The following is a 112,199-nucleotide window of genomic DNA, read 5'->3' on the forward strand; positions in this document are numbered from 1 at the left end:
TACCTAACAGCTGAGAGGACTCGGCCGATGACGTACCCCGATCGCGATCCCCGTGCGGTCCACCGTCCCACGGAGGCCTTACATCCCGTGCAGGAGCCGGTGCGCGAGCCGCTGCGTGAGCCCGTGCGCGAGCCGGTGCGCGAAGAGGTCGTGGAGCGCGGGGACAGCCGCGTGCGCGCGGTGAGGGTCGTGTGCGCGGTGATCGACGTGATCTGTTGGCTGTTCGCGATCGTGCTGGCGGTGCACATCTTCCTGGTGATCGCGGGTGCCAACGCGTCCAACGGGTTCGCGCAGATGATCGAGTCGTGGTCGGCGGGGGTGTCGCTGGGCTTGCGGGGCCTGTTCACGCCGGCGAACGACGGGCTGCGGACGCTCCTGAACGACGGCCTGGCGGCGGTGTTGTGGCTGATCATCGGTGCGGTGTTGACGAACCTGATCACACGGGTGGCGCTGCCGGCCGGTGAACGGCGGGTCTGGTACCGCCGGACGGTGCGCTAGCGCTACCGAGGGTCACCGCAAGATTCACTCGGGTGAGGAAAATTCGCCCCGGTGGCCAATTGTCGTACGCGCGCGTGGCGGCCAGGTTTGGCGGGTGGCCAGCGACTTGCAGAAGCGGAAGGGCTCCATCGTGTTCCGCGCGATGGACGCCGACGACGACGGTTTCCTGGAGCGGGCGGACTTCGAGGCGCTCACCGACCGCTGGGTCGCGATCCGCGGCGACAGCGGCGAGGCCCGGCTGCGCGAGCTGATGATGGGCTGGTGGGAGACGCTGCTCGCGGCGTCCGACCAGGACCGGGACGAGAAGGTCACCTTCGACGAGCTGCTGTCGGTGATCGACAACCTGGGCACCATGCTGGACCTCGTGGTGGCCACGGCGGAGTCGATGTTCGAGGCGGTGGACGAGGACGGCGACGGCGAGATCTCGGCCGAGGAGTACAGCTGGATGATCCGCGCCTGGACGGGGGCGGAGACCTCGACCGGGGACGTGTTCGCCCGGCTGGACGTCAACGGTGACGGGCACATCTCGAAGGGCGAGTTCGCCCGGCACTGGGTGGAGTTCTGGGCGGGCGACGACGAGGACGCGCCGGGCACGTACGTGTTCGGCGAGGTCTGACCGAGGCCGCTCCAACCGAGGCCGGTGGTGCCGCGGGTGTCGGTGGACGCCCGCGGCACCGGCGTCAGGAGGGTAATCCCGGGGTGGCGCGGGTGCGCCGCGTCCCCCTGCGGTAGGTGCTGACGGCGGGCGAGTCGATCCAGAACCGCCACGGCACGTCGACGGCGACCGCGACGCCCACGCGCGGCCCGGTGCGGATCTCGGTGACCGGGTCGCCCGCGAACAGTCGCACGGACGCGTCCGCGGCGGTGAGGTCGGTGCCGTTGTGCTCGCGGTGCAGTCCGAGCACGCCGGTGAGCCGCGCGGGGCCTTTGGCGAGTTCGGCGGTGCTGCGGGCGGTCGGGCGGCGCATCTGGGCGAGGTCTTCGCCTTCCACCACCTCGCCCGCGCGCAGCAGCACGGCACCGGGCACGCCGTCGGTCAACGAGACGACGTTGGCGCAGAAGTGCATCCCGTACACGAAGTAGACGTACAGGTGACCGGCCGGCCCGAACATCACGTCGTTGCGCGGGGTGCGGCCGCGGTAGCAGTGCGACGCCGGGTCGTCGCCGCCCCGGTACGCCTCGACTTCCACGATCCGCACGCCCACCACGCCGTCGGGGGTGGTGCTCTGGATGACGGCGCCGAGCAGGAGCCGGGCGGCGTCGACGGGGTCGACGGCCAGCTCCTGCTCGGTGAGCTGTCTAGGCACGGCGGGCCAGGCCGGACCGGTCGCGCAGCCGCTTGAGCTGTTCGGCGACCCGGTCGGGGGCGGTGCCGCCGTGGGCGTCGCGGGAGGCGATCGACCCCTCGACGGTGAGCACGCCGCGCACCTCGGGGGTGAGGTGCGGGGAGATGGCGGCGAACTCGGCGTCGGTGAGCTCGTCGAGGCCGACGCCGCGGCTCTCGGCGGCTTGGACGCACTCGCCCGCGGCCTCGTGCGCGACCCGGAACGGCACGCCCTGGCGGACCAGCCACTCGGCGATGTCGGTGGCCAGGGTGAACCCGGCGGGCGCGACCTCGGCCATCCGGGCGGTGTCGAAGCGGATGGTGGCGATCATGCCGGTGAGCGCGGGGAGCAGGAGCCCGAGCTGCTCGACGGAGTCGAACAGGGGCTCCTTGTCCTCCTGGAGGTCCCGGTTGTAGGCCAGCGGCTGGGCCTTGAGGGTGGCCAGCAGGCCGGTGAGGTTGCCGATCAGCCGGCCCGCCTTGCCGCGGGTGAGCTCGGCGACGTCCGGGTTCTTCTTCTGGGGCATGATCGAGCTGCCGGTGGCCCACGCGTCGTCCAGCACCGCGAAGTGGAACTCGGCGGTGGTCCAGATGATCACCTCTTCGGCGATCCGGGACAGGTCGACGCCGATCATGGCCAGCACGAACGCGATCTCGGCGGCGAAGTCGCGCGAGGCGGTGCCGTCGATGGAGTTCTCGACGGGGGCGTCGAAGCCGAGTTCGGCGGCGACGGCGGCGGGGTCGAGGCCGAGCGACGAGCCGGCCAGCGCGCCGGAGCCGTACGGGGAGACGGCGGCGCGCTTGTCCCAGTCCTTGAGGCGTTCGACGTCGCGCAGCAGCGCCTGGCCGTGGGCCAGCAGGTGGTGGGCGAGCAGCACGGGCTGGGCGGACTGGAGGTGGGTGCGGCCGGGCATGACGGCGGTCGGGTGCGCCTCGGCCTGGCCGGCCAGGGCGTCCACGACGTCCAGGACGCCTTCGGACACGCGGTGGGCGGCGTCGCGCAGCCACATCCGGAACAGGGTGGCGACCTGGTCGTTGCGGGACCGGCCGGCGCGGAGCTTGCCGCCGAGGTCGGGTCCGGCGCGTTCGATGAGGCCGCGTTCGAGCGCGGTGTGGACGTCTTCGTCGGCGAGGGTGGGGGTGAACGCCCCGGACTCGACGTCGGCGTGCAGGGCGTCCAGCGCGGCGAGCATCCGGTCCAGTTCGTCGGCTGTCAGCAGGCCCGCGCGGTGGAGCACGCGGGCGTGCGCACGGGAGCCCCGGATGTCGTAAGGCGCGAGTCGCCAATCGAAGTGCGTGGAGGCCGACAGCAGTGCCATGGCGTCCGCGGGTCCGCTGGCGAACCGCCCGCCCCAAAGTGAACTCACTTGCTCTGATCCCTCTTCGCTGCGATCTTGCTCGACGGGCCTCACAGCTGCACGAAGCCCTTGGCCACAGTCTGGTGCAACGGGTGTCCGCCGCGTTCGGCGGCCGGCCGCACCTCGGCGGGTCCGCCGGGCAGGAGGACCCGGACCTCGCCGCAGACGTGCTGCCGGGCGGCGTCCAGGACGCCGTCCAGCGCCTGTTCGAGGGGCGCGGACCAGCGCGAACCGCTGCCCGGCGAGCACCAGCTCACCCCAGCACCGGCCGGCCTGCCGCTTGAAGCGGGCGAGGTCGGGTTCCAGGGTGAGGTCTTCCCACCGCCGGTAGGCCGCGGCCAGGGCGAGCGTGCGTCGAACCGCTCGCGGTGACGCCCGCCGGCGCGGAGGTCGAGCTCTTGGACGGCTGGGCGCGCGGTGACCGTCTCGCCGTCGAGGGCGACCGGCACGCCATGGTCGAACGTGACGACGAGTTCGTGGTGGTCGTTCGGGTGGGCAGGTCGCGGCACGACGGGCGGGGCGGTGAGCACGCGGACCTCCTGCTCGGCGACGGCGGTCGCGCCGCGATGCCGTGCGACCCGTACGACGTGGTGGGCTGTCAGCGGCTGGGACAGGGCGGGCACGAGGTCGGGGTGCGACGCGCCGGCTTGGAGCGCGGGCAGGCCGTACCGCTGGGCGAACTCGTCGCGCGCGTCGACCTCCACCACCTCGGCCGTGCCGCGGGCGGTCCCGGGGTCCTCGTCCTGCCCGAGGTCCACGACAACCACCGCGCCCTCGGCGAACCGGTCGTCGGACGGGCCGGCGAGGACCACCAGGTCAGTCACCGCCGTCCTCCTGGCCGGCGGCCAGCGCGCTCACCCGGGCCGCCAGCTCCGCGCCGGTCAGCGGTTCGCGCGCCACCACCAGGATGGTGTCGTCGCCGGCGATCGTGCCGACGATGTCGGTGAGCGCGGCCCGGTCCAGCGCGCTGGCCAGGAACTGGGCCGCGCCGGGCGGGGTGCGCAGGACGGCGAGGTTGCCCGAGGAGTCGACCGAGACGAGCAGTTCGTTGAGCACCCGCACGAGCCGGGACGTGCCGCCTTGGACGCCGCGCACCGGGCTGCCGTCCTCGGGGATCACGTAGACCGGCGCGCCGCCGTCCGCGCCGCGCAGCTTGACCGCGCCGAGCTCGTCCAGGTCCCTCGACAGGGTGGCCTGGGTGACCTCGATGCCTTCGACGGCCAGCGTCTTCGCCAGTTCCGACTGGCTGCGGATGGCGCGTTGGCTGACCAGTTCGACGATGCGGGCCTGCCGCGCGGTGCGGGTCATCGCGACTGCTCCAGCAGCCACACCAGGAGGGCCTTCTGGGCGTGCAGGCGGTTCTCGGCCTCGTCCCAGACGGCGCTGTCGGGCCCGTCGAGGACCTCGTCGGTGATCTCCCAGCCGCGGTGGGCGGGCAGGCAGTGCAGGACGGTGGTCTTCACGCCGGTGGAGGCGACCAGGTCGGCGTTGACCTGGAACGGCCGGAACGGGCCGACCCGGTCGCGGCCGTCGTTCTCCTGGCCCATGGACGTCCACGTGTCGGTGACCAGCACGTGCGACCCGTCGACGGCGGCGCGCGGGTCGTTGACCACCTCGACGCTGCCGCCGGTCTCGGCGGCGCGCTTGCGGGCGTCGTCGAGCACCCACGGGTGGGGCGCGAAGTTGACCGGGGACGCGATCCGGACGTGCATCCCGGCGGTGGTGCCGCCGAGCAGGATCGAGTTGGACATGTTGTTCGCGCCGTCGCCGAGGTAGGTGACGGTGAGCCCGGCCAGGGTGCCGTGCACGCGGCGGATGGTCTGCAGGTCGGCGAGCACCTGGCACGGGTGGAACTCGTCGGTCAGCGCGTTGATCACCGGGATGCGGGAGATCGACGCCATCGCCTCGATGCGCTTCTGGGCGAAGGTCCGCCACACCACCGCGTCGACGTACCCGGACAGGATCCGCGAGGTGTCCTCGATGGTCTCCTCGCGGCCGAGCTGCATCGACCGGCCGTCGATGATCACCGGGTTGCCGCCGAGCTGGGCGATGCCGACCTCGAAGGACAGCCGGGTGCGGGTGGAGTTCTTCTCGAAGATCACCGCGACGGACTTGGGCCCGGCCAGCGGCTTGGGGCCGAGCCGGTCGGCCTTGAGCTGGTCGGCCAGGTCGAGGACCTCGGCCTGCTCGGCGGGGTTCAGGTCGTCGTCGCGCAGGAAGTGCCGCACCATCAGGACTCCTCGGTCAGCAACGACGGCAGGTCGGCGACCAGCCGGTGGGCGTCGGCCTCGTCCAGGATGAGCGGGGGCGCGAGCCGCAGCACGTCCGGCTGGACCGGGTTGACCAGGTAGCCGGCCCGCTGCGCGGCCGCCGCGGCCTTCGCCGAGACCGCCTCGCGCAGCGTGATGCCGAGCAGCAGGCCGGCTCCCCGCACCCCGGAGATCAGCGGGTGGCCCAGCGCCTCGACGCCGGCCGCGATCTCCTTGCCGACGGCGGCGGTGTGCTCCAGCAGGCCGTCGGCGGCGATGGTGTCCAGCACCGCGAGGCCGGCCGCGCAGCACACCGCGTTGCCGCCGAACGTGGTCCCGTGCTGGCCGGGTCCGAACAGGTCCTTGGCCGGGCCGAAGGCCAGGCAGGCGCCCAGCGGCAGGCCGCCGCCCAGCCCCTTGGCCAGGGTGACCACGTCCGGCACGATCCCGACCTGCTGGAAGCCGAACCAGGAGCCGAGCCGGCCGACGCCGGTCTGCACCTCGTCGAGCACGAGCAGCGCGCCGTGCCGGGCGGTGATCTCGCGGGCGGCCTGGAGGTAGCCCTCCGGCGGGACGACGACGCCCTGCTCGCCCTGGATCGGCTCCACGAAGAACGCGGCGGTCTCGTCGTCGATCGCGGCCTCCAGCGCGGCGACGTCGCCGAACGGGACGTGCGAGACGCCGGGGACCAGCGGTTCGAACGGGGTGCGCTTGGCGGGCTGGCCGGTGAGCGTGAGCGCGCCCATCGTGCGGCCGTGGAAGCCGCCGTCGGTGGCGACGACCTTGGTGCGGCCGGTGCGCCGGCTGAGCTTGAACGCGGTCTCGTTGGCCTCCGCGCCGGAGTTGCAGAACAGCACGCGGCCGTCGCCGTCGACGCCGGCCAGGTCGAGCAGCCGCTCGGCGAGGTCGAGCGAGGGCTGGTTGATGTAGAGGTTCGAGGTGTGCGCGAGCGTGCCGATCTGGGCGGTGACCGCCGCGACGACCGCCGGGTGGGCGTGGCCCAGGGCGTTGACCGCGAGCCCCGTCACCAGGTCCAGGTAGCGGTTGCCGTCGACGTCCCACACGTAGGCGCCCTCGCCGCGGACCAGGGTCAGGCCGGGGGTGCCGTAGTTGTCCATCATCGCGGCCTGCCACCGCTGCCGGTCGTTCATGACTCCCCCATCTGTTCGGTCACCATCGTTCCGACGCCGGCGGAGGTGAAGACCTCCAGCAGCACCGAGTGCGCGAGCCTGCCGTCGATGACGTGCGCCTCGGGCACGCCGCCGCGCACCGCGCGCAGGCATGCCTCCATCTTCGGGACCATGCCGCTGTCGAGGTCGGGCAGCAGCCGCTCCAGGTCGTCGGCCGTGATCCGGTGCAGCAGCGACGACTTGTCCGGCCAGTCCGCGTACAGGCCCTCCACGTCGGTGAGGACCACGAGCTTCTCGGCCGCCAGCGCCACGGCGACCGCGCCGGCGGCGGTGTCGGCGTTGACGTTGTGCACCACGCCGGCCGCGTCGGGGGCGACCGTGGACACCACCGGGATGCGGCCCGCCCGGACGATGTCCAGCACGGCCTCCGGGTTCACCCGGACGATGTCGCCGACCAGCCCGAGGTCGACCTGCTCGCCGTCCACGACGGTGCCCCGGCGTTCGGCGGTGAGCAGGTGCGCGTCCTCGCCGGACAGGCCGACCGCGAACGGGCCGTGCTCGTTGATCAGGCCGACCAGCTCGCGCTGGACCTGGCCGACCAGGACCATCCGGACCACGTCCATCGCCTCGGGCGTGGTGACCCGCAGGCCGCCGCGGAACTCGCTGTGGATGCCCAGCCGGCCGAGCATGGCGGCGATCTGCGGGCCGCCGCCGTGCACCACGACCGGGTGCAGGCCGGCGAGCTTGAGGAACACCATGTCCTGCGCGAACGCCCGCTTGAGCCGGTCGTCCACCATCGCGTTGCCGCCGTACTTGACGACGACCGTCGCGCCCCGGAAGCGCTGCAACCACGGCAGCGCCTCGATCAGGACCTCGGCCTTGTCCTGCGCGCTCTGGCTCATGAGCTGTAGGCGCTGTTCTCTTCGACGTAGGCGTGCGACAGGTCGGTGGTGAGCACGGTCGCCTCGCCCTCACCGAGGTTCAGCGTGATCACGATGGCCACGTCGCGCCCGGACAGGTCGGCTTCGCCGCGGTCGGCGGCCTTGTGGCCGTCCTCGAAGAGGGTGACGCCGTTGATCGCGATGCCCAGCCGGTGCTGGTCGACGGTGGCCTGCGAGCGGCCCACGGCCATCGCGATGCGGCCCCAGTTCGGGTCCGAGCCGAACAGCGCGGTCTTGACCAGGTTGTCCTCGGCGACGGTCTTGGCGACGGTGACCGCGTCGTCCTCGCAGGCCGCTCCGGTGACCGTGATCGAGATTTCCTTGGTCACGCCCTCGGCGTCGCCTTGGAGCTGCTTGACCAGGTCACCGGCCACGGCGGTGAGCACGGCGGCGAAGTCCCCGGGGGTGGGCGCGACGCCCGACGCGCCCGAGGCGAGCACCAGCACGGTGTCGTTGGTGGAGGTGCCGCCGTCGACGTCGAGCCGGTCGTAGGTGCGGGCGGTGGTGGCGCGCAGCGCCTGGTCGAGCGTGTCGCCGTCGATCACCGCGTCGGTGGTGATGACGCTGAGCATGGTGGCCATGTTCGGGGCGAGCATGCCCGCGCCCTTGACGAAGCCGCCGACCGACCAGCCGTCGGGGTGCGCCGCCCAGGACTGCTTGGGGTGGGTGTCGGTGGTCATCACGGCCGTGGCGGCGGCGAGACCGGCCTGGTCGGTGCCGGCCAGCTCCTTGGCGGCGACCTCGACCCCGGCCTTGAGCGCGTCCATCGGCAGGCGTTCGCCGATCAGGCCGGTGGAGCACACCGCGACCTCGATCGCGCCCACGCCGAGGACCTCGGCGACCTTCTCGGCGGTGGCGTGGGTGTCCTGGAAGCCCTCCGGGCCGGTGCACGCGTTCGCGCCGCCCGAGTTGAGCACCACGGCGGTGAGCTTGCGCTCCTGGAGCACCTGCTGCGACCACAGGACGGGCGCGGCCTTCACCTGGTTCGTGGTGAACACGCCCGCCGCGGCCTGGCCGGGCCCCTCGTTGACGACCAGCGCCAGGTCGAGCCCGCCGGACTCCTTGATGCCGGCGGCGACGCCCGCGGCCTTGAAGCCCTTCGGCCCGGTCACGCCGCGGTCGCGGGTGGGGCGCTGCGCGGGTGCGGGGCCGTTCTCGGTGCTCACGGGGCTACTCCAACGGTGGACAGGCCGGTGGTCTCCGGCAGGCCGAGTGCGAGGTTCATGCACTGCACCGCGGCGCCCGCGGTGCCCTTCGCCAGGTTGTCCACCGCGGCGACGACCACCAGTCGGTTCAGGTCGGCGTCGACGGTGACCTGGAGCTGCACGGCGTTCGAGCCGAGCACCGCGCCCGTGGTCGGCCAGTGGCCTTCCGGCAGCAGGTGCACGAACGGCTCGTCGGCGTACGCCTTCTCGTAGACGGCGCGGACGTCGGCGGCGGGGTCGGTCAGGGTGGCCGAGCAGGTGGCCAGGATGCCGCGCGGCAGCGGCGCGAGGACGGGCGTGAACGACACCTTGACGGGCCGGCCCGCGACCTTGGACAGGTTCTGGGTGATCTCGGGGGTGTGCCGGTGCGTGCCGCCGACGCCGTACGCGCTCAGCGAGCCCATCACCTCGGAGCCGAGCAGGTTCGGCTTGAGCGACTTGCCCGCGCCGGACGTGCCGGACACCGCGACCACCGTCACCTCGGGTTCGACCAGGCCCAGGGCGGGCGCGAGCGCGAGGGAGGACACGGTCGGGTAGCAGCCGGGGACGGCGACCCGCTTCGCGGTCTTGAGCAGCTCGCGCTGCCCGGGGAGCTCGGGCAGGCCGTAGGGCCAGCTCCCGGCGTGCGCGCCGCCGTACCAGCGTTCCCAGGCGGCGGGGTCGGTGAGCCGGTGGTCCGCGCCGCAGTCGACCACCAGGGTGTCCTCGCCCAGCCGCGCGGCGATCTCGGCCGAGTGGCCGTGGGGCAGGGCGAGGAAGACGACGTCGTGGCCGGCGAGCCGCTCGGCGGTGGTCTCGGTGAGGGTGCGGTCGGCGAGCGGGAGCAGGTGCGGTTGGTGGGCCAGCAGCGGGGTGCCCGCGTTGCCGCCGGCGGTCAGCGCGCCGATCTCGACCCCCGGGTGGCCGAGCAGGAGGCGCAGCAGCTCGCCCCCGGCGTACCCGCTGGCTCCGGCGACCGCGATCCGTACCGTCATACGGATAAGTATGCACGCTTGTGCATCGTCACTCAAACCGTTTTGTCGGCCAGACCACACCCGGTGTGCACCGGTCGACACCGCCGCGTGACCGACTTGGTTCGCATCGTCCGGGTCCGACACCAGACGGGATGTGGACCGGACTTCGGCGGCAGGAAATCGGAGGAGGCGTCACATTCATCGTAGGACGTGCGACGGCGGGTGCGCGAAGCCCTGGCCGACGCGCCGGCCCGCCGGCCCGCAGCCGGGCGGCGTGGAGCTGCCGCGCCGAGGACCCCGACGCGGACCAGCGCGGCTAGCCGGGCGTCGCGACGGTGATGATCTCGGGGCTGTCCGGGGTGAAGCCGCCGCCGGCCCAGTCGCCGCGCCGGTCGGCCACCCGCAGACCCGCCTCGCCCAGGAACGCGTCCAGCCGGTCGGCGTCGAGGAACCGCAGGGTGCTGCGGCTCGCGTCGGACCAGCCCGGCGCGGCCCAGGACTGGGTGAACGTGACCAGGTCGCCCGCCACCTCGTGCACCTCGGTCGTCACCCGCACGACCTCGCCGCCGGCCGTGACGTCGACGGCGTGCTCCGGCGTCCACCGCTCCCAGGCGCGCGCGGCCGGGTTGCGGGTCTCGAACACGAACCGGCCGTCGTCGGCGAGCGCGGCGCGGATGCCGTGCAGCGCGGTGCGCAGCTCGTCGTCGCCGACGTAGACCTGGAACGCGTGCCCGGTCATGACGACCAGGTCGAACTCCCGGTGCCACGAGGTGGTGGCGAGTTCCCCGAGCACCCACTCGACGTCCGTCCGCCGGCGCGCCTGCGCGAGCATCCCCTCCGCCGGGTCGAGGCCGCACAGGCGTCCGGTGTGCCCGGCGGCGCGCGCCAGGCGCAGCAGCTCGCCGGTGCCGCAGCCGACGTCGAGGACGGATCGGGCGGACATCACCAGTGGCAGGTAGAACGCGAAGTCCCGGCGGCCGGCGCAGAACTCGTCGTAGCGGGCGGCCAGGGCGGGATCGGCGAACAGTCGGTCGACCATCCTGCGACCCTGGCAAACGGCGGTCGCCCGGGTCGAGCGGATTAGTAGCGTCGAGCGCATGAGAGCGGTGATCTTCGACTGGCGGGGCACGCTGGTGCTCGCGCCGACGTTCCGGGGTTGGGTGACCGAGGCGCTGCGGCGGGCGGGGCGCGACGCGGCGGCCGTGGACGACGTCGTGCGGCGGTTGGTGGAGGACCGGCTGGACGTGCCGGGCGTGGACGCGGACGCGGCGCTGCACCGCGAGACGTACTACCGGGGGTTCGCGGCGGCGGGCATCGACGACGAACTGGCCGACGCGCTGTACGCGGTGGAGTCCGACCCGGCGTTCAACCCGTTCGCGGTGGACGCGCCGGCGACGCTGATCGCGTTGCGGGACGCCGGCATCCGGGTCGGGGTGCTCAGCGACATCCACTTCGACCTGCGGCCGATGTTCGACGGGCTGCCGGTGGACTCGTTCGTGCTGTCGTTCGAGCACGGCGTGGTCAAGCCCGATCCGGCCATCTTCCGGATCGCGCTGGCCGAGCTGGGCACCGAGCCCGGCGAGACCCTGATGGTCGGCGACCGCTCGACGCACGACGGGGCGGCCGTGGAGGTCGGCATGCCGACCCTGTTGGTGCCGCCGCTGCGGGACGTGCGTGACGCGCGTCTCCACCTCGTCACCAATCTAATGGTTGGAACCGGCAGCAACCGTTAGGTAGCGTGGCGGCATGGCCCTCCCCCAGGTGTTCCACAGGCAGGTCGAGGTCGACGGCGTCCGGGTCTTCTACCGGGAGGCCGGGCCCGTCGACGCGCCCACGTTGTTGCTGCTGCACGGGTTCCCGACCACCTCGCACCAGTTCCGCCGGCTGATCGACGCCCTGGGCACCCGGTACCACCTCCTCGCGCCCGACTACCCGGGCTTCGGCCACAGCGCGGACCTCGACCGGCACACGTTCGACCGGCTCGCGGACGTGGTCGAGGGGTTCGTCCGGGCACTCGGGCCGACCCGGTTCGCGCTCTACGCGTTCGACTACGGCGGCCCGGTCGGCTTCCGGGTCGCGACCAGGCACCCGGAGTGGATCACCGGCCTGGTCGTGCAGAACGCCAACGCCTACGAGGAGGGCCTGTCCGACGACGCCCGGCAGTTCATCGCCAACCGCGACCCGGAGGTGGCGCGCGGCCTGCTGACGCTGCCGTTCACCAGGGCGCAGTACGAGAGCGGCACCGCCGACCCCACCCTGGTCGACCCCGGCAACTGGACCCTCGACCAACTGCTCGTGGAACTGCCCGGCCGGGCCGACGTCCAGGTCGAGCTGGCGCTGGACTACCACAGCAACGTGGCGCGCTACCCCGAGTGGCAGGAGTGGCTGCGCACCCACCGACCACCGACGCTGATCACGTGGGGCCGCAACGACGGGTTCTTCACCGAAGCGGGCGCGAAGGCGTACCTGCGGGACGTGCCGAACGCCGAGCTGCACCTGTTCGACACGGGCCACTTCGCCTTGGAGGAGCACGTCACCGAGATCGCGCCGCTCATCGCGGACTTCCTCGACCGCCTACCGGCGTGACAGCCGGCGGACCCGGGGTCCGCCGGCCGGCCGGGGTCACCCGCCGAAGCGGTCCAGGGCGCGGATCTTGTTGGTCACGTCCAGCGCCGCCACCTTGTACGCCTCGGACAGCGTCGGGTAGTTGAACACCGTGTCCACCAGGTAGTCCACCGTGCCGCCGCACGCCATCACGGCCTGTCCGATGTGGACCAGGTCGGTCGCGCCGGTGCCGAACAGGTGCACGCCCAGCAGCGTGCGGTCCACGGTGGACACCAGGAGCTTGAGCATCCCGTAGGCGTCGCCGATGATCTGGCCGCGCGCCAGCTCCCGGTACCGCGCCAGGCCGACCTCGTAAGGCACCGCCGAGGACGTCAGCTCGGCTTCGGTCGCGCCGCAGTAGGAGATCTCCGGGATGGTGTAGATGCCGATCGGCTGGAGCGCGGCCAGCTCCCGCGCCGACTCGCCGAACGCGTGGTAGGCCGCGAGCCGGCCCTGGTCCATGGACGTGGCGGCCAGCGCCGGGAAGCCGATCACGTCGCCCACCGCGTAGATGTGCTCCACCGGCGTGCGGTAGTGCTCGTCCACGCTGAGCCGGCCCCGGTTGTCCGCGACCAGGCCGGCGGCTGCGAGGTTCAGCTCCTCGGTCGAGCCCTGCCGGCCCGCCGAGTACATCACCGCGGCGGCCGGGATGCGCTTGCCGCTGGCCAGCGTCGTCACCGTGCCGCTCTCCGAGACCTTGACGTCGACCACCTTCTCGCCGAACCGGAAGGTCACCGCCTGGTCGCGCAGGTGGAACTTCAGCGACTCGACGATCTCCGGGTCGCAGAACTCGAGCATCCGCTCGCGCTGCTCGACCACGGTCACCCGGCTGCCCAGCGCCGCGAACATCGAGGCGTACTCGATGCCGATCACGCCCGCGCCCACCACCACCAGCGAGGACGGGATCTCCTCCAGCGCCAGCACCTCGTCGGAGTCGAGCACCCGCTCCTCGTCGAAGTCGACCTGCGGCGGTCGGGCGGGACGGGTGCCGGTGGCGATCACGACCTTCTCCGCGCTCACCGTGTGGTGCTCGCCCCGGTGCGCGCCCTGCACGGCCACGGTGTGCGGGTCGACGAACCGCGCGGTGCCGGTGAGCAGGTCGACCTGGTTGCGGTGCAGCTGCGCCCGCACGACCTGGACCTCGCGCCCGATCACGTGCTGGGTGCGGGCGAACAGGTCGGAGATCGTGATGTCCTTCTTGACCCGGTAGTCCGCGCCGTACAGCTCGCGCTGGCTCATGCCGGTCAGGAACATGACGGCTTCGCGGAGCGTCTTCGACGGGATGGTGCCGGTGTTCACGCACACCCCGCCGACCATGTCCGCCTTGTCGACGATCGCGACCCGCTTGCCGAGCTTGGCGCCCGCGATGGCCGCCTTCTGGCCGCCCGGACCGGATCCGATGACGACCAGGTCGTAGTCGTACTCGCTCATGCCCGGAAGCGTCGCACACCCGACCGGCCTGCGGTGGCGCCGTGAACGGACTCGCGGCGGCGATCCGGCGGCAGCTCGCCGACGCGGCGGACCCCGCCAAGGCCCCGCAGGTGCAGCGGTACATGAAGTCGGAGATGCCGTTCCTCGGCGTGGCCAAGTCGGCACGCGCGAAGATCACCCGCGCGGTGTCCGCCGCCCACCCGCCCACCTCGCGCGAGCAGTGGCTGGAGTGCGTGCTGGAGCTGTGGCGGGAGGCCGGTTTCCGCGAGGAGCGCTACGCCGCGCTGGAGCGCACCGGCCGGTACCCGCGGTGGCAGGACCCGACCGTGCTGCCGGTGTACGACGAGCTGGTGGTGACCGGCGCGTGGTGGGACTACGTGGACGAGATCGCCGCGCGGCGGGTCGGCCCGCTGCTGCGCGACACCGTCGAGGCGAACATCGCCGACCGGCGACTTCTTCCTGCGCAAGGGCATCGGCTGGGCGCTGCGGCAGCACGCCCGGGTCGACCCGGGTTGGGTGCGGGCGTTCGTCGACGAGCACCGCGCGCTGTCCCCGCTGTCCCGGCGCGCGGCGCTCAAGCACCTGTGAACACGCGCTAGCCGCGCGCGGCCCGGCCGGTGTAGGTGAGCGGGAAGACCGAGTCCTTGCACGCCGGCGGCACGTCCGGGGAGATCTGCACGACCATCTCCACCTCGACCGACCCGGCGGGCGGGAGCGCCACCGGCTGCGCCATCGGCACGACGGTCAGCACGCCGGACGGGCAGTCCACGACCCGGTTGTGCGCGGCGTCCAGCGGCTGGCCGGGCACCGCCTGGAGGGTCAGCACCACGATGTCGACGCTGTTGGGGTTGGACAGCCGGACCCGCCGGGAGCCCTCGCTGCCGGGGGTGAGCTCGACCGGGGCGCCGGAGATGTCGTTGATCTCGAACGGCTGGAGGTCGGCGACACCCGCCTCGCCGTTGCTGACCGCGTAGGCCATGGCGGGCAGTTCGGGCTCGGGCCAGGTCAGGTGCATCGCGGCCACCACGGCGGCCCCCACCCCCAGGATGGTCATCGCCACCGCGACTTCCATCCGCGGTCCCAAGCTACGCATGAGGCAACCTCGCTACGACTGCTGCATCAGGCGGTGGGTTCGCCGCTAGCTCCCCGTCGGACCGGCGACCAGACTCGCCCGGCGGTTCATCGCTTCGCCCCTCGGCCCAGCGGGCCGCGAAACCAATCTTGGAGAACGTTCAACCTCGGCGCAAGAACCAAGCAGACCCGGAAAGACAGGCCCAAAGACCTCTTGACACCTCACGCTGAGTGCTCTGAACTGCGCGTTCTCGCCCTGTCGGCCACCGAGAACTTCACTCGGCCGGACCAGTCCCGGGTCCGCACCAGTGCGGGCCCGGGACTGTGCGTCAGGCTCTCAACGTCGCGCCGAACCGGTCGGCGGCGGTCGCCAGGGCCGCGTCGCGCGCCGCCGTGGCCTCCTCGACGGTCAGCGTCCGGTCCGGCGCGCGCAACCGCAGCGCGTAGGCCAGCGAGCGCTTGCCCCCGCCGACCTGCTCGCCGGTGAACACGTCGAACAGCCGCAGGTCCTCCAGCAGCTCGCCGGCGCCGTCGCGCAGCGCCCGCGCCACCTCGGCGGCGGGCACCGCGGCGTCCACCACCACGGCCACGTCCAGCAGGACCGGCGGGTAGGCCGACACGACCGGCGCGGGCCGGTGGTCGACCAGCGGCAGCGCGTCGAGGTCCAGCTCGAACGCCACCGCGCGCTTGGGCAGCCCGAGCGCCTCCACGACCTTCGGGTGCAGCTCGCCCGCGTGACCCACCGGCCAGTCGCCCACCCGCAGCTCGGCGCACCGGCCCGGGTGCCACGGCGCCAGGTCCGACGCCACGACGGTCAGCTCCACGCCGTACGCCGCGCCGACCAGCCGCGCGGCCTGCACCGCGTCCGCCCAGTCCGCCGCACGGCCCGCGCCCCACCAGCCGGCCGACTCGCGCCGGCCCGCCAAGACACCGGCCACGTGCACCGGCTGCCGCGGCAGCGCGGCGTCCAGCGACGCCACCACCTCGGCCGACGGCCGCTCGCCGATCCCGACCTCGGGCACCGGCACCTGCTGCGCGCGCGGCAACGTCACCTGCGCGACCGCGTAGAGCGCCACGTCCTTGGCGCCGCGCGCCAGGTTGCGCTGCAAGGTCTCCAGCAGCCCCGGCACCAGCGTGGTGGCCAGCGCGTGCTTGTCCGACTCCAGCGGGTTGAGCACGCTGACCGTCCGGCGGCGCACGTCGTCGGCGGGCAGCCCGAGCGCGTCGAACACCGGCGGCGCGAGGAACGGGAACGGCTTGACCTCGACGAACCCGTTCTCGGCCAGCGCGCGCGACACCGTCCGGCGGCGCCGCTGCCGCTCGGTCAGCCCGCGACCGGCGGGCACCGGCGGCAGCGTGGAGGGGATCGTGTCGTAGCCCTCCAGCCGCAGCACCTCCTCGACCAGGTCGGCGGGCTGGGTGAGGTCGGCCCGCCAGGTCGGCGGCACGGCGGTGACCTGGGTCGAGCCGTCGTCGCCGGTGCTCACCTCGACCAGGCAGCCGATCTGGCCCAGCCGGCGGGCCGTGACGCCGCGCGCGTAGCGCACGCCGGCCACCCGGTCGGGCAGGTCGATCGGCATCGTCACCGGGGAGGGCGGCGCGGGCTTGCCCACGTCGGTGCGGCCGGGCCGGATGCTCCCCTCGGCGAGCAGGTGCAGCAGCCGCGCGGCGCGCTCCAGCGCGACCGGGGCCAGCGCCGGGTCCACGGTCCGCTCGAACCGCTTGGCCGCCTCGGAGGGCAGCTTGTGCCGCCGCACGGTCCGCGCGATCGACTTCGGGTCCCAGTTCGCGGCTTCCAGCAGGATGTCCGTGCTGGTGTCGCGGACCTCGGTGGACGCGCCGCCCATGACGCCGGCCAGCGAGATCACGCCGCTGTCGTCGGCGATCACGACGTCGTCCGGGTCCAGCGCGCGCACCGACTCGTCCAGCGTGGTCAGCTTCTCGCCCGCGGTCGCCCGGCGGACCACGAGCCCGCCCCGGACCGCGGCCGCGTCGAACGCGTGCAGCGGCTGGCCGAGCTCCAGCATCACGTAGTTGGTCACGTCGACCGGCAGCGAGATGGACCGGATGCCCGCGAGCATCAGCCGCCGGCGCATCCACCACGGCGTGGGCGCGGTCGGGTCGACCCCGGTCACCCGCCGGGCCACGAACCGGGAGCACCCGGTCGGGTCCTCGATGTGCACGGGCAGCACCTCGCCCTCGCCCTCCGGCACCTCGGCCAGGCCGGGGTCGCCGAACGGCACGTCGAACGCGCACGAGATCTCGCGTGCCAGACCGCGCACCGAGAACGCGTAGCCGCGGTCGGGGGTGGGCGCCAGCTCGATCACCGTGTCGCCCAGGCCGAGCAGCTCCCGGGCGTCGTCGCCGGGCTGCGCGGTGCCGCTGGGCAGCACCAGGATGCCCGCGTGGTCGTCGCCCAGGCCCAGCTCGCGGGCCGAGCAGATCATGCCCTGGCTGATCCGGCCGTAGGTCTTGCGCTCGGCGATGGCGAAGTCGCCGGGCAGCACCGCGCCGGGCAGCGCCACCACGACGGTGTCGCCCTCCACGAAGTTGCGCGCGCCGCAGATGACGGAGTTGACCTGGTCGGGGCCCACCTCGACCCGGCAGTACCGGATCGGCTTCTTGAACTCGGTCAGCTCCTCGACCTCGACCACGCGGCCCGCGACGAGCGGCCCGGTGACGGTGCCCAGGGTGTGGACGTCCTCCACCTCCAGGCCGATCCGCACGAACGCCTCGGCGATCGCCTCAGGCGTGGGCAGCTCGGCGAACTCGAGGTGCTCGACCAGCCAGGTAACCGGGATACGCACCGGTCATGCCTCCGTTCCGAATGGCTGGGTGAAGCGGACATCGCCTTCGACCATGTCGCGCATGTCGGGCAGGCCGTTGCGGAACTGGAGGGTGCGCTCCAGGCCCATGCCGAACGCGAAACCGGAGTACACCTCCGGGTCGACGCCGCAGTTGCGCAGCACGTTCGGGTTGACCATGCCGCAGCCGCCCCACTCGACCCAGCCCGCGCCGCCCTTCTTCTCCGGGAACCACACGTCCACCTCGGCGGACGGCTCGGTGAAGGGGAAGAAGCTGGGCCGCAGCCGGGTCCGGGAGTCCTCGCCGAACATGGCCCGCGCGAACGCGTCGAGCGTGCCCTTCAAGTGGCCCATGGTCAGGCCCTTGTCCACGGCCAGGCCCTCGACCTGGTGGAACACCGGCGTGTGGGTGGCGTCCAGCTCGTCGGTGCGGAACGTGCGGCCGGGGCACACCACGTACACGGGAAGTTCGCGGTCCAACAGCGTGCGCGCCTGCACGGGACTCGTGTGGGTGCGCAGCACCAGACCGGAGCCTTCAGGGGCCACGTAGAACGTGTCCTGCATGGTGCGCGCGGGGTGGTCCTTGCCGAAGTTCAGGGCGTCGAAGTTGAACCACTCGGTCTCCAGCTCCGGGCCTTCGGCGACCTCGTAGCCCATGGCCACGAAGACGTCCCCGATGCGCTCGGCGAGCGTGGAGATGGGGTGGCGCGCGCCGCGCGGGACCCGGTCCCACGGCAGCGTGACGTCGACGGACTCCTCGCGCAGCACGCGCTCGTCGCGTTCGACCTGGAGCACGGCGCGGCGCTCCTCGAACGCGAGCTTGACCGCGTTCTGCGCCTCGTTCACCCGCTTGCCCGCGTCGGCCTTCGCGGCCGGCGGCAGCGCGCCGATCTCGCGGCGGGCCAGCAGCACGGGGGCGCGGTCACCCAGGTGGCCCGGCTTGGCGGCGGCGAGCTCGTCGAGGTCGACCGCCTTCGCGAACGCCTCCCGGGCCTGCGCCACCGCCGTGTCGAGCGCCTCCGGTGAGAGCGCCGCGACCTGCTTGGGGTCGTACGGGTCGTTGGCTCCGGACATGGTTGGTGGACAGCTCCCGTCGCGTGCCGTGTGAGAGCCACCCCGTCTTGGGCACGGAGCGGCGGGTCGATCCTAGGTGATCGGGCCGGGAGCGGGTCCACCGCGGCCGTGACTGACCCGTTACCCGTGATCCACCGTGAGGTCGATCTCCGCCGGCGGGGCCGCGCCGACCCCTCACCGGCGGCGTCCGCGCTGGTCAGGGCACCGGCGCGGACGCAGTGTCGGTGGGTGCCGGCACAGTGTGTGCCACGAGCCGCCGACCCGGCGGGCGAACCGCCGAAAACCGGGTCCGCCGCCGTCGACGCGCACCTAGAATCGACTGTCCGACGTACCTGACCCGAGGTGAATTCCACTCCAATGGCACACACCTTCGGTGTCGACCTGCGCGGGATCATCGATCTGCTCAGCCACCACCTCTACAGCAGTCCCCGCGTGTACGCGCGTGAGCTGCTGCAGAACGCGGTGGACGCGATCACCGCCCGACGCGCGCTCCACCCGGACGCGCCCGGCGAGGTGGTGATCGAGCCGATCGACTCCGGCACGGGCGGCACCCTGCGCATCACCGACACCGGCATCGGCCTGACCGAGCGCGAGGTGCACGACCTGCTGTCCACCCTGGGCCGCACCTCCAAGCGCGACGAGCTGGGGTTCGCCCGCCAGGGCTTCCTCGGCCAGTTCGGCGTGGGCCTGCTCTCGGCCTTCCTGGTCGCCGAGCGGATCCGGCTCGTGTCGCGGTCCGCGAAGGGCGGGCCGGCCGTGCGCTGGACCGCCGACTCGGCCGGCAACTACGAGGTGGAGACCCTCGACGAGGAGGTGGCCGTCGGCACCACCCTCGAACTGGTGCCGCACCGCGACTCCGAGCACTGGCTGGAGCGCGAGGTCGTGCGCGCCCTCGTCGCCGAGTACGGCGAGCTGCTGCCCTACCGGGTGACGGTGGCCGGCGAGGTGCTGACCAGCGAGGCGCTGCCGTGGCTGGACGACCCGCTCGGCTACGGGGCGCGGGTGCTGGGCGTGCAGCCGTTCGACGCGATCCCGGTCGAGGTGCCGACCGTGGGCCTGACGGGCGTCGCGTACGTGCTGCCGCGCGGCGTGCACCCCGGCGCGCGCCAGTCGCACCGCGTCTACCTCAAGCGGATGCTCGTCGGTGACTCGATCGAGGGCCTGCTGCCCGAGTGGGCGTACTTCATCCGCTGCGTGGTCGACTCGTCCTCGCTGCGGCCGACCGCCAGCCGCGAGTCGCTCTACCAGGACGAGACGCTGCTCGCGGTGCGCGAGGAGCTGGGCCGGCAGGTGCGGGACTGGCTGGTCCGGCTGGACGCGACCGACCCGGACCGCACGGCCGCCCTGCTCGACGCGCACCACCTGGGCATCAAGTCGCTGGCCCGGGTGGACGACGAGATGCTGCGGCTGGTCGAGCGGTGGCTGCCGTTCGAGACCACCGACGGCGCGCAGTCGCTGCGCCTGTTCAAGCGCAAGCACGGCACGATCTCGTTCGTGCCGGACGTGGACGAGTTCCGCCAGCTCGCGCCGGTCGCGCACGCGCAGGGCATGGGCCTGCTCAACGCGGGCTACGCCTACGACGTGGAGATCATGGACCGGCTGGTCGCGCTGGACGGCCCGGCGGCCGCCCGGCGGGTCGCGCCGGGTGAGGTGCTGGCCGCCCTCGGCGACCCGGAGCCGGAGGTCGAGCGGGCCCTGCGGGACCGGCTGGCGCTGGCCAAGGACGTGCTGGAGCGGCACGACTGCGAGGCCGTGCCCCGCGACTTCGACCCCGGTTCGCTGCCCGCGCTGCTGGTCACGAACGTGGAGGGCGAGCGCAAGCGGGACGTGGAGCAGGCCGGCGAGCAGGCCGACCCGCTGTGGGCGGAGCTGCTGGGCAGCCTGGTCTCGGCCGAGTCCGACGCCTCCCAGCGGCTGGTGCTCAACTGCCGCAACCCGCTGGTGCGGCGGCTGGCCGGGCTCCACGACTCGGCGCTGGTGGAGCTGACGGTGGAGTCGCTGTACGTGCACGCCCTGCTGCAGGCGCGGCGGCCGATGCGCCCCAAGGACACCGCCGCGTTGAACCGCTCGTTCCTGGAACTGCTGGACCGCGCCGTCGGAGGCCACGCGTGAGCGACGAGAAGAACGCCGCCGAACAGCAGTTCGTCGAGGCGTACCACCTGCCCGAGGGCATGGCCCGGCACGAGGCGCTGGAGCGCGCCGCGCGGACCGCCGACGCGGTGGACCACCTGCCGCTGGCCGTGAGCTGCCGGATCGCCCTGCTGCGCTCGGCCTACGACCTGGGCCGCTACGACCTGATGCTGGCCCCGTTCGCGTGGTGCGGCGCGGCCGAGAAGCGCGACCCGACCGCGTTCGACGAGTGGGAGACGCACAGCTACGACTGGGCGCACAAGTGGATCGTGAGCGGCCTGATCGCCGACCCGAGGTTCTCGCTGGCCCAGATCGGGTCGTTCGTGGACCAGCTCACCACCCGCTACCAGCAGCACGGGTTCTCGATGCAGCCGGTGCACGGGGCGCGCGCCGACCTCGCCGAGCACATCGGCGACGAGGCGGCCTACCGCGAGCACTTCGCGCGCTACCTGGCGATGGACCGCGGCCCGATGAGCGACTGCGAGGCGTGCGTGGTCGAGGAGCAGGCCGGGCACCTGATCCGGCAGGGCCGGTTCGCCGAGGCCGTCGCGCACGCCGAGCAGCAGTTGGAGAAGGAGACCGGCTGCGCGACCCAGCCGCAGGGCATCCTGACCACGCTGGCCCCCGCGTTCGTGACGCTGGGCGAGCTGGAGCGGGCGCGGCAGGCGCACACCGTGGCCTACCGGCTGGTCCGCGACGACCAGTACGGCGGCTACCAGGACGACCACCTCGTGTTCTGCGCGACGTCGGGGAACGTGCAGCGCGGCGTCGAACTGCTCCAGCGGCAGCTGCACCGCGTGCACCACGCCCCGTCGCCCTCGCAGGCGATGCACTTCGCGGCCGGCGCGGCGCTGCTGCTGAGCCGGGTCGCGCAGCCGGTGGAGTTCGCCGTGCCCAAGGACGGCCAGGTCGAGGTGCTGACCGCCGGGGCGCTGCGCGAGCTGCTGGAGGAGCGGGCGCTGACCATCGCGGCGCGCTTCGACGAGCGCAACGGCACCGACGCGGTCAGCCGCCGGATCAAGGCGAAGCTGGCGCTGGAGGACACCGCCCACGTGCCGCTGGCGGTGCCGGTCCCGACCGAGCCCGAGCCCGAGCCGGACGAGGAGCCGGTGGTGGCGGCCGACCCGGTGGAGCTGGCCCGCGAACTGGGCGAGGCGTTCGACCGGGGCGACTTCATCACCGGCATCCGGCTGCTCAGGTCGCTGCCCGCCGACCTGGAACCGCTGCTGCCCGAGGGCCTGGCGGCGGTCGTGGCGGCCCGGCGCGCGCTGGTCGGCCGGCAGTCCCGGCAGCCGGCCGAGGTGCGCGCCGAGCTGGACGCGGCCGTCGGGCGGCTGGCCGCGGCGGGCGAGGCCGACCTGGCCAACCGCTACCGGTGCCGCGGCGCGGTGCTGCTGGCCGAGGAGGAGGGCCCGGAGGCCGGCACGCTGGTGGCGCGCGAGTGCGTGGCCGAGGCCGACCGCGCCGGCGCGCCGCACACCCGGGTGCTGTCCCGGCTGCTGCTGGCCGACCTGCTCGCCGACGTGGACGAGTACGACCAGCAGGGCGAGCTGGTGGCGGCCGCGCTGGCGCTGGCCGAGGCGGAGGTCCCGGACCTGGTGTCGCGGGCGCGCTGCGACCTGGCCCAGCACCGGGCCACGATCGGCGAGCTGGACGAGGCGACCGCGCTGATCGAGGGCATCCTCGCGGACGGGCCGTCGCCGTCGGTGCGGTTCGACGCGCTGCGATTGCGGCTGAAGATCGAGACCGTGCGCGGCGACACCGCGGCGCTGGAGACGGCCACCGAGTTCGTCACCGCGTTCAGCACGCCGCGCGGCCCGTGGACCGCCGAGACGCACCGGCAGCGGGTGGCGTCGATCGAGCGGCTCGGCGTCGAGGAGCAGCACCTGGAGGAGCTGCGCGCGGCGATCGCGGCCGGTCACGAGGTGGGCGTGCCCGAGGACGTGGCGAAGGCGTGCCACGCGCTGTCCGGCGGCTACCTCAAGACGAACCGGATCGTGGAGGCCGCCGAGGCGCTGGAGGAAGCGGTCCGCGTCATCGAGGGCCACGACGTGTCGCACGACTTCGTGGTGCCCGTGCGGTACCGGCTGGCGCAGGCGTGCTCGCGGCTGGACGAGAACGAGGCGGCCCGCCGGCACCTGGAGGTGGCGCTGCCGCTGGTGCCGGCCGACGAGCCGTGGCGGCGGGCGCTGGTGCTCGACGTGCTGGGCGGCGTGCTGCGCCGGCTCGACGAGCCGCTGGAGGGTGCCCGCGCGTACGCCGAGGCGGCCCGCGCGTGGCAGGAGGTGCCGGACGAGGCCGAGGCCGCCGGGTCGTGGGTCGAGTCGGCGGCGGCCCTGCCGAAGGAGGAGCACACCGCGACCGTCGAGGCGCTGGAGGCGGCCGAGGTGCTGCTGCCCGCCGTCGAGGACGAGGACCACCGGACGCACCTGGCGGCGCGGATCGCGGCGATCCGGGCGTTCCTGCACTACCAGGCCGGCGACCACGCGGCGGCGATCGAGCAGAACGGGGTGGCGGAGGAGCTGGCGGCGCGCCTGGAGGACGTCGACTGGCAGACGTTCCTGGCCCAACGCGGCGCGCGCTTCCTGCTGGAGGGCGGCGACCCGGCCAACGCCGAGGCCGAGGCCCGCCGGGCAGCGGCCCTGGTGAACGACGAGACGCCACCGCAGATCGTCGGCGACACCGCGAACGTCCTGGAGGAGTCCCTTCGAGCGCAGGACAAGCCCACCGCCAACGACCCGATCCTCCGCTCCCTGACCACCCGCCTCGACAACTGACCGACTCCCCGGTGCCCCGCTCGACCAGGCGGGGCACCGAGGCCCGCCCGCTCGGGTGTGCGGGGCCACGAGTCCGGCGCGGTCACCTGGGAGCCGGCGCGGGGCACCGAGGTCCGGTGCCGGGCGGACGATGAGAGCGCTCTCACTCGCGGAGCGGGCCGGCGGCGTGGCGGAATCACTGCGTGCTAGCGGTGTGCCGGGCTCTCGCTCGGGCCCGGCGGACCAGCGGACGCGGGGATTCGCGGCTCGGCGACCCGCAGACCTGCGGCTCAGCAGACCTGCGGCTCAGCGGGCCGGCGGCTCAGCGGGCCGGCAGTTCAGCGGCTGGTGCGTTGGGCGCGGGCGGAGGCGTAGAGGCAGACGGCTGCGGCGGTGGCCAGGTTGAGGCTTTCCGCGCCGCCGTAGATCGGGACCTTCAGCGACGTGTCCAGGGTGGCGACCACCTCGTCCGGCAGGCCGTGTGCCTCGCTGCCGAACACCCACGCCGTCGGCTGCTCCAGATCGCCCCGCAGGTCGGCCGTGACCAGGTCTTCTTCCGCGTAGCCGTCCGCCGCGACCAGGCGCAGGCCGGCCGCGCGGCAGGCCGCGAACACCTCGTCGGCCGAGCGCGAGCGCGAGATCGGCAGGTGGAACACACTGCCGGTGGACGCGCGGACGCACTTGCCGTTGTGCGGGTCGACCGTGTCGCCCGCGAACACCACGGCGTCGGCTCCGGCCGCGTCGGCGACCCGGGCGACCGTGCCCGCGTTGCCGGGGTCGGCCACGCCGTGCAGGACCGCCACCAGCCGGGCGCCGGTCAGCGCCAACGGCACTTCGACCAGGTCGCACACGGCCACGATGCCTTGGGGCGTCACGGTTTCCGACAGGGCCGCCGCCGCTTTGTCGGTGACGCCGCTGACCGGCACGCCGGCGTCGAGCGCCGCGCGCACCAGTTCGGGGTTGCGGTCCGCGGCGACCGCGGTGACGAACAGCTCGTGCACCCGTCCCCGCCCGGCGGTCGACCAGGCCAGTGCTTCGCGCACCGCCTGCGCGCCTTCGGCGAGGAACCGGCCGGCGCGGTCGCGGCCGGGGCGGCGGGTCAGGTGTCGAGCGGCAACGACCCGAGGAGTCCGTTCGGTGAACGGAGCGTCCTCGGGTCGTGGTGCAGTGCTCAGGCGTTGTCCTCGACCGGCGCGTTCACGTCGGCGGGCAGCGCGGCCTTCGCCAGCTCGACCAGCGCGGCGAACGCGCCCGGGTCGCTGACGGCCAGCTCGGCCAGGATCTTGCGGTCCACCTCGATCTCGGCGAGGCGGAGACCCTGGATGAAGCGGTTGTAGGTCATGCCGTTGGCGCGGACACCGGCGTTGATGCGCTGGATCCACAGCTTCCGGAAGTCGCCCTTGCGCGCGCGGCGGTCGCGGTACGCGTAGTTGAGCGAGTGGAGCACCTGCTCCTTGGCCTTGCGGTACAGCCTCGAACGCTGCCCGCGGTAGCCGCTGGCCAGCTCAAGGGTGGTACGGCGCTTCTTCTGGGCGTTCACTGCCCTTTTGACGCGTGCCACGGGTCCATCCTGTCGATCTCGTGGGGCCGGTCAGGGCCCCGGGTGTTCACGGGGGGAGTGAAGGCTCAGAGCCCGAGCAGCTTCTTCAAGCGCGGCACGTCGTTCTTGGCGACCTCGGTGGTGCCCGAGAGGCGGCGCGTCAGCTTGCTGGACTTCTTCTCCAGCAGGTGGCGCTTGCCGGCCTTCTCCCGCATCAGCTTGCCGCTGCCGGTGACCTTCACTCGCTTGGAGGTCCCGCTGTGGCTCTTGTTCTTGGGCATGTCCGTCCTCGTCTCGTGCAGCCACCGGGGTGGGGCGGCCTTGCGTGCTCCCGGCCCGGGGGCCGGGAGTTCACTCCTCGGCAGACTCCGCGACTTCGGCGTCGGTGTCGGCGTCGCCGCCGTCCTGCCGCACCGGGCGGGTCTTCGTGGTCTTGTGCGGCGCCAACACCATGATCATGTTGCGGCCGTCCTGCTTCGGGTTCGACTCGACGAAGCCCAGCTCCGCGACGTCCTCCGCCAGCCTCTGGAGCAGCCGGTAACCGAGCTCGGGCCGGGACTGCTCACGGCCCCGGAACATGATGGTCACCTTGACCTTGTTCCCGTGCGACAGGAAGCGGGCCACGTGGCCCTTCTTCGTCAGGTAGTCGTGCGGGTCGATCTTCGGGCGGAGCTTCTGCTCCTTGATGACCGTCAGCTGCTGGTTCCGGCGCGACTCGCGGGCCTTCTGCGCGCTCTCGTACTTGAACTTGCCGTAGTCCATGAGCTTGCAGACCGGCGGCCTGGCCTGCGCGGCGACCTCGACGAGGTCGAGATCCGCTTCCTGGGCGAGTCGGAGCGCGTCCTCGATGCGAACGATCCCGACCTGCTCGCCGTTCGGCCCGACCAGACGAACCTCGGGCACGCGGATGCGGTCGTTGATGCGCGGCTCGGTGCTGACGGGGGCACCTCGGTTCGAGGGACTTGTCATTCACGTCCTTTGTGACTCGTGGTGCGCCAAAGACAAGAGGCCCCACACCTGTCCGGTGTGAGGCCCGCTTCCGACCGATCGCACAACGAACGGGCGCAGTCCACCCGTCGAGGTGACCGGACCCGGCCACCTGAGGCGGTGGAACGCGGGTGGGAGCGGGGCTCCACTTGCCGTCCCCACACGGGTGGGGACTGGTCGCGCGGAGAATACTACCAGACGGCCTTGTCAACCCCCGAACCGGCGACCCGTCCGAGGCGGTTGCGAGAATGGCTCCCGTGACCGACCTGCCTACCGACAACGTCCGCGACCTCTCCGATGTTCCGAGCATCGAGGTCATCAGCAAGGCGTCCATCATGCTGCTCTCGGCCGCCGCCGAGCGCCTGGGCCTGGCCGACGAGGACCCCGACACGAGCCCCCGGCGCGACCTGGACGAGGCCCGCCGGCTGATCACCGCGCTGGCCGGCCTGGTCACCGCCTCGGCGGAGTACCTGGGGCCGCACGCGGGCCCGCTGCGCGAGGGTCTGCAGTCCGTGCAGCGCGCGTTCCGCGAGGCGTCGATCGTGCCGGACGAGCCGGGCCAGGGTCCGGGCGAGAAGTACACCGGCCCGGTCTACTGACCCCGGTTCCCGAAGAGGTCCTCGGCACCGCGGCGTGCCGGGGACGACCGCCGGGTGAGCATGATCGGCAACCACCTCCGCCTGCACAGCACCGGCAAGGCGTGGCACGCGCTGGACCTCTTCGCCTGGATCTCGTAACCGCTCCCACCGCCGACCCAACGCGGATCAGTCGACTACCCCCGCGCTCCCGGTCCAACGCACCGGTCCGGCGGAGTGCAACGCGCGTGACTGGCGTGGCAGGGCCTGGGACCTGGGCACGGCCGGCGGAGTGCAAGGCGCGTGACTGGCGTGGCGGGGCCCAGGGACTGGGCACGGCCGGCGGGATGGAACAGCGGCTTGTGCTGATCGCTCCGCACTGTCGTACCCCTGTGGTTAGGTATGTGCGAGGGGTGCTCCCAACCGGGGTACGCCTTTTTACGACTTCTCTCAGATCGCCCGAAGAGATTGTGGTGGGCGGCCTCGCTGCCTAGGCTTCTCGGCGGTTCGCGCGAACCTCCTTGCCGCGAAGTACCAGCACATAGGGAGACCCGTCATGGGAGAGTTCGGCGCGCCCTGGAGACGACGCTGGAGACCGTTGACCGGGGTCGCCGCCGGCACGGTGTTGACCCTGGCGCTCGCGACCGCACCGGCCTCCGCCCAAACCGCCGCCGCCCCGCCCACCCCCGCACGAACCGACCCTGCACAAACCTCCGCAGCTCAACCCTCCGCAGCTCAACCCTCCGCAGCGCAGCCCTCCGCAGCGCAATCCCCCGCAGCGCGGCAGCCCGTCATCGTGGGCGCGAACAGCACCGACGCGATCCCCGACCGGTACATCGTGGTCCTCAAGGCGCCGAACCGGGCGGACGCCGTCGCCGGGCGGGCGGGGGCGCGGATCACCCACCGGTACCGGAGCGTGGTGAACGGGTTCGCCGGGGCGATGAGCGAGTCGGCCGCCAAGCGGCTGGCCGCCGACCCCGAGGTCGCCTACGTCGCACAGGACCGGGTGGTCCGCACCGCGACCGACCAGGTCGACCCGCCTTCGTGGGGCCTCGACCGGGTCGACCAGCGCGACCTCCCGCTCAACCGCCACTTCGACGACGCCGAGACCGGCGCGGGCGTGCACGTCTACGTGCTCGACACCGGGATCCGGGCGTCGCACCAGGACTTCGGCGGGCGGGCCAGTTTCGACGCCAACACCCTCGACACCGACAACACCGACTGCAACGGCCACGGCACGCACGTCGCCGGCACGGTCGGCGGCACGGCGTTCGGGGTGGCCAAGCAGGCCCGGCTGCACGCGGTGAAGGTGTTGGGCTGCAACGGCGCCGGCACGGTGGCCAGCGTGGTCGCCGGGGTGGACTGGGTGACCGCGAACCACGTCAAGCCGGCCGTCGCGAACATGAGCCTGACCGCCGGCGCGAACGACCTGATCGACGCGGCCGTGCAGCGGTCGATCGACGCGGGCATCACCTACGCGGTGGCGGCGGGCAACCGCAACGAGGACGCGTGCGGCACGTCTCCCGCGCGGGTGCCGGACGCGCTGACCGTGGCGGCGACGGACAGCTCGGACCGGCGGGCGACGTTCTCCAACAAGGGCCCGTGCGCGGACCTGTTCGCGCCGGGCGCGGGCATCCGGTCCGACTGGCACACCGGCGACACGTCCACGATGTACATGGACGGCACGTCGATGGCCACGCCGCACGTGACCGGCGCGGTGGCGCTGCACCTGTCGGTGCGGCCGGACGACTCGCCGGCGTCGGTGCGCGCGGCGGTCTCGTACGCGACGACCCGGGGCCGGGTCGCGGACGCCGCCGGGACGCCGAACCTGCTGCTCTACACCGGGGTGGTCACGCCCGAGACGCCCGGCGCGGACCGGCTGGCCCGCGGCGAGTCGCTCCTGGCGGGGCAGGGCAAGTACTCGTCGGACGGCGGGTTCCGGCTGGTCATGCAGCACGACGGCAACCTGGTGCTGTACACCGCGTACGGCGAGGCGCTGTGGGCCACCGACACCGGCGGCACCGACGCCGTCCGGGCGACCCTCCAGGACGACGGGAACGTCGTGCTCTACTCGGCCGACCGGGTCGCCCGCTGGTCCACCCGGACCTGGGGCACGACGGCCGACCGCCTGGTGGTGCAGGACGACGGGAACGTGGTGCTCTACGGCCCCGCCGGAGAGGTGTTCTGGCACCGCAAGCAGTGAAAACCCACACCGGCACCGCAGGGCGGTGAGGCGTTACCTGGCGGCGCGCAGCCCGCACACCGCGAGCTGCCGCGCCGCCAGTGCCTCGACCACGGCGACGTCGCGCCGCCGCCACCCGTCGGCCGGGTCGTCCTCGAACCGGGCGAGTTCGCGCAGCGGGAGCGTGGTGAGGGCCTGCAACGCGAGCAGGTCGAACCGCCGGGTGTCGCGCAGCCGTGCGGTGGCGGCGGCCTTGCGGGCGTAGCGGACCCGCAGCGGGAGCCACGTGACGAGCAGGAACGCGACCGGCACGGCGATGAGCGCGATGGTCAGCCACAGCGCGGTGGTCTCGACGGCTTCGATCTGGCTGCGCCCGGCGTCGACCAGGGTGGCGCCGGCGTCGCGGCCCTTGTCCAGCGCCTCCCCCAGCTTGCCGCCGACCAGCGGCACCTCGCGGGCTTTGGCGGCGGCGTCGGTGAAGGTGTCGTGCAGCCCGCCGCCCGCCCGGGTCATCTGGTCCCCTGGGGCGCGCAGCGCCAGCACGGTGTCCCGGGCGACGAGTGCCGCGCTCACCCAGAACCACACCCACGCCGCCGCGAACAGGTCGGCGGTCAACTGTCGCCACAACCGGCCCGGCCGGTCCGCGTACCACTTCATGCCCGAAGCAATACCAGTCGGACGGGTGCCGCGGACGGTTGCCGCGCGCCTCGTTCGGACAACGGTTCGCCTTACCCTCACGGAACTTCCGGGTTCGACACCGCTACGGGCGGGCGGTTACCGCTGATCACGGCCCGTGCGGCCGGCTCGGGCCGGCCGGGGCAGGTCCGCGGCGGCCACGGCCGGGTGCCCGCGCCCGCTAGTGTCGGGACACGTGGGGACGACCTTCGGCGATCTGCTGCGCAAGCACCGGCGGCACGGGAAGCTGACCCAGGAGGAGTTGGCGGAGGGCTCCGGGGTGAGCGTCCGCGCGATCAGCGACATGGAGCGCGGCCGGGCCAAGGGTCCGCAGCGGCGCACGGTGGAGGCGCTGGCCGCGGTGCTGGAGCTGGACCGCGACGAATCGGACGCCCTGGTGGCGGCGGCGAAGGAAGGCCGGGTGCGGCGGCAGCCGGCGGTGGCCCCGTGCGCGTTGCCGCCGGACGTCACGGACCTGACCGGCCGGGAACCGGAGTTGGCCGCGTTGACCGAGGCGGCCGGTGCCGGCACGACGTCGGTGGTCGTGGTGCACGGTCCGCCGGGCGCGGGCAAGACGGCGCTCGCGGTGCGCGCCGGCTACCTGCTCGGGCCGAAGTTCGCCGACGGGTGCTTCTTCTTCGACCTGCGCGGCATGGACGCGCGGCCGGTGCTCCCGACGGAGGTGGTGCACCGGATGCTGCTGGCGCTGGGCGTGGAGCACCCGCCGCCGGGCGAGGCGGAGCGCTCCGACCTGTACCGGGAGCTGCTGCGCTCCCGTTCGACGCTGATCGTGCTGGACAACGCCGCCGACGAGGCGCAGGTGCGGCCGCTGCTGGCCACCGGGCTCGGCTCGCTGGTGCTGGTCACCTCCCGGCAGGTGCTGGGCGGGCTGGAGGCGGTCGCGCGGCTGGGCCTGGACGTGCTGGAGCGCGACGACTCGGTGGCGTTGCTGGGCGCGATCGCGGGCCGGTCGCGGGTGGCCGCCGAGGACGCGGCGGCGCGAGAGGTGGCCCGGCTGTGCGGGCACCTGCCGCTGGCGCTGCGGATCGCGGGCAACCGGCTGGCCGGCCGTCCCAAGTGGACGGTGGCGCACCTGGCCGGGCAGCTGGCCGACGAGCGGCGCCGGCTGACCGCGCTGACCGCGGGCGACCTGCAGGTGCGGACCGCGTTCGAGATGTCCTACCGGCAGCTCGACGGCAAGGCGGCGCTGCTGTTCCGGCGGCTGTCGCTCGCGCCGGGCGCGACGGTCACGCCGGAGTTGGCGGCGGTCGCGGCGGGCGTGGACCGGTACGCGGCGGAGGACACGCTCGAAGACCTGGTGGACATGAGCCTGCTGGACAGCGCGGACACGCCCGGTCGGTACGCGTTCCACGACCTGGTGCGGGTGTTCGCCGGGGAGCGGCTGGCGCGCGAGGAGCCCGACCACGACGACACCCGGCGGCGGGTGGTGTCGTGGCTGCTGGGCACGGCCGTGGCGGCGGCCGGGTTCTTCGGGCCGGAGGCCCGCACCGAGCCCGCCGGTCCGCTGCGCGGTCGGGCCGACGCGGACGCGTGGCTGTCCGCCGAGTCCGGCAACTGGCTGGGCGCGCTGCGGTGGGCCGCCGCGCACGGCTTGCACCGCGAGGTGCTGGACCTGGCGACCGCCGTGCACTGGTACTCCGACCAGCGCGGGACCGGCGACACGTGGGTGGAGGTGTTCACGGCCGGGGTCTCGGCGGCACGGGCGCTGGGCAGCGTCCGCGACGAGGCCGTGCAGCTGAACTTCCTGACGTGGACGTTGAGCGTGCTGCTGCGCCGGCCGCACGAGGCGCTCGCGCTGCACGACGAGGCGTGGCGGGCGGCGGTCGCGGCGGGGGACGTGGTCGAACAGGGCTGGGCGATGCACTACCGGTCCGCGTCCGAGATGCGGTCCGGCGACCTGGGCGCGGCGCGGGAGAGCGCGGCGCGGGCGCAGGAGTTGTTCCGCAGCGCGGAGTTCCGGCTGGGCGAGCAGATCTCGCTGTCGTGCCTGGGCCTGGTGCTGCACGGGCTGCGCCGCTACGAGGAGGCGGTGCGGGTTCACCGGCGGCTCGTGGCCGAGGTCCGGTCGGGGGTGCTCGACGTCGCGCCGGCGCTGGTGGACGAGATGCTGGCCAGCCTGCTGGTGCGGGTCGCGGACAGCCTGGTGGAGCTGGAGCGCTGGCCGGAGGTGCTGGCAGCCTCGTCCGAGGCGCTGGCGCACTCGGTCGCGGCCACCGCGCCGGCCACCACCTACGACGCGCGGTACCTGCGCGGGTTGGCGCTGCACCGGCTCGGCGACCCGGTCGGGGCGCGGGCCGAGCTGACCGGGGCGGCCGATCTCGCCACCGCGCGCCGGGACTACCGGGTGGGCGCGATGTTCGAGGAGCTGGCCGACGTGCACGACGAGCTCGGCGACCCGGACGCGGCAGGTGAGTGCCGTTCGCGGGCCGCCGAATCGCGGTCAGCCGATCGGTGATGCGTTCCTGGCCATCGCCGTGTGGTCCTTCCGTGGCGCGCGATTGGGATGTCCCCAGTCAACCGCCGTGCCGGGCCGCGCACCACGCAGAACAACCGGCAGAAGTACGCGGGTCACCCGGTCGGTGGGCGCCGCGCGCGGAGGTCACGGTCAGTCGCCCACCACGGCGAGCGCGTCGATCTCCACCAGCAGGCCCGCCGGCAGGCCGACGTAGACCGTGGTGCGGGCGGGGAACGGCTGCGCGGTGACGACCTGGCCGTAGGCCTCGTTCATCTCGCCGAAGTGGGCGGTGTCGGTGAGGTAGACGCGCAGCATCAGCACGTCGTCCAGCGACGCCCCGGCGGCCTCCAGCACCGCGACCACGTTGGCCAGGGCCTGCTTGGTCTGCTCGGCGACGGTCTCGCCGACGATCGCGCCGGACGGGTCGAACGCGACCTGGCCCGCGACCTGCAGCACGTTGCCCTTGCGGACCCCCTGCGAGAAGGCCGCGACGGGGGCGGGCGCGTTGGCGGTGCGGATCTCGGTCTTCGGCATGCCTGTTCTCCTGTGTGGGTTGGGTCTGAGCAGTGTCGGTTCAGTCGCGCGGGGACCAGCCGCACTCCAGGGACGCCGCGCGCGCGGTGGCGAGCAGGTCCGGCAGGTGGGCCATCAGGCCGTCGAAGTCGAGCATCACCTTGGGCACCGACATCGACAGCGCCGCCACGTACTCGCCGCGCGCGCCCCGGATGGGGACGGCGAGGCAGTGGATGAAGTCCTCGTGCTCGGCGTTGTCGACGGCGTACCCGTTGGCCCGGACCCGGTCCAGTTCCGCCAGGTACGCGGCGGGGGTGGTGATGGTGTTCGCGGTCAGCGGGACGAAGTCGATGGTCGCGGCGACTTCGCGGCGGCGGGCTTCCGGCAGGTCCGACAGCAGCACCTTGGCCACGGCCGTGCAGTGCAGCGGCGCGCGCCGGCCGATCCGCGAGTACATGCGCATCGGGTGGGTGCTGTCGTACTTGTCGATGTAGATGACCTCGCCGCCCTCGTAGGACGCCAGGTGCACGGTGTACCCGAAGCGGGCGTTGAGGTCGCGCAGGGCGGGTTCGGCCGCGCGGCGGACGTCCCGTTCTTCCAGCGCGCGGTTGGCGAGGTCGAACAGCGCCGCGCCGAGCCGGTAGTGGTGCACGCCGTCGCGTCTGACGAACCGGTGCGATTCCAGCGTGCGCAACAACCGCAGCGTGGTCGACTTGTGCACCTCGATCACGGCCGACAGCTCGTCCAGCGTCTTGGCGCCCTTCGCCAGCTCCCCCATCAGGGTCAACGCCCGGTCCAGGCTCTGACTCATCCCACTGCTCTCCTCAGGTGCGCGGCGGCCCACGTCGCCGGATCGGCGTCCAGCAGCGGCCCGGTCACCCCGGCCGGCAGCGGTTCGCCCACATCCTCGCTGGTGAGCAGAGCCGCGGCCGCCTGGAGGTGGCCGGCGCGCAGTCGGCGTGTCGGCTCCAGCCCGGCCAGGTGCGCGGCCAGGTAGCCGGCGGCGAAGCCGTCGCCCGCCCCGACCGGTTCCACGACGTCGACCTTGAGCGCCTCCTGGTAGGTGACCACGTCGTCCTCGACCAGGGTCGCGCCCTGGTCGCCCTGCTTGACCACGATCGCGCGCGGCGTGGGCAGCAGGGTGCGCAGCTTGGCCGGGTCACCGGTCCCCCAGACCGCTTCGGCCTCGTCCGCGCCGGTCAGCACGATGTCCGCGGCGTCGGCCAGTTCCAGCAGCACCGACGGGTCGCGGTCCGGCCACAGCGCCGGCCGCCAGTTGAGGTCGAAGGACACCAGGTGCCGGCGCGGCCGGGACAGCGCTTCGCGCAGCAACCCCAGGCAGCTCTCGGACAGCGCGGCGGTGATGCCGCTCAGGTGCAGCAGCCGCACGCCGTCGAGGTCGAGCCGGTCGAGCGTGTCGGGCCCCATCGCCGACGCCGCCGAGCCGCGCCGGTAGTACCGGACGGGGCTGCCCGCCGCGTCCGCTTCCTTCACGTAGAGACCGGTGGGCCGGGTCGGGTCCACCCGCACCCCGGACACGTCGACGCCCGCGCCGCGCACGAAGTCGAGCACGGCACCGCCGAACGCGTCGTCCCCCACCGCGCCCACCCACCGGCTGCGCAGCCCCAGCCGCGCCAGGTGGATGGCCACGTTGGACTCGGCGCCGCCGACGGCCCGCGTCCAGGTGCGCACCTCGCGCACCGGACCGGGTTCGGCGGGCACCAGCACCACCATGGTCTCGCCCAGGCACACCACGCCGCCCGTTAGGTCGAACCGCATCCGCTCCTCCGAGCCCTTTGATTGACGAGGCGGCAGCCGAATGTTACACAACTCATCATCACATCGCGCAATAGCCGTTGCGGAATACGCAACGTGAGGAGCGAGACAGTGGACATCGACCACGACGCCGTGGCCGCGATCCGCGCGGAGCGCGTGGACTGGCGGTTCAAGGGCCTGCCCGCGAGCACGTTCGGCACGACCATCGGGGAGGTGGCCGACCGCCGGCCCGACCTGTTCGCGGACGGCTTCGTCGGACCGCTGGTGGTGCTGGACGCCGACGCGCTGGAGCACAACCTGGCCACCATGGCGCGGTGGTGCGCCGGGCACGGCGTGGCGCTGGCCCCGCACGGCAAGACGACCATGGCACCCCAGCTCTTCGCCCGCCAACTGGAGCACGGCGCGTGGGGCATCACCGCCGCGAACACCAGCCAGCTGCGGGTGTACCGGGCGTTCGGGGTGCGGCGGGTCCTGCTGGCCAACCAGCTCGTCGACCCCGCCGGGCTCGCCTGGGTCGCCGCCGAGCTCGCCGCCGACCCGTCGTTCGAGTTCTCCTGCTGGGCGGACTCGGTGGCGGGTGTGGAGCGGATGACCGAAGCGCTCGGCGCTGTGCGCAGGCCGGTGGACGTGCTGGTGGAGCTGGGCGCGCCCGGCGGGCGGACCGGCGCGCGCGACCGGGCCACGGCGGTCGAGGTCGCCCGTGCCGTCGAGCGGAGCCCGGTACTGCGGCTGGCCGGCGTCGCCGGGTACGAGGGCGCGCTGGCGCACGACGCCTCCCCCACCGCGCTGTCCACTGTGGATAGTTACCTGGACGACCTGCGCGCGTTCGCCATTGAACTGCACGAGCTGTACGAGGTGGCCGAGCCGATCGTCACGGCCGGCGGCAGCGCGTACTTCGACCAGGTCGCCGCGAAACTCGGTGGGCGGTGGCCGTTCCCGGTGCTGCCCGTCGTGCGCAGTGGCGCGTACGTGACCCACGACGACGGCTTCTACCGGGGCATCTCGCCGTTCGGCCGGGTCGCGGGCGAGCAGCCCTTCCGGTCGGCGCTGCGGGCGTGGGCGCAGGTGACGTCCCGGCCCGAGCCGGGCCTCGCGCTGCTGACCATGGGCAAGCGGGACGCGTCGTTCGACGAGGGCCTGCCCGAGCCGCAGGTGGTGCGCGGCCGCGACGGCGTGCAGCGGCCGATCAAGGGGACCGTGACCGCGCTCAACGACCAGCACACGTTCCTGGCGCTGCCGGAGGGCGCTGCCGGAGAGGTGGAGGTCGGCGACTGGGTGGGCTTCGGGCTGTCCCACCCCTGCACGGTGTTCGACAAGTGGCAACTGCTCCCGGTGGTCGACGGCACCACCGTGGTCGACCTGGTGCGCACGTACTTCTGAGAAAGGACGGCGGCGTGGACATCGTCTTCAAGGGCGCGCTCGTGGTGGACGGCACGGGCGCGCCCGGCTACCGGGCGGACGTGGGCGTGCGGGACGGCCGGATCGCGGCCATCGGCGACGTGGGCGGGGGCCGGCCGGTCGACGCGGACGGGCTGGTGCTCGCGCCCGGCTTCATCGACATGCACTCGCACTCCGACCTCCAGGTGCTCGCCGAGCCCGACCACCTGGCCAAGGTCTCGCAGGGCGTGACCACCGAGGTGCTCGGCCAGGACGGGCTGTCCTACGCGCCCGTGAACGACACCGTGCTGGCCGCCCTGCGCGGTCAACTGGCCGGGTGGAACGACGACCCGCCCGGGTTCGACTGGAACTGGCGGACCGTCGGCGAGTACCTCGACCGGCTGGACCGGGGCATCGCCGTCAACGCCGCCTACCTGGTGCCGCAGGGCACGCTGCGGATGCTGTGCGTCGGCTGGGACGACCGGCCCGCCACCACGGCGGAGATGGACCAGATGCGGGCCCACCTGGCGGACGCGCTGACGCAGGGCGCGATCGGCATGTCGTCGGGCCTGACCTACACGCCCGGCATGTACGCGGGCCTGGACGAACTCGTCGCGCTGTGCCGGGTCGTCGGCGAGTTCGGCGGCTACTACAGCCCCCACCACCGCAGCTACGGCGCGGGCGCGCTGGAGGCGTACGAGGAGATGGTGCGGGTCTCGCGGCTGTCGCACTGCCCGCTGCACCTGGCGCACGCCACGATGAACTTCGAGGTCAACCGGGGCCGCGCGGGCGAGCTGCTGTCGTTGCTGGACAACGCGATCGCGGCCGGCGTGGACATCACCCTCGACACCTACCCGTACCTGCCCGGCGCGACCTACCTGTCCGCGCTGCTGCCGAGCTGGAGCAGCGAGGGCGGACCGGACGCGACCCTGGCGCGACTGTCCGATCCGGACACCCGCGAGCGGATCCGGGCCGAGATCGAGGAGACCGGCTCGGACGGGTGCCACGGCGTGCCGGTCGACTGGGACACCATCGAGATCAACGGCGTGCGCAAGGCCGAGCACGCGCACCTGGTCGGGCACAGCGTGGCCGAGTCGGCGCGGACCGCCGGGCGGGCGCCCGCCGACCTGTACTTCGACGTGCTGATCGCCGAACGCCTCGGCACGTCGTGCCTGATGCACGTCGGCCACGAGGACAACGTGCAGGCGATCATGCGGCACCCGGCGCACACCGGCGGCAGCGACGGCCTGCTGGTCGGCGACCGGCCGCACCCGCGCGCGTGGGGCACGTTCCCGCGCTACCTGGCCCGGTACGTGCGGGAGCTGGGCGTGCTGGGGCTGGAGGAGTGCGTCGCGCACCTCACCGGACGTGCCGCCAAGCGCTTGCGCCTCAGCGACCGGGGCCTGGTCCGCGAGGGCTGGGCGGCCGACCTGGTGCTGTTCGACCCCGCGACCGTGAGCGACACCGCGACGTTCGACAACCCCCGCCAATCCGCTGCGGGCATCCCGTACGTGCTGGTCAACGGGGTTCCCGTGATCGACGACGGCCGGCCGACCGGAGCCCTGGCCGGGCGTTCCCTGCGCAACCCCGGAGGTCGTGCGTGATCGACTGGCTGCAGCACAGCACCGGCGGGCTGCTCACGCTGTCCGGGCTGGCCATCGCGTTGCTCCTGGTGCTGATCATCCGGCTCAAGGTGGAGCCGTTCATCGCGCTGCTGGTGGTCGGCCTGACCGTGGCGCTGGCCGCCGGGCTGCCGGTCGAGCAGATCGTCGGCTCGGCGCAGAAGGCGTCCGGGACGCTGCTGGAGAACGGGTTCGGCGGCATCCTCGGGCACGTCGCGGCGATCATCGGGCTGGGCACCCTGCTCGGGTCGATCCTGGAGGCCTCCGGCGGGGCCGAGGTGCTCACCCGCACGCTGCTGCGGGCGTTCGGGGAGAAGCGCGCGCCGCTCGCGATGGGCCTGGCGGGCCTGGTGTTCGGCGTGCCGGTGTTCTTCGACATCGGCATCTTCGTGCTCGCGCCGCTGGTCTACGCGGCGGCCAAGCGCGGCGGCAAGTCGATCGTGCTCTACGCGCTGCCGCTGCTGGCGGGCCTGTCGGTGATGCACGCGTTCATGCCGCCGCACCCCGGCCCGGTCGCGGCGGCGGGGCTGCTGCACGTGTCGCTGGGCTGGATCATCATCATGGCGCTGGCCGTGGCGATCCCGGCGTGGTTCATCGGCGGCGTGCTGTTCTCGGCGTGGGTCGGCAAGAAGATCGTCGTGCCGGTGCCCGAGGAGATGCTGGCCGCGGCCGAGAAGCTGCGCGGCGACCAGTCCCGGCCCGAGCCGCCGCTGTCGCTGGTCCTGGGGATCATCGCGGTGCCGCTGGTGCTCATCCTGTCCGGCACGTTCGGCAGCATCCTGCTGCCCAAGGGGTCCGCGGCGCTCGGTGTGTTCGCGTTCCTGGGCACGCCCGCCGTGGCGCTGACCATCGCGGTGCTGCTGGCGTTCTGGCTGCTGGGCTACCGGCGCGGCATGACCCGCGAGCAGGTCACCGAGCTGTCGGCGGCGTCGCTGCGGCCGGTGGCGATGATCCTGCTGGTGGTCGGCGCGGGCGGGTTCTTCGGCGCGGTGCTGTCGGCGACCGGCGTGGGCAAGGTGCTCTCGACGTCGCTGGCCGACCTGGGCCTGCCGGTCATCGCGCTGTCCTACGTGATCAGCTGCGCGCTGCGGATCGCGCAGGGCTCGGCGACGGTGGCGATCGTGACCACGACCGGGATCGTCGCGCCGGTCGTCGGCGAGCTCGGCTACTCGCAGCCCCAGCTCGCACTGGTGGTGATGGCGATCGCGGCCGGGTCGATCATCGCCTCGCACGTCAACGACGGCGGGTTCTGGATCGTGTCGCGGTACTTCGGCCTGTCGGTCAAGGAGACCCTCCAGACGTGGACGGTCCTGGAGACCATCCTGTCCGTGGTGGGCTTCGCGGTCGCGGCCCTGCTCAGCCTGGTGGTCTGAACGCCCTTGCCGCCCGTGCCCGCCGGGGTCGTCCCGGCGGGCACGGGCGTTTTTCGAGGGGTATTCAGGTGGTCTAGACGCCGGCCTTCTTGCCGTCCGGCTTGGCGGCGAACCACACGCCGCCCACGCCCTGGCCCTTGGCCTCACCGCACAGCTCGTCCTCGGCGAACAGGTACAGCGGCCACCCGGCGACGGTGACCTGCTGCTGGCCGTCCACCCGGACCACGGTGCCGACCAACGACTTGTCCACGCCCTGCACCTCGAAGTCCTCCGACCCGACCAGCAGCGGCGGCCACTTCACGGCGCACTCGCCGTTGCAGTTGGAGACCGACGGGTTCGTGGCGTCCTTGTCGAAGCGGTACAGGGTCATGCCCTCCTTGTCGGTCAGCACGGTGCCCAGGTTGCCGACCGAGGCCGTGGTCAGCGCGAGACCGGAGGACGCCGGCGCGGCCTTCTTGCCGTCCGGCGCGGCGACGAACCACGTGCCGCCCACGCCCTGGCCCTTGGCCTGGCCCGGCTCGGCGTCCTGCGCGAACCGGTAGACCGGCCAGCCGGCGACCGTGATCTGCTTCGCGCCGTCCTTGCGGTCCACAGTGGACACTAGAGCCGCGTCCACGCCCTGCACCTCCAAGTCGGCGGTCGACGCCAGCACGGGCGGCCACTTCTCGGCGCACTCGCCGTCGCAGTCGGACACCGAAGGGCTCGCCGTGTCCTTGTCGAACCGGTACAGCGTCAGGCCCTTGCCGTCGGTCAGGACCGTACCGAGCTGCGGCACCACGGCGGTCGCCAGCAGGGCCGCGTCACCCGCCACCTTGTCCACCTCGCCCAGTTGCGGGGCGACGACCTCCTGACCGGCGGGCCGCGGCGAGCCCGCCTCGGCTGCCTGGCCGCAGGCACCGAGCAGCGCGAGGGCCGCGGCCCCGAGAACGAGCGCACGAAAGCGGGTCATGGCAAACCTCCTGGGGGTGATCGCTCGCATCCGCTGCGGCAACCGACTTGCCACCAACACGGACGCCGCCCCCGGGCGGTTCACCGCGACGGCGAAGATCTTTCCGCTACTGCCGGCGAGCCGCCCGGAAGCCCGCCAGGTAGGCGCGCAGGCCGCGTTGGCCGTGGCGCATCATCAGCTCGTGGTTGGCCTTGAGCAGCGGGCGGCTGATCAGCGCGAGCCGGCGCAGCAGGGCCTTGCGCACCTCGACCTCCTGCTCGTACACCAGCCGGGTGCCCACGCCGTCCGACCCGACCCGCCAGCTCGCCGTGCCCTCCAGGTCGCCCACCAGGTCGGCGCGCAGCACCCCGGCGTCCGGGTCGTTGGTGTGGTGCCAGGTCTCGAAGACCAGGTCGTAGGGCAGCAGCGACCGGCAGCGCAGCTCGGCGGCCTGGTCCGCGACCTGCCGCGCCGCGCGGACCTCCGGCCACCACAGCGGGTAGCTGGCCAGGTCCGCCAGCACGTCGAAGGTCTCGCCGGGCGGCGAGTCGACCAGCCAGACGCTGCGGAAGCGGTACGAGTTCAACGCCATGGTCGAGATGGTCGTCCAGCGCGAACAGCCGCACCAGTAGGCCATTCGGGCGGTACTCGGATTCCGGGTGGTGTGGCACTCCACCCGGCTTCGGACCCGCTACGGACCGTCACCCGCTCCGACCTCGTGCACGCCGCTCCGGTCTCACGCCTCCCGTTCCGGCACCTCGCCCGCGAGACAGCGGTGCGCCCGCGAGACAGCGGTGCGCCCGCGAGACAGCGGTGCGCCCGCGAGACAGCGGTGCGCCCGCGAGACAGCGGTGCGCCCGCGAGACGGCGGTGCGCCCGGCCGGAGCGGGTCGGGACCCGTCCGGACCGGGCGCACCGGGTGACGTCTGCGGCGGCGGTGGATCAGCCCGCGGCGGCCTCGGCCGTGCCGACGACCTCGCGCAGGAACTGGCCGGTGTAGCTGTCGGCCTCCTCGGCGACCTCCTCCGGCGTGCCCTCGGCGATGACCGTGCCACCGCCCGAACCGCCCTCCGGCCCCATGTCGACCACCCAGTCGGAGGCCTTGATCACGTCCAGGTTGTGCTCGATCACGATCACCGTGTTGCCCTTGTCCACCAGGCCGTTGATCACGCCGAGCAGCTTGCGGATGTCCTCGAAGTGCAGGCCGGTGGTCGGCTCGTCGAGGATGTAGACCGTCTTGCCGGTCGACCGCTTCTGCAGCTCCGAGGCCAGCTTCACGCGCTGCGCCTCGCCGCCGGACAGGGTCGGCGCGGGCTGGCCCAGCCGGACGTAGCCCAGCCCGACGTCCACCAGGGTCCGCAGGTGCCGGTGGATGGCGTTGATCGGCTCGAAGAAGCCGGCGGCCTCCTCGATCGGCATGTCCAGAACTTCGGAGATGGTCTTGCCCTTGTAGTGCACTTCCAGGGTCTCCCGGTTGTACCGGGCGCCCTTGCACACCTCGCACGGGACGTAGACGTCCGGCAGGAAGTTCATCTCGATCTTGATGGTGCCGTCGCCCGCGCACGCCTCGCAGCGCCCGCCCTTGACGTTGAACGAGAACCGGCCCGGCTGGTAGCCGCGCACCTTGGCCTCGGTGGTCGCCGCGAACAGCTTGCGGATGTGGTCGAACACCCCGGTGTAGGTCGCCGGGTTCGAGCGCGGGGTGCGGCCGATCGGCGACTGGTCGACCTGCACCAGCTTGTCGACCTGCTCCAGGCCCTTGATCCGGGTGTGCCGGCCGGGGACCTGGCGCGCGCCGTTGAGCTTGTTCGCCAGGACCGTCGCCAGGATGTCGTTGACCAGCGTCGACTTGCCGGAGCCGGAGACGCCGGTCACCGAGACCAGGCAGCCCAGCGGGAACGACACGTCGATGCCGCGCAGGTTGTGCTCGCGCGCGCCCACCACCGTGAGCTGGCGCTTCTTGTCGACCTTGCGCCGGGTCGCGGGCATCGGGATCTGCTGGCGGCCGGAGAGGTACGCGCCGGTGATCGAGTCCTTGTTCTTGAGCAGCTCCTGGTACGGGCCGCTGTGCACGACCTTGCCGCCGTGCTCGCCCGCGCCGGGGCCGATGTCGACCACCCAGTCCGACGTGCGGATGGTGTCCTCGTCGTGCTCGACCACGATCAGCGTGTTGCCCAGGTCGCGCAGCCTGGTCAGGGTCTCGATCAGCCGGTGGTTGTCGCGCTGGTGCAGGCCGATCGACGGCTCGTCCAGCACGTAGAGCACGCCGACCAGGCCGGAGCCGATCTGGGTGGCCAGCCGGATGCGCTGCGCCTCGCCGCCGGACAGCGTGCCGGACGCGCGGTCCAGCGAGAGGTAGTTCAGGCCCACGTCGAGCAGGAAGTGCAGCCGGGCCTGGATCTCCTTGAGCACCGCGCCCGCGATCATCGACTCGCGCTTGGCGAGCTTGAGGCCGTCGAGGAACTCCGAGCACTCGGCCACCGACATCGCGCACACCTCGGCGATGGACTTGTCGCCCTTGCGCCCGTGGTGCAGCGTGACCGCGAGGATCTCCGGTTTGAGGCGGGTGCCCTGGCAGACCGGGCACGGCACCTCCCGCATGTAGCCCTCGTACTTCTCCCGCATCAGCTCGGACTCGGTCTGCTCCTGCCGCCGTTCGAGGAACGGGATGACGCCCTCGAAGTTCGCGTAGTAGGAGCGCTCGCGGCCGTAGCGGTTCTGGTAGCGGACGTTGACCTGCTCGGGCACGCCGTGCAGCACGGCCTTCTGCGCCTTCGCGGGCAGCTGCCGCCACGGCGTGTCCATCCGGAAGCCGATGGTCAGCGCCAGCGCCTCCAGCAGCCGGCCGAAGTACTCGGCGGTCTGGCCGGACGCCCAGGGCGCGATCGCGCCGTCGCCCAGCGACAGCTCGTCGTCCGGGACGACCAGCTCCGGGTCGACCTCCTTGCGCACGCCGATGCCGGTGCACGTCGGGCACGCGCCGTAGGGCGAGTTGAACGAGAACGAGCGCGGTTCGAGGTCCTCGATGGCCAGCGCGTGGCCGTTCGGGCAGGCCAGGTTCTCGGAGAAGCCGCGCACCCGGGCCGGGTCGTCCTCCGGCAGGTCCACGAACTCCAGCTCGACCAGGCCGTCGGCCAGCCGCAGCGCGGTCTCCACCGAGTCGGTCAGCCGCTGCTTGGAGCTCGCCTTGACGCTGAGCCGGTCGATCACCACCGCGATGTGGTGCTTCTCCTGCTTCTTGAGCTTGGGCACCTCGGCCAGCGCGTGCACGACGCCGTCGACCTTGGCCCGGGAGTAGCCCTGCGACTGGAGGCTGGAGAACAGGTCGACGTACTCGCCCTTGCGGCCCCGGATGACCGGCGCGAGCACCTGGAACTTGGTCCCGGCGCTCATCGCCAGCACCTGGTCGACGATCTGCTGCGGGGTCTGCTTGGAGATGGCCTCGCCGCAGGTCGGGCAGTGCGCCTTGCCCGCGCGGGCGTAGAGCAGGCGGAGGTAGTCGTAGACCTCGGTGATGGTGCCGACCGTGGACCGGGGGTTGCGGCTGGTCGACTTCTGGTCGATGGACACCGCGGGCGACAGGCCCTCGATGAAGTCGACGTCCGGTTTGTCCATCTGACCGAGGAACTGGCGGGCGTACGCCGAGAGCGACTCGACGTAGCGGCGCTGGCCCTCGGCGAAGATCGTGTCGAAGGCCAGGCTGGACTTGCCCGAGCCGGACAGCCCGGTGAACACGATGAGGCTGTCCCTCGGCAGGTCGAGGTCCACCCCCCGCAGGTTGTGCTCGCGCGCGCCGCGAACGACAAGGCGGTCAGCCACAACGGTTCCCTTCGGTATTCGACCATCCCCCGAACAGACGTTCGAAAAGCGTACTGGACCACCTCGGCGGGCCTGTCGGGGAGGGCGGCCACCATGCTAAAGGCGACCACCGACAAAAACGGGCGGGCGGATCCGCGATCGTGCGCCAACGGCTCTACCGGTCGGTAGCGGACGGCCCTACGCTGGAACGATAGGCCATTCGGCCGCAGACGTCGGGGATGAGGTGCTCATGAGCTTCGCTGATGCGACCCGGACCGGGTCCGCCGAGACCAGCGTACCCGCGCCGCGGGAGCGGTCCGCCGCGGTGCAGGACGCCGTCGCGGGACTGGCCGAGGTCGACCGGGCGACCCGGGTGCTCTACCAGCGGGTCGCGGAGCTCGACCTGGCCGCGCTGCGCGGGCCGAGCCTGCTGCCGGGGTGGAGCCGGGGGCACCTGGTGACCCACCTGGCCCGCAACGCCGACGCCCTGGTCAACCTCCTGACCTGGGCGAAGACCGGGGTCGAGCACCCGATGTACCCGAGCCCGGCCGACCGGGACGCCGACATCGCCGAGGGTGCGGCGCGCCTGCCGCAACTGCTGCGGGCCGACCTGGACGCGGCGTGCGAGCGGTTCGCGACGGCGGCCCGCGAGCTGCCGCCGACGGCGTGGGAGGCGGAGGTCGCGCACCCGGTCAACGGGCCGTTCCTGGCGCACCGCGTGCCGTGGCTGCGGTTGCGCGAGGTGTGGTTCCACCTGGTCGACCTCGCCGTGGGCGTGGGCTTCGAGGACCTGCCCGAGCACCTGCTGGAGGGGTTCGTCGACGGCGCGGTCGGGCAGTACGCCGACCGGGCCGACGTGCCGGACGTGCGGCTGGAGGTGACCCTGCCGGACGGCCGTCAGCGCAGCTGGGAGCTGACCGCGGCGACCGGGTCGACCCTGGTCAGCGGGTCGGCGGCGGCCGTGCTGGGGTGGCTGACCGGCCGCCAGGGCGGGGCGGCGCTGAACGGCAGCGCGCCGGCGCTGCCCAGGTGGCTCTGAGCCGAGCGCAGCCGGACCGCGAGCACCAGGCGCACCAGGAACGGGCGGGAACTCGCGGTCAGCGCGCGGTGGGCGGGCCGTTCGACGAACGCCGTCAGCAGCCAGCCCAGCGCGACCGCGACCCCGAGGAAGGCGAGCAGCTCCACCCACGGGCCGTACCCGGCGACGGCGGCCATCACCACGTAGCCGATCTCCTGGTGGACCAGGTAGACGCCGTAGGAGATGCCGGCCAGCCACTTGATCGGGCGGCGCAGCAGGCGCACCGGCCGGACGTCCCAGTCGGGCCCCTTCGCGCAGGCGGCGATGGCGAGCAGCATCACACCGAGCGCGAGCGTGGACTCCGGGTCGGCGCTGTGGATCGCCTGGGCGGCCAGCGCGGCGGTCAGCAGCGCCCCGAGGTGCCCGGTGTTGAGCCGGTCCTTGGACCACAGCCAGATGCCGACGCCGGCGGCGAACAGCTGCGCGCGGTGGATGCCCAGCCCGTCGTAGAAGGTGCGGACCAGGCCGGGGTCCTCGGTCCACACCCGGAGCACCAGCGGCCCGACGACCAGCGCCCAGAGCAGGACCCGCAGCGGGTTGCCGCGAACCCGCGACACCAGCACCGCGCCCGCGACGAACCCGGTCACCTGCACGGGCAGGGTCCAGTAGGAGAAGTCGACCAGTCGGGCGTCGGGGAACCAGTTCTGCAACATGAAGACGTTGATGACCAGGTCACGCGGTTCGAGTTCGCTCCAGCCCTCGGGGGCGAGCCGGGTCAGCACGAAGTAGGTCAGCGCGGCCGCCGCGGCGTAGGGCGGGAGCAGGCGCGCGAGCCGGTTGCGCAGGAACCGGCCGGGTTCGCCCTTGGCCAGGGAGGCGCAGGCGAAGAACGCGGAGACGACGACGAGCGTGCTCGCCCCCATCTCCAGCGAGACGGTGAACACAGGCGGGCCGAGTTCCTGGTGGACGGACGGCCCCGCGTGGGTGGCGTGCTGCAGGAGCACGGCCGCCACCGCGAGGACGCGCAGGGCGTCCCAGTTGATCCGGCGAGGTGATGGCACGAGAGCGTGATACCCAGTTCAGAGCGTATTCAAGTGAGGTCGTCTGGCAGCGCTTGATCGTTACCAACCTTATTGGACGAACCTGTGGGCCCCCTGAAGGGTGCCCGTTCGGCTACCGTCGGCGGTCGTGGACGTACTTGAGGACTACACGGGCCACGTCGAGCCCAACGGCCCGGCCACCCGCCGCACGCTGGAAGAACTGACCATCACGAAGATCTCGGTGGGCGAGATGGACAACAACGCCTACCTGCTCGTGTGCCGGTCGACGAACGAGGCCCTGCTGATCGACGCGGCCGCCGACCCGACCCGCCTGTCCGACCTGGTCGGCCACAGCGTGGAACGCCCCCGCCTGAAAACGGTGGTCACCACCCACCGCCACGCGGACCACTGGGGAGCACTGGGAGCGGTGGCGGGAGCGAACGGCTCGAACACCGTCGCACACCCGCTGGACGCCGAAGTCCTCCCGATCCCCCCGGACCAGTTCGCGGAACACGGCGACACGGTGGAAGTGGGCAAGGTCGCCCTGAAGGTGATCCACCTGCGCGGCCACACACCGGGCTCCATCGCCCTCCTGTACCGCGAACCGGCCGGCCGAGCCCACCTGTTCACCGGCGACTCACTGTTCCCGGGAGGTGTGGGGCGGACCACGTCACCGGAGGACTTCAAGTCGTTGATCGACGACGTGTCGACCCGGATCTTCGACGAACTGCCCGACGACACCTGGTTCTACCCCGGCCACGGGGACGACTCCACGCTGGGCAAGGAACGCCCTCACCTGGACGAGTGGCGCGCACGCGGCTGGTGAACCCGGAGCGGGGCCTGCCCGGCCCCGCTTCTCACACCTCGATGACCTCGACCATGCCATCGAGCCCGGTGAAGTCCTTCGCGTTGCGCGTGTAGAGCGGCAGTCCGCGCACAGAAGCGATGGCGGCGATCATCAGGTCCAGGCGACGGGGCTTGGGGTCGCGGTTCGCGCCCGGTACCAGCGCCACCAGCGTGCCGAAGCGGGCGGCGGCCTGGCCGTCGAACGGCAACGGCTCGAACTCCACCAGCGCCGCGCCCAACTTCTCGGTCCGAGCGGCCCGGGTGGCAGCGTCCTTCGCCATCGCCACGCCCTGGTGCAGTTCGGCCATGGTGATCGCGGTCAGCTCGGGAATCTCCGGCAGCACCGCCGGGTCGAGCCGTCCCAGGTCGATGTAGGTGCAGGTGTCCAGCACCCCCGACTCGCGCCGCTCAGCCACGACTCCGCTCCCACGGGTCGTCCCCACCGATCCGGTCTTCGCTCCCGAAGAGGTCGTCGGCTTCACGCCTCAGGCGGTCGTGATCGACCTGCGGCAGGCCCCGGTGCCGCTCCACCAGTTCCCGAGCCGTCCAGCGCCGCCGACGGGCCAGGGGACGGACCTCGGCGATCTCCACACCGTTGCGGGTGACGTGGTAAGTCTCCCCCGCCTCGACCGCATCCATGACCGCGGCGGAGTTGTTGCGGAACTCCCGTTGACTGATGACCTTCACCGACCGATTGTAGCGCCACGTAGCACACCGAGCTACAAGCGTTGGACCTGGTCACCGCTCGCGTGGTTCACACTTCCCGGGGGTGTGGGACGGACCCGCTTCACCGGAGGACTTGAAGTCGTTGATCGACGACGTGTCGGCCCGGATCTTCGACGAACTGCCCGACGACACCTGGTTCTACCCCGGCCACGGCGACGACTCCACGCCCGGAGCGCCCTCACCTGGACGAGTGACGCTCGCGCAGCTGGTGAACCGAAGTCCTTCGCGTTGCGCGGGTATAGCGCAGTCCGCGTGCGGAGGCGATCGCGGCGGTCATCAGGTCCAGGCGGTGCCGCTTCGCGCCCAGGGTGAGGGCTATCAGCGTGCCGAAGCGGGTGGCGGCCTGGCCGTCGAACGGGAACGGCTCGAACTCCACGAGCGCCGCGTCCAACTTGTCGGTGCGCGCGGCTCGTGCTGCGGCGACGACCAGGCACGGGGACGGTGCCGATCGTCTGGATGTGATCAACGGAAGACCGTGGTGAACCCCTCGGTCCACGTGTCCTGATCGACCACGTACCGCTCGACCATGAAGCAATTCGGCTCGTCGGCGAAGCCGGGCGTCGTCCTCGCGCGCTCGATCCGCTCGTGCGCGCGGTTCTCCGTCGAGTACACGCCCAGCAACTTCACGTCGTCGCCCTCCTCCTCGTCCCAGGACAGCGCGCCGCCCACGTCAACGTGCTCGATCGAGCCGTCGAGGTTGCGGGCATGTCGCACGTGCCACAGCAGGAAGACCTCCACCCACACGACCCTACGAGCCCGCGCCACGCCCCGGGCGTCCACGCGAACTTCCGGCGGGAGCGCTGCGGCGTCACGCCGTGTACTGGTACGCGGGGTAGGTCAGGTAGCCCTCGTCACCTCCCTGGTAGTAGGTGCTCTCGTCCACGGGCGTGATCGGCAGGGCGTTGCGCAGGCGCTCGACCAGGTCGGGGTTGGCGATGAAGGCCCGGCCGAAGCTGATCAGGTCGGCACCCAGCCCGAGCCAGCGGTCGGCCTCGGCGCGCCCGGTCTGCTTCGGGCCCAGTGGCAGCACCGGGTTCATGATGAGGGTGCCCGGCCAGGCGCGGCGGAGGTCGAGCAGCACGTCGTCGCCGACCGTGGCCTCGAGGTGGACGTAGGCCACCTCCAAGCGGGCCAGTTCGTCCAGCAGCGCGGCGTAGAGCTGGGGGACGTCCGCCTCCTCCACGCCCCAGAACGTCGCGCCCGGCGAGAGGCGGATGCCGGTCCTGGCCGCGCCGACGGCCTCGACGGTGGCGGACGTCGCTTCGACCGCGAACCGGATCCGGTTGGGCACCGAGCCGCCGTAGCGGTCCGTGCGCAAGTTGGCGTTCGAGGAGAGGAACTGCGAGATCAAGTAGCCGTTCGCACCGTGCAGCTCCACACCGTCGAACCCTGCGTCGACGGCGCGGCGCGCGGCTGTGGCGTACGACTGGGCGTGGCCGGGCACTTCGGCGGTGTCGAGGGGGCGCGGTGTCGGCGCGGGCTGGGGTCCGGTCGGGGTGAACACATCGCCGACAGCGGGCACCGCCGAGGGCCCGACCGGGCGCATACCGGTGGTGTCGGGGTGCGACACCCGCCCGCCGTGCATGATCTGGGCGAAGACGCGCCCTCCGTTGGCGTGCACGGCCGAGGTCACGGGGCGCCACGCGGCAACGTGTTCATCGGTGTACAGGCCCGGCGTGCCCGGGTTGGACTGCCCGACCGCACTCGGCTGGACCCCTTCGGTCACGATCAGCCCGGCGGTCGCCCGCTGGGCGTAGTACGTCGCCATCGACGGCGTCGCCGTCCCGCCGGCCCCGGCCCGGACCCGGGTCATCGGGGCCATCACGACCCGGTTGGGCAACGTCAGGCCCCTGAGCTGGTAGCTGTCGAACAGAGTCGTCACGGCGAAGCTCCTTCACGGTCCGCGGCACCTGGTCCGCCGGTGCCACGGCTACGCTAAAACCTCACATCCATGTCAGAGGCAAACGCTTGTGCCTCGGATCACCACGGAGGACGACGTGCGCATCGGGGACTTGTCCGCCCGAACCGGGGTCAGCGTCCGATCCCTCCGCTACTACGAAGAACAGCGCCTGCTCACCAGCACCCGCAGCGCCGGCGGCCAACGGCACTACACCGCCGCCGACGTCGAACGGGTGGGTTTCATCCAGCGGATGTACACCGCCGGGCTGTCCAGCCGCACCGTCGCCGAACTGCTGCCCTGCGTCGATTCGCCCAGCGAGGAGAACTCGGACGCCGCCCTGGAACGAATGGCGCAGGAACGCGACCGACTCTCCGCCCACATCGCCGACCTCATCCGAACCCGGGACGCACTCGACCGCCTCATGGCCACGAACCGGGCGCACCGCGAAAGCCTCAGCGCCGAAGTCGCCCAATGACCAAGGCTGGCCACGTCGTTGGGACCGGCTACCAGTGTCATGGGCGGCATCGACCCGCTGCGGCAGGTGGCGTAGGCGGTCGCGGTGGTGGGAGGTGGGGAAAATCCGGCGGACGTGGGATCGGTCGGTGTCGTAGCGTGCGCGCGATGATCACTTACGAGTGGCGGGGGCGGTTCGAGAACGTCGAGGTGAACGTCCTGCACGCCGAGGGGTTCGACCACCCGGTTCTCGACCGGGACGACTGGTGGGCCCAGGTGAACCGGCACAGTCTCGGCTGGGTGTGCGCACGGCAGGACGATGAGCTCGTCGGGTTCGTGAACGTCGCGTGGGACGGCGCGTGTCACGCGTTCGTGCTCGACACCCTGGTCACCAGCGCGGTCCGACGCCGAGGGGTGGGGCGGCAGTTGATCGTCCACGCCACGGAGCACGCCCGCGCCGCCGGGTGCGAGTGGCTGCACGTCGACTTCGACCCGCACCTCCGGCCGTTCTACTTCGACAGCTGTGGTTTCCGCCCTACCGACGCCGGCCTGATCGCCCTGCGCTAGAGCCGGGCACGCCACCGTGTCACGGGCGCGGTGTTGCGTCGGGGGTCGAACGGGTGACGGCGTCCAGCACGTCCAGGTAGCCCTCGCCGGCGCGCCACAGGGTGTCCGCGACGGGTTCCAGTTTGCCGGGCTGCCAGCGCTTGTCCTCGTAGGCGCGGGTCCGCTCGCGCAGTGCGCGCAGGCTTGACGCCAGCTCGTCGGCCAGGCGGGCGCGCAGGTCGTCGGCGCTCGGCGCGGCTGTGCGGACCTGGTCGCCGCGTCCCTCCGCCAACGCCGACAGGACGTCCTCGGCGAGCCCTTCCTCCACGTCCCACACCAGGGCCGGCCGGTCGATCCGGTGGTTCCAGACCGGAACGCGGGTCGAGCGCCACAGGGCCGTGATCGGGCTCCTGGACAGGCGGGTCGCGTTGCTCCAGTGCTCCGCGCCGATCGGCTCGCTCAGCCACGGGACGTCGTCCGCCGGCAGGTCGACCGCCAACGCGACGGTCACCCGGTCGATGTCGCGGGCCCGGTCGAGGATGTCGCCGACCGCCCACAGCGCGACGACCCGCAGCCGGTGGATCGGGTTCGGCCGGTCCTCCAGTTCCGCGCACTTCTCCGCCAGGTCCCGCAGGTGGTGCACCGCACGTGTCCACTTCACCGGGCCATCCTGGTCCAAGCCCGGTCGTGCTTCGCCGGCCGGGTCACCGCCGTGAGCAGCAGCGCGGCGGTCGCCGTGCGCAGGAACGTTCCGCGCCGCGCGCAGGCCCACCGGGCGGATGCGGGCGGTGCTCACCGCGAGCACGGCCGGCAGCACGGCGAGCACGGCGACGTCCGCGACGCCGCCTGTGCGGGAGACGTCGGGCTCACGTCGGGGCGGCGGTCGGATAGGCTCGGGGCGTGCCCGCCTCGGACAGGGTGGCCGCCCTCGCGGCGGCGTGAAACCCGGCTTGTAGCGCATCGCGCCGTCGCACCGCGAGTCCTCGCCGGTGTGGCCCTGAGCGCTGCCCGGCTCCCGAATTCCGAGTTCCGGAGCCTTTCGTGCACTTCTGCTGTGATGTCACCGGCCGGTGGTCGGTGTGAATCGTCGTGTTCTCGTGGCGGCGGCCGTGCTGCTGTCGTCGTTGTCGTTCCCGTTGACCATCACCGGCGCTTCGGTGGCGTTGCCCGACCTCACGGGTGACCTGAACGCCTCGCCGACCGGCGCGCAGTGGGTCGTCACCGGGTACAACCTGTGCTTCGCCGCGTTCCTGGCGTTCGGCGGTTCGCTCGCCGACGCGCTGGGGCGGCGGAAGCTCTACGTCGTCGGGGTGTCCGCGTTCCTGGTCGGCAGCGCGTCGTGCGCCGTCGCGGGGGACGTCGGGGTGCTGGTCGCGGCACGGCTGGTCGCCGGGGTCGGGGCCGCTGTCGCCACCGCGACCGGGCAGTCGTTGCTCGCCTCGGCGTTCGACGGTGCCGCGCGCGCCCGGGTGTTCGGGGCGCTGGGCACCGTGCTGGGGGTCGGGGTGGCGTTCGGGCCCACGCTGTCGGGGTTCCTGGTGGACCTGGCCGGCTGGCGGGCGGTGTTCTGGGCGCCGGCGGTGCTCGCCGGGCTCGCCTTGGCGCTGTGCCCCGGGCTGCCGGGCGGACGCGGCACCGGGCAGCGGGTCGACCGGGGTGGCGGCGTGCTGTTCACGGTCGCGCTCGGCGCGGTGATCTGGGTGTTCGTGGAAGCCCCGGCGCTCGGGATCGGGCACCCGGCGGTGCTCGCGGTGGCGGTGGTCGCGGTCGTGGCCGGTGGCGGGTTCGTGCGGGTCGAACGGCGGGCGGGTGTGCCGGTGTTCGACTTGGCGCTGCTCGGCGACCGGGCGTTCCTCGGCTACTCGCTGGTGGCCGCGACCATGATGGGGCTGCTCGTCCCGCTGCTGGTCTACCTGCCGTCGTACCTCATCGACGTGGTCGGGCTCGACCCGGCGCGGGCCGGGCTGTGGATGCTGGTGCTGACCGTCCCCTCGGTGCTGCTCCCGCCGGTCGGCGCGGCCGTCGCGAAGCGGTCGCCCCGACTGCTGTCCACCGGCGCGGTCACGATCACGTCGGCGGGGGTGGTCGGGCTGGTGACGATCGGGCCGGACGGCGCGCCGTGGCTGCCGCTGCTGGTCACCGGCATCGGCGTCGGGCTCACGACGGGGGTGGTCGACGGGCTGGCGCTGTCGGGCGTGCCCGCCGACCGGGCGGGGACGGCCGCGGGGCTGGTCAACACCGCCCGGCTCACCACCGAGACCGTCGCGCTGGCGACGGTCGGCTCGGCGTTGACGGCGCTGAGCGGCGGCCCGCTCGCCGGGCCCGGTTTCACCGACGCGCTGCGGGTCGTGGTCGTCGTGTCGGGGTGCGCCGGGTTCGTGGCGGCGCTCGGCGCGAACGCGTTGCTGCGGCGGCGGATCAGCCGGTGAGGTGCCGGTGGAGGTGGTCGGTCAGCGCGGCGTGGGTCTCGGGGTCGAAGGCGACCAGGCGGACCAGCGCCACGTCGGTGTCGGCGGCGGCGACGGCCGTCACGGCGATGCGGGCGGCCTCCTCCACCGGGAAGCCGTGGACGCCGGTGGCGATGGCGGGGAAGGCGACGCTGCGCACGCCCAGTTCGTCGGCGACCTCCAGGCTGCGGCGGTAGCACGAGACCAGCACGTCGGCTTCGCCGCGGCCGCCGCCCTCCCACACCGGACCGACGGTGTGGATCACGTGCTGGACGGGCGGGGGCAGGTCGAACGCCGGGGTGGCGATCGCGTCGCCGGGCGCGCAGGGCGCGACCCTCGCCCCGGCCTCGGCCAGCCGCGGCCCGGCCGCCCGGTGCACGGCCCCGTCCACCCCGCCGCCGCCCAGCAGCGACTCGTTCGCCGCGGTGACGACGGCGTCGACGGCCTGGCGGGTGATGTCGCCCTGAACCACTTCGATCGTGACCATCCGCCCAGCATCCGGCACCGGCGGCCGGTTCCCGCCGCTGTTTCGCGGTCGGCGTGTGCCGCAGGGCACCAAGACTGCCAACCAAGTCCATTGTGGACGGTCTAAAGCCAGCCGTTGTCGTGGGCGGTCAAATAAGCCTCGGCACGGCTCGTCGCGCCGAGTTTCGCCACCGCCGCCGACAGATAGTTGCGCACGGTCCCCTGGGACAGGTGGGTCTTGCGGGCGATCGCGGCGACCGGGGTGTCGTACTCGGCCAGCCGCAGCACCTCCAGTTCGCGCGGGGTCAGCGGGCACGGCGGGGTGGTCAGGGCGTCGGCGGCCAGGGCCGGGTCGACGTACCGGCCGCCCGCGTGCACCCGGCGGATCACGTCGGCCAGCGTGCCGCCGGGAGAACCCTTGGGCAGGAACGCTTTCGCGCCCGCCGACAGCGCCCGGTGCAGGTGCGGCGGCTTGCCCCGGCCGGTCAGGATCACCACCGCGCACGCGGGCGCGTCCCGGGTCAGCGCCTCGGTCACCTCGAAGCCGTCCAGCAGCGGCAGCTGGAGGTCGACCACGGCGACGTCCGGGCGGTGGGCGAGGGTCTGCGCCACGGCCGCGCGACCGTCCGCCGCGTGGGCCACCACCTCGATGTCGGGTTCCAGGCCCAGCAGCGCGGCCACCGCGACCCGGATCAGCTCCTCGTCGTCGGCCAGCAGCACCCGGATCACGTCGGCACCGTCGCCACCAGCGTGAACACCCCGTCCTCCTGCCCCGCGACCAGTGTGCCGCCCGCGCCCGCGAGCCGGTCGGACAGGCCGTCCAGGCCCGTCCCCCGGCCCTTGGTGCCCGGTGCGCCGTCGTTCGCCACGGTCAGCCGGACGACGTCCGCGCCGCACACGACCTCGACCGTGCACCACCGCGCCCGGCTGTGCCGCAGCACGTTCGTGCCCGCCTCCCGCAACGCCCACGACAGTTCACGGGCGGCCGGCGGCAGTTCGTCCGGGAGGGTCACCGTGCACCGGACGCCCGCCGAGGTCAACACCTGCTCGATCGCCGACGCCTGGTCGGCGAGGTCGACGGCGCGGTAGCCGTCGACCGCGTCCCGCAAATCGACCAGGGCGGACGCGGCCAGCGCGCGGGCCTCGCCCGCCTCGCCAGCGGCCCGGGACGCGTCCACCGGGGCCAGCCGCTCGGCGAGTTCGGCCTTCAGCGCTATCACGGTCAGCCGGTGGCCGAGCAGGTCGTGCACGTCCCGGGCGAACCGCAGCCGCTCCTCGATCACGGCCAGCCGGGCCCGCGCCTCCCGCCCGTCCTGCGCCTGCACGACCAGGTCCCACAGCCACACCGGCAGCACGTGCGCCAGCGCCAGCCCGGAGCCGACACCCACGGCGATCAGCGCGCCGTGCGGCGGGTAGCTCGCGAGGACGACCGACGCGCCGACCGCGCCGACCGCCACCGCCCACCACCGCCGGGCGAGCACCGGGGCTGTGCCGACCAGCGACGCGCCCACCCACGCCCACGTCTCCCAGCGGCCGAGGGCGATCGGCGCGAGCAGCGGCACGGTCAGCGCGGTCGCCACCGCGAACGCCACCGTCCACCCGGTGCGCCCGCGCCGGGACACGGTCGCGTAGAGGACGCCGGCGTGCGTCACGGTGAACAGCAGGAGGCCGACCGCCCCGAACACGACCCGCGTCGACCGGGTCTCCAGCAGCAGGCCGATCCCGGGACCGATCAGGCTGGTCGACCAGGCCACGCCCAGCGACAGCAACGTCAGCACGCGCGCACGGCGCACCGCCTGCCCCCTCACCACGCGAGCGACACCCCCACGAACGCGTCGACCACGACGCAGCCGAGCGCGTACCACCGGGGCACGACCAGGTTCGCGCGGTAGTGGACCAGGTCCCAGGCCGCGTGCGCCAGCCACCCGGCGGCCACGACGTACCGGCCGACGTCCGGGTCGAGCAGCAGCGCCGTGCCGGCCAGCGCCCCGAACACCAGCACGCCCGCCGCCTGCGCCGCGAGCACCGCCGGCCGCCGGGAGAACCCGCGGCACAGGCCGATCACCAGGTACGCCAACGCGCACGCGGCCAGGCCCCACGTGCCGAAGCCGGTCCAGTCGTCGTCCCCGTCGGCGACGAGCGCGATGCCCAGGCCGGTCGAGACGGCCAGCGAGATCAAGGATGAGCGGTTCATGTGGACCACGGTGGTGCCGGTGCGGCACAACCGGAACGTGCGCGGTGTCATCGACGACCCGTGCGGATCGCACGGTCGGGACGTGACGGGTCAGGCGTAGGTGGCGGCCGACGCGCGCAGGGCTGCCGCACACGCGGCGATCGCCGGGTGGTCGGCGGTGCCGCGCCGGTAGGCCAGCCGGGTGCGGCGGCGGATCGGCAGCGGGATCAGCCGGACGCCGGCGGGCGGGTCGGTGGCGGCCAGCCGGGGCACCAGCGACACGCCCTGGCCGGCGGCGACCAGCGCCAGCACGGTGGTGTAGTCGTCGGCGTGGTGGCGGGTGCGCGGGGTGAAGCCGGCGTCGTGGCAGACCTGCGCGGCCACGGCGTGGCAGAGCGTGCCGGGGCTGCCCATGATCCACGCGGCGTCCCGGAAGTCCGCGGGCGTGCCGGCCGCGCCGGACGTGGCCAGGTAGACGGTCTCCTCCAGCAGGGGCACGCTCTCCAGCGCCGGGTCCGGGCCGACCGGGTGGGTGTCGTAGTCCTGGAGCAGTCCGGTGTCCAGCCGCCGGTCGCGCAGCGCGGCCGGGACGTCCACCGGGTCCAGTTCGGTGACCATGAGCTCCAGCCCGGGGTGCCGGCGGCCGAGTTCGACCAGCGCGGGCGGCAGGACCGTGCGCACGGCGGTCGGGAACGCGCCGATGCGCAGCGGCCCGGTCAGGCCGCCGGCGAACGCGGCGAGCGCCGCCGCGGTCCGCTCCAGCGCGGTCAGCACGCTCTCCGCGTGCCGGACCAGCACGTCACCGGCGGCGGTGAAGGCGACCCGGCGGCCGGTGCGCTCCAGCAGCGGGACGCCCGCCTCGCGTTCCAGCGTGGACAGCTGCTGGGAGACCGCGGACGGCGTGTAGGTGTGGGCGTGGGCGACGGCGGCGATCGTGCCGAGGCGGTGCAGGTCGCACAGGAGTTGCAGGCGGCGGACGTCGAGCATCGGCTCAGCTTACGGTTCACGTCAGATACGTGAACTGGACCTTACGGAGATTGGGCTGGATCCTGGTCCTCATGACGCTCTCGGGGGTATACGTCCCACTGGTCACGCCGTTCGACGCCGCCGGCGGGATCGCGCTCGACGCCGTGGAACGCCTGGCGCACGAGGTGCTGGACGACGGTGCGGCCGGGATCGTCGCGCTGGGCACCACCGGCGAACCCGCCTCGCTGACCGCCGACGAGCGGCGCGGGGTGCTCGACGTGGTGGGCGGGGTGTGCCGGGAGCGGTCCGCGCCGCTGGTCGTCGGCGCGAGCACCCAGGACGCGCTCGACGCGCTGGCGGGCACCGGGGCCACCGCCGCGCTGGCCGTCGTGCCGCCGTTCGTCCGGCCGGGCGAGGACGGCGTGGTCGCCCACTTCGCGCACCTCACCGGGCCGGTGCCGCTGGTCGTCTACCACATCCCCTACCGGACCGGGCAGGCGTTGTCGGCCGGCGCGCTGCGCCGGATCGCCGCGCTGCCGCACGTCATCGGCGTCAAGCACGCGGTCGGCGGGATCGACGCGGACACCGTCGACCTGCTCGCCGACCCGCCCGCCGACTTCGCCGTGCTGGGCGGCGACGACCTGTTCATCTCGCCGCTGCTCGCGCTCGGCGCGCAGGGCGCGATCCTGGCGTCCGCGCACTTCGCCACCAAGTCGTTCGTCGAGCTGGTCGACGCGTGGCGCACCGACCCGGTCCGCGCGCGGGAGCTGGGCGGGCGGCTGGCCGCGCTGTCCAACGCCGTGTTCACCGCGCCCAACCCGACCGTGGTCAAGGCGCTGCTGCACGCCCAGGGCCGCATCCCGACGCCGGACGTCCGGCTGCCGCTGCTGGCCGCCGACCCCGCGCTGGTGGCCGAGGCGGTGCGGATCAGCCAGGGCTGGTGACGGTCACCCGCCAGTCGCTGTCGATCACCGCCGGCGCGCCGCCCGGCCTGAGCACCCGCAGCACCTCGCGCAGGCCGGGTTCGCAGTCGGGCGGGAAGAAGCAGGCAAACCGGGCGGGCACGACCCGTCGGGCAGCGGGATGTGCTCGGCGGACCCGGCGAGCACCCGGCCCGCGTCGGCGTAGCGGGGCAGCCGGAACCGGTGCCGCAGACCAGGTCCGGCAAGGTCCGGCCGGTCCAGTCGGTGCGCAGCGCGGCCCAGAGCGCGCCGGACGGGTCGACGGCCTCGTTCTCCCGCTCGTACAGGCCGGGGTGGCCGGCGATGTCCGGCGTGCGGGCGAAGTCCGGGAGCGCGGGCAGGCCCGCCGGCAGCGCCGCCATCGCGGAACCGGGCAGCGCCGGGTTCTCGGCCAGGCCGCGCGGCACGCCGACGGGGTCGGGGCGGCGGGGTCCGGCGGGGGCTGGTCCACGGCCCCGGATCGCAGCCGGCCGCAAGAAGTCGTCCCCGGCGTGTCGAGAACGGCCGGCCGGCTTCTACTTCACGGGTGGAAGGTCCCTCAAGCCGGGAGGTTCGCCATGTCCTACCCCACCGACCCGCGGGTCGACGACTACATCGACGCGCTGCCGCAGTGGCAGCGGGAGATCTGCCGCGCGGTGCGCGACCTGGTGCACGAGGCCGACCCCGACGTGGTCGAGACGATCAAGCGGACCAACCGGCCGTACTTCGTGCTCGACGGCAACGTCTGCGCGCTGCTCGCGGCGAAGACGCACGTCAACGTGTTCCTGTACGACGGGGCGATGGTGCCGGACCCGGAGGGCATCATCACCGCCGGGCACGACAACAAGACCGCGCGCACGGTGGCGTTCCGGCGCGACGAGCCGATCAACGCGCCCGCGCTGGTCGCCATGTTCCGGCAGATCATCGCGAACAACCGGGCGGGCGGGTGGCGCAAGCTCAAGCGCGACGCGGCCTCCGGGTGATCACCTGTATGTTGCCGGGCGTGGAGGTCGAGATCTACACCGACGGCGCGTGCAGCGGCAACCCCGGTCCGGGCGGGTGGGGCGCGGTGCTGCGGTACGGGCAGCACGAGAAGGACCTGTACGGCGGCGACGCCGGGCCGACCACCAACAACCGGATGGAGCTGATGGCACCCATCCAGGCGTTGGAGAGCCTGACCCGGCCCTCCGTGGTGCGGATCTACACCGACAGCACCTACGTGCGCAACGGCATCACGTCGTGGATGGCGAAGTGGGCGGCCAACGGCTGGCTGACCAGCGCGAAGCAGCCCGTGAAGAACGCCGACCTGTGGCGTCGGCTGGGTGAGGCCGCCGCACGGCACGAGGTCGAGTGGCACTGGGTGAAGGGCCACGCGGGGCACGTCGACAACGAGCGCGCCGACCAGCTCGCGGTGCGCGGCGTGCGCGAGGTCTCGGGCCGCTAGACCGACGCCGGGCCGGCGCACGAGTCACAGCTCCGCGCGTCCTGCCCGATGGGCAGCCCGGGTCACAGCCAGCCGTTGTCGTGCGCGGTCGCGAAGGCGTCCTGCCGGCCGGTCGCGCCGAGCTTGCCCACCACGGTCGACAGGTAGTTGCGCACGGTCCCGACGGACAGGCCCATCCGGTGGGCGACCTCGGTCACCGGCGTGTCGTACTCGGCCTGCCGCAACACCTCCAGCTCCTGCGGGGTCAGCGGGCACGCGGGCGGCAGCAGGGCGTGGACCGCGATCGCCGGGTCGACGTACCGCCCGCCGCCGTGCACCGTCCGGATCACGTCGGCCAGCGCGCCGGCCGGTGACCCCTTGGGCACCAGGCCCTTCGCGCCGACGGCCAGCGCGCGCCGCGGGTGCGGCGGCCGGCCCGGCCCGGTCAGCACGACGACCGCGCAGGCGGGCAGCGCGCGGGCCAGGTCGGCGGCCACCTGGTAGCCGTCCCGGCCGGGCATCACGGCGTCGACCACGGCCACGTCCGGCCGGGTCGCCACCGCCGCCGTCACCGCCGACTCGCCGTCCGCCGCCAGCGCCACGACCTCCAGGTCGATCTCCAGCCGCAGCAGCGACGCCAGCGCGATCCGCACGAGGTCCTCGTCGTCGGCGACCAGCACCCGGATCAAGACGGCCTCCTCCAGACCGGGTACGCCGACCGGGCCGGGTCGATCGTGCATCACCGGGAGCGGTTGCGGACCGTTCAGTTGCCGGTCCCGGGGTTATTGCCAGACCCCGGCCAGCCGCCGCATCCCCTCGGTGATCCGCTCGACGGTGTTGGTGGTGAACGACAGCCGCAGGGTCGCCGGGTCCGGGGTGGTGGCGTAGAAGGACGCGCCGGGCACGAACGCCACGTCCCGGGCGAGCGCCGAGGCCGGCGCGTCGGCGGTGTCGACCTCGCCGGGCAGGGTGACCCAGACGAACATGCCGCCGTCCGGGTCGGTCCACCGGGAGCCGTCCGGGACGGCGCCGGGCAGGGCGGCGATCATCGCGTCCCGGCGTTCCTTATAGGCCGCGCACAGCGTTCGGACGTGCGCGGACAGGTCGTTGGCGGCCAGGTAGGCGGCGGCCGCGGCCTGGTCGACGGCGGAGGTGTGCAGGTCGGCGGCCTGCTTCACGACCGCGAGCGGGCGCAGCAGCCCGGCGGGGGCGCGCAGCCGGCCCAGCCGCAGGCCGGGCGCGCCGATCTTGGAGAAGCTGCCCAGGTGCAGCACCCGCTCGCTCGTCGAGGCCGGCGCGGGCACGTGCTCGCCCCGGTACCGCAGTTCGCCGTACGCGTTGTCCTCCACCACCCACAGGCCGTGCCGGTCGGCGAGCGCGGCGACCTCGGTCCGGCGCTCGGCGGTGAGCGTGCGGCCGGTGGGGTTGGCGAAGGTCGGCACCAGGTAGAGCAGTTCGGGCCGTTCGCGGTCGATCACCTCGGCCGGCGCCGCCGGGACCACGCCCCGCTCGTCGCTCGCGACCGACACCACCCGCGCGCCGGCGAGCTGGAACGCCTGCAGCGAGCGCCGGGTCACCGCCGTGTCGAACGCGGCGCGCAGGCCGTCGAGGTCGAACAGCTCGGGAGGGGGCAGGCCGCCGGCGAACGAGATCACCTCGGGCCGCGCGGTGAGCGCGAGCAGGTCGCGGACGGGTGAGCCGGCGACGGTTCGGGGCATGGTGGTTCCTCGGGACTGGAGGAGCGGGGGTCGCGGTCGTGCCGCGGGAGTCGGGCCGCCCGGGGTGGGGGACGCCCACGACCAGCCTGATCGACGCGTATATGCCCATACGGCTATATTGCCGTCATGGAATCTACGTTCGCGGTGCTGGCGGACCCGCACCGCCGGCAGATCCTCGACGTGCTGCGCGGGGGCGAACGGCCGGTCAACGACCTGGTGGACCGGCTCACGCTGACCCAGCCGACGGTCTCCAAGCACCTCAAGGTGCTGCGCGAGGCCGGACTGGTGGAGGTCCGGCGGGAGGCGCAACGCCGGTGGTACCGGCTGTGCCCGCAACCGCTGGCCGCCGTCGACGCGTGGCTCGCGCCCTACCGGCTGCTGTGGGAGCACAGCCTCGACGCCCTGGAACGACGACTGGACGGGATGGACCGATGAGCGCCGAACTGCGACGGGTCGACGGCAAACCGGTGCTGCGCTTCGAGCGCGTGCTGCGGCACCCGCGGCACAAGGTGTGGCGGGCGGTGACCGACCCGGCCGAGTTCAAGCACTGGTTCCCGGCCGAGGTGACCGTCGACGGGACCACCCTGCGGTTCACGTTCCCCGATTCCGAGAGCGCCGGCGAGGTGCTCGAACTCGACCCGCCGAACGTGTTCGCGTTCCGCTGGAACTCCGACGTGCTGCGGTTCGAACTGCGGCCGCACGACGAAGGCTGCCTGCTGGTCTTCACCCACGCGCTGGACGCCGAACCGGCCGCCGGCCGCACCGCCGCGGGCTGGGACACGTGCCTCACCGCGCTGGACGCGTCCCTCGACGGCCGCACCGCCGAGCCGCCGACCGACTGGCTCGGCCCGATGGAGCGCTACGTCCGCGCGTTCGGCCTGGACCGGGGCCGCGTCGAGGACGGTCTCGTGCGGTTCGTCCGGGACCTGGTGTGGACGCCGCTGGGCGAGGTGTGGGAGTTGTTCACGGCGGGCGCGCCCGGACTGCCGGCCCACGCCACCACCCCGCACGTCCCGCCCGGCCCGGTGATCGCCGTCGACCCGCCCCGGCTGCTGGAGTTCGCCTCGCCGACCGGGACCGTGCGCTGGGAGTTCCGGCACGACCCGGACAGCGGCACGTCCGTCGAGCTCACCCACGCCGTCACCGATCCGGCGTTCACGCCCACCGCGCTCGCCGGCTGGCACGTGCGGCTGGAACTGCTGTTCGCGGCGACGTTCGGCGAGCACCGTCCGTGGCCCGAGGACCGGTTCGCCGAACTGGAGCGCCGCTACGGCAGTTGACCGTCCAGCCGGGCCAGGTGGTCGCGGCCGTAGCGCCCGTTCTCCAGACCGTCGTGCAGCACCGCCGGCAGGTCGGCGACCACCCGCGACGACGTGGCCGCGGCGGCGAGCGCGACGGTCGCGACCGTGTCCACGTCCCCGGTGAACGCGACGCACGCCCGCAGGACACCGCTCGCCGACCCGTGCCCGGCGAGCGCGGTCAGCGCCGCCCGCACGCTCATCACACCCTTCGACCCGACCTTGCCCTCCCACGGCCGCGCCCACACCGGCGAGCCCAGCCGGTCCGCGATCCAGCCGCCGACCTCGGCCACCGGGCCCAGGTCGTACCGGCAGTAGTGCACGGCGAGCGCGGCGGCCGATGCGGACGCCACCCCGTCCGGCGTGTCGTGCGTGACGCGGGCCTGCACCTCGGTGTGGAGCAGCACCTCGTCCACCGAGGGCAGCAGACCCAGCGGTGCCGCGCGCATCGCCGCGCCGCTCTTGTCGCTGTCCGGCCGGATGCGGGCCAGGAAGTCCGCGCCGGTTCGGACCTCGCGCAGGAACGCCTGGAAACCCCGCGCGTAGCCGTCGCGCGGGTCGCGGTGGAACGCGTCCACGAACCGTTCCGCGATCGCCGGCGGCGTCCAGGGGCCGCCGTCGACCAGCAGTTCGGCCAGCGCGAGCGTCATCTGGGTGTCGTCGGTGTACGCGCCGGGCGCGATCCCGAGGTGCGTGGGGTGCTGCACGTACCCCGCGAGCGTGTTGTGCGCGGCGACGAAATCGGCGGCGGCGTACTCGAAGCCCGCGCCGTACGCGTCCCCGATAGCGAGTTCGACCAGCATGACCGGATGATGCCCGCCGAACGGCCCACTGTCCCGGCTTTCGACCACGCCGGGGGTTCTGCCTCGGGGTGCGCCGGATTGATTCGAATGGCCGCAGCAGAACGGCTGAACCGCCCGCCGCCATTCACACCCGACACCTTGTTGAACCCGCGCTGCCGCTGCTCAGGCCCAGGTCGCGGGCCCGCCGAAAGTCGGCCTAACGTGGCGCTATAACCGGATCGGTATATCCCTTTTACCACATTTGGGTGGTACGAATTTCGTGACCAAAGACACCCTGTGCGCGAGAAATCGCGTGTCTTCGGAATCGAGGAACCTTGCGAATCACCAGGTTGATCCCTGCGATCGCAGCCGCTGCCCTCTCGTTGCTGACCCTCGTCCCGTCCGCGTCGGCCGCGCCGGCCAACATGGACGGTGGCGTCACGCCGTACATCATCGGCGGCGGGTACGCGACGAACGCTCCCTGGGCGGCTCGACTGTTCTCCAACGGCCGGCAGACCTGCTCGGCCACCATCATCGCGCCCCTGTGGATCCTGACCGCCAGGCACTGCGTGAGCGGCGGCGGGCTGTCCTTCCGGATCGGCAGCCTGGACCAGACCAGCGGCGGCACGATGGCCAACGGCGTCCAGACCGTCACCCACTCCTCGGACCTCGCGCTGGTCAAGCTCGACCGCTCGGTGTCCGCGACCTACGCGCGGCTCGCCGCGTCCTCGCCGGGCGCCGGCACCTCGGTGCAGGTCTACGGCTGGGGCGCGACCTCCCGGTGCGGCTCCGAGATCAACTGCCAGTCGCAGCGCCTGAAGGTCGCGAACGTGACCGTGTCCGGCTCCTGCACCGACGCCTACGGCGGCACCGCGGTGTGCGCCCGCCGGGGCGACGGCATCACCGCCGGCGGTGACTCCGGCGGCCCGATGATGTACAACGGCCAGCAGATCGGCGTGGCCTCCACGAGCGACCGGCAGACCACCACCGCGTACACCAACGTGACCCGGTACCGCTCCTGGATCCAGTCCGTCGCCGGGGTCTGATCCCCGCACCCGGACGGCCCGCCCGCACGGCCTCGACGGCGAACCCGGCCGTGCGGGTGGGCTCCCCACCCGCACCTGACGAAGGCCCACGACCCGGCGCGATCCGGGTCGTGGGCCTTCGCGCCGGTCCAGGTCACCGGCACCTCACCGTCAGCTCTTGCGCCTGCGCCCCAACAGCACCAGCACCACCGTGCCACCGGCCAGCAGCAGACCGCCGACCACCACCGACCAGCCGACGTTCGCCCCCGTCTGCGCCAGGTCGTCCGAACCCGAACCGACCACGTCCGTCGTGGTCGTCGGCCCGACCGTCGTCCCCGTCCCACCCGCCACCGTCGTGGACGACGTGGTCGCCCCGATCGTCGTCGTGGTCGTCGTCGTACTGCCCGGCCCACCCGAAGTAGTGGTCGGCCCGGTAGTCGTCGTCGTGGTCGTCGGTTCCGTCGTAGTAGTGGTCGTCGTCGTCGTGGTCGTCGTGGTGGTCGGCTCCGTCGTCGTAGTCGTCGGCTCGGTGGTCGTGGTCGTAGTGGTCGGCTCCGTCGTCGTGGTCGTCGGTTCCGCAGTAGTAGTTGTCGTCTGCTGCGCGCAGCTCGGCAGGTCGCCGTTGAACGGGTACGCGTGGAACTCCTGGCCGCCACCGGTGTTCGCACCGCCGTGGGTCAGCGAGCCCGCCGAGAAGAACCGGCCGTTCAGACCCGGCACGGTCACCGTGGTCATGCTGGCCGGGTTGCCCACCAGCACGCTGCCCTGGAACTGGGCGCTGCCGTTGACGCCCGCCGCCGTGGCGTCCGGGAAGTTCCACAGCAGCCGCTCGCGCAGCGCGTTGACCGGGCCGCCGTCGGCGAGCTCCCCGGTGAAGGTGACGATCTTGCGGTCCGCGCCGAGCATGTTGACCAGCACCGTCGCGCCGGCCGGGATGCCGGCGAACTCGATGCCCTGCGCGCCGCCGCTCGCGCTCGCGATGTCGAAGTCGACGTTGAACACCTGGAGCGCGGACGTGCCGTCGCCGGTGAGCAGCGTCTGGTAGCCCTGGTTCACGGCGGTGCCGGTGGCCGCGGCGGTCTTGTAGCACTGGCTGGCCGTCGTGAGCTGCGAGGCCAGGTTCGTGTACGGCGCGAACGCGTCCGGGTCGGCGTTGGTGTCGCCGACGACCTGGCCGGTCAACGCGCCGGCGTGGTGCACCACGCCGCCCTCGCCGACCAGCCGCTGATCGGCCACGATGCTGACCCCGCCACCGGTGACCAGGAAGTCCGAGCCGTCCGGCGGCGGCACCCGCGACCCGACGCCGACGATGCCGATGTTGTAGATGGGCGAGCCGCCCGGCGCCTTGTTCTGGTCGAAGTCGCCGCCGACGACCACCAGGCCCTCGGCCTCGGCCGCGCCGAACCGGACCAGCATGTCGCCGCCGACGAAGACGTTGATGCCCTCGTCCCGCCCGGTGAAGCCGTCGTTGTTCACCGGCGGGTGCGTGCCGGGGCACTGCGACCCGACGCACGGACCGAGCCCGCCGGGCAGCGGGTCGGCCGAACCGATCCCTTGGAGACCGACGGCGGCGACCAAGGCCACCGCGCCGAAGACGCCGAGAAGGTGAGCACGCGTGCGGGACATGCGCACGATGCTCTGGGCGCGTCCGCCGGATCGCGCGACAAGACACCCCGGGCTAACCCACAGGGGTAACGAGAACCGCTCGACCGGGTGAAGCGCGATTCACCAAGCGCTCGCTGTCCGCGCAGTTCAGGAGCCGTCCGGCGGCGGGCCGAACTCCGCCCGGACGCCCAGCAGCCGGACCGCCCGGGTCAGCTCGAACTTGGCCAGCGCGGCCAGCGCACCCCGCTCGATCGCCTCGACGTCGTCGGTCGGCACCGGCAGCGTCACGCTCCGGGTGGCGGTGAAGAACGGGACGAACCGGACCTTCACCGCCACCCGCAGCGCGGGCCGCCCCTCCGCCCGCACGTCCAGCGCCACCCGCCGCGCGATCACCAGCACCTGCTCCCGGACGTCCGCCGGGTCCGCCAGGTCCTGCTGGAACGTGGTCTCCCGGGACCGGGACCGCGCCACCCACGGCGTCGCGCTCACCTCCGTCTCGCCCGCACCCAGCCCCAGCCGGCGCAGGTGGGGCCCGATGGCCGGGCCGAACCGGAGGGCCAGCGCGTCCGGGTCGGCCCGGCCCAGGTCGGCGACCGTGCGCACGCCCAGTTCGGCGAGCTTGGCCGAGGTCCGACCGCCGATCCCCCACAGCGCCGCCACCGGCCGGTCGGCCATCACCTCGACCCAGTTGTGCTTGGTCAGCCGGTAGATCCCGGCGGGTTTGGCGAAGCCGGTGGCGAGCTTGGCGCGCAGCTTGTTGTCCCCGATGCCGACCGAGCAGGACAGGCCGGTCTCCTCCTCGACACGGTCCCGGACCAGCGCGGCCAGCGCCTCCGGGTCGTCGGTGCGCGCGCCCAGGAACGCCTCGTCCCAGCCGATCACCTCGACCACCACCGGCAGTTCCCGCAGCACGTCCATGACCCGCGCGGACACCGCCTCGTACGCGGGGCCGTCGGACGGCAGGAACACCGCGTCCGGGCACTTCTTCACCGCCACCTTGAGCGGCATCCCCGAGTGCACGCCGAACGCGCGGGCCTCGTAGGACGCGGTCGCCACCACCGCGCGCTCGGTCGGGTCGCCGTTCCCGCCGACGACCACCGGTCTGCCCCGCAGCTCGGGCCGGCGCGCGACCTCGACCGCCGCGATGAACTGGTCGAGGTCCACGTGCAGCACCCAGTCCTGTTCGGACACGTCCACCAGTATGTGCGTGAAATGCTGTTCGCGTGACCCCGGAGGAACTCGCCCACCTGCGGCGGGCCCGCGACCTGATGGACCGCGAGTACGCCCGCCCGCTGGACGTGCCCGCGATGGCGCGCACCGCGCTGATGTCCGTGTCGCACTTCGCCCGCCAGTTCAAGATCGCGTACGGCGAGACCCCCTACAACTACCTGATGACCCGCCGCATCGAACGGGCCAAGGCGCTGCTGCGGCGCGGCGACCTGAGCGTCACCGAGGTCTGCGTCGAGGTCGGCTGCACGTCGCTCGGCTCGTTCAGCACCCGCTTCACCGAGCTGGTCGGCGAGTCGCCGAGCGCCTACCGGGCCCGGGACCACTCGGCCACCGCCGGGGTGCCCGGGTGCTGGGCGAAATCCGCGTCCAGACCGAGCAGAGTTCGAGAAGCGCGACGCTGACCAGCGGGGATAGGTTTCCCGCCATGAGCATCAAGTTCTCCCACACCTTCATCCACGTGCACGACCAGGACGAGGCGCTGGCCTTCTACCGCGACGTCCTCGGCCTGGAGGTGCGCACCGACACGCCGTTCGACTCGTGGCGCTGGCTCAGCGTCGGCCCGCCCACCCAGCCCGACGTCCAACTGGTGCTGTGCGCGCCGGAGATGGGCCGTTCCCCGCAGGACGCCGAGGTCGTCCGGACCCTGATGGCCAAGGGCGCGCTGGACAGCGCGATCTTCCAGGTCGACGACCTCGACGCGACGTTCGAGCGGATCCGCGCGACCGGCGCGGAGGTCGTCCAGGAGCCGATCGACCAGTTCTACGGCGTGCGCGACTGCGCGTTCCGCGACCCGTCCGGCAACCAGCTCCGGTTCTCCGCCAAGCGCGCGTGATGCGTGCGGGCTGCCTTCCGTGACACGATCGAACCCGTGGAAGGCAGCCCCCGCGACCGCGACGACACCGGCCGAGCCCGCAACGCCCGTCCCCGCGACGGCCTGGGCCGCCCCCTCCCGTACGGCGCGCCGGGCGTCGAACGCCAACCCGAGGGCGTGCCCCGCCCGCCGGACGAGGCCCTGGCCGAAGCGCAACGCCTGCTGGACGACGGCAAACCGTTCCACGCCCACGAAGTCCTCGAAGACGCGTGGAAGACCGCTCCCGAACCGGAACGCGAACTCTGGCGGGGCCTGGCCCAACTGGCCGTCGGCCTGACCCACCTGGCCCGCGGCAACGCCAAGGGCGCCCACACCCTCCTCGACCGCGGCGCCCACAACATCGAACCGTTCCGCGACAACCCACCCCACGGCATCGACGTCGCCGGCCTGATCACCTGGGCGGGAACCACCACCCCCACCCCACCCCGCCTGGTAGCCACCCCCTCCACCCCTGGCCCTCACCACCCCTGATCCCCTCCGCTCCCGCGCCCCTCACCTCTCCACCGCCCCCGCGCCGCTCCCACCTCGCGCCGCTCCCACTCCGCGCTGATCGCCCCTCGCGCCCGTCAGCACGCCCACGGGCAGGCCCACCCACCCCCGTCTGGAATGGTCCGCGAAGTTGGGCCGAATGCCTGCTTGGGGCTCCCCACCACGGGGTATCGACAGGACACCTGATTCCCTAGGAGGCTCCTGTGTTCGCGATCATCGCCGCGGTCATCTTCGGGCTCGCACTCCTGCTGGACCTCGCCAACGTCTCGCTCGGCTCCGTGATCGACGGCGGAACCCTGCTCGTGGCCGGTCTGCTGTGCGTGGCGCTGCACCTGGCGGGAGTCGGCACGGGCGCACGCTCGCTCTCGTTCCGCCGCCGCCGGTAAACCCCCACCCCCACCCCCCGAACCTCTCCCACCCCCGAACCTCCCCCTCCTCCCACTCCTCCACTTCGGACGCTCATCCCCCGGCGTCCGAAGTGGAGCAGGGGAGGAGGGGGAGTCCTTTTTGACCAAGCGATTCGCCCCACCAGCCATTAACCTGCGCGCTCATGAACGCGCGTCGGCTGTGGTTCGCCTTCACCGCACTGGTCGTGCTGGTCGGCTTGGTCGTGCAGGTCGTGGTGACCTCGCAGAACACCGCCGGCCGCTTCCCCGACCTCGGCCCGCGCCTGGTCAACCTCTTCTGCTTCTTCACGATCCAGTCGAACGTCCTGGTCCTGCTCACGCACGCCCTCCTCGCCGCCGACCCGGACCGCCCGTCCACCCTCTTCCGCACCCTCCGCCTAGACGGCCTGCTCGGCATCGCGGTGACCGGAGTGGTGTTCCACACCGTGCTCAAGGGCCTCGCCGACCTCGGCGGCGGTGCGGCGTTCGCGGACTTCCTGCTGCACACCGCGTCCCCGGTGCTCTGCGTGGTGGGCTGGCTGGCGTTCGGACCGCGCGGGGCGATCACCGCGCGGGTCATCGGCTGGTCGGTCGTGTACCCGTTGGCGTGGCTGGCTTTCACCCTCGTCCGCGGCGCGATCATCGACTACTACCCGTACCCGTTCGTCGACGTCACCGAACTCGGCTACGGCCGCGTGGCCGTCAACTGCCTGGTGATCTCCGCGCTCTTCCTGGCCCTCGCGTACGGCGCCCTGCACCTCGACCGCCTGCTGACCCGCAACCGACAACCAGCCTGACCAGCCCGCCACCCGTCCCCCAACCCCCACCAACCGTCCCCAGCCCCCATCACTGTCCGAATCGTCCCTACGGCTCCCACCCGCCGGATATGCTCCGCCGGTGATCAGGGTGCTGCGCGACTTCTCGACCGGTGTCGGCTTGTTGGCCAAGGGGTTCGGGCTGGTGTTCCGGTCGCCCAAGCTGCTGCTGATCGGCGCGATCCCCGCGCTGCTCACCACCGTGCTGCTGACCGGCGGCCTGGTGGCGCTCGGCGTGTGGATCAACGACATCGCCGCGTGGGCCACACCGTTCGCCGACAACTGGAACGACGCCCTGCGCAGCGCGACCAGGTTCGCCGCCGGGGTGTCGATCATCGGCGCGTTCCTGGCGATCGGCCTGCTGCTGTTCTCCGCCATCACGCTGATCATCGGCGGCCCGTTCTACGAGCACATCGCCGAGACGATCGAGGACGAGGAGCTCGGCGGCGTGCCCGAGGCGCAGCGGGTGAGCTGGGCGCGCGCGGCGGGCGTCGGCATCCGGGACGCGGTCCTGCTGGTCGGTCTGGCGGTGCTGTGCGCGATCCCGCTGTTCCTGGCCGGGTTCATCCCGGTCGTCGGGCAGACCGTCGTGCCGGTGGTCGCGGTCTGCGTGAACGCCACCCTGCTCGGCATCGAGCTGACCGGCATCCCGTTCACCCGGCGCGGGCTCAAGCTCTCCGTGCGCCGCCGCGTGCTGCGCCAACGCCGCGCCGTCACGCTCGGCTTCGCCGTGCCGACCTACCTGCTGTGCCTCGTCCCGCTGGCCGCGCTGGTGGTGTTCCCGGCGGCGATGGCAGGCGGCACGGTCCTCGCGCACCGCCTGCTCAACAACCAGATCAAGTAGTTCTCAGGCGAACGGCACCCACGCCTGCGTGGCCAGCCCGTCGATCCGGGTCACCTGGACCCCGCCCGCCGAGACCGTCCACAGGTCGTCGCCCACCACGAGCGCCCGCCGCACGCCGGGGTCGTACGCCTGCCCGGACGCGTGCTGCACCGTGCCCAGCGACGTGAACGCGTTGTCCCGCAGGCGAAGCACCAGGACGCCGCCGGAGATCTGGCCGGACGGCTTGTCCATCGTCGCGTAGGACACGACCGGCACCACCAGCAGGTCGCGCTGGGGCCAGTACAGGAACGCGTGCGGGTCGTACTCCACCTCGGAGCTGCCGCCCGGCACGTGGTGGTTGGCGATGCGGGTCGGCGCGGCGGCGTCGCCCACGTCGAACAGCGACACCTGCGTGCCCTGGACGCGTCCTTCGTCGGTGGCCTCCTGGCCCACGCCGATCAGCTTCTTGTCGCCCGCCGGGTGCAGGTAGGCGGAGTAGCCGTTGATCTTCAGCTCACCGACCTTGCGCGGCTTGGCCGGGTCCGACAGGTCCAGCGTGTAGAGCGGGTCGGTCTGCCGGAAGGTCACCACGTACCCGAGCGGGCCGACGAACCGGACGCTGTAGATCCGCTCGCCGACGCCCAGCCCGTCCACCTTGCCGACCTCGACCAGCTTGGCGTCCGCCCGCTTGAGCACGGTCACCGCGCTCTGCGAGGCGGCCGGCTGCTCCGGGATGCCCGGCGCGGTGAACGCCGTGGTCGCCACCCGCAGGTGGCCGTCGTGCTCGGACAGCGCGTACTGGTTCAGCGGCGAGCCGGTGACCTGGCCGGACGCGACGTGCCGCGGCGGGCCGGGGCGCGAGATGTCGAACTGGTGGATGGCCGTCGTGGTCGGCGGCGCGGGCATCCGGTTCTGGTTGGGCACCAGGTGGTGGTCGTCGGCGATGTAGAGCGACTTGTCCGTGCTGTAGACGGTGTCCCCGTCGGCGACGATCGAGACCGCGTCACCGGACCCCAGCTCGCCGGGGAAGTCGAAGGTGAGCACCGACAGCATCGAGGTCGCCGAGTGCTGCTCGGGGTGCCGGATCCGGTCGCACGCCACCAGCGAACCGGCCGTGCGGGACCCGTCGGCGGCGGTCAGCTCGTACTTGGGCAGCCACGCCTCGATCGGGGCGGTCGCGGCGATCTCCTGGTTGCGGATCAACGACTCCGCGTCGCCGCGCCCCTCGCCCGGGTAGACCCACGGCAGGCGCGTCCCGGAGTGGACGACGACCCGCACCACGTCGCCGACCTGCCGGGCGTCGATGTAGCGGCTGTCCAGCTTCAGCGTGCCGACGACCTTCGGCGCGTCCTTCAGGTCGACCATGGTCAGCGTCGCGCCCTCGGGGGCGAACGAGCCGGGCGCGAACCCGGGGTCCGCCATCACGCTCGACCCGGCGATGACCAGGGCGCGGTCGCCCCGCATCAGCAGGTGGGTGGCGAACCCGGCGGGCAGGTCGAGGGTGCCGGTGAGCTTGCGCGAGGCCACGTCCACCACGCGCAGCTTGCCGTCGACGACCGTGACGACCCGCTTGCCGTCGGTCTTCACCAGGTCCGGCTCGTCGACGCCGGCCTCCTGCGCGTTGGTCTTGGAGTGCTCGGGCGCGGCCTGCTCGTCGGCCGCCGACTTGGGCACCGCGACCCCCGCCCGGCTGTCCTCCATGACGCTGAAATTCCGCGTCCCGGCCAGCCCGTACACGCCGACGTACGGGGCCATCGCCGCCCGCAGCTCCGACAGGGCGGCGTCGCACGACTGGTACGAGACCAGTTCGACCGGCACGGCGCGCACCGGGACGGACTGCCGCACGTCGAACACCACGGGCACGGTGGACGCCGTGCTCACCACCACCACGAGGGCCGCCCCGCCGAGCAGCGCCGCCCGCCTACCCCAGGTCCATCGCGTCATGTCCCCAGGACGTAGGCGACCGGCGGGCGCGTTGCACAGCGGGCCGATCGGCCTCGCCCCGGTGGACGTGATTGACTCGGCGCGGACTTCACACCCAATCACGAGGAGATCGCTCATGACCAAGCCCGTGGTCGAACCGCACGACGGTCCGGCGCCCGCGGACCTGGTGGTCGAGGACATCACCGTCGGCGAAGGCCCCGAGGCCACGCCGGGTCAGCTTGTGCACGTGCACTACGTCGGCGTCGCCCACTCCACCGGCGAGCAGTTCGACGCCTCGTGGGACCGCGGCGAGGCGTTCTCGTTCCCGCTGGGCGGCGGCCGGGTCATCGCGGGCTGGGACCGGGGTGTGGCCGGCATGAAGGTCGGCGGCCGGCGCAAGCTGGTCATCCCGGCGCACCTGGGCTACGGCGACCGGGGCGCGGGCGGCGCGATCAAGCCCGGCGAGACGTTGATCTTCGTGGTGGACCTGCTCGGCGTGAACTAGGCCCCCGCACGGCCCGGTTCCGCGCGGAACCGGGCCGTGCGCCACCACGTCACTGAAGGAAACGGGACAACCAGGGGGGAAGCTGCCGTGCCAGAGGACATCGGCGGGTCGGAGCGGATGCTCGAGCAGTGGCAGACGAACATCGAGCAGAAGGCCCAGCGCTACCAGCAGATGGCGGAGCTGGTGCAGGGCCGGTCGATCACCGAGACGTCCAAGGACGGCCTGGTGCGGCTGACGATCGGCTCGAACGGCATCCTGACGAACCTGGAGATCGCCGAGCAGGCGGCCGGCAAGCGGATGGCCGAGGTGTCCGCCGAGGTGATGCGCACCCTTCAGCGCGCCCAGGCCCGGATCCCGGAACTGCTCCAGCAGGCCATGGCCGAGACCATCGGCACCCAGGACGAGACGGCGAACGTGCTGTTCAGCGAGGCGAAGAAGAACTTCCCGGCCCCGCCGGCCGAGGACGTGCCGCCGCCGGTGAACCGCGAGCTGAGCTTCGGCATCGACGAGGAGCCCGCCCCGCCGGCCCGGCACCGCCAGCAGCCGCCGCCCCCCGCACCCCCGACCCGCAGGCCACCGGGCCGCCGGCCGGAGGACGACGACGACTTCGGCGGCCAGTCGTTCCTGTCCTGAGCGCTCCGGGCTCGGCCGACCGCCCGACACCCGCGACTCCCGGCCGTTAAGATCAGCGGCACTTGCCCGGGGGGATCCGAAGGGGTGTTCGACGCATGAGCCAGCCAGCCACACCGCTGTCCGAGCAGGAGCAGCAGCAGCTCGTCCGGCGGATCGGCCGGGCCATGCTGCCGGCGTTCCCGCCGGGGTGGCAGCGGGTGCGCGCCGAGTACCGGGCGGCCGGCCGGCACATCGAGGTCGACCTGGCGTTCGCCGGTCCCGACGGCCAGTGGCGGCAGGTCCGGCCCCCGATGGAGGTCGTGCAGCTGTTCGGGCAGCTGCGCGCGGGCATGTACGCGGCGGACCGGGGCACGTGGCTCAGCGCGGTCTACGAGCTCGAAGCGCCCGCCGCGTTCGCGGTGGACTTCAACGCCGAGGACGAGCCGCGCTGGCGCAACCCGCCGCCGGTGATCGGCTTCCAGGACGAGCTGCGCACGTTCCCCCGGGCCGACGAGCGCATCCCGGACTGGCTGCGCCACCGCGTCGGCCTGCCGCCCCGGGTCGAGCCCGTGCCCCCGGGCGAACTGCGCACGGCGAACGTCTACGACGGCCGCGACGACACCGGCCGCCCGATCGTCAACCGGCCGTCCGTGGACCCGCAACTGCGCGAAGCGCTGCTGACCTACCTGGAAGCGGCCCCGGTGGTCCTGGCGGCGCGCAACCTCGACGCGGACGAGTTCGCCCCCGGCGACCAGGACGTCCCGCTGAACTTCCGCACCGACGGCACGTGGATCTGGGCCGGCGCCGTGCCGCACTACCTGCGCAAGCACGGCCTGCCCCCGGAACCCGCCCTCGTCCAGCACATCCACGACCGCGCGTTCCAGCTGTCCGAGGTGGACGAGCCCACAAAGGACCGCGCGGTAGCCCTGATCACCGGCGACTAGTCGCCAAGCCCCGGCTCCACCCCCGGAGTTCCCCGGATTCCCCGCCAGGCGATCCAGGCCCACCCCACCAGCACCGCGACCCCGCACCACACGTACGCGTTGCCGACGACCTGCTGCCACCACGCCCAATCACGCTCGACGTCGTTGTCACGCGGGAACAGCCAGTGCGGCCCCACCGCGAACACCGCCACCACCAGCGCCGCCACCACCCGGTAGCGCAGATCGGTCCGGCGGGCCGCGCCCAGCAGCACCAGTCCCGGCCCGATCCACACCCAGTGGTGCCCCCACGACACCGGCGAGATCAGCAGGCCCGCCACCGCCACCGCCAGGAACGCCGTGAGGTCGTCCCCCGCCCGGGAGAACCGGGCCGCGACGAACCACGCCAGCCCCACCACCACGAGGCCGAGCAGCACCCACGTCACCACCTGGGCGCCGTCGGGCAGGCCCAGGCGCGCCAACGTCCCGCGCATCGACTGGTTGCTCGCGTAGGTCAGCCGCCCGACCCGGCCCGGGTCCAGCAGGGCGTGCAGCCAGAACCGCTGGGCGTCCGACGGCATGACCAGGAAGCCGATCACTCCGAAGACCAGGAACGACCCGATCGCGGTCAGCACCGGCCGCCACTCCCGGCGGGCCACGAAGAACAGCGCGAACGCCGCCGGCGTCAACTTGATCGCGGCGGCCAGGCCGATCAGCGCGCCGCGCGGCACGAACCGGCGCGGCAGCAGGCAGTCCACGATCACCAGCACCGCGAGGATCAGGTTGATCTGCCCGAACCACAACGTTTCGCGGATCGGGTCGAACACCGACACCACGGCCGCCGATCCGAGGCCCCACAGCAACGCGCGCTGGTTGCGGCCGTGCACGCGGACAGCGGCGACCAGGCACACCGCCGACAACGACAGGACGTTCACCACGGCGATGCCCACGATCGCCACCGGCAACGGCACCAGCGCCACCAACGCGAACACCAGCACCGCGATCGGCGGGTAGGTGAACGGCAGGTCCGGGCCACCGATGGGCACCGCGAAGCCGTCGACGTAGACGGGGAAGCCGTGCAGCCACGCCTCACCGCCCGCCCGGTACACGCGCAGGTCGAGTGACCAGCCCAGCGGTCGCACGGCCACGTTGACGACGTTGGCGAGCATGACGAGCGCCCAGCCGATCAGCACCCATCGCCCGCGAGTGTCGAGCCGGACCGGCCCGGAGGCCGCCGCAGTAGTCACGCTTCTCCCCTAACCACCAGGTGCGACCGGCATCGTAACGAGCGGCCGGATGAGTCCGAGGTCACCATGCCTCGGCCTCCCTTGTTTACGTAGAGTCGCGAGATGTGCGCACACAGTCGATGGTTTGGGACATTCGGGGCATCTATGCGCACAAGGGCGCACGATCGGGATACCCTGTGCGCATGAGTCCCGCGCTGGAGGCGGTTTTGGCCAAGGCAGGCCTACAGGTCACCCCCGACGAGTTCCTGTCCCTCGTCGCGGACGCGGCCAAACGACTCGCCCCACCGCACCCGGACCCGGCCGGCTACTTCACCCCGGACCAGCGCGAGGCCCTCACCGAGGCGGGCCTGGACCTGAGCCCGCACCGCACCGAGGACGACCAGCCCCGCGCCCGCACGGTCGTGGCCCACGCCGTGCTGCGCGACTCCGCCATGACCGTCGCCGAAGCGGCCCGCCAACTGGGCGTCGACACCAGCCGCATCCGGCACCGCCTGGGCGTGGGCAGGCTCGTCGGCTGGAAGGACCGGGGCGCGTGGCGGCTGCCCGCGTGGCAGTTCGCCGGCAACGGCGTCCTGCCCGGCCTGGAAGCCGTCCTGGCGGCCGTGCCGAACGACCAGCCGGCCCTCGTCGTGGCGGGTTTCATGACCACCGACCAGGAAGACCTCCTGGTGGAGAACGAACGCATGTCGCCGAGGGACTGGCTGCTGGCCGGCGGAGACCCCCGCCGAGTAGCGGACCTGGCCACCCGACTGGGCACGCCGGCCTAGCCACCATCACCTCCCCGACAGGATCCGCATGTCCCGGCTCCCCCAGCCGCCCGCTCCTGCCGTGCTCCAGGCCAACCTGCGCCGCACCGAGGACGTGGTGGCCGTGCACCGCGCGACCAGGCTCGTCAGGATCTTCACGGCGAAGGGCCTGCACCCCCAACGCTGGAACAGCTTCCGCTACACCGGCCCCCTGCCCCACGCGAGGTTCGACACCCAACCCCCGTCACCGGACGGCGCACCGACCCACGCGCACGACCACGGCGTCCTCTACTTCGGCCTGACGGTCCGCACCAGCATCGCCGAGGTGTACCAACAAACCTCCGTGGTGGACCGCCGCACCAGAAGCCCGTTCCTGGTCATCCTCCGCCCACGCAGAACACTGCGACTACTCGACCTCGCGGGCCTGTGGCCGACCAGGGTGGGCGCTTCCCAGGAAATCAGCGCAGGCCCGAAACACCTGACCCAACAATGGGCCAGAGCAATCAGAGCCGCCTACCCAGAACTGGACGGCCTCTGGTACCGCTCGTCCATGGACTCAGGCGCCCCCGCCGTCTGCCTGTGGGACCCCCCAGGAGCAACAGGTCTCCCACCAGCACCGGACGTCCTGCTACCACTGGAACACCCCGGCCTGGACCTCCCCCTGGCAAGGGTGTGCGAAGAACTGAACTACACCCTCCTAGGCTGACAAACACAAAAGAGGCCAGCCCACCCCCCACCGAGTCGTGTTCTCCCCGTAGGGCTTACCGCATTTGGTGCGGGGTCACGACCTGCGCAAACAGATTTTGATCTTATTTTTCCAGAGCCCGTGCTACGCGGGTCAGTCTGTCCGATGCGGACCGTTCCGGCGTCTACACGGCCTCTGCGAGGCAGAGGTGACGTAGACCCTGCACGGAGGGGTCCTCCGGTGGCCGAGGTGGGTTGTAGGGGCGTAGACCACCCGGGATGCGGACGGGGGCCACGGGTGCCGGCCTCGTCGTGGCGCACGGAGGGCGTTCGTCTGTGCGCCTCTGCTGCGGATTGCGGTGCATCGACGGCTGGAAGCGTCGCCGTTGCTGTCGGTGGACCTGCGGAGGTGGTGGCGATGGTTGTGACCGGGGACGGTCGTGGGGCGCCGGACGGGCATGTCCGGGTGGACGCGGTGGTCATGATCAAACGTGGTCGACACGCTTCTTCCGGGTCCACCAGCCAGCGCTACACTCGGTAGTCGATGGTCTCGTTTCCGTGGTCAGGAGGATCGGTGTGGCAGACATCGTTGAGACCGGCGGCGGGCTTCGGGCTGTGAGGCCCAGCGCGCTCTCCTTCGCTGACGCCAGGAAGCGGGCGGGGTTCACGCAGGAGCGGTTGGCTGAATTGCTGAACGTGGACCGGTCGACCGTCGTTCGGTGGGAGAGGAACGAGCGGGAACCTTTGCCGTGGATGCGACCCAAGATCGCCAAAATGCTCGGAATACCGCTGGGCGCATTGGGTGAAATCTTCGCGGAGGCTTCTCAAGCTACGGCGGGCAAAGCAGGGGACGCTGCGGTTTTGCTGTCCGTCGAGATACGGCGACTTCGCGGTGAGGCTGGCCTGAGTCAGCCGGAACTGGCTGTGCTCGTCGGCTACACCAGGCAATATATCTCCATGGCTGAGCGGCCGCAGAAGAATCTTCCGTCCCTCGACCTTGTTCGCGCACTGGATGCCGCCTTGGGGGCCGGGGGGACGTTGGTCGCGTTGCGGGAGGGGGCGAAGAACGAACAGCGCGCACGGCGTGAAACCCTGATCCGTAGGGCTGTCTCGCCGATCTCGACGCTGGCGGACGCAAGCCCGGCAATGCCGACTCCGGCGGCGGTCCTCGAACTTCGGGACGCGTTGACCGAATACCGATTCGACGTCCCCGGACGTGGCCCTGCCGGTACGCGTGGCGCGTACGCCGAGTTGCGTGATCTGAAGAGGGATCTCAAGGCGGCGTTCGATGCCTATCAGCAATCGCGTTTTACGATTGCCGCGAGTCGTGTGTCCACGCTTCTGGCGGATGTGAGACTGGTTTCCGAAGAGTGCTCCGAATCGGATCAGGACGAAGTCTTCGGTGTGCTGGCGCTCTCTTATCAGGCGGCTGCATCGGTGCTGGTGAAGGTCGGTGAGGCCGACCTCGCGTGGGTGGCGGCCGAGCGGGGCCTGACCGTCGCCATGAGGTCCGGCCACCTGGCTGTACAGGGGTCCCTTGTTCGCTCTGTGGCGTTCTCCCTGTTGTCCACCGGGCGACTGGAACCGGCCATGCGCCTGATCGATTCCGGCGCGCGCCTGCTGGAGCCGGAGATCGGCAAGGGAAGCACGACTCTGTCGGTCTACGGGATGTTGTTCCTCGCGGGCGCGATGGCCGCTGCTCGTTTCGGCGACAGCGCGAGGACGGTCGACTACCTCCACGAGGCGAGCAGCGCGGCAGACCGCCTGGGGCGTGACGCCAACGACCTGTGGACCGCCTTCGGGCCGACCAACGTGGCGATCCACCGGGTGAACACGGCGGCGGAGTTGGGTGACATCAAGACGGTGCTCGATTCGACCCTGCAATTGGATTCCCCGGTCATCCCGATGGAGCGTAGGGTTCGATACTTCCTCGACATTGCACGCGCCCACAGTCTGGTCGGTCACCACGAGGAAGCACTCGGTACGGTGATCAAGGCGGAGAGGATGGCTCCTGATCACGTTCGGCAACATCATCTGGCCAGGAAGGTGGTCGCGACGCTGATTCAGAGTTCTCCGAGGAAATCCGGTGTAGAGCTTGAGAAGCTCGCGCAGCGCGTCGGTATTGCGATGGCGGTGTAATGACGGACCCGGCCGACAACTTTGCGACACCGCGCCTTGCCGCCGGTGCCCTCTTCGTCCGGGACAACGCCTTGCTACTGGTCCGCAAGACCTACGGCAACGGGTGGGACATTCCCGGCGGGTACGTGGACCGAGGCGAGTCGCCTGCCGCCGCTTGCGAGCGGGAAGTCCGTGAAGAGTTGGGATTGAATCGAACGGTCCGGCGTCTGCTGGTCCACGATTGGGCACCGAACGAATCGGAAGGCGACAAAGTCCTCTACGTGTTCGACTGCGGCGACCTCGGCGACGACGAGCGGCGAATCCGGCTCGACGGTATCGAACTTGCCGAAACCAACTGGGTCACGGTCGACAGGCTTGGAGAGTACGTAGTTCCACGACTTGAACGACGACTCACGCAGGCGCATCACGCCTACACGACCGGCGTGACTCTGAATCTCGAACACGGCCAAAACCGGAAGTGACGAGCAGACACTTTCTCTGGAGCCGACTACTAGTCCGAAACTCTGCCTCTAGACCGGGAAGACTCTCCCACTAACTTTCTGACCTGCGACTACCCTTCTCATGGCCACGACGCATGGCCCCGGCCCCGTAGGGCACCAAATGTGGCTAACCCTATGGCCTGCGCGCAGCGAACCGCGCTTGAGCAAGTAGTGCAAGCACGCTTTCCGCTTGCACTACCTACTCAAGGGTGGTTGTCTCCCGACCAGGCCATACGGGGAGAACACGACGGCCCTTCCCCCGGCGGCCTGCCCAGCGGCGAGCGTCGCTTTTCGCTCTTCGCTCTTCACCTCTCGCGCTCTCCGCTCTCCGCTTTTCACGCGCTTCGCTCTTCACGCGCTTCGCTCTTCACGCGCTTCGCTCTTCGCTCTCTCGCGATTCGCTTCCCAGCCCCAGCCGTCAACGACTGGCAGCAGCCCGCCGCCGAGGTGCCGACAGGAAGCGCGCGTACCGGACTTCCGGCAGCTCCTGCTCCCCCAACTCGTACCGGTGCACCAGCCCGTCGTGCCGCCAGCCGTGGGCCTCGTAGAACTCCCGGCTGCGCGCGTTGTCCTGGAACACCCACAGCACCGCGTAACGGAACCCCTGCTCCATGAGGTGCCGGACCCCTGCCTCGTGCACCACGTGACCGGCCCCGGTCCCCCGGTACCTCGGATCCGCATAGATCGCGACCAGCTCGCCCGTGTTCAGGTCGGGGTGCGAGTCCTTGGACTCGCGGACCGCGTCGACCGAGCAGTACGCCCCGATCCGCCCGTCGTCGCCCACCGCCACGAACACCCGGCTGGGCTCGGGCAGTCCGAGCACCCTCGACCAGGCAGGGAGCCGGCTCTCCGGCAGCATCCGGTCCAACACCGGGTCGTCCACGATCCCCCGGTACGAGTGCTGCCAGGCATCGACGTTGATCCTGGCGATCTCGGGCGCGTCGTCAGGCCGGCCGGCCCGCACGGTCCACTGCATTCGGTGAGCGTGCCCCACAGCCTGTCCGGTTCGCTAGCTTTCCACCAACTCCGGAAAGCACAGCACCCCTCACCTGAACGCCAACCCACGCCCAACCCACGCCCCACGCGACGCCACACCCCACGCGACGCCGCACGCCACGCCCCTACACCAACTCCGGCAGGACCCGCGGCTCGCCCGAGCACACGTACCCCGCGTAGCTCGCCCCCTTCGCCGAGAACCGGCTCAGGCGGAAGCTCGACGGATCCAGCTCGTGGAACCGCGTGAGCACCACGTCGTCGAACAGCCGCTCGGAGATCACCAGCACCAGGTCGCTGTCCCCCTCCGCCAACGTGCGGCGCACGACCCGTGAGTCGAGCAGCCGGCACGTCACGATCGGCGCCTGGCCGACCAGGCCGAACCGGCCGGCGGTGAGCGTGCCGCAGTGCATGGCGAGTCTCATCCGCAGAGGCGTGCCCGCCCGCCGCAGCTCGCGCAGCGCCCGTGCCACGCCTTCGGTGAAGTGCCCGATCACCCAGGCCGCGTCCGCGTCGGCGGGCAGCACGGCCAGTTCCCCGTCACCGCGCAACTGGCGGTACCACTGGGAACGGTCCAGTCCGGCTTCGTGGGCGGCTACTTCCAGCACCTCGCCCAGTCTCGACTGCACCAGCGACTGGTCCAGTGCGTCGAGCTTGCTGTAGCCCTCGACGTCCACGGCCACCACGAGCCGGTAGACCAGTCCGTCGAGTGGTGTCACGGTGTCCAGCATCACCAGCACAGCATCGCCCCGGGTTCGCGGAACAACTAGCGGTATCACCGGGTTTCCGACCAGTCGTACGCGATACTGCTCAACACCTCGCGATCCACGATCGTGATGGTCCGGTACCCCATCCGTATGACGCCGCGATCACGCAACGAGCGGAGTTCCTTGCGCGCGGTGTCTTCTTCCGCCCCGACCAGGGCACCGAGTTCCCGTTGGGTGAGACCGAGGTCGAGCGTCACGCCTTCCGGCACGGCCCGTCCGTACCCGTCGGCGAGCTCGTCGAGCACCCGCGCGAGGCGGACGTACGCCGGGTAGCCGTTGAAGTCGGTTCGGCGCTTGTCGGCCCAGCGCAACGTTTGCATGATCATCCGGGTGAGGGCCAGGTTCGCCTCGGGGAACCGGCCCAGGTACTCCCGGAACAACACCGACGAGATCACCCGGACGTCGGCGTCACCGCACACCGTCACGGTCGCCGAGCGCGGTTCCCCGCTCAGCGCGGCCATCTCGCCCACCACGTCGCCGCCGACCTTGATGCTCAGCAACGCGACGCGGCCGTTCTCCAGCGTGACGGTCGCCTTGACGACCGCCCGCACCAACAGCACCACGTGGTCGGACTCCTCCGCTTCGCGGAGCATCACCTCGCCGCGCCGGTAGACCTTGGGCACGCCCAGGTCCAGCAACGCTGCCCGGCTCTCAGGGGACAGCAGGTCCAGCAACGTCCCCGCGGGCCACGTGCCGGCGCGGGGTGTAGGAATCACGGTCATGGTCGACCTCCTCGCAGGACCCCAGTGTCCCGCGATCCGCCGCCCCGCTCAGCGGTTCGACCGGCCTGAACCCGATCCGCCCAACTTCACCGCGTCCGGCTAACGCCAACCACCCCACCGACGACGCAGCCTGGCCTCCGGCCCCCAACACAATTATCCCACCCACCACCGACAACCACGCCACGCCTCACGCCACGCGCCTCACGCCTCACGCCTCACGCCACGCGCCACGCGCCACGCGCCACGCGGCACGCGGCACACGGCACACGGCACACGGCACACGGCTCGGACAGCATCCCAAGCCGCACCCACCGCCCACGAACCGCACTCACCACGCACGAGCCGCCCCGCCGCCGCACGCGAGACGTCAGGACAGGTGCCGACCCCACCACTCAAGCACCGCGTCGAACCGCTGCTTGCGGTGGCGGGGCTTGCCCGAGCGGGTGAGTTCGTGGCCTTCGCCCGGGAACAGGAGCATTTCCGCTTCCACCCCGTTGCGGCGCAATGCCACGAACATGCGCTGCGCCTGCTCCAGCGGGCAGCGCCAGTCGTGCTCCGAGTGCACCACCATGAACGGCAGTGACACCTTTTCCGCGTACGTCAGCGGTGACATCGCCCGCTGCGTCTCCAGGCTCGGGCCGCAGTACGCGTCCGTGAAGAACCAGCCGATGTCCGACGACCCCGCGAACGAGTCCCACGCGTTGACCGCGCGCTCGCTCCACGCCGCGCGGAACCGCTCGCCGTGGTGCGCGGCCAGCCACGACGTCATGAAGCCGCCGTAGGACCCGCCCATCACCCCGACCCGGTCCGCGTCCAGGTCCGACCGCTCCAACGCCACGTCGAGCACCGACAGCACGTCGTCCACGTCCACGGTCCCGAACGCGCCGATCACCGCCTGCCCGTGCGCCTGCCCGTACCCGGCCGACCCGCGCGGGTTGGGCAGCACCACCGCGTAGCCGGCTCGCGCGTACACCTGCGCTTCGTCCCAGAACCCCCACCCGTGGTACATGAACGGCCCGCCGTGCACCGCCAACACCACCGGGTGCGGTCCTTCGCCTTCGGGCAGCACCAGCCACCCGTGCACCGGGTAACCGTCCGACGCCGCACCGCTCAGCTCCACCGCCGGCCGCAACGGCAACCCCGCGCCAAACGACGTCAGCACCCCACCACGGTCACCGCCACCATCACCACCACGGCCACCACCGTCCCCACCGAGACCGCCGACCTTCACCACCTCACCGGTGTTGTCGGCCCACGACACGACAGCGACCACGACATCGCCGTCCGCGGCGAACGACTTGACCTCCGCCCGTTCACCGGCCAGCAGTTCCAGCTCGGACAGCGTCCACTCGAACCCGTCCAGCGGCACCCGCCGCAATTCCACCGCGCCACGATTGCGGATCGCGACCAGCACCCCGTCGCCCACCACCACGGGCGGTCCGGCGAGCTTCTCGCAGTCGACCGTCTCCACGTCCGTGAGCCGGGTCAGCGAACCACCGGAGTACCGCCACAGGCTCGTGTTCCGCGCAACGCTGTGCACGCCCGCGAACTCGTTCGCCAGGAACACCACGCCGTCGGACCAGGCCACCGGGCAGGACGCCTGGCCGCGCGACTGCACCAGCAACGTCGGCTCGCCGCCGGCCGCCGGCACCGTGTACAGGTCGGTGTGCAGCGTCTCCACCGCGCCCAGGTCCCGGTCGGCGACGAACACCAGCGCGGAACCGTCGGCCGTCCACGTCGGGTCCGACACGTCGAACGCGCCGTCGGTCAGCTCGACCGGCGCGGCACCGTCCAGGCCCACGGTGAACAGCCGGGGCGCCCGGTCGGTGGTGAAGCCGATGTCGTCGAACCGGTAGTCCAGTCGCAGGATGTGCCGGGCGGGCTCGGCGTCCGGCGTCGGCGCGTCCTCGCCCTCGACGGCGGACGTGCCGTACCGGCCGGGCTCGGGCACGCGCGCGGTGAACGCGAGCCGGGTCGAGTCGGGCGACCACACCGGCGCGCCCGCGCCCAGCTTCAGGTCGGTGAGCTTGCGCGCGTCGCCACCCGTCGCGGGCATGACGTGCAGCTGCGGCGCGGACCCCTTCTCCACGACGCGGAGGAACGCGACCCACTGCCCGTCCGGCGAGATCCGGGGGGCCAGGTCGCGCTCCGCCCACGTCCAGGGCCGGGCGCCGCTGCCGTCCAGCGGCACGGCGCTGAGCCCGCCGCGGTAGGCGTTCGCGGCGACGTCCGGCGTCTGGACGTTGACCAGGACGAGGTCCCCTCGAACCGACACGGAGCCGGGAAGGGTCAGCGACTGCAAGTCATCGGGGCGCACGAATCAGGACGTTACCGCAGAACTCTTTAGCAAGGCTCACGAGAATTTGACGCTCACAGTTTCCCGAAACGACTCTCCGCCACCACTCGATCACCTAACGACGCCCACCCACCCAGAACACCCGACCCCCTCAAAAACACGCCCTCCGAACGCCACCACCACACACCCGACAAGCCCTCCACCCACCCACCAACAAGCCCACCACCAACAAGAGCCACCCCCCACCAACAACGACAACGGCCGGCCCTCCCGAGGGAGAACCGGCCGATCGCCACGCGCGGGAACCTACCGGTCACCCACCGCGCTAATAGGAGTATTCGTCACTTGGCAACCTGCTTGACCGAGTCCGGGTCGCGCTTCACCTTGATCAGCGACGCGACCGTGGTAATCGCCAGCACCCCGACGATCACCGACAGCGACAGCTCGATCCCGATGGTCGGCACCCCCAGCGGCTCGCCCCCGTTGAGGAACGGCAGCGAGTTGGTGTGCAGCGCCTCCAGGATCAGCTTCACGCCGATGAAGCCGAGGATCACCGACAGGCCGATCGACAGGTAGACCAGCTTGTTCAGCAGGCCGCCGAGCAGGAAGTAGAGCTGGCGCAGACCCATCAGCGCGAACGCGTTGGCCGAGAAGACCAGGAACGGCTCCTTGGTCAGGCCGAAGATCGCCGGGATGGAGTCGAGCGCGAACAGCAGGTCGGTCGTGCCGATCGCGACCATGACGATGAACATCGGCGTCACGAACCGCTTGCCGTTGATCTTCACGAACGACTTCGAGTCGTGGTACTTGTCGGCCACCGGGAACACCTTGCGCACGAACCGCAGCGCCGCGTTCTCCTTGTAGTCCTCTTCCTCCTCGTTGTGGTCCGTCCGCGCCAGCTTGTAGCCGGTGTAGATGAGGAACGCGCCGAAGAGGTAGAAGACCCAGCTGAACTGGGCGATGACCGCCGCGCCCACGGCGATGAAGATGCCCCGCATGATCAACGCCATCACGATGCCGACGAGCAGCACCTTGTGCTGGTGGATCGCGGGCACCTTGAAGGTGGTCATGATGATCAGGAAGATGAACAGGTTGTCCACGCTGAGCGAGTACTCGGTGATGTACCCGGCGAAGAACTCGCCCGCGTACGTGCCACCGGAGAAGTACCAGATGCCCAGACCGAACAGGACCGCGACCGCGACGTAGAACGTCACCCACCTACCGGCTTCACCGATGGTGACCTCGTGCGGTTTGCGGTCGACGATGAACAGGTCGATCGCAAGCAGGACGAGCAGACCTGCGATCGTCGCGATCCACAACCACGCGGGAACAGCCATCGAAACACCTCCGGTACATCGCGCGCACGCCAATGACCGGAGGTCTCCTCCGCCGACTGAGAGTCGACCGGCGGCACCGGGTCCCCGACGTCGGGTTCCGTGCTGACGACACCGCCGCTTAGGGAGTACTCCCCTCCACGCTGTGCACAGTCTCACGCATCATTGCGGGTTCGCGCCAGTCTTGGTGATCGGACCCACCCGCCTTGGTGATCGGACGCACCCGCCCGTGGCGGATTTCGCTGAGAACGGCGAACCCCAGTGACGCCCTGTTCTCAGCAAACCCGGCCGCCGCCCCCGCTTCCGCCTAAGGTCATCAAGGTGGCCCTCCCCTCCCGCCTCCGCGGCAGGTGGTCGCTCCCCGCGCTGGTCGTGCTCGTCGCCCTGGTGGGCGCCGTCGTGGTCTGGACGCGGTCGGACGGCGAACCACCCCCGGTGGCCAAGCGCGAACCGCTGATCGACGTGCCGGAAAGCCCCGGCAGCGATCGGACGATCCAGCTCGACACCACGCTCTACCTGCCGGAACGCACCCCCGCGCCGGCCGTGCTGCTCCCGCACGGCTTCGGCGGCAGCAAGGACAGCGTGGCCGGCCAGGCGACCGAGCTCGCCCAGCGCGGGTTCGTCGTGCTGACCTACTCGGCGCGCGGCTTCGGCCGCAGCGGCGGGCAGATCGCGCTGAACTCGCTGGACCACGAGGTGCGCGACGCGCAGAAGCTGCTCGACTGGCTGGCCACCCGCGAGGAGGTGCTCACCGACGCGGCGGGCGACCCGAAGGTCGGCGTGACCGGCGGGTCCTACGGCGGCGCGCTCGCGCTGTCGCTGGCCGGCGTCGACCGCCGGGTGGACACCATCGCCCCGGTGATCACGTTCAACGACCTCGGCCAGGCGCTGCTGCCGAACTCGGCGCGCGCCGACGCGGTCGACACCGCCTCGCCCTCGCCCGGCGCGTTCGGCGAGGACGGCGTGTTCAAGCGGTCCTGGGCGGGCATCTTCTTCTCCGCCGGCCTGTCCGGCGGCGACCTGGCCAGCCCCGGCCAGGAGGCGCAGGAGCCGGGCCAGCGGACCGAGACCGGCGTGCCCGACGCGTCCGCGACCCAGCCGGGCGGCTCCCGGCCGACCGGCCCGACCAACGGCGCGTGCGGCCGGTTCCAGGCCGACGTCTGCGCCGCCTACACCGACGTGGCGACCACCGGCCGCGCGAGCGAGCGGACGCTGGAGCTGCTGCGCCGCTCGTCGCCCGCGACGGTGACCAACCGGATCACCCAGCCGACGATGATCGTGCAGGGCGAGCAGGACACCCTGTTCGGCCTCGACCAGGCCGACGCGAACGCCCGGCAGATCGCCGCCAACGGCGCGAAGGTCAAGGTCGTCTGGTACTCCGGCGGCCACGACGGCGGCTCGCCCGGCCCGGAGCTGCGCGCGCAGATCGCCGACTGGATGTCCTTCCACCTGGAGGGCAAGGGCACCGACCCGGGCGTGAGCTTCGAGTACACGGTGATCGGCGCGTTCCGCAGCAGCGGCACGCCGTCGCTGCGCACGGTCGTCGCGCCGCACTACCCGGGCCTGCCCGGCGCGGACCCGATCGACCGCCGCACGGTCGCGCTGACCGGCCGGGACCAGACCGTGGTCAACCCGGCGGGCGGCAACCCGGCCGCGGTGAGCAACCTGCCGGGCCTGGGCTCGGCGCTGTCCCGGTCCAGCTCGCTGTCCTCGCGGCTGTCGCTGGACCTGCCCGGCCAGGCCGCCGTGTTCAACTCCGAACCGCTCACCTCGCAGGTCCTGATGACCGGCGCGTCCACGGTGAAGCTGCGGGTCTCGGCGGTGCCCGGCCAGCCGGTGCCGGCCGGGGGCGCGGTGCTGTTCGCGAAGCTGTACGACGCGGACTCCAACGGCGTGCGCACCCTGCCCGGCTCGGCGGTCGCGCCGATCCGGGTGCGCGACCTGCCCGCCGACGGCACCCCCGTCGAGGTCACCGTGACGCTGCCCGGCGCGGTGCGCCCGGTGGAGAGCGAGCATCGCTTCCAGCTCGTCGTCTCCACCACCGACCAGGCGTACCAGAACGCGAACGAGCCCGCGGCCTACCGGATCGGCCTGGCCGACCCGAACCTCTCGGTGCCGGTGGTGCCGGGCGTGAACGCGACCAGCGCGGTCCCGACGACGGCGCTGTGGGGCATCGCGATCGTGCTGATCGCCTGCGTCCTGGTCGGCGTGGTGGCGTGGTTCCGCCGCCGGCTGACCGCCGACGTCGACCCGGAGCTGTCCGGCGTGCCGCTGGTGATCTCGGGCCTGACCAAGTCCTACCCCGGCGGCCTGACCGCGGTGAAGGACCTGTCCTTCCGGGTCGAGCACGGCCAGGTGCTCGGTCTGCTCGGCCCCAACGGCGCGGGCAAGACCACCACGCTGCGGATGCTGATGGGCCTGATCCAGCCCAGCGACGGCGAGATCCGGGTGTTCGGCCACCGGATCGTCTCCGGGGCCCCGGTGCTGTCCCGCATCGGGTCGTTCGTGGAGGGCTCGGGCTTCCTGCCGCACCTCTCCGGCCTGGCGAACCTGCACCTGTACTGGGCGGCCACCGGCCGACCGACCGAACAGGCGCACTTCGACGAGGCGCTGGAGATCGCCGGCCTGGGCGACGCGGTGCACCGCCGGGTGCGCACGTACAGCCAGGGCATGCGGCAGCGGCTGGCCATCGCGCAGGCCATGCTCGGCCTGCCGGACCTGCTGGTGCTCGACGAGCCGACCAACGGGCTCGACCCGCCCCAGATCCACCAGATGCGCGAGGTGCTGCGGCGCTACGCGGCGGCCGGGCGCACGGTGCTGGTGTCCTCGCACCTGCTCGCCGAGGTCGAGCAGACGTGCAGCCACGTCGTGGTGATGCACAAGGGCTCCCTGGTCGCGGCCGGTCCGGTCGAGGAGATCGCGACGGGCGGCGGCGAGGCCAGCTTCCGGGTCGACCGGCCCGACGAGGCGGCCGACGTGCTGCGCGGCCTGTCCGGCGTGCACGGCGTGGCCGTGGACGGCGAGCAGGTGCACGCCAGCCTCAACGGCACCCCGCGCGCCGAGGCGTTGCAGGCGCTGGTGGCCGCCGGCGTGGCGGTGGACCAGGCCGGTCCGCGCCGCCGGCTGGAGGACGCGTTCCTGGAACTGGTGGGCGAATGAGCACGACCGGAAAGACCGGCACCGGACCGGAAGGGGGCGGGCGCGTGAAGGGCACCGGCGACAGCGGCGGCGTGCACACCGATCCGTCGGCGATCTCCGACCTGACCGACGCGGCCGAGCAGGAGCACTCGTCGGTCGCGCCGGACGGCTCGAAGGTCGGCTACAAGGCCGGCCGGACGCTGCCCATCCGGGTCGAGCTGATCCGGCAGCTGCGGCGCCGGCGGACCCAGCTCGTGCTGGGCTTCCTGGTGCTGCTGCCGTTCATCCTGGTGGTGTCGTTCGAGCTGGGGCAGTCCTCGCCGAACCGCCGCTCCGGCGGGTTCGTCGACCTGGCCACGGCCAGCGGCGTGAACTTCGTGATCCTGACGCTGTTCGTCAGCGGGAGCTTCCTGCTGCCGATGATCGTGGCGCTGTTCTTCGGCGACACGATCGCCTCCGAGGCGTCCTGGTCGAGCCTGAAGTACCTGCTCGCCGCACCGGTCCCGCGGCACCGGCTACTGCGCCGCAAGGCGCTGGCCTCCGGGCTGCTGTCGGTGTTCGCGCTGGTCCTGCTGCCCGCCGTGGCGCTGGGCGTGGGCGTGGCCTGGTACGGCGCGGGCGAGGCGGTCAGCCCGACCGGCGAGGCGGCGTCGTTCGGGTCCGGGGTCTACGGCATCGCGCTGGCGGTCTGCTACATCTCCATCCACCTGTTCTGGGTGGCGGGGCTGGCGCTGTACCTGTCGGTGTCCACGGACGCGCCGCTGGGCGCGGTGGGTGGCGCGGTGCTGGCGTCGATCCTGTCGCAGATCCTCGACCAGATCACCGCGCTGGAGGACCTGCGGAACTACCTGCCGACGCACTACGCGCTGGCGTGGGCCGACCTGCTGTCGTCCGACGTCGACTGGGCGCAGATGGCCAAGGGCACGTTCTCGGCGTTGGCCTTCGGCGCGTTCTTCAGCCTCCTGGCGGCCCGCAAGTTCGCCCGCAAGGACATCACGAGCTGAGGTGCCGGCTCACCGGGAGTCGTAGTGCTCCCGGTGGGCCACCACCTGCTCGATGTTCGTCTCCGCCCACGGCTTGATCGCCGCCATCACCGGCAGCAGGCTGCGCCCCAGCGACCGCAGGGTCCGCGCCGGCATCTTCTGGCTGACTCCGGTGATGGTCCTGTGCAGCTCGCTGTACCGCCGGGCCCCGTCCGCCAGTGCCACCAGGATCAACCCGACCCACTTGTCACCCACGCCCCCGCCGTTGGTTCGTGCCGCGCGGTGTCGCGGACCTTGGCGGAGCGGTGCGAGCACACGTGCCGGGCGGCGTCGACGGCGTGATCGACGCGGCGGGCCGCTCGTGGCGGTGCTGGGTTCCGCGACGCCCGTGCCGCTGCGGGGTAACCGGGTCGCGAACGTGTGGATCCGCGCGAACGACCGGCAACCCGCGTCCCTCGTGCTGGCGCTGACCGAAGTCACGCGGGCGCATTCCGCAACCTGCGGCAAAGTGGTGCTGCTGCTGGCGGCAGGGTCGGCGTAGCCTCTCGCGCATGCCCCGACCAGTGCACTTCGAGATCCACGCGGCCGATCCGGCGCGGGCGATCGCCTTCTACCAGGCGGTGTTCGGCTGGCGCTTCGAGCAGTGGGGCGACAACCCCTACTGGGTGGTCATCACCGGCGACGAGGGTCCGGGCGTGAACGGCGGCCTGCTCCCCCGACGCGGTCCGGACCCCGATCCGGACGGCCCGGTGAGCGGGTACGTGATGACGACGGGCGTGCCCAACATCGACGAGACCATCGCCGCCATCGAGAAAGCGGGCGGCACGGTGGCCCTGCCGAAGACCAAGACGGAGGGCGTGGGCACGGTCGCGTACTACCGCGACACGGAGGGCAACCTGTTCGGCGTCCTGCAACCCGAACCCGGCATGACCCCCTCCTGAGCCCTCCCCCTCACACCTTCACAGCCGCCGGCCCCCATACCCTTCACAGCCGCCGGCCCCCACATCTTTCGCAGCCGCGCGGACGCTCACACCACGGGCCGCTTCGACTTCGGCAGCTTCGCGACGATGGCGTCGTACGAGCGGTCGAGGAGTTCACGCACGTCGTCCTCCGGCACCCGACCGCCGAGGTCGACCCGGTTCCAGCCGTAGCGGCCGATGTAGGCGCTGACCGTGATGTCGTCGGGGAACCGGTCACGCCACTCGGCCGCGTCCTCGGCGTCCACCCCGGACTTCACGCCCACGGTCTTCGCCGACAGCCCGATGAACGCGAACGCCTTGCCGCCCACCTTGCACACCAGCTCCTCGTCACCCCACGGGTAGCTCTCCTCCGCACCCGGCTTGGCGAGGCAGTGCGCGATCACGTCGTCCAACGTCATGGCCGACACGCTAAGCCACCCCACCGACAAAACCGCCCGACATGATCGCCCCACAGCCGGTTCCCACCACACCACAGGGAGCGGGAACCGGTGCCCGACAGCGCAGCCGCTACTTGACGCCGGCCGCGTCCATACCCCGGAGTTCCTTCTTCAAGTCCTGGATCTCGTCACGCAGCCGGCCGGCCAGCTCGAACTTGAGCTCACGGGCCGCGCTCATCATCTGGTCGGTCAGCTGCTGGACCAGGTCGGCCAGCTCGGACCGCGCCATGGTGCTGGTGTCGCGCTCGGTCAGGACCCCCGAGCTGCGGCCGCTCGCGCCCGGATCGCCGGTCGGCTTCTTGCCCCGGGACGCGTTGCGGCCGGAGCCGCCCGGCTCGATGGCGTCCTCGGCCTCGGCGTAGACCTGCTCCAGGATGTCGGTGATCTTCTTGCGCAGCGGCTGCGGGTCGAGACCGCGTTCCTCGTTGTAGGCGATCTGCTTCGCCCGCCGCCGGTTGGTCTCCTCGATCGCGTGCTGCATCGAGTCGGTGATGCGGTCCGCGTACATGTGGACCTGGCCGGAGACGTTGCGGGCCGCGCGGCCGATGGTCTGGATCAGGCTGGTGCCCGAGCGCAGGAAGCCCTCCTTGTCGGCGTCCAAGATCGAGACCAGCGAGACCTCGGGCAGGTCGAGGCCCTCGCGCAGCAGGTTGATGCCGATCAGCACGTCGAAGTCGCCCAGCCGCAGCTGGCGCAGCAGCTCCACCCGGCGCAGGGTGTCGACCTCGGAGTGCAGGTAGCGGACCCGGATGCCCAGTTCGAGCAGGTAGTCGGTGAGGTCCTCGGACATCTTCTTGGTCAGCGTGGTGACCAGGACGCGCTCGTCGCGCTCGGCCCGCGCCCGGATCTCGTGCACCAGGTCGTCGATCTGGCCCTCGGTCGGCTTGACGATCACCTCGGGGTCGATCAGGCCGGTCGGCCGGATCACCTGCTCCACGAACTCGCCGCCCGCCTGGCCGATCTCGTACGGGCCGGGCGTCGCCGACAGGTAGACCGTCTGGCCGATCCGGTCGGCGAACTCCTCCCAGGTCAGCGGCCGGTTGTCCAGCGCGCTGGGCAGGCGGAAACCGTGCTCCACGAGGTTGCGCTTGCGGGACGCGTCGCCCTCGTACATGCCGCCGATCTGCGGCACCGTCACGTGCGACTCGTCGATGACCAGCAGGAAGTCGTCCGGGAAGTAGTCGATCAGGGTGGCCGGGGCGGTGCCCGCGCCGCGGTCGTCGATGTGTCGCGAGTAGTTCTCGATGCCCGAGCAGAACCCGACCTGGCGCATCATCTCGATGTCGTAGGCCGTCCGCATCCGCAGCCGCTGCGCCTCCAGCAGCTTGCCCTGGCGCTCCATCTTGGCCAGCTGGTCGGCCAGCTCCGCCTCGATGTTGCCGATGGCCCGCTCCATGCGCTCCGGGCCGGCGACGTAGTGCGTCGCCGGGAAGATCCGCAGCTCGTCGACCTCCCTGATCACGTCGCCGGTGAGCGGGTGCAGGTAGTAGAGCTTGTCGATCTCGTCGCCGAAGAACTCGACGCGCAGCGCCAGCTCCTCGTAGGCCGGGATGATCTCGACCGTGTCGCCCCGGACGCGGAACGTGCCGCGGTTGAACGCCACGTCGTTGCGCGCGTACTGGATGTCGACCAGCGCCCGCAGCAGCAGGTCGCGCTCGACCTCGCCACCGACCTCCAGGTGGATCGACCGGTCGAGGTAGGACTGCGGCGTGCCCAGGCCGTAGATGCACGACACGGACGCCACCACGATCACGTCCCGCCTGGTCAGCAGGCTCATCGTGGCCGAGTGGCGCAGCCGCTCGACGTCCTCGTTGATCGAGGAGTCCTTCTCGATGTAGGTGTCGGTCTGCGGGATGTACGCCTCGGGCTGGTAGTAGTCGTAGTAGCTGACGAAGTACTCCACCGCGTTCTCGGGGAAGAACTCCTTCAGCTCGTTGGCCAGCTGCGCCGCGAGGGTCTTGTTCGGGGCCATCACCAGGGTGGGCCGTTGCAGCTTCTCCACCAGCCACGCCGTGGTGGCGGACTTGCCGGTGCCGGTCGCGCCGAGCAGGACGATGTCCTTCTCGCCGGCCCGGACCCGCCGTTCGAGATCCGCGATCGCCGCCGGCTGGTCACCCGCGGGCTGGTAGTCGCTGACCACGCGGAACTGACCGTCGGTGCGCGGGATGTCGCCGACGGGCCGATGCGCCGAGTGCGCCTTGACCGGGATCTCGGTAGGAAAAGCCACGGGTACGACGGTACGCCTCGGGTCCGACAATCTGCGATCGCCCCAGGTCAGCGCCTCACAAGCGACTCAGTTGCAGTTGCAGCAGTCACAGCACGAGCAGTCGCAGCACCCGTCGCCGCCACCGCCGCCACGCCCGTGGTTCGACCCGCCGCAGTCGCAACCACCGGACCCGCAGTCACAACCACCCGACCGCCACTTGCCGCTGAACGGCCCGGGGTACGGATCACGACAGCAGTACTGGCAGGTCCCGCACTGGTAGAGGACCGCCAGGCAGCCCACCAGCAGCCCCCGCCCCTTCGGCGGGTGGACCAGCTCCGGCCAGAACCACAACCCGCCGCCAGGACCGGGCTGCTTGCCCCGCCGGTCCCACTTCGTCGGCGGTGGCGGCGGCTCGTCCCCACCACCGCCGTACGCGCCGGCGGGCGGGACCGGACCGGGTGGCGGCACGCTGCCGTAAGCGCCACCCATCGGCGAGTAGGTGCCCGGCTGCCACTGACCCGGAGGCGTGTCCTCGGGCCGCCGGTGCGCGTGCGGCTCGCCGAACGCCCGCCGGATCGACTCCTGCACCTCGTGCACCAACAACGCGTGCACGAGCCGCCCGTCCACGAAGTCCACTTCGCCCAACGCGAGCTTGATGCCCAACGCCGCGTCGTCGCACAACCGCCGCGCCTCGTCCAACGACGTGCCGGTGGCCTCCAGCGGGTTCCACGCGCCCGACTCGCGGTCCTCCGCCAAGTCCTCGACCGCGTCGATCAGGTGCGCCAAACGCCCGAACAACCGTCCCACCTCACGCAGCGGCACGGCGTTCTCGGGCCGACCGGCCAGGACCGCCGTCTGCGCCACGGCCTCGCCGCTGGCGGTCTCCGTCGGCTCGGTCACCAGCAACACCGAGCTGCCGAGCCCGGCGGCCTCCTCGACCGACGTCTGCCGCCGCACCGCGTCGACCAGCACGGCGGTGTCGAAACCCAGGTCGGCCCCAGTCGCCGCAGCCTGCCGGGCCCACCGCCGCGCGACCTGGCGGCCCATCCCGCGCACGGGCGCACGGGAGAACGCGCCGTCACGGTCGTCCACGTGGTCGCCGACCTTCGCCGACGCCAGCACCAGCGACACCGTCGCGGCCAACCGCGCACCGGCACCCACGGCAACGTCTGCGGGCTTCATGCCGCGCAACGCGCACGGTCCCGCAGTACGCCGGGAACGGGCCGTCTGGGCCTCCACGAGGGCGGAGATGACCAGCCCGTCGTAGTTCGTGACCACGCGGGCGAGGTGCCCGTGGTCGTCACGCAGCGCCAGGCACAGTCCACAGAGGTGTGCCAGCCACGATTCGCGCAGGTCCGCGCCCAGGCGGTTGCGGCACGGCCGGATGATCCCGAACATGGCGGAAGAGTAAGGGATCATCATACTTTCGGGTGACAGATTCGGGTGTTCGGCGGCCCGCCGTGCCTAAAGTGCGCGACGTGACGCTGAGCGCGGCAGGGACCTCACAAATGCACATCCACCCGCCGAAGATCGAGTACTTCGACCTCGACGCCAAGAGCAACACGGACCCCAAGGGGTACCTGCGCGGCGTCGACGAGTACAGGCTGACCCAGCACGGGCTCTACATGTTCCGCCCCGTGCCCGGTCACCCGCAGCTCTCCCACTTCGAGTCGTGGCTGCTCCCGTCACACGGACTACGGGTCACACGCCAGTCCTGGCACCCCGGGCACGAGCGCGACTACGACCTGTACGTCGACATCGTGGAGATCACCTCCAGCGGGTCCGTGTGGAAGACGGTCGACCTGTACCTCGACCTGATCGTGCGCACAGGCCGCAGCGTGACCGTGTTGGACACAGACGAGCTGTTGGCCGCGATGGCCAAGAACCTGATCCAGCCACACCGCGCGCAGTGGGCGTTGGAAACGGCCTACGGCGCCGTGGCCGGCATCGCCGCACACGGCCACGACGTCGTGCGGTGGCTCGCGTCCCAGGGCGTCGTCACGACGTGGCGTCACCGGTAGTACAGACGGTAAGACTCGCTGGTCAACCGCCATCCGAGCTCGTTCACCGGAAAGAGACCAATACACCCACAGACCGTGATGTAACGAATCGACCCGCAGTGTTACCGGCCGCACACTTACGGCTACCCTCGGGTCGCGTGGGAGCGGTCATCACACCTCAGCTGGTCGACGTTGTCGACACCGTCAGCGCAGTTCGGAGCTACTCGTCGGGCATGTCCCGACATCTCACGACGTGCCGCGTGGAGAGCTGGGGTCTGCGGTTGGAGTGCCCCACGCCGGAGGACCCGTTCTCCGATTCGGAGGTCACCTGGTTGATGCCGGACCTCGGTCTGCGCCTCACCCACAACCGACCCCGTTCCCGTCACGCGCGCAGCGGCCCGAGCGTCCTCACGGCTGTGCGCGTGCTGCGCGACGGACGCTCGTGGCGCACGACGGACCTCCTCCTCGGCCTGGCCGTGCCCGGCGGCACCACCGCCAGGATCGTCCGCTCGGAGGAGTTCGCCGCGGCCGTGGCCGGACGCGTGCTCAACCCGGACGACGCCGACCAGGCCCTGCGCACCGTGCACCGCACGCTGGAGGAGGTCAGCCTGCACCGCCACGACCTGGGCGTGTGGCTGACCCACCGGGGCATCTACGACGTCTGGCCGTCGCTGTAGAAGGCGTCCATCCGGGCCGTGGCCGCTTTCATCCACGGCTCCTTGGCATCCCCGTACGCGATCCCGTCGGTGTGCCGGCTCGCCAGCTCCAGCTTGAGGTCCTCGTACTCCTGCCGCGCGGCGGCGTCCGCCCGAAGCCAGTCCCGGAACCGCAACGCCCAGTTCCACCCAGGCCCGCCCTCGACCCGAACGTGCAGGTGAACCCGCCGGTCGGGATCACAACCCGCGTGCACCCGCTTGTGCCACTCGGCGGGCTCGCCGTACCGAGGCGTGTCCTCCAGCGGCCCCACGGCCGGGAACCCGGCATCGGCCAGCGCCGAAGCCAACGAATCGGCCTCCTCCAGTGACGTCACGGCCAACTGGAAGTCCAACACGTCCTTCGCCGCCAACCCGGGCACCGACGTCGACCCGATGTGCTCGACCCGCCGGTGACCGGCGGCGAGTGAGATCCGAGCGCCGACCCGTGCGGCCTGCTCGGGCCACGTCGGGTCGTAGGGCAGCACGTTGAGCGGCCCGGTCGCGAAACGGCGCAAACGGACGTTCGCCTCGTAAGGGACCAGCCGATCGGCCCACAGCGCGTCAACCACGGAAAGCACCCGATCGGGCGTACCCGAGTTGTCCAGCCACACGTCGGCAACAGCCCGGCGCTGCGCGTCGGAAGCCTGCTTGGCCATCCGGTTGCGGGCATCCTGCTCCGACAACCCCCGCCCGACCAGCCGCTCCACCCGGACCTCGGACGCCGCGTCCACGATCAGGACCAGGTGGTACATCGGCGCGAGGCCGTTCTCGACCAACAACGGCACGTCGTGCACCACCACCGCGTCGGACGGCGCGGCCGAGATCAACTCGGCGGTACGAGCCCCGATCCGGGGGTGCGTGATCCCGTTGAGCGTCACCCGAGCCGAGTCGTCGCTGAACACCCGAGCGGCCAACGCGGCCCGATCGAGCGCCCCGGACGCATCCACGACCCCGTCGCCGAACGCCGCCACGATCTCCGCCAACCCCGGCGTCCCGGGCGCAACCACCTCCCGGGCCAACAGGTCGGCGTCGATCACCACCGCCCCGTGCTCGGCCAACCGCCCGGCCACCGTCGACTTACCAGACCCGATGCCCCCGGAGAGGCCCACGCGCAACATGCCCACAGTCTGCCCGCCCACCACGCACAACCGCACACGCATAAACCCCAACACACACGCAGACCCCCCGCTTTTCGTTCATCCTTGGCGGCCTGCCCGTCCGGCGAGGACTCTTTGGTTTTCCCTTCACAACGCAGGCGCTTCCACCTCACAGCGCCCCACCGCCACACACAGGACGACCCAAACTTGCAGGTCACAGCCCTAGCCGCGCCAGCAGGCGCGGCCGCCGGCCCCCGACACCATTATCCCACGAGGCACCGACAATCCCCGTCGCAGCTTCGCGTGGTCAAAGCAGGAAAACACCCAGGGAGGCCGCGCCCACAACGTCCCGAAACACCCAAACTCATCGTTACGACTCACCGCCAAACCCTCGACGACGTTATGCAGCAACGGCCGTCGACATACGGCACCTAAGCAACGAACAGGAGCCGGAAGGCGACCAGCGGTCAGGCTTCTTCGAGAGGGGTCATCGACTGGACCGCCAACGCGGTCAGCAATGCGGTCATCTGGTCGTCCGGCACGAATCCGGCTTTGGCCCGGGACACGAACGTCGTCTTTCCCAGCGACCCGATCACCAGGCGTTCCGACGGCGTGCTGACCATCGACGCCTTCCGCTTGCCCACCTCGACCTCCGCCACCGACGCGCCCTCGGCCCGTTCGGCGTCGAGGCTGTCCGCGACCCGGCCCTGCGCGGCGGCGTCGTCCGAGTAGGTCGCCAGGCCGATGATCAACGGCGCGGCCGACAGCGGCTGCTTCTCGTCCAGGTCGTAGTAGCAGTCGATCTTGGCGGTGCGGCCCAGCGAGGGTTCCGCGATGCCGACGATCGTCCGCACCTCCCCCTTCGACTCCCGTCCGACCTTGGAGTTGACCACCTCCACCGGGACGATCAGCTCGCAGTCGTCGGGCAGCTCGCGGTCCACCATCGCGGGCGTCCGCACGACCGTCGTGGGCGCGAGGATCGTCGGGATCTGGACCGGCGGCGCGACCGCCTGGGGCTTCGCCGTGCACCCCGCCCCCACCACCGCGACCGCCACAGCCGCGACAACCCCTCGCACCACACCCGCCGACGCCCTCGCCGCCGTACCGACCGAGGCACCCGCCCTCGCCGAGGCACCCGGAGACGCGCCGGCCAGCCCGACCTCAGCCGCAGCCGAAGCCGTTGTCCCCCGCCGAATTCGAGCAGCCATAGGGGTCACAACTTAGCGCACGACAACGGCCCCGCACCTGGAACCGGTGCGGGGCCGTCGTAGCGTTCCGTCGTTCTCGGCCATTCCTGACCGTCGTGCTCAGCCTTCGTTCTCAGCCGTCGTGCTCGGCTGTCGATCTCGACCGTCGTGCTCGGCCGATCACCCGACCCGCGAGCGGGTCACGCGATCACGCGATCACGCGCCGCCCGACAGCTTCTCGCGAAGCGCGGCGAGCTGCTCGTCGCTCGCCAGGGTGCCGCCGGCCTGGGCCGGGGCGCCGGTGGTGCTGCTGGCGGCCGCGACCGGGGCGTCGCCGCCGGAGGAGTAGTTGGTCTCCCCCGCCGCCTCTTCCTCGGCCGCCGCGGCCTTCGCGACCTGCTTCATGTGGGCCTCGTAGCGCGTGTGGGCCTCGGCGTACTGCCGCTCCCACTCCTCGCGCTGCTTGTCGAAGCCTTCCTGCCACTCCTGGGTCTCCGGGTCGAAGCCCTCGGGGTAGATGTAGTTCCCCTGGTCGTCGTACTCGGCGGCCATGCCGTACTGGGTCGGGTCGAACTCGGAGTCGACCGTGAAGCCCTCGTTGGCCTGCTTGAGCGACAGCGAGATCCGCCGGCGGTCGAGGTCGATGTCGATGACCTTGACCATGACGTCGTCGCCGACCTGGACGACCTGCTCCGGGATCTCCACGTGGCGCTCGGCCAGCTCGGAGATGTGGACCAGGCCCTCGATGCCCTCGTCCACGCGGACGAACGCACCGAACGGAACCAGCTTGGTGACCTTGCCCGGCACGATCTGACCGATCGCGTGGGTCCGGGCGAACTGGCGCCACGGGTCTTCCTGCGTCGCCTTCAGGGACAGCGAGACGCGCTCGCGCTCCATGTCGACGTCGAGGACCTCGACCGTGACCTCCTGGCCGACCTCGACGACCTCGGACGGGTGGTCGATGTGCTTCCAGGACAGCTCCGAGACGTGCACCAGGCCGTCCACGCCACCCAGGTCCACGAAGGCACCGAAGTTGACGATGGAGGACACGACGCCCTTGCGGACCTGGCCCTTCTGGAGCTGGTTGAGGAACTCGCTGCGCACCTCGGACTGGGTCTGCTCCAGCCAGGCGCGACGGGACAGGACCACGTTGTTGCGGTTCTTGTCCAGCTCGATGATCTTGGCTTCGAGCTCGCGGCCGACGTACGGCTGGAGGTCGCGCACGCGGCGCATCTCGACCAAGGAGGCGGGGAGGAAGCCGCGGAGACCGATGTCCAGGATGAGGCCGCCCTTGACGACCTCGATGACCGTGCCCTTGACCGGCTCGTCCTTCTCCTTGAGGGCCTCGATGGTGCCCCAGGCGCGCTCGTACTGAGCCCGCTTCTTGGAGAGGATCAGCCGCCCTTCCTTGTCCTCCTTCTGGAGAACCAGGGCTTCGACCTCGTCACCGACCTTCACAACCTCGTTGGGGTCGACGTCATGCTTGATCGACAACTCGCGCGAGGGGATGACGCCCTCGGTCTTGTAGCCGATGTCGAGCAGGACCTCGTCCCGGTCGACCTTGACGATGGTGCCCTCGACGATATCGCCATCGTTGAAGTACTTGATGGTCTTGTCGATGGCGGCGAGGAAGTCCTCCTCCGTCCCGATATCGTTGATAGCGACCTGCTTCGGCGCGGAAACAGCCGGGACAGTGGTGGTGTCGGTGGACATTAGGTAGGTGGCTCCGGTACGGATTGGGGTCGTCTGGCCTGTGGGTACAACACTGCGCGGGAGGCAAGGCTTCCCCCGACGACCAGTCCCGTGACGTGCATACCGATCATGGGCAGCGCGAACCCACTACGCGGGCGGTATCGTACGCGTCCCGACGAGCTGCGGGCAAACCGCACCCCCCGCACGTAACCCTGAAGGAGCAGCGTGTCCGACCAGCACGCGAGCGCCGAACTGGCGCTCGGCACGACCGGCATCGCGCTGCGGACCGCCGACGCGGCCGAATCGAGGGTCGCGAACCGGATCTGGTGGGACGCCGACGCCGACGACTACCACGCCGAACACGGCGCCTTCCTGGGCGCGGCCGACTTCGTCTGGTGCCCGGAGGGCGTCCGCGAAGAAGAGGTCGGGTTCCTCGGCGACGTGACCGGCCGACGGGTGCTGGAGGTGGGCTGCGGGTCGGCCCCGTGCGCCCGGTGGCTGGCCGCCCGGGGCGCGCACCCGGTCGCGTTCGACATCTCCGCCGGCATGCTGCGGCACGCCGTGGCGGGCAACGCGGCGACCGGCCTGTCCGTGCCCCTCGTGCAGGCCAGCGCCGACCAGCTCCCGTTCGCCGACGCGAGCTTCGACGCCGCGTGCTCGGCGTTCGGGGCGGTGCCGTTCGTCGCCGACGTGGGCGACGTGTTCCGCGAGGTGGCCCGCGTATTGCGGCCCGGAGCGCCGTGGGTGTTCTCCGTGACTCACCCGATCCGGTGGATCTTCCCGGACGATCCCGGGCCGAACGGCCTGACCGTCACGCAGTCGTACTTCGACCGCACGCCCTATGTAGAGGTCGACGAGAGCGGCCGCGCGACCTACGTGGAGCACCACCGGACGCTGGGCGACTACGTCCGCGCGCTGGTCGGCGCGGGGTTGGAGCTGGTGGACCTGGTGGAGCCGGAGTGGCCCGACGGGCACGCCCGGCCGTGGGGGCAGTGGAGCCCGCTGCGGGGCCGGCTATTCCCCGGCACCGCGATTCTGCGGACGCGCAAGCCGTAACCTGCGGTCATGACCGTCAGTCGGGGGCTGGTGGAGGCGCAGGGCACGCGGTTCGCGGGGATCGACCCCTGGCTGCCTGCCGTGGTCGCGCCACCGGACGGGGACGTGATCACCGCCGCGCTGCCGGACGGCACGCGGGTCGCGGGCGTCGTGCAGCACCAGGTGCACGACCGGACGTCCGCGGCACGGCTGTGGTCGGCGACCGAGGTGTGGGAGCTGACGCCGCTGCTCGGCGGTGCGGGCGCGGCCGGGATGGACGCGCTGCTGCGCGCGTGGCGGCAGTGGATGGACCGGGCGGGTGCGGCCGAGCGGGACTCGGCGTGCGTGGTGACCTGGCCGAGCCGGGACGCCGAGGCGGCTCAAGCCCTGCTCGGCCACGGCCTGGTCCCGCTCTCCGTGATCGCCGTGCGCCGCACGTCACCCGCCGGTGTCACCCGCATCCCGTCGGCGATGGCCCGTGCCACACCGTCACGCACTCCTTCGCCCTCTCCACCGACCACGCTCGACTCCACGCGGTCCGGCCCGTCGTCCGCTCAGGTCAGACCTGACACCCACAATGCTGCGCCCATCGGACCCATCGGACCCATCGGACCCATCGGACCCATCGGGGCACGAGTCGGGCGTACGCCACCGCTCGCCGGGGCGCTGGCCGCACGCACCACGCCACCGTCCGGGACCTTCGCGATCCGCCGCGCCACGCCCGCCGACCTGGAGACCGTGCTCACCCTCGCGCTGGCCGAGCTGCGGTACTCGGCGCTGGTCGGGTCGACCGTGGACCGGCCGGAGGCAGCCGAGCTCAAGCGCCGCACGCTGGCCGAACGGCTCGCCGCGGGCGGTCCGGCGTGGTTGGCCGAGCGGGACGGGATCGCGGTCGCGCTGGCCGAGTGCGCGCTGGTCACGTCCGAACCGGGCAACTGGACGTCGACCCGGTTACCGACCGGCCGCTGGGGTTACGTGAACTGCGTGTCCGTGCTGCCCGGCGCGCGGGGCGCGGGGATCGGGCGACACCTGATGGCGTACGCGCACCGCGAGTTGCAGCGGCTGGGCACGGTCGGCAGCTACCTCTACTACAACCCGCCCAACCCGCTGTCCTCGGTGTTCTGGCCACGCCAGGGGTACCGCCCGCTGTGGACCGTGTGGGAGGTCCGCCCCGCAGGCGCGTTGCGCTAGCCGCAATCCAGCCTCACCGCGCCTCAGACCGCACTCCCACCCGCATCCCCGCACACGCGCCCACACGCTTTCGTACCTACGCACCCACACCCACGGGGGCCGTACCCGCGCGCCCGCACCCCACGGGCCCTAGCCACGCGCCCACACCCACGTGGGCCGTACCCGCGCGCTCGCACCCCACGGGGCCCTAGCCACGCGCCCACACCCACGAGGGCCCTGACCACATGCGTCCGAACCCCCCACGTCCGGAAATGTCCGGGTAGTCCGGTCGCGCTGCGCCATTTGGCGGACAGTGGTGCACTTGTCGCGCCGGATCACAGCTCACGCGGTTGCGGTCGGAGCAGTGCTGCGCCACTATTTGAACTGACCAGTCAGTTCAAAGAAGGGGTTACGCCGTGGAGATCCACGCTCAGCGCGTCGGCGTCGCCGGGCCGCACGGCCCGTTGCTCAAGCCGACCAGCCTGCGCGTGCCGCCGGGCGAGCTGGTGGTCGTGGCCGGACCCCCGGACGCGGGGCACACCGCGTTCGGCCTGGTGCTGTCCGGGCGGATGCGCCCGACCACCGGGTCCGTCACGCCGGACGCCGCCGGGCTGCGCAAGCAGGTCGTGCTGGTGGACTCGCCGGGCGTGAACGAGCCCGAGGCGTCGCTGTCGCTGTCCGGGGTGGTCGGCGAGGAGCTGGCCATGAACGGCCGGCGCAGCGGGCGCAAGGCGGTGGCCGACTGGCTGGTCGAGCGCGGGGCCGAGGAGCACATCGACGCGCGGTTCGAGTACGTGCCGGCCGACGTCCGGTGCAAGCTGATGCTGGAGCTGGCTGCGGGACGTCCCGGGGCGCGGGCGCTGATCGTGGACACGCCGGACCGGTACCACGGGGACCCGGCGGGCTGGCTCCGGCTCGCGCGCGAGCACGTGACGCCCGAAGTGTCCGTGGTCGTCCTGTGCACGACCACGTCGGCCGCGGTGCTCGACATCCCGGTGGCCCGCCTGGGCGCGGACAACACGCTGCCCACGCCCGAGGAGCACACCGCCAAGCACGCCCTCACCCCCACCGAACGCGACCTGCGCCCCGTCTCCCCCCACCCCGCGCCGCCCGTCGCCCCCACGGCCGCGCCCGCTGACAACGCTGTCACCACCACCGGAGCGAGTCCGGCCGCCGCCCCCGAGCAGCCGGCACCCCGCCGCCCCGCACAGGAACCGCCGGCGCCCGAACAAGCAGCACCGGATCAGCCCAAGCCCGACCACGCACAGCCCGACCACCCCGAGCCCGACCACGCCATCCCCGGACGGGCCGAGGCCGGAGCCCGGACCACGAAGCAACCCGCCACCGACGTCGGCGAGCCCACCCGGCCGGGCCTGCGCCCGGCCGTCGACCACGCCGAGGAGAACCAGTGACCGCCCTGCGGATGGCGTTCAACGAGCTGCGCCGCATCACGTCCGGCAAGCTGCCCAAGCTCGCCGTGCTGGCCCTCGCCCTGGTGCCCCTGCTCTACGCGGCCCTCTACCTCTACGCCAACAAGGACCCGTACGCGAACCTCAACCAGGTCCCTGCGGCTCTCGTCGTCCAGGACAAGGGCGCGACCGCGAGCGACGGCACGGTCAAGAACGCCGGCGAGGACGTCGCCACCGAGCTGATCTCCGGCCACAAGTTCGACTGGCACCGGGTGAGCGCCGACGACGCCGAGGAGGGCGTCCGCAACGGCAGCTACACGTTCGCGCTGACCCTGCCCGAGGACTTCTCCCAGGCGCTGCTGTCCTCCGGCGAGTTCACCCCGCGCCAGGGCGTGATCATGCTGACCACCAACGACGCGAACAACTACCTCGGCTCCACGATCGCCAACCAGGTCGTGGCCGAGGTGCGCCGCTCGGTGTCGGTGAAGGTCGGCGCGGAGGCGGCCGACAAGCTGCTGCTCGGGTTCTCCACGATCCGCGCGAAGACCGTCGAGGCCGCCGAGGGCGCGACCACGCTGGCCGACGGCCAGCAGGAGGCGCTGACCGGCAGCCAGAAGCTGGTCGACGGTGCCGGGCCGCTCGCCGACGGCGCGGCGCAGCTCGCCGCCGGGCTGCGCCAGCTGCGCGACCAGACCCAGGACCTGCCGGTGCAGGCCCAGCGGCTCGCGGACGGCGCGAAGCAGGTCTCCGACGGCAACGAGACCGTCGCCAAGGCCGCCGAGGACTACGCCGCCAAGGCCCAGGCCCTGGTCGGCCGGCTAGACCAGGTCAACGGCGACATCGCGACCCGGCTGCGCGCGGCGGGCTTCACCGAGGAGCAGGTGCAGCGCGTGCTCCAGACGTTGACCGAGGCGCGCGCCCCCGTGGACGACGCCAACGGCAAGGTGCAGGGCACGGCCGGCCAGCTCCGGACCCTCGCCAACGGCGCCAAGCAGGTCTCGGACGGCGCGGCGCAGCTCGCCGCCTCCACCCCGGCGCTCACCGGCGCGATCACCAAGCTCGACGACGGCGCGGCGCAGGTCGCGGCCGGCAACGCCCAGCTCCGCGACGGTGCGACCAGCCTGCGCGACGGCGAGCAGAAGCTCCTGGACGGCACGACCCAGCTGCGCGACGGGCTGAACGAGGGCGTCCAGCAGATCCCGAACCCGGACGACCCGACCCGCGAGTCCACCGCCGACACCATCGGCGACCCGGTGAACGTGCGCGGCGTGAGCCAGACGTCGGCGGGCAGCTACGGCGCGGGCCTGGCCCCGTTCTTCCTCGGGCTGGCCACCTGGATCGGCGCTTTCGTGCTGTTCCTGCTGCTCAAGCCGTTGTCGCGGCGTGGGCTGGCGGCCGGGCAGAACGCGCTGCGGGTGGCGTTGGGCGGGTGGCTGCCGGGCGTGCTGCTGGGCGCGGCGCAGGTCGTGATCATGTTCTCGGTGGTGACGTTGGTGGTCGACATCCGGCCCACCCACCCGGTCGAGACGCTCGGGTTCCTGCTGCTCACGTCGGCGACGTTCGTGGCGGTGCTGCACGCGTTGAACGCGCTGCTGGGCGCGGTGGGCAAGTTCGTCGGCCTGGTGCTGCTGATCCTGCAACTGGTCAGCGCGGGCGGCACGTTCCCGTGGCAGACGATCCCGGTGCCGCTGTACCCGCTGCACTACGGCCTGCCCATGGGCTACGCCGTGGACGGGCTGCGGCACCTGATGTACGGCGGGTCGCTGGGCAGCGTCGGGAAGGACGCGCTGATCCTGCTCGCCTACCTCGTCGGCTCACTTGCCTTGTCGACGTTCGCCGCGTACAAGCAGCGGGTGTGGACCCCGTCTCGTCTCAAGCCCGAGCTGGTGCTGTGACCAACACGCGACCCGGCCGCACCGCTGTCACCAAGCAGAAGCTGTTCGACGCCGCGCTGAAGCTGGTCGGCGAGCGCGGCGCGGCGAGCGTGACGGTGGACGAGATCGCCGCCGAGGCCGGGGTCGCGAAGGGCACCGTCTACTACAACTTCGCCAGCAAGGACGCCCTGGTGGACGCCCTGCTGCGGCACGGGGTGGAGCTGCTGGCGTCCCGGCTGCGGGTGGCCGAGGGCGAGGCGGAGACCGAGCGGGCGATGGAGTCGCTGGTCGACGGGATGCTGGGGTTCTTCGCCGAGTACCCGGCGTTCGGGCAGTTGCTGGTCAGCGAGCTGTGGCGGACGCCGGGCCAGTGGCACGGCACGCTGAACCTGCTGCGCGACGACATCGTCTCCATCGTGCGCGGCCAGATGCAGCGGCTGTCCGACGAGGGGCGGCTGCCGGAGGGCGTGCAGGTGGGCACCGCGTCGGCCGCCCTGTTCGGCACCCTGCTGGTGGTCGCCCTGGACTGGCAGGTCTTCCAGCCCGACCGGACGCTGGCCGAGGTCCGCGAAGCCGTGCTGATCCTGGTCCGCGGCCTGCGCCCGGCCTGACCTACCCACCCCGATCCGCCGCCCACCCGAACCAGCGACCCGCCCCGATCCGCCGTCCGCCCGAACCAGCGACCCGCCCCGCCTGACCTCGACCTTCTAGCGGACCGCCCACGTGTCGACGTCGCCGACCTGGTGCACCGAGGGCGGCTTGCCCTCCACCGCGCGGCGCACGGCCTCCAGCACGCCGACCGACGCCTCCTCGTGGCTGAGCCACCGGGTGCCGGTGCCGTGCTTGACGATGCCGAGCACCACCTGCTGGGTCGGGTGACCGGCCAGGATCGGGTCCGGGACGCCGTGCCGGGAGGCGATGCCGCTGCTGTCGTGCACCTCCACCACCGGCGCGTGCGGGGCCAGCAGCGGCGCGACGGCGCGCAGCACCGGCACCCGGTAGCTCAGGTGCACCCACGCCACCAGCAGGTCGGCCGGGGCGGGCAGCACCTCCCGGACGCGTTCGGCCAGTTCCTCGGGACGTTCCCAGTCGGCGTGCACCCACTTCAGCCCGGCCTCGGGCCCGACCTCGGCACCACTCTCGGACCTGCTCTGCGGCACGTGGCCGCGCCCGCCGAGCGCCGCGCGTGCGGCCATGCCCGCGCGCGGCGGTCTGCGCGAGGGCAGCACCACCCGCCAGCCCTGCGCCAGCAAATCGTCCGCGCAGCCCTGCAACATGCCGGTGCCTCCGAGCACCAGCGCCGTCCGCCCACTCATCGCACCGACTCCTCGCCGCGCTCCGCGGCGCGCCGGAGGGGCCCGGCGCACCACTGGTCTACTGCACGCTGCCCGCGCAGCCGGACCACCGCCAGTCGGGAGGCGTGCTCGCCGGCCAGCACCGCGGTGATCCGGTCGCGGGTGTGGCCGTGCGACTTCCACGCCCACCGCAACAGATGTTCCCGGTCGGTGAACACGGTGTGCAGGGGCGGTTCGGTGTTGCCGTTCCACAGTTCTTGCCGGCGCACCCGCCGCACGAGGGTCCGCACGGCCACCCGGCGCAGCACGGTGTGCTTCGGGTGGTCCAGCCAGACCAGCGTGTCGGCGTGCTCCAGCAGCAGCGGCCGGACGGCCGTGTACTGCCACTCGGTCGCCCAGGACGGGCCTTTCACCAGCTCGCGGACGTCGGCCTCGAACTCGGCCCGCCGAGTCCACTGTGGACCGTGGAAGAGCGAGTCCATCTCTACATAGGACAGACCGAGCACGTCGGCGACGCACCGGGCCATCGTCGTCTTGCCGGCACCGGAGGTGCCCGCGACCAGCACCCGCCTGGGCGAGTGCGGCAACTCGTCAGTAGGTCCCATCAGCGGCACCGGGAAAGGCTACCGCCGCGCCGCAACCCCCTCGGGGCTTCCAGGCGGGCCGCCAGGAGCACCTCGGTGGAAAACCTCCCACCAGCCAGGCTCGCGGTTCGCCGGCAGCACACCACCCGCTAGTCCTCAGTGGACTCGGCAGCCAGGACGACACCGTTGGCGCGCAGGCTGTCCAGGTGCCGCGAGATCACCTCGCGCATGAGGTCCGGCGTGGTCAGGTCGGGTTGCAGGACCGCGTTGACGGCCAGGCCGTCGAGCAGCGCGGCCAGCCGCTCGGCCTCCGGCGCCACGTCCGGCACCCCGATCCGCTCCAGCACCCGGCGGGCGATCGCCCGGATGCCGGCGTGCAGCCGGCGGGCGCCCGGCGCGAGGGCGGGCCGGGTGCGGGCGGCCCCGGAGAACTCCAGCCAGACCACGGCCTCGTCGTGCCGCGCCCGGTCCAGCGGCACGAGCTCGCCGAGCAGGGCCTCGACGCCGGCGCGCCGCCCCTCCGACGTGCCGGCCGCGTAGATCTGCTCGACCCGGGCCAGCACCCGGCGCTCGACCCGACCGGCGAGCTCCTCCAGCGCGAACACCAGCAGTTCGTCGTGGTCGGTGAAGTAGTGCCGCACCGAGCCGATCGCGAGCCCCGCCTCCTCGGCCACGTTGCGCAGCGACGCCTGCTCCAGGCCGTGCGCGCGGACGACCCGGAACACCGCCTCGGCGACGACGCGGCGACGGGCTTCGGCATCGACGACCCTGGGCACGCCCCCTTTTTAGCACAGTCGTGCTAGCTTAAGTAGCACGGTCATGCCATATAAGGGGGAGGCGCATGCTGACCTGGGTCCTGATCGCCGCGGCCGTGGTGGCGGTCGTGGTCAAGAGGTTCATGGGCGAGCCGCTCAACGCCCGTGACCTGTTCGGTCCGCCGCTCGTGCTGTTCGGCATCGGGGTGTACGAGCTGATCAAGACGTCGCTGACGCTGGTGGACGTGCTGTGGCTGGCCGCCGGGTCGGTGGTGGGCCTGGTGCTGGGGGTGCTGCGCGGCACCACGATCACGCTGTTCGTCCGCGACGACGTGCTGTGGCAGCGGTACACGCCGTGGACGGTCGCGGTGTGGGCCGGGTCGCTCGCGGTCAACTTCGGGCTGGGGCTCGCGGCGACGTCCGCCGGGATGCACGCCGAGGCGCGGCCCATGACGTTGTCCATCGGCGTCGGCCTGCTCGGCGAACTCGTGCCGGTGGGATTGCGGGCGATCCGTTCCGGCGTTCCGTTCGCGCCGCAGCGGCGGTGAGCCGCGGTTGCGCCGACGACCGGCCGACGGATCGCGAAACGGAAAATTCCGCTCCCGTCTTTGCGGTGGGCACCGCATACTGTGCGCACACAATGCAGGGGGAAGAGATGACCTACCCGAACTCCGGGCGACCGGAAAACCAGCCGCAGTACCCGCTTCCGGACCAGTACGGCACGCCGGGCCCGGCGACCACCGCCCCCCAGCCCGCCGCACCGCTCTACCAGCCCACCGACCAAGGTTTTCAGCCCACCGACCAGGGCTTCCAGCCGGCCGAGCAGGTCTTCCAGCCCGCCGTGCAACTGCCCGCGGGCCCGGAATTCCAGCCGACCGGGCAATCCGCGCCGGCCGGACCGCCGCCGGTACCGCCGCGCAAGAAGACCGGCCTGATCGTGCTCTCGGTGCTCGCCGTGGTGTTCTTCGCGACCGCCGGCGTGTTCGGCGTGCTGTACGCCGAAAAGGTGAGCGAAAACGACCGGGTCAGCACGCAATTGGCCGACAAGGAAAAGGAACTCACCGATTCCGGGACGAAGCTGAAGGACGCGCAGGACGAGGCGTCCAAGGCCAAGGACGCCGCCCAGATCGCCGAGACCGGCCGCAAGCGCGCCGAGGACGACGGCGCGGGGATGGTCAAGTGCCGCGACGCCGCCCGCGCGCTGCGGGAGGCGATCTTCGCCAAGGACGAGGGCCGCGCCGACAAGGCGTTCCTCGACGTGGTCGCGAACTGCTGACCGTTCAGCAGGGCGGGAACAGCCCGCGGGTGCCGGTGCCGCGGGCTGCCGCGTCGGTGAACCGGCAGCCGTACCGGGGGTCCGCCACCGCCGCAGGATCGTCCACGACGTCCGCCGCGGGCTGTGTCCCGGTGTCCACCCAGGTCACGAGGTCGTCCCAGGCCCAGCCGACCTCCGCCGGGCTGAAGTCGCAGTGCTCGACCGCGCGGATCGCACGCTGCGCGAGCAGGTGCGAGCGGCCGTGCGCCCGGACGTCGCGCTGGTACTGCTGCTCCATCGAGAACGGCACGAACAGGTCGCCCAGACCGTGCAGGGACAGCACCGGCGCGCCGGGCCGGCCGACCACCTGCGGCACCTCGGTCAGCTCCGGCGCGAGCCGGGCCCCGAGGTCGGCCGGCGCGGTGCGTTCGACCACGCGGTCCAGGTCGACCGGGGCGTTCGGCGCGTAGCGGGTGTCCAGGTTGGTGGCCACCCCGATGGGGTTGAACGCCAGGCCCGGTTTCGGCTGGACCGTCCCGACCAGGTCGAACAGGAAGTCCTTCCAGTGCGCGAACGCGGCCCGCGCGCCAGGCCGCTCGCCGCCGCTGCGCTGGGTCACGAACGCCGCGAGCTGCTCGCCGCGCTCGGTGGGCGTGCCGTAGAGGCCGAGCGCCGACTTGATCTTCGGCACCGCCACCGCCGGGTAGTCGCGGGGCAGTGGGAAGGCGTCGACGCCGGCCAACGCCTGGGCGACGAGCTGGTAGTCCAGCAGGTAGTCGAACAGCTCCTGGTCGCCGAGCACGCCGCACATCGGCAGGGCCGCCCGGTAGAAGCCGGGGTACTCCTCCAGCGAGCGCCCGATGACGTGCCCGCCCATGGAGACGCCCACGACGAACACGTCCTCGGGCTTGCCGACCAGCTCGGCGAAGCGCACGGCCAGGTCGTGCGTGCTCTCGACGCCCGCTCTCACGTCGTAGCCGTTGGCGTAGTAGCTGGACGACGCCCACGCGAAACCCTGCTCCAGCAGGCGTTTGCGCAGTTCGTAGCCGGGTTCCTCGACAACGAGGGTGGTGCCGGGGCCTCGGTAGCCGTGCGCCCACATGACCAGCCGGCCGTTCCAGCGGGGCGGGACCTCGATCGCGAACCCGGCGTGCTTGTGCACGCCCTGCACCACCCGGCTGGGCTCGCCGCCGACCAGCGAGGGCGACAGCACCGGGTTGGCGATCGTGTAGCCGGGCAGCGGCTGGTCGTCCGACGCGGCCGATCGCGCGTCCGACGTGGTCGCGTCCGGTCGTGCCGGGTCCACCGGCACCGCGCTCGCCGCGGCGAACAGCAGGGCCAGGACGGACACCACCCCCAGTATCCGGCGCATGACCCCGATTGTGCTCACCACCGGAGGTCGGCCACCAGCTCCTCATGGGTGAGGGTGAAGGTGAGCGAGTAGCTGAGCCGGACCACGTCGACGTCGGACCGGTCGAGCCGCACGCCCGGGAACGCGCGGCGGGCCAGCGCCAACATCGCCAGGTTCTCGCGCAGCACCTCGCCGGTCAGCTCGGTGTAGCTCAGGTCGGTGGCGAGCCGGCCGATCTCGGCGATCAGGCGGCTGCCGACGCCCCGGCGCTGCCACCGGTCGACCACGGCGATCGCGATCTCGGCGACGGTGTCACCGACTTCGCCGGCGGCACCGGCTTCGCCTGCGTCACCGAGGGCGGCGAGGCGGGCGATCCCGATGGCGCGGTCGCCGGACTCCGCGACGACGGCCACCCGGCGGCGGCCGTCCAGGTCGGTCAGCTGCCGGCGCATGGCCCCGGTGAGCCGGGGCACCGGCGCGTGGAACCGCAGGTAGCGGCTCTGCGCCGACAGCCCCTCGAAGACCGCGTCGACGGCGGCCCCCGCGTCGGCGCGGTCGAGCACGCGGAGTCTGGTCATGACGGCCCCCTAGGTTCGGAATCCGAACCCTAGCTGGATCCGATTTCCGAACGCAAGGCGTATCCTGCGGGCATGTCGCCTGTGAAGGTCGCCGACGAGCTGTGCACCGTCTCCCTGCCCGCCGCGCTGCTGGGTGAGCGGTGGACGTTGCTGCTGCTCCGGCAGGCGTTCCTGGGCACGCGGCGGTTCGAGGACTTCCAGTCGGCGATGGACATCTCGCGCAGCGTGCTCACCGAGCGGCTGGCGAAGCTCGTGGACGAGGGCATCCTGCGCCGGGTCGCGTACAAGGACGTCCGGACCCGCCACGAGTACCGGCTCACCGAGAAGGGCCTCGACCTGTACCCGGTGCTGATGGCGCTGCGGAAGTTCGGCGACAAGTGGATGTCGCCCGAAGGCGGCACGTCGTTCGACCTGCACCACCACGAGTGCGGCGGGAACGTGGACGTGCGCGTGCACTGCGCCACGTGCGGCAACGAACTCTCCGCCCGCGACGTCCGCGTCACCCCCCTGCGCTGACCCGACCGCCCGCGGCCGGCCTCGGTAAGGGGTCGACGAGATCGGTTCGGACCGCTTGGCCGAGTCGCCGATCCGCCGGTAAGAAGGAAGACTCCGCCTCGGTCGGGACGCCCCGAGTTTTGCGGAAAGCCTGGTGTAGGCGCGATCTTCGTCTTCGTCCCAGCGAGTTCGGTCATGATCCGCTGGGCGCGTCATCGCTCGGACCAGTGCACGCAGCCGGGTCGGGTCCACGAGCGAGTAGAGGTCCGAGGACGCTTGGAGTCCGTCCGCTCTCCGCCGCCACCGCGTGGCGTCACGGGACAGCAGGTCGTGCAGGATCAGACCGACTCTCGCCGCACGCACGAACTGGGCCAGGTCGTCCTCCCACGGCGTCCCGACGGCCGCCCACTCATCTTCGATCCAGTGCGGAGGTCCCTCTTGTCCTTCCGCACCCGTACCCGCGTCGAGTCGATCAACGTCACCACGTCCGCCGTCATCTGCTGCGCCAGGAGCCGCGCCACCGCCGCATCAGCCTCTCCGAAAGCAGCCAGGTAGGCACCGAACTTCGGGTTGTGCTACAGAGCGCGTGCCACCGCACGCTCCCTGAGCGTGGGAGAGGCTGCGGGTCGGGATACCGGGTAGGCCGACACCACCGACGCGCACACCGTCGGCAACAGGGACGGATTGATCGTGAGGGCTCCGACCGCCACATCCCTGATACCGCCGAGCACGCCCATCGGGTCAGGCAGGTCGCCGAAGGTCGACCGGAGGCGCTTGTCGAGCGCCTCCGGGGACAGGTCGTCCACGTCGACCGAGGGCCACCAGTGGGCCGGGGGGCGGGGCGGGGGGCGGGGCCGCCTGCGGCCTTTGACACGACGACCGTGCCCTGGACGCCCGAGGCGAAGAAGGTCGGTTCGTGGCCCGCGCGGGCGCGGACCCCGGGGTGGACGTAGTGGTACAGCTCCGAGGCGGACAGGTAGCCGTCCTGGTCGACGTCGGCTTCCGGGTCGTGCAGGCCCTCGATGAGGGCTTCGGTGAACAACGACCGGGAGCTCTGCTCCAGGGCGGGTTGCCAGCGGTCCGTGGCGGTCAGGACGACGTACCCGCGTCCGTCGTGGTCGGCCAGCACGCTGTCCGGCAGCGACTTGTCGGTGAAGCCGGCGATGATGCTCGCGCTGAAGCAGCAGTCCAGCAACAGGATCCGGCTGCCGGCGCGGGACTTCTCCAGGCTGTCGCGCACGAGCGCGCTCTCGCAGCTCGTGGCGCTGATCAGGTCGGCT

Annotated in this window: 112 protein-coding genes and 3 pseudogenes; 52 read left to right on the forward strand and 63 right to left on the reverse strand. The window is 72.1% G+C overall.

All coding sequences use genetic code 11. From position 1 onward, the window contains the following. Window positions 1–27: 27 nt before the first annotated feature. Window positions 28–498, forward strand: coding sequence for a hypothetical protein (locus BN6_RS31750; protein ID WP_015103939.1), 471 nt, complete (start codon window positions 28–30; stop codon window positions 496–498). 94 nt (window positions 499–592) lie between these two features. Then, complete coding sequence (locus BN6_RS31755) at window positions 593–1,114, forward strand: EF-hand domain-containing protein (protein WP_015103940.1); 522 nt, start codon at window positions 593–595, stop codon at window positions 1,112–1,114. 64 nt (window positions 1,115–1,178) lie between these two features. On the opposite strand, the gene BN6_RS31760 is transcribed toward BN6_RS31755, so the two are convergent. The 10 genes from BN6_RS31760 to BN6_RS31805 form a co-directional block, all read right to left on the reverse strand. Continuing rightward, on the reverse strand, window positions 1,179–1,805 hold the full coding sequence (locus BN6_RS31760) for a DNA-3-methyladenine glycosylase (protein ID WP_015103941.1): 627 nt from the start codon (window positions 1,803–1,805) through the stop codon (window positions 1,179–1,181). Beyond that, on the reverse strand, window positions 1,798–3,141 hold the full coding sequence (gene argH / locus BN6_RS31765) for an argininosuccinate lyase (RefSeq protein WP_051075812.1): 1,344 nt from the start codon (window positions 3,139–3,141) through the stop codon (window positions 1,798–1,800). The genes BN6_RS31760 and argH overlap by 8 nt, the downstream gene beginning before the upstream one ends. 89 nt (window positions 3,142–3,230) lie before the next feature. Then, window positions 3,231–4,004, reverse strand: coding sequence for an argininosuccinate synthase domain-containing protein (locus tag BN6_RS31770; protein ID WP_015103943.1), 774 nt, complete (start codon window positions 4,002–4,004; stop codon window positions 3,231–3,233). Then, the gene (locus BN6_RS31775; protein WP_015103944.1) at window positions 3,997–4,488 is read right to left on the reverse strand and encodes an arginine repressor; all 492 of its coding nucleotides are present in this window, start codon (window positions 4,486–4,488) and stop codon (window positions 3,997–3,999) included. Before BN6_RS31775 ends, BN6_RS31770 begins: the two co-directional genes overlap by 8 nt. Continuing rightward, entirely contained in the window at window positions 4,485–5,411 is a 927-nt protein-coding gene (gene argF, locus BN6_RS31780) for an ornithine carbamoyltransferase (protein WP_015103945.1), read from the reverse strand. The genes BN6_RS31775 and argF overlap by 4 nt, the downstream gene beginning before the upstream one ends. Further along, window positions 5,411–6,580: an acetylornithine transaminase gene (locus BN6_RS31785; protein WP_015103946.1), complete on the reverse strand. Its 1,170-nt coding sequence runs from the start codon at window positions 6,578–6,580 to the stop codon at window positions 5,411–5,413. The genes argF and BN6_RS31785 overlap by 1 nt, the downstream gene beginning before the upstream one ends. Next, window positions 6,577–7,461, reverse strand: a complete 885-nt coding sequence (gene argB / locus BN6_RS31790; protein WP_015103947.1) for an acetylglutamate kinase — start codon at window positions 7,459–7,461, stop codon at window positions 6,577–6,579. The genes BN6_RS31785 and argB overlap by 4 nt, the downstream gene beginning before the upstream one ends. Then, the gene (gene argJ, locus BN6_RS31795; protein WP_015103948.1) at window positions 7,458–8,666 is read right to left on the reverse strand and encodes a bifunctional glutamate N-acetyltransferase/amino-acid acetyltransferase ArgJ; all 1,209 of its coding nucleotides are present in this window, start codon (window positions 8,664–8,666) and stop codon (window positions 7,458–7,460) included. The genes argB and argJ overlap by 4 nt, the downstream gene beginning before the upstream one ends. Then, a complete protein-coding gene (gene argC / locus BN6_RS31800; protein WP_041314764.1) occupies window positions 8,663–9,679 on the reverse strand; it encodes an N-acetyl-gamma-glutamyl-phosphate reductase in 1,017 nt (338 codons plus the stop codon). Before argC ends, argJ begins: the two co-directional genes overlap by 4 nt. 295 nt (window positions 9,680–9,974) lie before the next feature. Further along, window positions 9,975–10,697, reverse strand: a complete 723-nt coding sequence (locus BN6_RS31805) for a class I SAM-dependent methyltransferase (RefSeq protein ID WP_015103950.1) — start codon at window positions 10,695–10,697, stop codon at window positions 9,975–9,977. Window positions 10,698–10,755: 58 nt separating this feature from the next. On the opposite strand from BN6_RS31805, the gene BN6_RS31810 reads away from it, so the two are divergent. Together BN6_RS31810 and BN6_RS31815 are read left to right on the forward strand one after the other, a co-directional pair. Next, window positions 10,756–11,391, forward strand: coding sequence for an HAD family hydrolase (locus BN6_RS31810; RefSeq protein ID WP_015103951.1), 636 nt, complete (start codon window positions 10,756–10,758; stop codon window positions 11,389–11,391). 13 nt (window positions 11,392–11,404) lie between these two features. Continuing rightward, window positions 11,405–12,244: an alpha/beta fold hydrolase gene (locus BN6_RS31815; RefSeq protein WP_015103952.1), complete on the forward strand. Its 840-nt coding sequence runs from the start codon at window positions 11,405–11,407 to the stop codon at window positions 12,242–12,244. 36 nt (window positions 12,245–12,280) lie between these two features. Here BN6_RS31815 and sthA read toward each other — a convergent pair whose 3' ends face one another. Continuing rightward, window positions 12,281–13,693 (reverse strand): Si-specific NAD(P)(+) transhydrogenase, encoded by a 1,413-nt coding sequence (sthA, locus tag BN6_RS31820; RefSeq protein ID WP_041314767.1) that lies wholly within the window; start codon window positions 13,691–13,693, stop codon window positions 12,281–12,283. 41 nt (window positions 13,694–13,734) lie between these two features. Here sthA and BN6_RS31825 point away from each other — a divergent pair. Beyond that, window positions 13,735–14,281, forward strand: a pseudogene (locus BN6_RS31825) (DNA alkylation repair protein). A 7-nt stretch (window positions 14,282–14,288) separates the two neighbouring features. Here BN6_RS31825 and BN6_RS31830 read toward each other — a convergent pair. From BN6_RS31830 to pheS, 3 genes are all read right to left on the reverse strand, one after another. Beyond that, window positions 14,289–14,786 (reverse strand): hypothetical protein, encoded by a 498-nt coding sequence (locus BN6_RS31830; RefSeq protein WP_015103955.1) that lies wholly within the window; start codon window positions 14,784–14,786, stop codon window positions 14,289–14,291. A gap of 307 nt (window positions 14,787–15,093) precedes the next feature. Further along, on the reverse strand, window positions 15,094–17,571 hold the full coding sequence (pheT, locus tag BN6_RS31835; RefSeq protein WP_015103956.1) for a phenylalanine--tRNA ligase subunit beta: 2,478 nt from the start codon (window positions 17,569–17,571) through the stop codon (window positions 15,094–15,096). Between the two features lie 3 nt (window positions 17,572–17,574). Beyond that, on the reverse strand, window positions 17,575–18,642 hold the full coding sequence (pheS, locus tag BN6_RS31840) for a phenylalanine--tRNA ligase subunit alpha (RefSeq protein ID WP_015103957.1): 1,068 nt from the start codon (window positions 18,640–18,642) through the stop codon (window positions 17,575–17,577). Between the two features lie 357 nt (window positions 18,643–18,999). On the opposite strand from pheS, the gene BN6_RS31845 reads away from it, so the two are divergent. Together BN6_RS31845 and BN6_RS31850 are read left to right on the forward strand one after the other, a co-directional pair. Continuing rightward, complete coding sequence (locus BN6_RS31845) at window positions 19,000–20,754, forward strand: HSP90 family protein (protein WP_015103958.1); 1,755 nt, start codon at window positions 19,000–19,002, stop codon at window positions 20,752–20,754. Then, window positions 20,751–23,549 (forward strand): hypothetical protein, encoded by a 2,799-nt coding sequence (locus BN6_RS31850; protein WP_015103959.1) that lies wholly within the window; start codon window positions 20,751–20,753, stop codon window positions 23,547–23,549. The genes BN6_RS31845 and BN6_RS31850 overlap by 4 nt, the downstream gene beginning before the upstream one ends. A 317-nt stretch (window positions 23,550–23,866) precedes the next feature. On the opposite strand, the gene BN6_RS31855 is transcribed toward BN6_RS31850, so the two are convergent. The 4 genes from BN6_RS31855 to infC all read right to left on the reverse strand — a co-directional run bounded on the left by BN6_RS31855 (window position 23,867) and on the right by infC (window position 26,037). Further along, entirely contained in the window at window positions 23,867–24,703 is an 837-nt protein-coding gene (locus tag BN6_RS31855) for a TrmH family RNA methyltransferase (protein ID WP_084672952.1), read from the reverse strand. Further along, a complete protein-coding gene (gene rplT, locus BN6_RS31860) occupies window positions 24,700–25,089 on the reverse strand; it encodes a 50S ribosomal protein L20 (protein ID WP_015103961.1) in 390 nt (129 codons plus the stop codon). The genes BN6_RS31855 and rplT overlap by 4 nt, the downstream gene beginning before the upstream one ends. Before the next feature lie 65 nt (window positions 25,090–25,154). Then, window positions 25,155–25,349, reverse strand: coding sequence for a 50S ribosomal protein L35 (gene rpmI, locus BN6_RS31865; protein WP_015103962.1), 195 nt, complete (start codon window positions 25,347–25,349; stop codon window positions 25,155–25,157). A 70-nt stretch (window positions 25,350–25,419) separates the two neighbouring features. Then, complete coding sequence (infC, locus tag BN6_RS31870) at window positions 25,420–26,037, reverse strand: translation initiation factor IF-3 (RefSeq protein WP_015103963.1); 618 nt, start codon at window positions 26,035–26,037, stop codon at window positions 25,420–25,422. 266 nt (window positions 26,038–26,303) lie between these two features. Here infC and BN6_RS31875 point away from each other — a divergent pair, with 266 nt between their 5' ends. Together BN6_RS31875 and BN6_RS31880 are read left to right on the forward strand one after the other, a co-directional pair. Further along, window positions 26,304–26,654, forward strand: a complete 351-nt coding sequence (locus BN6_RS31875; protein ID WP_015103964.1) for a DUF1844 domain-containing protein — start codon at window positions 26,304–26,306, stop codon at window positions 26,652–26,654. 772 nt (window positions 26,655–27,426) lie between these two features. After that, window positions 27,427–28,833 (forward strand): S8 family serine peptidase, encoded by a 1,407-nt coding sequence (locus BN6_RS31880; RefSeq protein WP_051075814.1) that lies wholly within the window; start codon window positions 27,427–27,429, stop codon window positions 28,831–28,833. Between the two features lie 33 nt (window positions 28,834–28,866). On the opposite strand, the gene BN6_RS31885 is transcribed toward BN6_RS31880, so the two are convergent. After that, window positions 28,867–29,469, reverse strand: coding sequence for a hypothetical protein (locus tag BN6_RS31885; RefSeq protein ID WP_015103966.1), 603 nt, complete (start codon window positions 29,467–29,469; stop codon window positions 28,867–28,869). A 214-nt stretch (window positions 29,470–29,683) separates the two neighbouring features. On the opposite strand from BN6_RS31885, the gene BN6_RS31890 reads away from it, so the two are divergent. Next, window positions 29,684–31,963 (forward strand): ATP-binding protein, encoded by a 2,280-nt coding sequence (locus BN6_RS31890; RefSeq protein WP_041314777.1) that lies wholly within the window; start codon window positions 29,684–29,686, stop codon window positions 31,961–31,963. Between the two features lie 150 nt (window positions 31,964–32,113). Here the strand turns inward: BN6_RS31890 and BN6_RS31895 are convergent, their stop codons facing one another. Genes BN6_RS31895 through BN6_RS31905 form a run of 3 tightly spaced genes read right to left on the reverse strand, consistent with a single transcriptional unit; the run spans window position 32,114 to window position 34,255 of the window. Continuing rightward, window positions 32,114–32,497, reverse strand: coding sequence for a RidA family protein (locus BN6_RS31895; RefSeq protein WP_015103968.1), 384 nt, complete (start codon window positions 32,495–32,497; stop codon window positions 32,114–32,116). Window positions 32,498–32,537: 40 nt separating this feature from the next. Continuing rightward, window positions 32,538–33,287 (reverse strand): IclR family transcriptional regulator, encoded by a 750-nt coding sequence (locus BN6_RS31900; protein WP_015103969.1) that lies wholly within the window; start codon window positions 33,285–33,287, stop codon window positions 32,538–32,540. Next, a complete protein-coding gene (locus tag BN6_RS31905) occupies window positions 33,284–34,255 on the reverse strand; it encodes a sugar kinase (RefSeq protein WP_148303105.1) in 972 nt (323 codons plus the stop codon). Before BN6_RS31905 ends, BN6_RS31900 begins: the two co-directional genes overlap by 4 nt. A gap of 93 nt (window positions 34,256–34,348) precedes the next feature. On the opposite strand from BN6_RS31905, the gene BN6_RS31910 reads away from it, so the two are divergent. The 3 genes from BN6_RS31910 to BN6_RS31920 are packed head-to-tail and all read left to right on the forward strand — an operon-like array spanning window position 34,349 to window position 38,624. Further along, window positions 34,349–35,632, forward strand: a complete 1,284-nt coding sequence (locus BN6_RS31910; protein WP_041314780.1) for an amino acid deaminase — start codon at window positions 34,349–34,351, stop codon at window positions 35,630–35,632. 14 nt (window positions 35,633–35,646) lie between these two features. Then, window positions 35,647–37,233, forward strand: coding sequence for an N-acyl-D-amino-acid deacylase family protein (locus BN6_RS31915; protein WP_015103972.1), 1,587 nt, complete (start codon window positions 35,647–35,649; stop codon window positions 37,231–37,233). Then, window positions 37,230–38,624, forward strand: coding sequence for a GntP family permease (locus tag BN6_RS31920; RefSeq protein WP_015103973.1), 1,395 nt, complete (start codon window positions 37,230–37,232; stop codon window positions 38,622–38,624). Before BN6_RS31915 ends, BN6_RS31920 begins: the two co-directional genes overlap by 4 nt. Window positions 38,625–38,697: 73 nt before the next feature. Here BN6_RS31920 and BN6_RS31925 read toward each other — a convergent pair whose 3' ends face one another. The 3 genes from BN6_RS31925 to uvrA form a co-directional block, all read right to left on the reverse strand. Continuing rightward, window positions 38,698–39,573: a lipoprotein gene (locus BN6_RS31925; protein WP_015103974.1), complete on the reverse strand. Its 876-nt coding sequence runs from the start codon at window positions 39,571–39,573 to the stop codon at window positions 38,698–38,700. 106 nt (window positions 39,574–39,679) lie between these two features. Beyond that, entirely contained in the window at window positions 39,680–40,144 is a 465-nt protein-coding gene (locus tag BN6_RS31930) for an SRPBCC family protein (protein ID WP_041318796.1), read from the reverse strand. A 350-nt stretch (window positions 40,145–40,494) separates the two neighbouring features. Beyond that, window positions 40,495–43,371 (reverse strand): excinuclease ABC subunit UvrA, encoded by a 2,877-nt coding sequence (uvrA, locus tag BN6_RS31935; protein WP_015103976.1) that lies wholly within the window; start codon window positions 43,369–43,371, stop codon window positions 40,495–40,497. 229 nt (window positions 43,372–43,600) lie between these two features. Between uvrA and BN6_RS31940 the strand changes: the two genes are divergently transcribed. Next, window positions 43,601–44,389 (forward strand): maleylpyruvate isomerase family mycothiol-dependent enzyme, encoded by a 789-nt coding sequence (locus tag BN6_RS31940; RefSeq protein ID WP_015103977.1) that lies wholly within the window; start codon window positions 43,601–43,603, stop codon window positions 44,387–44,389. A gap of 104 nt (window positions 44,390–44,493) precedes the next feature. Here BN6_RS31940 and BN6_RS49255 read toward each other — a convergent pair. Beyond that, window positions 44,494–45,429, reverse strand: a pseudogene (locus BN6_RS49255) (acyltransferase family protein); the annotation flags it as partial. 127 nt (window positions 45,430–45,556) lie between these two features. Here BN6_RS49255 and BN6_RS31950 point away from each other — a divergent pair. Further along, complete coding sequence (locus BN6_RS31950) at window positions 45,557–46,234, forward strand: MBL fold metallo-hydrolase (RefSeq protein WP_041314785.1); 678 nt, start codon at window positions 45,557–45,559, stop codon at window positions 46,232–46,234. A gap of 31 nt (window positions 46,235–46,265) precedes the next feature. On the opposite strand, the gene BN6_RS31955 is transcribed toward BN6_RS31950, so the two are convergent. Both BN6_RS31955 and BN6_RS31960 read right to left on the reverse strand, forming a co-directional pair. Beyond that, on the reverse strand, window positions 46,266–46,670 hold the full coding sequence (locus tag BN6_RS31955; RefSeq protein ID WP_015103980.1) for a type II toxin-antitoxin system VapC family toxin: 405 nt from the start codon (window positions 46,668–46,670) through the stop codon (window positions 46,266–46,268). After that, window positions 46,663–46,941: a type II toxin-antitoxin system Phd/YefM family antitoxin gene (locus tag BN6_RS31960; protein WP_015103981.1), complete on the reverse strand. Its 279-nt coding sequence runs from the start codon at window positions 46,939–46,941 to the stop codon at window positions 46,663–46,665. Before BN6_RS31960 ends, BN6_RS31955 begins: the two co-directional genes overlap by 8 nt. Window positions 46,942–47,016: 75 nt before the next feature. On the opposite strand from BN6_RS31960, the pseudogene BN6_RS49260 reads away from it, so the two are divergent. Next, window positions 47,017–47,164: pseudogene (locus BN6_RS49260) on the forward strand (MBL fold metallo-hydrolase); the annotation flags it as partial. Here BN6_RS49260 and BN6_RS45120 read toward each other — a convergent pair. From BN6_RS45120 to BN6_RS31975, 3 genes are all read right to left on the reverse strand, one after another. After that, window positions 47,159–47,356 (reverse strand): PIN domain-containing protein, encoded by a 198-nt coding sequence (locus BN6_RS45120; RefSeq protein ID WP_197540213.1) that lies wholly within the window; start codon window positions 47,354–47,356, stop codon window positions 47,159–47,161. The pseudogene BN6_RS49260 and the gene BN6_RS45120 sit on opposite strands and share 6 nt — an antisense overlap. 86 nt (window positions 47,357–47,442) lie before the next feature. Then, window positions 47,443–47,718, reverse strand: coding sequence for a DUF7336 domain-containing protein (locus BN6_RS31970; protein ID WP_015103983.1), 276 nt, complete (start codon window positions 47,716–47,718; stop codon window positions 47,443–47,445). Window positions 47,719–47,788: 70 nt separating this feature from the next. Continuing rightward, on the reverse strand, window positions 47,789–48,862 hold the full coding sequence (locus tag BN6_RS31975) for an alkene reductase (protein WP_015103984.1): 1,074 nt from the start codon (window positions 48,860–48,862) through the stop codon (window positions 47,789–47,791). Window positions 48,863–48,977: 115 nt separating this feature from the next. On the opposite strand from BN6_RS31975, the gene BN6_RS31980 reads away from it, so the two are divergent. Beyond that, window positions 48,978–49,355, forward strand: a complete 378-nt coding sequence (locus BN6_RS31980; RefSeq protein ID WP_041318802.1) for a MerR family transcriptional regulator — start codon at window positions 48,978–48,980, stop codon at window positions 49,353–49,355. 146 nt (window positions 49,356–49,501) lie between these two features. Next, window positions 49,502–49,900, forward strand: coding sequence for a GNAT family N-acetyltransferase (locus BN6_RS31985; protein WP_015103986.1), 399 nt, complete (start codon window positions 49,502–49,504; stop codon window positions 49,898–49,900). A 19-nt stretch (window positions 49,901–49,919) separates the two neighbouring features. Here BN6_RS31985 and BN6_RS31990 read toward each other — a convergent pair whose 3' ends face one another. Then, the gene (locus BN6_RS31990; RefSeq protein ID WP_041314790.1) at window positions 49,920–50,705 is read right to left on the reverse strand and encodes a DUF7711 family protein; all 786 of its coding nucleotides are present in this window, start codon (window positions 50,703–50,705) and stop codon (window positions 49,920–49,922) included. A 253-nt stretch (window positions 50,706–50,958) separates the two neighbouring features. On the opposite strand from BN6_RS31990, the gene BN6_RS31995 reads away from it, so the two are divergent. Further along, a complete protein-coding gene (locus BN6_RS31995; protein ID WP_041318805.1) occupies window positions 50,959–52,308 on the forward strand; it encodes an MFS transporter in 1,350 nt (449 codons plus the stop codon). On the opposite strand, the gene BN6_RS32000 is transcribed toward BN6_RS31995, so the two are convergent. From BN6_RS32000 to BN6_RS32020, 5 genes are all read right to left on the reverse strand, one after another. After that, complete coding sequence (locus tag BN6_RS32000) at window positions 52,298–52,813, reverse strand: O-acetyl-ADP-ribose deacetylase (protein WP_041314793.1); 516 nt, start codon at window positions 52,811–52,813, stop codon at window positions 52,298–52,300. The genes BN6_RS31995 and BN6_RS32000 overlap by 11 nt on opposite strands. 101 nt (window positions 52,814–52,914) lie before the next feature. Further along, window positions 52,915–53,520, reverse strand: a complete 606-nt coding sequence (locus BN6_RS32005; RefSeq protein ID WP_015103990.1) for a response regulator transcription factor — start codon at window positions 53,518–53,520, stop codon at window positions 52,915–52,917. After that, entirely contained in the window at window positions 53,517–54,602 is a 1,086-nt protein-coding gene (locus BN6_RS32010) for a sensor histidine kinase (RefSeq protein WP_041314796.1), read from the reverse strand. The genes BN6_RS32005 and BN6_RS32010 overlap by 4 nt, the downstream gene beginning before the upstream one ends. Further along, a complete protein-coding gene (locus BN6_RS32015; RefSeq protein WP_051075816.1) occupies window positions 54,596–54,985 on the reverse strand; it encodes a hypothetical protein in 390 nt (129 codons plus the stop codon). The genes BN6_RS32010 and BN6_RS32015 overlap by 7 nt, the downstream gene beginning before the upstream one ends. Window positions 54,986–55,075: 90 nt before the next feature. Beyond that, window positions 55,076–55,951 carry a LysR family transcriptional regulator gene (locus tag BN6_RS32020; RefSeq protein WP_015103993.1) on the reverse strand — a complete coding sequence of 292 codons (876 nt, stop codon included), beginning with the start codon at window positions 55,949–55,951 and terminating at the stop codon, window positions 55,076–55,078. A gap of 71 nt (window positions 55,952–56,022) precedes the next feature. Between BN6_RS32020 and BN6_RS32025 the strand changes: the two genes are divergently transcribed. After that, window positions 56,023–56,874, forward strand: a complete 852-nt coding sequence (locus tag BN6_RS32025) for a dihydrodipicolinate synthase family protein (RefSeq protein ID WP_015103994.1) — start codon at window positions 56,023–56,025, stop codon at window positions 56,872–56,874. Here the strand turns inward: BN6_RS32025 and BN6_RS47100 are convergent. After that, entirely contained in the window at window positions 56,858–56,995 is a 138-nt protein-coding gene (locus tag BN6_RS47100) for a hypothetical protein (RefSeq protein WP_158509471.1), read from the reverse strand. The two genes, BN6_RS32025 and BN6_RS47100, sit on opposite strands and share 17 nt — an antisense overlap. A 454-nt stretch (window positions 56,996–57,449) precedes the next feature. On the opposite strand from BN6_RS47100, the gene BN6_RS32035 reads away from it, so the two are divergent. Further along, a complete protein-coding gene (locus BN6_RS32035; protein ID WP_015103995.1) occupies window positions 57,450–57,854 on the forward strand; it encodes a DUF1801 domain-containing protein in 405 nt (134 codons plus the stop codon). An 8-nt stretch (window positions 57,855–57,862) separates the two neighbouring features. Continuing rightward, window positions 57,863–58,315, forward strand: a complete 453-nt coding sequence (gene rnhA / locus BN6_RS32040; protein WP_015103996.1) for a ribonuclease HI — start codon at window positions 57,863–57,865, stop codon at window positions 58,313–58,315. Between the two features lie 62 nt (window positions 58,316–58,377). Here the strand turns inward: rnhA and BN6_RS32045 are convergent, their stop codons facing one another. Both BN6_RS32045 and BN6_RS32050 read right to left on the reverse strand, forming a co-directional pair. After that, window positions 58,378–58,974, reverse strand: coding sequence for a response regulator transcription factor (locus tag BN6_RS32045; RefSeq protein ID WP_231905455.1), 597 nt, complete (start codon window positions 58,972–58,974; stop codon window positions 58,378–58,380). Between the two features lie 102 nt (window positions 58,975–59,076). Further along, the gene (locus tag BN6_RS32050) at window positions 59,077–60,012 is read right to left on the reverse strand and encodes an aminotransferase-like domain-containing protein (RefSeq protein WP_015103998.1); all 936 of its coding nucleotides are present in this window, start codon (window positions 60,010–60,012) and stop codon (window positions 59,077–59,079) included. A gap of 126 nt (window positions 60,013–60,138) precedes the next feature. Here BN6_RS32050 and BN6_RS32055 point away from each other — a divergent pair, with 126 nt between their 5' ends. Then, window positions 60,139–60,447: an ArsR/SmtB family transcription factor gene (locus tag BN6_RS32055; protein WP_015103999.1), complete on the forward strand. Its 309-nt coding sequence runs from the start codon at window positions 60,139–60,141 to the stop codon at window positions 60,445–60,447. Next, the gene (locus BN6_RS32060; protein ID WP_015104000.1) at window positions 60,444–61,292 is read left to right on the forward strand and encodes an SRPBCC family protein; all 849 of its coding nucleotides are present in this window, start codon (window positions 60,444–60,446) and stop codon (window positions 61,290–61,292) included. The genes BN6_RS32055 and BN6_RS32060 overlap by 4 nt, the downstream gene beginning before the upstream one ends. Here BN6_RS32060 and BN6_RS32065 read toward each other — a convergent pair. After that, a complete protein-coding gene (locus tag BN6_RS32065; protein ID WP_015104001.1) occupies window positions 61,280–62,113 on the reverse strand; it encodes an ADP-ribosylglycohydrolase family protein in 834 nt (277 codons plus the stop codon). The two genes, BN6_RS32060 and BN6_RS32065, sit on opposite strands and share 13 nt — an antisense overlap. 314 nt (window positions 62,114–62,427) lie before the next feature. On the opposite strand from BN6_RS32065, the gene BN6_RS32070 reads away from it, so the two are divergent. Next, window positions 62,428–63,138, forward strand: a complete 711-nt coding sequence (locus BN6_RS32070; protein ID WP_015104002.1) for a S1 family peptidase — start codon at window positions 62,428–62,430, stop codon at window positions 63,136–63,138. 150 nt (window positions 63,139–63,288) lie between these two features. On the opposite strand, the gene BN6_RS32075 is transcribed toward BN6_RS32070, so the two are convergent. Both BN6_RS32075 and BN6_RS32080 read right to left on the reverse strand, forming a co-directional pair. Then, window positions 63,289–64,743 (reverse strand): choice-of-anchor A family protein, encoded by a 1,455-nt coding sequence (locus BN6_RS32075; RefSeq protein ID WP_015104003.1) that lies wholly within the window; start codon window positions 64,741–64,743, stop codon window positions 63,289–63,291. A 126-nt stretch (window positions 64,744–64,869) separates the two neighbouring features. Further along, complete coding sequence (locus BN6_RS32080) at window positions 64,870–65,913, reverse strand: DNA polymerase IV (protein ID WP_041318816.1); 1,044 nt, start codon at window positions 65,911–65,913, stop codon at window positions 64,870–64,872. 32 nt (window positions 65,914–65,945) lie between these two features. Here BN6_RS32080 and BN6_RS32085 point away from each other — a divergent pair, with 32 nt between their 5' ends. From BN6_RS32085 to BN6_RS32110, 6 genes are all read left to right on the forward strand, one after another. After that, a complete protein-coding gene (locus BN6_RS32085) occupies window positions 65,946–66,353 on the forward strand; it encodes a helix-turn-helix transcriptional regulator (protein WP_015104005.1) in 408 nt (135 codons plus the stop codon). Between the two features lie 23 nt (window positions 66,354–66,376). Further along, on the forward strand, window positions 66,377–66,784 hold the full coding sequence (locus BN6_RS32090; protein WP_041314801.1) for a VOC family protein: 408 nt from the start codon (window positions 66,377–66,379) through the stop codon (window positions 66,782–66,784). A 36-nt stretch (window positions 66,785–66,820) separates the two neighbouring features. Then, the gene (locus BN6_RS32095) at window positions 66,821–67,294 is read left to right on the forward strand and encodes a DUF309 domain-containing protein (RefSeq protein ID WP_041314804.1); all 474 of its coding nucleotides are present in this window, start codon (window positions 66,821–66,823) and stop codon (window positions 67,292–67,294) included. A gap of 221 nt (window positions 67,295–67,515) precedes the next feature. Further along, window positions 67,516–67,698 (forward strand): hypothetical protein, encoded by a 183-nt coding sequence (locus BN6_RS32100; RefSeq protein WP_015104008.1) that lies wholly within the window; start codon window positions 67,516–67,518, stop codon window positions 67,696–67,698. Window positions 67,699–67,862: 164 nt separating this feature from the next. Beyond that, window positions 67,863–68,495: a Pr6Pr family membrane protein gene (locus BN6_RS32105; protein ID WP_015104009.1), complete on the forward strand. Its 633-nt coding sequence runs from the start codon at window positions 67,863–67,865 to the stop codon at window positions 68,493–68,495. Between the two features lie 109 nt (window positions 68,496–68,604). Further along, entirely contained in the window at window positions 68,605–69,357 is a 753-nt protein-coding gene (locus tag BN6_RS32110; protein WP_015104010.1) for an EI24 domain-containing protein, read from the forward strand. A 3-nt stretch (window positions 69,358–69,360) separates the two neighbouring features. Here the strand turns inward: BN6_RS32110 and BN6_RS32115 are convergent, their stop codons facing one another. Further along, window positions 69,361–71,280 carry a beta-propeller domain-containing protein gene (locus BN6_RS32115; protein ID WP_015104011.1) on the reverse strand — a complete coding sequence of 640 codons (1,920 nt, stop codon included), beginning with the start codon at window positions 71,278–71,280 and terminating at the stop codon, window positions 69,361–69,363. A 115-nt stretch (window positions 71,281–71,395) separates the two neighbouring features. On the opposite strand from BN6_RS32115, the gene BN6_RS32120 reads away from it, so the two are divergent. The 3 genes from BN6_RS32120 to BN6_RS32130 all read left to right on the forward strand — a co-directional run bounded on the left by BN6_RS32120 (window position 71,396) and on the right by BN6_RS32130 (window position 73,320). After that, on the forward strand, window positions 71,396–71,764 hold the full coding sequence (locus tag BN6_RS32120) for an FKBP-type peptidyl-prolyl cis-trans isomerase (protein ID WP_015104012.1): 369 nt from the start codon (window positions 71,396–71,398) through the stop codon (window positions 71,762–71,764). 87 nt (window positions 71,765–71,851) lie between these two features. Next, window positions 71,852–72,397, forward strand: coding sequence for a YbaB/EbfC family nucleoid-associated protein (locus BN6_RS32125; RefSeq protein ID WP_015104013.1), 546 nt, complete (start codon window positions 71,852–71,854; stop codon window positions 72,395–72,397). A 95-nt stretch (window positions 72,398–72,492) separates the two neighbouring features. Continuing rightward, window positions 72,493–73,320 carry a hypothetical protein gene (locus tag BN6_RS32130; RefSeq protein ID WP_015104014.1) on the forward strand — a complete coding sequence of 276 codons (828 nt, stop codon included), beginning with the start codon at window positions 72,493–72,495 and terminating at the stop codon, window positions 73,318–73,320. Here the strand turns inward: BN6_RS32130 and BN6_RS32135 are convergent. Then, window positions 73,317–74,543: a glycosyltransferase 87 family protein gene (locus BN6_RS32135; RefSeq protein ID WP_015104015.1), complete on the reverse strand. Its 1,227-nt coding sequence runs from the start codon at window positions 74,541–74,543 to the stop codon at window positions 73,317–73,319. The two genes, BN6_RS32130 and BN6_RS32135, sit on opposite strands and share 4 nt — an antisense overlap. Window positions 74,544–74,725: 182 nt before the next feature. On the opposite strand from BN6_RS32135, the gene BN6_RS32140 reads away from it, so the two are divergent. From BN6_RS32140 to BN6_RS44525, 4 genes are all read left to right on the forward strand, one after another. Then, a complete protein-coding gene (locus BN6_RS32140; protein ID WP_015104016.1) occupies window positions 74,726–75,310 on the forward strand; it encodes a hypothetical protein in 585 nt (194 codons plus the stop codon). A gap of 28 nt (window positions 75,311–75,338) precedes the next feature. Next, window positions 75,339–75,995, forward strand: coding sequence for an RES family NAD+ phosphorylase (locus BN6_RS32145; RefSeq protein WP_015104017.1), 657 nt, complete (start codon window positions 75,339–75,341; stop codon window positions 75,993–75,995). Between the two features lie 554 nt (window positions 75,996–76,549). Next, window positions 76,550–78,112, forward strand: a complete 1,563-nt coding sequence (locus tag BN6_RS32150; RefSeq protein WP_051075819.1) for a helix-turn-helix transcriptional regulator — start codon at window positions 76,550–76,552, stop codon at window positions 78,110–78,112. Next, complete coding sequence (locus tag BN6_RS44525; protein WP_015104020.1) at window positions 78,112–78,573, forward strand: NUDIX domain-containing protein; 462 nt, start codon at window positions 78,112–78,114, stop codon at window positions 78,571–78,573. Before BN6_RS32150 ends, BN6_RS44525 begins: the two co-directional genes overlap by 1 nt. Window positions 78,574–79,009: 436 nt before the next feature. On the opposite strand, the gene BN6_RS32160 is transcribed toward BN6_RS44525, so the two are convergent. The 5 genes from BN6_RS32160 to BN6_RS32180 all read right to left on the reverse strand — a co-directional run bounded on the left by BN6_RS32160 (window position 79,010) and on the right by BN6_RS32180 (window position 84,706). Further along, window positions 79,010–79,567, reverse strand: coding sequence for a GNAT family N-acetyltransferase (locus BN6_RS32160; RefSeq protein WP_015104021.1), 558 nt, complete (start codon window positions 79,565–79,567; stop codon window positions 79,010–79,012). A 145-nt stretch (window positions 79,568–79,712) separates the two neighbouring features. Beyond that, window positions 79,713–80,303, reverse strand: a complete 591-nt coding sequence (locus tag BN6_RS32165) for a hypothetical protein (RefSeq protein WP_231904808.1) — start codon at window positions 80,301–80,303, stop codon at window positions 79,713–79,715. A gap of 56 nt (window positions 80,304–80,359) precedes the next feature. After that, complete coding sequence (locus tag BN6_RS32170; RefSeq protein WP_015104023.1) at window positions 80,360–81,073, reverse strand: Crp/Fnr family transcriptional regulator; 714 nt, start codon at window positions 81,071–81,073, stop codon at window positions 80,360–80,362. Between the two features lie 367 nt (window positions 81,074–81,440). Then, a complete protein-coding gene (locus tag BN6_RS32175) occupies window positions 81,441–83,390 on the reverse strand; it encodes a S9 family peptidase (RefSeq protein WP_015104024.1) in 1,950 nt (649 codons plus the stop codon). 320 nt (window positions 83,391–83,710) lie between these two features. Further along, entirely contained in the window at window positions 83,711–84,706 is a 996-nt protein-coding gene (locus BN6_RS32180) for a TerC family protein (RefSeq protein WP_015104025.1), read from the reverse strand. A 318-nt stretch (window positions 84,707–85,024) separates the two neighbouring features. Here BN6_RS32180 and BN6_RS32185 point away from each other — a divergent pair, with 318 nt between their 5' ends. Together BN6_RS32185 and BN6_RS32190 are read left to right on the forward strand one after the other, a co-directional pair. Further along, a complete protein-coding gene (locus BN6_RS32185) occupies window positions 85,025–87,862 on the forward strand; it encodes an alpha/beta fold hydrolase (RefSeq protein ID WP_015104026.1) in 2,838 nt (945 codons plus the stop codon). Next, the gene (locus BN6_RS32190) at window positions 87,859–88,845 is read left to right on the forward strand and encodes an ABC transporter permease (RefSeq protein WP_084672819.1); all 987 of its coding nucleotides are present in this window, start codon (window positions 87,859–87,861) and stop codon (window positions 88,843–88,845) included. The genes BN6_RS32185 and BN6_RS32190 overlap by 4 nt, the downstream gene beginning before the upstream one ends. Window positions 88,846–88,854: 9 nt before the next feature. Here the strand turns inward: BN6_RS32190 and BN6_RS32195 are convergent, their stop codons facing one another. Beyond that, window positions 88,855–89,079 carry a winged helix-turn-helix transcriptional regulator gene (locus tag BN6_RS32195; RefSeq protein WP_051075821.1) on the reverse strand — a complete coding sequence of 75 codons (225 nt, stop codon included), beginning with the start codon at window positions 89,077–89,079 and terminating at the stop codon, window positions 88,855–88,857. A 106-nt stretch (window positions 89,080–89,185) separates the two neighbouring features. Between BN6_RS32195 and BN6_RS32200 the strand changes: the two genes are divergently transcribed. Both BN6_RS32200 and BN6_RS32205 read left to right on the forward strand, forming a co-directional pair. Next, window positions 89,186–89,365 (forward strand): hypothetical protein, encoded by a 180-nt coding sequence (locus tag BN6_RS32200; RefSeq protein ID WP_041314809.1) that lies wholly within the window; start codon window positions 89,186–89,188, stop codon window positions 89,363–89,365. Between the two features lie 10 nt (window positions 89,366–89,375). Then, window positions 89,376–89,765, forward strand: a complete 390-nt coding sequence (locus BN6_RS32205; RefSeq protein WP_015104029.1) for a VOC family protein — start codon at window positions 89,376–89,378, stop codon at window positions 89,763–89,765. Window positions 89,766–89,851: 86 nt separating this feature from the next. On the opposite strand, the gene BN6_RS32210 is transcribed toward BN6_RS32205, so the two are convergent. The 3 genes from BN6_RS32210 to BN6_RS32220 form a co-directional block, all read right to left on the reverse strand. Beyond that, window positions 89,852–90,202 carry an MmcQ/YjbR family DNA-binding protein gene (locus BN6_RS32210; protein WP_041314812.1) on the reverse strand — a complete coding sequence of 117 codons (351 nt, stop codon included), beginning with the start codon at window positions 90,200–90,202 and terminating at the stop codon, window positions 89,852–89,854. 109 nt (window positions 90,203–90,311) lie between these two features. Then, window positions 90,312–92,468: an excinuclease ABC subunit UvrB gene (uvrB, locus tag BN6_RS32215; protein ID WP_041314815.1), complete on the reverse strand. Its 2,157-nt coding sequence runs from the start codon at window positions 92,466–92,468 to the stop codon at window positions 90,312–90,314. Between the two features lie 66 nt (window positions 92,469–92,534). Then, a complete protein-coding gene (locus BN6_RS32220; RefSeq protein WP_041314818.1) occupies window positions 92,535–93,845 on the reverse strand; it encodes a DUF5685 family protein in 1,311 nt (436 codons plus the stop codon). Window positions 93,846–93,955: 110 nt separating this feature from the next. Here BN6_RS32220 and BN6_RS32225 point away from each other — a divergent pair, with 110 nt between their 5' ends. Both BN6_RS32225 and BN6_RS32230 read left to right on the forward strand, forming a co-directional pair. Next, window positions 93,956–94,468, forward strand: a complete 513-nt coding sequence (locus BN6_RS32225; RefSeq protein ID WP_015104033.1) for a DUF402 domain-containing protein — start codon at window positions 93,956–93,958, stop codon at window positions 94,466–94,468. Window positions 94,469–94,680: 212 nt separating this feature from the next. Continuing rightward, complete coding sequence (locus tag BN6_RS32230; protein WP_231904809.1) at window positions 94,681–95,124, forward strand: DUF402 domain-containing protein; 444 nt, start codon at window positions 94,681–94,683, stop codon at window positions 95,122–95,124. Here the strand turns inward: BN6_RS32230 and coaE are convergent. From coaE to rpsA, 3 genes are all read right to left on the reverse strand, one after another. Further along, window positions 95,100–96,260 (reverse strand): dephospho-CoA kinase, encoded by a 1,161-nt coding sequence (coaE, locus tag BN6_RS32235; RefSeq protein WP_041318844.1) that lies wholly within the window; start codon window positions 96,258–96,260, stop codon window positions 95,100–95,102. The two genes, BN6_RS32230 and coaE, sit on opposite strands and share 25 nt — an antisense overlap. A 446-nt stretch (window positions 96,261–96,706) precedes the next feature. Continuing rightward, a complete protein-coding gene (locus BN6_RS32240) occupies window positions 96,707–97,294 on the reverse strand; it encodes a hypothetical protein (protein WP_231904810.1) in 588 nt (195 codons plus the stop codon). Between the two features lie 348 nt (window positions 97,295–97,642). Next, a complete protein-coding gene (gene rpsA / locus BN6_RS32245) occupies window positions 97,643–99,139 on the reverse strand; it encodes a 30S ribosomal protein S1 (RefSeq protein WP_015104037.1) in 1,497 nt (498 codons plus the stop codon). 204 nt (window positions 99,140–99,343) lie between these two features. Here rpsA and BN6_RS32250 point away from each other — a divergent pair, with 204 nt between their 5' ends. The 5 genes from BN6_RS32250 (at window position 99,344) to BN6_RS32270 (ending at window position 105,217) form a co-directional block, all read left to right on the forward strand. Then, window positions 99,344–100,174 carry a class I SAM-dependent methyltransferase gene (locus BN6_RS32250; protein ID WP_015104038.1) on the forward strand — a complete coding sequence of 277 codons (831 nt, stop codon included), beginning with the start codon at window positions 99,344–99,346 and terminating at the stop codon, window positions 100,172–100,174. Between the two features lie 9 nt (window positions 100,175–100,183). Beyond that, window positions 100,184–101,344, forward strand: coding sequence for a GNAT family N-acetyltransferase (locus BN6_RS49265; protein ID WP_015104039.1), 1,161 nt, complete (start codon window positions 100,184–100,186; stop codon window positions 101,342–101,344). Between the two features lie 395 nt (window positions 101,345–101,739). Next, window positions 101,740–102,735, forward strand: coding sequence for a P-loop NTPase family protein (locus tag BN6_RS49830; RefSeq protein WP_015104040.1), 996 nt, complete (start codon window positions 101,740–101,742; stop codon window positions 102,733–102,735). Continuing rightward, the gene (locus BN6_RS32265; protein ID WP_015104041.1) at window positions 102,732–104,627 is read left to right on the forward strand and encodes a YhgE/Pip domain-containing protein; all 1,896 of its coding nucleotides are present in this window, start codon (window positions 102,732–102,734) and stop codon (window positions 104,625–104,627) included. The genes BN6_RS49830 and BN6_RS32265 overlap by 4 nt, the downstream gene beginning before the upstream one ends. Further along, window positions 104,624–105,217 (forward strand): TetR/AcrR family transcriptional regulator, encoded by a 594-nt coding sequence (locus tag BN6_RS32270; protein ID WP_041314825.1) that lies wholly within the window; start codon window positions 104,624–104,626, stop codon window positions 105,215–105,217. The genes BN6_RS32265 and BN6_RS32270 overlap by 4 nt, the downstream gene beginning before the upstream one ends. 96 nt (window positions 105,218–105,313) lie before the next feature. On the opposite strand, the gene BN6_RS32275 is transcribed toward BN6_RS32270, so the two are convergent. From BN6_RS32275 to BN6_RS32285, 3 genes are all read right to left on the reverse strand, one after another. Continuing rightward, on the reverse strand, window positions 105,314–105,922 hold the full coding sequence (locus BN6_RS32275; RefSeq protein WP_015104043.1) for a Rossmann-fold NAD(P)-binding domain-containing protein: 609 nt from the start codon (window positions 105,920–105,922) through the stop codon (window positions 105,314–105,316). After that, window positions 105,919–106,506, reverse strand: coding sequence for a P-loop NTPase family protein (locus BN6_RS32280; RefSeq protein WP_015104044.1), 588 nt, complete (start codon window positions 106,504–106,506; stop codon window positions 105,919–105,921). The genes BN6_RS32275 and BN6_RS32280 overlap by 4 nt, the downstream gene beginning before the upstream one ends. A 128-nt stretch (window positions 106,507–106,634) precedes the next feature. Then, entirely contained in the window at window positions 106,635–107,261 is a 627-nt protein-coding gene (locus BN6_RS32285) for a TetR/AcrR family transcriptional regulator (protein ID WP_015104045.1), read from the reverse strand. Between the two features lie 65 nt (window positions 107,262–107,326). Between BN6_RS32285 and BN6_RS32290 the strand changes: the two genes are divergently transcribed. Together BN6_RS32290 and BN6_RS32295 are read left to right on the forward strand one after the other, a co-directional pair. After that, window positions 107,327–107,788, forward strand: coding sequence for a DUF1453 family protein (locus BN6_RS32290; RefSeq protein ID WP_015104046.1), 462 nt, complete (start codon window positions 107,327–107,329; stop codon window positions 107,786–107,788). After that, on the forward strand, window positions 107,785–108,516 hold the full coding sequence (locus BN6_RS32295) for a hypothetical protein (RefSeq protein ID WP_148303107.1): 732 nt from the start codon (window positions 107,785–107,787) through the stop codon (window positions 108,514–108,516). Before BN6_RS32290 ends, BN6_RS32295 begins: the two co-directional genes overlap by 4 nt. A 4-nt stretch (window positions 108,517–108,520) precedes the next feature. Here BN6_RS32295 and BN6_RS32300 read toward each other — a convergent pair whose 3' ends face one another. Then, a complete protein-coding gene (locus tag BN6_RS32300) occupies window positions 108,521–109,867 on the reverse strand; it encodes an alpha/beta hydrolase (protein WP_084672953.1) in 1,347 nt (448 codons plus the stop codon). A gap of 14 nt (window positions 109,868–109,881) precedes the next feature. Further along, entirely contained in the window at window positions 109,882–110,424 is a 543-nt protein-coding gene (locus tag BN6_RS32305) for a GNAT family N-acetyltransferase (protein WP_015104049.1), read from the reverse strand. A 72-nt stretch (window positions 110,425–110,496) separates the two neighbouring features. On the opposite strand from BN6_RS32305, the gene BN6_RS32310 reads away from it, so the two are divergent. Further along, the gene (locus tag BN6_RS32310; protein WP_015104050.1) at window positions 110,497–110,940 is read left to right on the forward strand and encodes a winged helix-turn-helix transcriptional regulator; all 444 of its coding nucleotides are present in this window, start codon (window positions 110,497–110,499) and stop codon (window positions 110,938–110,940) included. Window positions 110,941–111,494: 554 nt separating this feature from the next. Here the strand turns inward: BN6_RS32310 and BN6_RS32315 are convergent. Continuing rightward, complete coding sequence (locus BN6_RS32315) at window positions 111,495–111,725, reverse strand: hypothetical protein (protein WP_041314829.1); 231 nt, start codon at window positions 111,723–111,725, stop codon at window positions 111,495–111,497. Window positions 111,726–112,199: the final 474 nt, after the last annotated feature.

The sequence above is a fragment of the Saccharothrix espanaensis DSM 44229 genome, from assembly GCF_000328705.1.
In the GTDB taxonomy this organism is placed as follows: Bacteria; Actinomycetota; Actinomycetes; order Mycobacteriales; family Pseudonocardiaceae; genus Actinosynnema; species Actinosynnema espanaense.

Bases quoted from the DNA above. Each gene is read 5' to 3' on its own strand.
- BN6_RS31750 (WP_015103939.1), top strand. From the start codon at position 28: ATGACGTACCCCGATCGCGATCCCCGTGCGGTCCACCGTCCCACGGAG.
- argH (WP_051075812.1), bottom strand. From the start codon at position 3,141: ATGGCACTGCTGTCGGCCTCCACGCACTTCGATTGGCGACTCGCGCCT.
- BN6_RS31775 (WP_015103944.1), bottom strand. From the start codon at position 4,488: ATGACCCGCACCGCGCGGCAGGCCCGCATCGTCGAACTGGTCAGCCAA.
- argF (WP_015103945.1), bottom strand. From the start codon at position 5,411: ATGGTGCGGCACTTCCTGCGCGACGACGACCTGAACCCCGCCGAGCAG.
- BN6_RS31785 (WP_015103946.1), bottom strand. From the start codon at position 6,580: ATGAACGACCGGCAGCGGTGGCAGGCCGCGATGATGGACAACTACGGC.
- argB (WP_015103947.1), bottom strand. From the start codon at position 7,461: ATGAGCCAGAGCGCGCAGGACAAGGCCGAGGTCCTGATCGAGGCGCTG.
- argC (WP_041314764.1), bottom strand. From the start codon at position 9,679: ATGACGGTACGGATCGCGGTCGCCGGAGCCAGCGGGTACGCCGGGGGC.
- BN6_RS31805 (WP_015103950.1), bottom strand. From the start codon at position 10,697: ATGGTCGACCGACTGTTCGCCGATCCCGCCCTGGCCGCCCGCTACGAC.
- BN6_RS31810 (WP_015103951.1), top strand. From the start codon at position 10,756: ATGAGAGCGGTGATCTTCGACTGGCGGGGCACGCTGGTGCTCGCGCCG.
- BN6_RS31815 (WP_015103952.1), top strand. From the start codon at position 11,405: ATGGCCCTCCCCCAGGTGTTCCACAGGCAGGTCGAGGTCGACGGCGTC.
- sthA (WP_041314767.1), bottom strand. From the start codon at position 13,693: ATGAGCGAGTACGACTACGACCTGGTCGTCATCGGATCCGGTCCGGGC.
- BN6_RS31830 (WP_015103955.1), bottom strand. From the start codon at position 14,786: ATGCGTAGCTTGGGACCGCGGATGGAAGTCGCGGTGGCGATGACCATC.
- pheS (WP_015103957.1), bottom strand. From the start codon at position 18,642: ATGTCCGGAGCCAACGACCCGTACGACCCCAAGCAGGTCGCGGCGCTC.
- BN6_RS31845 (WP_015103958.1), top strand. From the start codon at position 19,000: ATGGCACACACCTTCGGTGTCGACCTGCGCGGGATCATCGATCTGCTC.
- rpmI (WP_015103962.1), bottom strand. From the start codon at position 25,349: ATGCCCAAGAACAAGAGCCACAGCGGGACCTCCAAGCGAGTGAAGGTC.
- infC (WP_015103963.1), bottom strand. From the start codon at position 26,037: ATGACAAGTCCCTCGAACCGAGGTGCCCCCGTCAGCACCGAGCCGCGC.
- BN6_RS31875 (WP_015103964.1), top strand. From the start codon at position 26,304: ATGGCTCCCGTGACCGACCTGCCTACCGACAACGTCCGCGACCTCTCC.
- BN6_RS31885 (WP_015103966.1), bottom strand. From the start codon at position 29,469: ATGAAGTGGTACGCGGACCGGCCGGGCCGGTTGTGGCGACAGTTGACC.
- BN6_RS31895 (WP_015103968.1), bottom strand. From the start codon at position 32,497: ATGCCGAAGACCGAGATCCGCACCGCCAACGCGCCCGCCCCCGTCGCG.
- BN6_RS31900 (WP_015103969.1), bottom strand. From the start codon at position 33,287: ATGAGTCAGAGCCTGGACCGGGCGTTGACCCTGATGGGGGAGCTGGCG.
- BN6_RS31905 (WP_148303105.1), bottom strand. From the start codon at position 34,255: ATGCGGTTCGACCTAACGGGCGGCGTGGTGTGCCTGGGCGAGACCATG.
- BN6_RS31925 (WP_015103974.1), bottom strand. From the start codon at position 39,573: ATGACCCGCTTTCGTGCGCTCGTTCTCGGGGCCGCGGCCCTCGCGCTG.
- BN6_RS31930 (WP_041318796.1), bottom strand. From the start codon at position 40,144: ATGGCGTTGAACTCGTACCGCTTCCGCAGCGTCTGGCTGGTCGACTCG.
- BN6_RS31940 (WP_015103977.1), top strand. From the start codon at position 43,601: ATGAGCTTCGCTGATGCGACCCGGACCGGGTCCGCCGAGACCAGCGTA.
- BN6_RS31985 (WP_015103986.1), top strand. From the start codon at position 49,502: ATGATCACTTACGAGTGGCGGGGGCGGTTCGAGAACGTCGAGGTGAAC.
- BN6_RS32000 (WP_041314793.1), bottom strand. From the start codon at position 52,813: ATGGTCACGATCGAAGTGGTTCAGGGCGACATCACCCGCCAGGCCGTC.
- BN6_RS32015 (WP_051075816.1), bottom strand. From the start codon at position 54,985: ATGAACCGCTCATCCTTGATCTCGCTGGCCGTCTCGACCGGCCTGGGC.
- BN6_RS32020 (WP_015103993.1), bottom strand. From the start codon at position 55,951: ATGCTCGACGTCCGCCGCCTGCAACTCCTGTGCGACCTGCACCGCCTC.
- BN6_RS32025 (WP_015103994.1), top strand. From the start codon at position 56,023: ATGACGCTCTCGGGGGTATACGTCCCACTGGTCACGCCGTTCGACGCC.
- BN6_RS32035 (WP_015103995.1), top strand. From the start codon at position 57,450: ATGTCCTACCCCACCGACCCGCGGGTCGACGACTACATCGACGCGCTG.
- rnhA (WP_015103996.1), top strand. From the start codon at position 57,863: ATGTTGCCGGGCGTGGAGGTCGAGATCTACACCGACGGCGCGTGCAGC.
- BN6_RS32050 (WP_015103998.1), bottom strand. From the start codon at position 60,012: ATGCCCCGAACCGTCGCCGGCTCACCCGTCCGCGACCTGCTCGCGCTC.
- BN6_RS32055 (WP_015103999.1), top strand. From the start codon at position 60,139: ATGGAATCTACGTTCGCGGTGCTGGCGGACCCGCACCGCCGGCAGATC.
- BN6_RS32060 (WP_015104000.1), top strand. From the start codon at position 60,444: ATGAGCGCCGAACTGCGACGGGTCGACGGCAAACCGGTGCTGCGCTTC.
- BN6_RS32065 (WP_015104001.1), bottom strand. From the start codon at position 62,113: ATGCTGGTCGAACTCGCTATCGGGGACGCGTACGGCGCGGGCTTCGAG.
- BN6_RS32075 (WP_015104003.1), bottom strand. From the start codon at position 64,743: ATGTCCCGCACGCGTGCTCACCTTCTCGGCGTCTTCGGCGCGGTGGCC.
- BN6_RS32090 (WP_041314801.1), top strand. From the start codon at position 66,377: ATGAGCATCAAGTTCTCCCACACCTTCATCCACGTGCACGACCAGGAC.
- BN6_RS32105 (WP_015104009.1), top strand. From the start codon at position 67,863: ATGAACGCGCGTCGGCTGTGGTTCGCCTTCACCGCACTGGTCGTGCTG.
- BN6_RS32115 (WP_015104011.1), bottom strand. From the start codon at position 71,280: ATGACGCGATGGACCTGGGGTAGGCGGGCGGCGCTGCTCGGCGGGGCG.
- BN6_RS32120 (WP_015104012.1), top strand. From the start codon at position 71,396: ATGACCAAGCCCGTGGTCGAACCGCACGACGGTCCGGCGCCCGCGGAC.
- BN6_RS32130 (WP_015104014.1), top strand. From the start codon at position 72,493: ATGAGCCAGCCAGCCACACCGCTGTCCGAGCAGGAGCAGCAGCAGCTC.
- BN6_RS32140 (WP_015104016.1), top strand. From the start codon at position 74,726: ATGAGTCCCGCGCTGGAGGCGGTTTTGGCCAAGGCAGGCCTACAGGTC.
- BN6_RS32145 (WP_015104017.1), top strand. From the start codon at position 75,339: ATGTCCCGGCTCCCCCAGCCGCCCGCTCCTGCCGTGCTCCAGGCCAAC.
- BN6_RS44525 (WP_015104020.1), top strand. From the start codon at position 78,112: ATGACGGACCCGGCCGACAACTTTGCGACACCGCGCCTTGCCGCCGGT.
- BN6_RS32160 (WP_015104021.1), bottom strand. From the start codon at position 79,567: ATGCAGTGGACCGTGCGGGCCGGCCGGCCTGACGACGCGCCCGAGATC.
- BN6_RS32170 (WP_015104023.1), bottom strand. From the start codon at position 81,073: ATGACCGTGATTCCTACACCCCGCGCCGGCACGTGGCCCGCGGGGACG.
- BN6_RS32180 (WP_015104025.1), bottom strand. From the start codon at position 84,706: ATGGCTGTTCCCGCGTGGTTGTGGATCGCGACGATCGCAGGTCTGCTC.
- BN6_RS32190 (WP_084672819.1), top strand. From the start codon at position 87,859: ATGAGCACGACCGGAAAGACCGGCACCGGACCGGAAGGGGGCGGGCGC.
- BN6_RS32205 (WP_015104029.1), top strand. From the start codon at position 89,376: ATGCCCCGACCAGTGCACTTCGAGATCCACGCGGCCGATCCGGCGCGG.
- BN6_RS32210 (WP_041314812.1), bottom strand. From the start codon at position 90,202: ATGACGTTGGACGACGTGATCGCGCACTGCCTCGCCAAGCCGGGTGCG.
- BN6_RS32220 (WP_041314818.1), bottom strand. From the start codon at position 93,845: ATGTTCGGGATCATCCGGCCGTGCCGCAACCGCCTGGGCGCGGACCTG.
- BN6_RS32225 (WP_015104033.1), top strand. From the start codon at position 93,956: ATGCACATCCACCCGCCGAAGATCGAGTACTTCGACCTCGACGCCAAG.
- BN6_RS32230 (WP_231904809.1), top strand. From the start codon at position 94,681: ATGTCCCGACATCTCACGACGTGCCGCGTGGAGAGCTGGGGTCTGCGG.
- coaE (WP_041318844.1), bottom strand. From the start codon at position 96,260: ATGTTGCGCGTGGGCCTCTCCGGGGGCATCGGGTCTGGTAAGTCGACG.
- rpsA (WP_015104037.1), bottom strand. From the start codon at position 99,139: ATGTCCACCGACACCACCACTGTCCCGGCTGTTTCCGCGCCGAAGCAG.
- BN6_RS49265 (WP_015104039.1), top strand. From the start codon at position 100,184: ATGACCGTCAGTCGGGGGCTGGTGGAGGCGCAGGGCACGCGGTTCGCG.
- BN6_RS32275 (WP_015104043.1), bottom strand. From the start codon at position 105,922: ATGAGTGGGCGGACGGCGCTGGTGCTCGGAGGCACCGGCATGTTGCAG.
- BN6_RS32280 (WP_015104044.1), bottom strand. From the start codon at position 106,506: ATGGGACCTACTGACGAGTTGCCGCACTCGCCCAGGCGGGTGCTGGTC.
- BN6_RS32290 (WP_015104046.1), top strand. From the start codon at position 107,327: ATGCTGACCTGGGTCCTGATCGCCGCGGCCGTGGTGGCGGTCGTGGTC.
- BN6_RS32300 (WP_084672953.1), bottom strand. From the start codon at position 109,867: ATGCGCCGGATACTGGGGGTGGTGTCCGTCCTGGCCCTGCTGTTCGCC.
- BN6_RS32305 (WP_015104049.1), bottom strand. From the start codon at position 110,424: ATGACCAGACTCCGCGTGCTCGACCGCGCCGACGCGGGGGCCGCCGTC.
- BN6_RS32310 (WP_015104050.1), top strand. From the start codon at position 110,497: ATGTCGCCTGTGAAGGTCGCCGACGAGCTGTGCACCGTCTCCCTGCCC.